Source organism: Enterovibrio norvegicus, assembly GCF_002876705.1.
GTDB classification, from domain to species: domain Bacteria; phylum Pseudomonadota; class Gammaproteobacteria; order Enterobacterales; family Vibrionaceae; genus Enterovibrio; species Enterovibrio norvegicus_B.
The window spans coordinates 57,672-160,537 of the sequence record NZ_MDAG01000018.1; the positions used below are offsets into that span (position 1 = coordinate 57,672).

The 102,866-nt window shown below is 48.3% G+C and carries 102 protein-coding genes (1 of these 102 only partly in view); 47 read left to right on the forward strand and 55 right to left on the reverse strand.

From position 1 onward, the window contains the following. Positions 1-1,128 carry the 5' portion of an O-succinylhomoserine (thiol)-lyase gene (locus BCT27_RS11720; protein ID WP_102395882.1) on the reverse strand. 36 nt of this gene lie to the left of the window's left edge, so 1,128 of the gene's 1,164 nt are visible here — the first part of the coding sequence; the start codon lies at positions 1,126-1,128; the stop codon falls past the left edge of the window. 208 nt (positions 1,129-1,336) lie between these two features. On the opposite strand from BCT27_RS11720, the gene metJ reads away from it, so the two are divergent. Next, complete coding sequence (metJ, locus tag BCT27_RS11725; protein ID WP_017009578.1) at positions 1,337-1,654, forward strand: met regulon transcriptional regulator MetJ; 318 nt, start codon at positions 1,337-1,339, stop codon at positions 1,652-1,654. Between the two features lie 115 nt (positions 1,655-1,769). Here metJ and BCT27_RS11730 read toward each other — a convergent pair whose 3' ends face one another. Both BCT27_RS11730 and rpmE read right to left on the reverse strand, forming a co-directional pair. After that, entirely contained in the window at positions 1,770-3,020 is a 1,251-nt protein-coding gene (locus tag BCT27_RS11730) for a malic enzyme-like NAD(P)-binding protein (protein WP_102317263.1), read from the reverse strand. 283 nt (positions 3,021-3,303) lie between these two features. Then, positions 3,304-3,516, reverse strand: coding sequence for a 50S ribosomal protein L31 (rpmE, locus tag BCT27_RS11735; RefSeq protein ID WP_017009576.1), 213 nt, complete (start codon positions 3,514-3,516; stop codon positions 3,304-3,306). Between the two features lie 264 nt (positions 3,517-3,780). Here rpmE and priA point away from each other — a divergent pair, with 264 nt between their 5' ends. From priA to rraA, 7 genes are all read left to right on the forward strand, one after another. Further along, positions 3,781-5,976: a primosomal protein N' gene (priA, locus tag BCT27_RS11740; RefSeq protein ID WP_102395883.1), complete on the forward strand. Its 2,196-nt coding sequence runs from the start codon at positions 3,781-3,783 to the stop codon at positions 5,974-5,976. 156 nt (positions 5,977-6,132) lie between these two features. Then, positions 6,133-7,161, forward strand: a complete 1,029-nt coding sequence (cytR, locus tag BCT27_RS11745; RefSeq protein ID WP_258186739.1) for a DNA-binding transcriptional regulator CytR — start codon at positions 6,133-6,135, stop codon at positions 7,159-7,161. Between the two features lie 80 nt (positions 7,162-7,241). Continuing rightward, positions 7,242-7,826: an SPOR domain-containing protein gene (locus BCT27_RS11750; protein WP_102317265.1), complete on the forward strand. Its 585-nt coding sequence runs from the start codon at positions 7,242-7,244 to the stop codon at positions 7,824-7,826. A 145-nt stretch (positions 7,827-7,971) separates the two neighbouring features. After that, positions 7,972-8,496 carry an ATP-dependent protease subunit HslV gene (gene hslV, locus BCT27_RS11755; protein WP_017009572.1) on the forward strand — a complete coding sequence of 175 codons (525 nt, stop codon included), beginning with the start codon at positions 7,972-7,974 and terminating at the stop codon, positions 8,494-8,496. A 13-nt stretch (positions 8,497-8,509) separates the two neighbouring features. Next, positions 8,510-9,844, forward strand: coding sequence for an HslU--HslV peptidase ATPase subunit (hslU, locus tag BCT27_RS11760; protein WP_102395884.1), 1,335 nt, complete (start codon positions 8,510-8,512; stop codon positions 9,842-9,844). A gap of 171 nt (positions 9,845-10,015) precedes the next feature. After that, positions 10,016-10,921: a 1,4-dihydroxy-2-naphthoate polyprenyltransferase gene (locus tag BCT27_RS11765; RefSeq protein ID WP_198597552.1), complete on the forward strand. Its 906-nt coding sequence runs from the start codon at positions 10,016-10,018 to the stop codon at positions 10,919-10,921. Between the two features lie 164 nt (positions 10,922-11,085). Next, complete coding sequence (gene rraA / locus BCT27_RS11770) at positions 11,086-11,571, forward strand: ribonuclease E activity regulator RraA (RefSeq protein WP_017009569.1); 486 nt, start codon at positions 11,086-11,088, stop codon at positions 11,569-11,571. Positions 11,572-11,660: 89 nt separating this feature from the next. Here rraA and zapB read toward each other — a convergent pair whose 3' ends face one another. After that, positions 11,661-11,903, reverse strand: coding sequence for a cell division protein ZapB (gene zapB / locus BCT27_RS11775; protein WP_017009568.1), 243 nt, complete (start codon positions 11,901-11,903; stop codon positions 11,661-11,663). Positions 11,904-12,537: 634 nt separating this feature from the next. On the opposite strand from zapB, the gene glpK reads away from it, so the two are divergent. Both glpK and glpX read left to right on the forward strand, forming a co-directional pair. Continuing rightward, positions 12,538-14,043 (forward strand): glycerol kinase GlpK, encoded by a 1,506-nt coding sequence (gene glpK / locus BCT27_RS11780; RefSeq protein WP_102395886.1) that lies wholly within the window; start codon positions 12,538-12,540, stop codon positions 14,041-14,043. A gap of 215 nt (positions 14,044-14,258) precedes the next feature. After that, positions 14,259-15,266 carry a class II fructose-bisphosphatase gene (gene glpX, locus BCT27_RS11785; protein WP_102395887.1) on the forward strand — a complete coding sequence of 336 codons (1,008 nt, stop codon included), beginning with the start codon at positions 14,259-14,261 and terminating at the stop codon, positions 15,264-15,266. Positions 15,267-15,345: 79 nt separating this feature from the next. Here the strand turns inward: glpX and BCT27_RS11790 are convergent, their stop codons facing one another. Together BCT27_RS11790 and BCT27_RS11795 are read right to left on the reverse strand one after the other, a co-directional pair. Beyond that, positions 15,346-16,833, reverse strand: a complete 1,488-nt coding sequence (locus tag BCT27_RS11790) for a DHA2 family efflux MFS transporter permease subunit (RefSeq protein ID WP_102395920.1) — start codon at positions 16,831-16,833, stop codon at positions 15,346-15,348. A gap of 65 nt (positions 16,834-16,898) precedes the next feature. Further along, positions 16,899-17,930, reverse strand: coding sequence for an HlyD family secretion protein (locus BCT27_RS11795; protein ID WP_102395888.1), 1,032 nt, complete (start codon positions 17,928-17,930; stop codon positions 16,899-16,901). 329 nt (positions 17,931-18,259) lie between these two features. Here BCT27_RS11795 and BCT27_RS11800 point away from each other — a divergent pair, with 329 nt between their 5' ends. From BCT27_RS11800 to BCT27_RS11810, 3 genes are all read left to right on the forward strand, one after another. Beyond that, entirely contained in the window at positions 18,260-18,880 is a 621-nt protein-coding gene (locus tag BCT27_RS11800; protein ID WP_017009563.1) for a helix-turn-helix transcriptional regulator, read from the forward strand. Positions 18,881-18,942: 62 nt separating this feature from the next. Further along, the gene (locus BCT27_RS11805) at positions 18,943-19,686 is read left to right on the forward strand and encodes a ferredoxin--NADP reductase (RefSeq protein WP_102395889.1); all 744 of its coding nucleotides are present in this window, start codon (positions 18,943-18,945) and stop codon (positions 19,684-19,686) included. Between the two features lie 320 nt (positions 19,687-20,006). Next, positions 20,007-20,345 carry a DUF3135 domain-containing protein gene (locus BCT27_RS11810; RefSeq protein ID WP_017016237.1) on the forward strand — a complete coding sequence of 113 codons (339 nt, stop codon included), beginning with the start codon at positions 20,007-20,009 and terminating at the stop codon, positions 20,343-20,345. Positions 20,346-20,418: 73 nt separating this feature from the next. On the opposite strand, the gene BCT27_RS11815 is transcribed toward BCT27_RS11810, so the two are convergent. Beyond that, complete coding sequence (locus tag BCT27_RS11815; RefSeq protein ID WP_017009560.1) at positions 20,419-20,772, reverse strand: 5-carboxymethyl-2-hydroxymuconate Delta-isomerase; 354 nt, start codon at positions 20,770-20,772, stop codon at positions 20,419-20,421. A 280-nt stretch (positions 20,773-21,052) separates the two neighbouring features. Between BCT27_RS11815 and tpiA the strand changes: the two genes are divergently transcribed. Both tpiA and trmL read left to right on the forward strand, forming a co-directional pair. After that, positions 21,053-21,823, forward strand: a complete 771-nt coding sequence (gene tpiA / locus BCT27_RS11820; RefSeq protein ID WP_102390358.1) for a triose-phosphate isomerase — start codon at positions 21,053-21,055, stop codon at positions 21,821-21,823. Between the two features lie 181 nt (positions 21,824-22,004). Further along, the gene (gene trmL, locus BCT27_RS11825; RefSeq protein WP_102395890.1) at positions 22,005-22,469 is read left to right on the forward strand and encodes a tRNA (uridine(34)/cytosine(34)/5-carboxymethylaminomethyluridine(34)-2'-O)-methyltransferase TrmL; all 465 of its coding nucleotides are present in this window, start codon (positions 22,005-22,007) and stop codon (positions 22,467-22,469) included. Positions 22,470-22,558: 89 nt separating this feature from the next. Here trmL and BCT27_RS11830 read toward each other — a convergent pair whose 3' ends face one another. The 3 genes from BCT27_RS11830 to BCT27_RS11840 all read right to left on the reverse strand — a co-directional run bounded on the left by BCT27_RS11830 (position 22,559) and on the right by BCT27_RS11840 (position 26,464). Continuing rightward, a complete protein-coding gene (locus BCT27_RS11830; protein ID WP_277872009.1) occupies positions 22,559-24,229 on the reverse strand; it encodes a methyl-accepting chemotaxis protein in 1,671 nt (556 codons plus the stop codon). 142 nt (positions 24,230-24,371) lie between these two features. Then, the gene (gene cpxA / locus BCT27_RS11835; protein WP_102395892.1) at positions 24,372-25,769 is read right to left on the reverse strand and encodes an envelope stress sensor histidine kinase CpxA; all 1,398 of its coding nucleotides are present in this window, start codon (positions 25,767-25,769) and stop codon (positions 24,372-24,374) included. Then, on the reverse strand, positions 25,769-26,464 hold the full coding sequence (locus BCT27_RS11840; protein ID WP_102395893.1) for a response regulator: 696 nt from the start codon (positions 26,462-26,464) through the stop codon (positions 25,769-25,771). The genes cpxA and BCT27_RS11840 overlap by 1 nt, the downstream gene beginning before the upstream one ends. 248 nt (positions 26,465-26,712) lie before the next feature. On the opposite strand from BCT27_RS11840, the gene BCT27_RS11845 reads away from it, so the two are divergent. The 3 genes from BCT27_RS11845 to pfkA all read left to right on the forward strand — a co-directional run bounded on the left by BCT27_RS11845 (position 26,713) and on the right by pfkA (position 29,515). Next, positions 26,713-27,183, forward strand: a complete 471-nt coding sequence (locus BCT27_RS11845; RefSeq protein ID WP_198597553.1) for a Spy/CpxP family protein refolding chaperone — start codon at positions 26,713-26,715, stop codon at positions 27,181-27,183. A gap of 212 nt (positions 27,184-27,395) precedes the next feature. Further along, positions 27,396-28,286, forward strand: a complete 891-nt coding sequence (fieF, locus tag BCT27_RS11850) for a CDF family cation-efflux transporter FieF (protein ID WP_102390363.1) — start codon at positions 27,396-27,398, stop codon at positions 28,284-28,286. Between the two features lie 266 nt (positions 28,287-28,552). Then, the gene (pfkA, locus tag BCT27_RS11855) at positions 28,553-29,515 is read left to right on the forward strand and encodes a 6-phosphofructokinase (RefSeq protein WP_017009551.1); all 963 of its coding nucleotides are present in this window, start codon (positions 28,553-28,555) and stop codon (positions 29,513-29,515) included. A 124-nt stretch (positions 29,516-29,639) separates the two neighbouring features. Here the strand turns inward: pfkA and cysE are convergent, their stop codons facing one another. The 4 genes from cysE to BCT27_RS11875 all read right to left on the reverse strand — a co-directional run bounded on the left by cysE (position 29,640) and on the right by BCT27_RS11875 (position 32,875). Beyond that, positions 29,640-30,482 (reverse strand): serine O-acetyltransferase, encoded by an 843-nt coding sequence (gene cysE, locus BCT27_RS11860; protein ID WP_017009550.1) that lies wholly within the window; start codon positions 30,480-30,482, stop codon positions 29,640-29,642. A gap of 317 nt (positions 30,483-30,799) precedes the next feature. Beyond that, positions 30,800-31,831 (reverse strand): NAD(P)H-dependent glycerol-3-phosphate dehydrogenase, encoded by a 1,032-nt coding sequence (gene gpsA, locus BCT27_RS11865; protein ID WP_102395894.1) that lies wholly within the window; start codon positions 31,829-31,831, stop codon positions 30,800-30,802. A 27-nt stretch (positions 31,832-31,858) separates the two neighbouring features. After that, positions 31,859-32,329 carry a protein-export chaperone SecB gene (gene secB, locus BCT27_RS11870; protein WP_017009548.1) on the reverse strand — a complete coding sequence of 157 codons (471 nt, stop codon included), beginning with the start codon at positions 32,327-32,329 and terminating at the stop codon, positions 31,859-31,861. Positions 32,330-32,434: 105 nt separating this feature from the next. Beyond that, complete coding sequence (locus tag BCT27_RS11875) at positions 32,435-32,875, reverse strand: rhodanese-like domain-containing protein (RefSeq protein WP_102395895.1); 441 nt, start codon at positions 32,873-32,875, stop codon at positions 32,435-32,437. 443 nt (positions 32,876-33,318) lie between these two features. Here BCT27_RS11875 and gpmM point away from each other — a divergent pair, with 443 nt between their 5' ends. From gpmM to BCT27_RS11890, 3 genes are read left to right on the forward strand one after another with little or no spacing between them, the layout of a single operon-like run. Beyond that, the gene (gene gpmM, locus BCT27_RS11880; RefSeq protein ID WP_102395896.1) at positions 33,319-34,857 is read left to right on the forward strand and encodes a 2,3-bisphosphoglycerate-independent phosphoglycerate mutase; all 1,539 of its coding nucleotides are present in this window, start codon (positions 33,319-33,321) and stop codon (positions 34,855-34,857) included. A gap of 17 nt (positions 34,858-34,874) precedes the next feature. Further along, on the forward strand, positions 34,875-36,029 hold the full coding sequence (locus BCT27_RS11885) for a peptidoglycan DD-metalloendopeptidase family protein (RefSeq protein ID WP_102395897.1): 1,155 nt from the start codon (positions 34,875-34,877) through the stop codon (positions 36,027-36,029). 16 nt (positions 36,030-36,045) lie between these two features. Beyond that, on the forward strand, positions 36,046-36,762 hold the full coding sequence (locus BCT27_RS11890) for a divergent polysaccharide deacetylase family protein (protein WP_102395898.1): 717 nt from the start codon (positions 36,046-36,048) through the stop codon (positions 36,760-36,762). A gap of 52 nt (positions 36,763-36,814) precedes the next feature. On the opposite strand, the gene tdh is transcribed toward BCT27_RS11890, so the two are convergent. The 3 genes from tdh to BCT27_RS11905 all read right to left on the reverse strand — a co-directional run bounded on the left by tdh (position 36,815) and on the right by BCT27_RS11905 (position 39,960). Continuing rightward, positions 36,815-37,855 (reverse strand): L-threonine 3-dehydrogenase, encoded by a 1,041-nt coding sequence (tdh, locus tag BCT27_RS11895; RefSeq protein WP_028025850.1) that lies wholly within the window; start codon positions 37,853-37,855, stop codon positions 36,815-36,817. A 7-nt stretch (positions 37,856-37,862) separates the two neighbouring features. Continuing rightward, a complete protein-coding gene (locus BCT27_RS11900) occupies positions 37,863-39,059 on the reverse strand; it encodes a glycine C-acetyltransferase (RefSeq protein WP_102395899.1) in 1,197 nt (398 codons plus the stop codon). Positions 39,060-39,312: 253 nt separating this feature from the next. Beyond that, positions 39,313-39,960, reverse strand: coding sequence for a TetR/AcrR family transcriptional regulator (locus BCT27_RS11905; RefSeq protein ID WP_017009541.1), 648 nt, complete (start codon positions 39,958-39,960; stop codon positions 39,313-39,315). Between the two features lie 104 nt (positions 39,961-40,064). On the opposite strand from BCT27_RS11905, the gene rfaD reads away from it, so the two are divergent. From rfaD to BCT27_RS11930, 5 genes are all read left to right on the forward strand, one after another. Then, positions 40,065-41,009, forward strand: coding sequence for an ADP-glyceromanno-heptose 6-epimerase (rfaD, locus tag BCT27_RS11910; protein ID WP_102317288.1), 945 nt, complete (start codon positions 40,065-40,067; stop codon positions 41,007-41,009). 64 nt (positions 41,010-41,073) lie between these two features. Then, positions 41,074-42,240, forward strand: coding sequence for a nucleotide sugar dehydrogenase (locus tag BCT27_RS11915; protein WP_102317289.1), 1,167 nt, complete (start codon positions 41,074-41,076; stop codon positions 42,238-42,240). Between the two features lie 10 nt (positions 42,241-42,250). Then, positions 42,251-43,186 carry a lipid A biosynthesis (KDO)2-(lauroyl)-lipid IVA acyltransferase gene (locus BCT27_RS11920; RefSeq protein WP_102317290.1) on the forward strand — a complete coding sequence of 312 codons (936 nt, stop codon included), beginning with the start codon at positions 42,251-42,253 and terminating at the stop codon, positions 43,184-43,186. A 269-nt stretch (positions 43,187-43,455) separates the two neighbouring features. Continuing rightward, positions 43,456-44,580, forward strand: a complete 1,125-nt coding sequence (locus BCT27_RS11925) for a glycosyltransferase family 4 protein (protein WP_102317291.1) — start codon at positions 43,456-43,458, stop codon at positions 44,578-44,580. Next, positions 44,573-45,148 (forward strand): YrbL family protein, encoded by a 576-nt coding sequence (locus tag BCT27_RS11930; RefSeq protein ID WP_102317292.1) that lies wholly within the window; start codon positions 44,573-44,575, stop codon positions 45,146-45,148. Before BCT27_RS11925 ends, BCT27_RS11930 begins: the two co-directional genes overlap by 8 nt. Positions 45,149-45,229: 81 nt before the next feature. Here the strand turns inward: BCT27_RS11930 and BCT27_RS11935 are convergent, their stop codons facing one another. Next, positions 45,230-46,150 carry a glycosyl transferase family 90 gene (locus tag BCT27_RS11935; protein ID WP_102395900.1) on the reverse strand — a complete coding sequence of 307 codons (921 nt, stop codon included), beginning with the start codon at positions 46,148-46,150 and terminating at the stop codon, positions 45,230-45,232. A gap of 572 nt (positions 46,151-46,722) precedes the next feature. Between BCT27_RS11935 and BCT27_RS11940 the strand changes: the two genes are divergently transcribed. Next, entirely contained in the window at positions 46,723-47,571 is an 849-nt protein-coding gene (locus BCT27_RS11940) for a glycosyltransferase (RefSeq protein ID WP_241908566.1), read from the forward strand. A 30-nt stretch (positions 47,572-47,601) separates the two neighbouring features. Here the strand turns inward: BCT27_RS11940 and BCT27_RS11945 are convergent, their stop codons facing one another. Together BCT27_RS11945 and BCT27_RS11950 are read right to left on the reverse strand one after the other, a co-directional pair. Further along, positions 47,602-48,498, reverse strand: a complete 897-nt coding sequence (locus tag BCT27_RS11945; protein WP_102317295.1) for a glycosyl transferase — start codon at positions 48,496-48,498, stop codon at positions 47,602-47,604. A 63-nt stretch (positions 48,499-48,561) separates the two neighbouring features. Next, positions 48,562-49,845, reverse strand: coding sequence for an O-antigen ligase family protein (locus tag BCT27_RS11950; RefSeq protein WP_102395902.1), 1,284 nt, complete (start codon positions 49,843-49,845; stop codon positions 48,562-48,564). Between the two features lie 320 nt (positions 49,846-50,165). On the opposite strand from BCT27_RS11950, the gene waaF reads away from it, so the two are divergent. Together waaF and waaA are read left to right on the forward strand one after the other, a co-directional pair. Continuing rightward, positions 50,166-51,215 (forward strand): lipopolysaccharide heptosyltransferase II, encoded by a 1,050-nt coding sequence (gene waaF, locus BCT27_RS11955; protein WP_102317297.1) that lies wholly within the window; start codon positions 50,166-50,168, stop codon positions 51,213-51,215. Further along, positions 51,209-52,480 carry a lipid IV(A) 3-deoxy-D-manno-octulosonic acid transferase gene (gene waaA / locus BCT27_RS11960; protein WP_102317298.1) on the forward strand — a complete coding sequence of 424 codons (1,272 nt, stop codon included), beginning with the start codon at positions 51,209-51,211 and terminating at the stop codon, positions 52,478-52,480. The genes waaF and waaA overlap by 7 nt, the downstream gene beginning before the upstream one ends. Positions 52,481-52,526: 46 nt before the next feature. On the opposite strand, the gene BCT27_RS11965 is transcribed toward waaA, so the two are convergent. Further along, positions 52,527-53,252 (reverse strand): 3-deoxy-D-manno-octulosonic acid kinase, encoded by a 726-nt coding sequence (locus BCT27_RS11965; protein WP_102390371.1) that lies wholly within the window; start codon positions 53,250-53,252, stop codon positions 52,527-52,529. A gap of 261 nt (positions 53,253-53,513) precedes the next feature. Between BCT27_RS11965 and BCT27_RS11970 the strand changes: the two genes are divergently transcribed. Continuing rightward, positions 53,514-54,569 carry a glycosyltransferase family 9 protein gene (locus BCT27_RS11970; protein WP_102317333.1) on the forward strand — a complete coding sequence of 352 codons (1,056 nt, stop codon included), beginning with the start codon at positions 53,514-53,516 and terminating at the stop codon, positions 54,567-54,569. A 110-nt stretch (positions 54,570-54,679) separates the two neighbouring features. Next, on the forward strand, positions 54,680-55,168 hold the full coding sequence (gene coaD / locus BCT27_RS11975) for a pantetheine-phosphate adenylyltransferase (RefSeq protein ID WP_102317300.1): 489 nt from the start codon (positions 54,680-54,682) through the stop codon (positions 55,166-55,168). Positions 55,169-55,236: 68 nt separating this feature from the next. On the opposite strand, the gene mutM is transcribed toward coaD, so the two are convergent. The 5 genes from mutM to radC all read right to left on the reverse strand — a co-directional run bounded on the left by mutM (position 55,237) and on the right by radC (position 57,960). Further along, positions 55,237-56,049 (reverse strand): bifunctional DNA-formamidopyrimidine glycosylase/DNA-(apurinic or apyrimidinic site) lyase, encoded by an 813-nt coding sequence (gene mutM, locus BCT27_RS11980; protein ID WP_102317301.1) that lies wholly within the window; start codon positions 56,047-56,049, stop codon positions 55,237-55,239. Between the two features lie 11 nt (positions 56,050-56,060). Beyond that, positions 56,061-56,561 carry a hypothetical protein gene (locus BCT27_RS11985; protein ID WP_102317302.1) on the reverse strand — a complete coding sequence of 167 codons (501 nt, stop codon included), beginning with the start codon at positions 56,559-56,561 and terminating at the stop codon, positions 56,061-56,063. 118 nt (positions 56,562-56,679) lie between these two features. Next, positions 56,680-56,847, reverse strand: coding sequence for a 50S ribosomal protein L33 (rpmG, locus tag BCT27_RS11990; protein WP_002535344.1), 168 nt, complete (start codon positions 56,845-56,847; stop codon positions 56,680-56,682). Between the two features lie 13 nt (positions 56,848-56,860). Further along, the gene (gene rpmB / locus BCT27_RS11995) at positions 56,861-57,097 is read right to left on the reverse strand and encodes a 50S ribosomal protein L28 (RefSeq protein ID WP_016961892.1); all 237 of its coding nucleotides are present in this window, start codon (positions 57,095-57,097) and stop codon (positions 56,861-56,863) included. Positions 57,098-57,285: 188 nt separating this feature from the next. Next, complete coding sequence (gene radC / locus BCT27_RS12000; protein WP_026024539.1) at positions 57,286-57,960, reverse strand: RadC family protein; 675 nt, start codon at positions 57,958-57,960, stop codon at positions 57,286-57,288. A 226-nt stretch (positions 57,961-58,186) separates the two neighbouring features. Between radC and coaBC the strand changes: the two genes are divergently transcribed. The 3 genes from coaBC to slmA all read left to right on the forward strand — a co-directional run bounded on the left by coaBC (position 58,187) and on the right by slmA (position 60,686). After that, a complete protein-coding gene (gene coaBC / locus BCT27_RS12005; RefSeq protein ID WP_102317334.1) occupies positions 58,187-59,413 on the forward strand; it encodes a bifunctional phosphopantothenoylcysteine decarboxylase/phosphopantothenate--cysteine ligase CoaBC in 1,227 nt (408 codons plus the stop codon). A gap of 20 nt (positions 59,414-59,433) precedes the next feature. Further along, positions 59,434-59,889 carry a dUTP diphosphatase gene (dut, locus tag BCT27_RS12010; protein WP_017009521.1) on the forward strand — a complete coding sequence of 152 codons (456 nt, stop codon included), beginning with the start codon at positions 59,434-59,436 and terminating at the stop codon, positions 59,887-59,889. A gap of 206 nt (positions 59,890-60,095) precedes the next feature. Then, the gene (gene slmA, locus BCT27_RS12015; RefSeq protein WP_017009520.1) at positions 60,096-60,686 is read left to right on the forward strand and encodes a nucleoid occlusion factor SlmA; all 591 of its coding nucleotides are present in this window, start codon (positions 60,096-60,098) and stop codon (positions 60,684-60,686) included. A gap of 96 nt (positions 60,687-60,782) precedes the next feature. Here the strand turns inward: slmA and pyrE are convergent, their stop codons facing one another. Together pyrE and rph are read right to left on the reverse strand one after the other, a co-directional pair. Continuing rightward, entirely contained in the window at positions 60,783-61,424 is a 642-nt protein-coding gene (gene pyrE / locus BCT27_RS12020) for an orotate phosphoribosyltransferase (protein WP_017013117.1), read from the reverse strand. Between the two features lie 112 nt (positions 61,425-61,536). Then, positions 61,537-62,253, reverse strand: coding sequence for a ribonuclease PH (gene rph, locus BCT27_RS12025; RefSeq protein WP_102317305.1), 717 nt, complete (start codon positions 62,251-62,253; stop codon positions 61,537-61,539). A gap of 181 nt (positions 62,254-62,434) precedes the next feature. Between rph and BCT27_RS12030 the strand changes: the two genes are divergently transcribed. The 6 genes from BCT27_RS12030 to recG all read left to right on the forward strand — a co-directional run bounded on the left by BCT27_RS12030 (position 62,435) and on the right by recG (position 69,589). Further along, a complete protein-coding gene (locus BCT27_RS12030; protein ID WP_102317306.1) occupies positions 62,435-63,298 on the forward strand; it encodes a YicC/YloC family endoribonuclease in 864 nt (287 codons plus the stop codon). 270 nt (positions 63,299-63,568) lie between these two features. Further along, positions 63,569-64,192, forward strand: coding sequence for a guanylate kinase (gene gmk, locus BCT27_RS12035; RefSeq protein ID WP_017009516.1), 624 nt, complete (start codon positions 63,569-63,571; stop codon positions 64,190-64,192). A 93-nt stretch (positions 64,193-64,285) separates the two neighbouring features. Beyond that, positions 64,286-64,561 carry a DNA-directed RNA polymerase subunit omega gene (gene rpoZ / locus BCT27_RS12040; protein ID WP_017009515.1) on the forward strand — a complete coding sequence of 92 codons (276 nt, stop codon included), beginning with the start codon at positions 64,286-64,288 and terminating at the stop codon, positions 64,559-64,561. Between the two features lie 24 nt (positions 64,562-64,585). Further along, on the forward strand, positions 64,586-66,691 hold the full coding sequence (gene spoT, locus BCT27_RS12045) for a bifunctional GTP diphosphokinase/guanosine-3',5'-bis pyrophosphate 3'-pyrophosphohydrolase (RefSeq protein ID WP_102317307.1): 2,106 nt from the start codon (positions 64,586-64,588) through the stop codon (positions 66,689-66,691). A 97-nt stretch (positions 66,692-66,788) separates the two neighbouring features. Then, positions 66,789-67,481 (forward strand): tRNA (guanosine(18)-2'-O)-methyltransferase TrmH, encoded by a 693-nt coding sequence (gene trmH / locus BCT27_RS12050; protein WP_102395903.1) that lies wholly within the window; start codon positions 66,789-66,791, stop codon positions 67,479-67,481. A 26-nt stretch (positions 67,482-67,507) separates the two neighbouring features. Then, a complete protein-coding gene (gene recG, locus BCT27_RS12055) occupies positions 67,508-69,589 on the forward strand; it encodes an ATP-dependent DNA helicase RecG (protein ID WP_102395904.1) in 2,082 nt (693 codons plus the stop codon). Between the two features lie 109 nt (positions 69,590-69,698). Here recG and BCT27_RS12060 read toward each other — a convergent pair whose 3' ends face one another. From BCT27_RS12060 to ompR, 3 genes are all read right to left on the reverse strand, one after another. Further along, a complete protein-coding gene (locus BCT27_RS12060; protein ID WP_102317309.1) occupies positions 69,699-70,073 on the reverse strand; it encodes a GntR family transcriptional regulator in 375 nt (124 codons plus the stop codon). Between the two features lie 164 nt (positions 70,074-70,237). Further along, positions 70,238-71,611 (reverse strand): two-component system sensor histidine kinase EnvZ, encoded by a 1,374-nt coding sequence (gene envZ, locus BCT27_RS12065; RefSeq protein ID WP_102317310.1) that lies wholly within the window; start codon positions 71,609-71,611, stop codon positions 70,238-70,240. Between the two features lie 3 nt (positions 71,612-71,614). Further along, positions 71,615-72,331 carry an osmolarity response regulator transcription factor OmpR gene (gene ompR, locus BCT27_RS12070; RefSeq protein WP_017009509.1) on the reverse strand — a complete coding sequence of 239 codons (717 nt, stop codon included), beginning with the start codon at positions 72,329-72,331 and terminating at the stop codon, positions 71,615-71,617. A 372-nt stretch (positions 72,332-72,703) separates the two neighbouring features. Here ompR and greB point away from each other — a divergent pair, with 372 nt between their 5' ends. Beyond that, the gene (greB, locus tag BCT27_RS12080; protein ID WP_017009507.1) at positions 72,704-73,189 is read left to right on the forward strand and encodes a transcription elongation factor GreB; all 486 of its coding nucleotides are present in this window, start codon (positions 72,704-72,706) and stop codon (positions 73,187-73,189) included. A gap of 37 nt (positions 73,190-73,226) precedes the next feature. Then, on the forward strand, positions 73,227-75,575 hold the full coding sequence (locus BCT27_RS12085; RefSeq protein WP_102395905.1) for a Tex family protein: 2,349 nt from the start codon (positions 73,227-73,229) through the stop codon (positions 75,573-75,575). A gap of 112 nt (positions 75,576-75,687) precedes the next feature. On the opposite strand, the gene BCT27_RS12090 is transcribed toward BCT27_RS12085, so the two are convergent. The 3 genes from BCT27_RS12090 to bioH all read right to left on the reverse strand — a co-directional run bounded on the left by BCT27_RS12090 (position 75,688) and on the right by bioH (position 77,476). Next, positions 75,688-76,182, reverse strand: a complete 495-nt coding sequence (locus BCT27_RS12090; RefSeq protein ID WP_102395906.1) for an ATP-dependent Lon protease — start codon at positions 76,180-76,182, stop codon at positions 75,688-75,690. Positions 76,183-76,258: 76 nt separating this feature from the next. After that, entirely contained in the window at positions 76,259-76,594 is a 336-nt protein-coding gene (locus BCT27_RS12095; RefSeq protein ID WP_017009505.1) for a hypothetical protein, read from the reverse strand. Between the two features lie 99 nt (positions 76,595-76,693). Further along, positions 76,694-77,476 (reverse strand): pimeloyl-ACP methyl ester esterase BioH, encoded by a 783-nt coding sequence (bioH, locus tag BCT27_RS12100; RefSeq protein WP_026024823.1) that lies wholly within the window; start codon positions 77,474-77,476, stop codon positions 76,694-76,696. A gap of 194 nt (positions 77,477-77,670) precedes the next feature. On the opposite strand from bioH, the gene BCT27_RS12105 reads away from it, so the two are divergent. Next, a complete protein-coding gene (locus tag BCT27_RS12105) occupies positions 77,671-78,207 on the forward strand; it encodes a ComF family protein (protein ID WP_102395907.1) in 537 nt (178 codons plus the stop codon). An 84-nt stretch (positions 78,208-78,291) separates the two neighbouring features. Then, on the forward strand, positions 78,292-78,876 hold the full coding sequence (gene nfuA / locus BCT27_RS12110; protein WP_017009502.1) for a Fe-S biogenesis protein NfuA: 585 nt from the start codon (positions 78,292-78,294) through the stop codon (positions 78,874-78,876). A gap of 107 nt (positions 78,877-78,983) precedes the next feature. Here the strand turns inward: nfuA and dinF are convergent, their stop codons facing one another. The 6 genes from dinF to BCT27_RS12140 are packed head-to-tail and all read right to left on the reverse strand — an operon-like array spanning position 78,984 to position 84,389. Next, positions 78,984-80,324 carry an MATE family efflux transporter DinF gene (gene dinF, locus BCT27_RS12115; protein ID WP_198597557.1) on the reverse strand — a complete coding sequence of 447 codons (1,341 nt, stop codon included), beginning with the start codon at positions 80,322-80,324 and terminating at the stop codon, positions 78,984-78,986. A gap of 46 nt (positions 80,325-80,370) precedes the next feature. Continuing rightward, positions 80,371-80,961 (reverse strand): GNAT family N-acetyltransferase, encoded by a 591-nt coding sequence (locus tag BCT27_RS12120; protein ID WP_102395909.1) that lies wholly within the window; start codon positions 80,959-80,961, stop codon positions 80,371-80,373. Between the two features lie 30 nt (positions 80,962-80,991). Further along, entirely contained in the window at positions 80,992-81,912 is a 921-nt protein-coding gene (gene cyoE, locus BCT27_RS12125; protein WP_017013104.1) for a heme o synthase, read from the reverse strand. After that, complete coding sequence (locus BCT27_RS12130) at positions 81,905-83,050, reverse strand: COX15/CtaA family protein (protein ID WP_102395910.1); 1,146 nt, start codon at positions 83,048-83,050, stop codon at positions 81,905-81,907. The genes cyoE and BCT27_RS12130 overlap by 8 nt, the downstream gene beginning before the upstream one ends. Before the next feature lie 2 nt (positions 83,051-83,052). After that, a complete protein-coding gene (locus BCT27_RS12135; protein WP_102395911.1) occupies positions 83,053-83,580 on the reverse strand; it encodes a hypothetical protein in 528 nt (175 codons plus the stop codon). Further along, positions 83,577-84,389, reverse strand: a complete 813-nt coding sequence (locus BCT27_RS12140) for an SURF1 family protein (protein WP_277872010.1) — start codon at positions 84,387-84,389, stop codon at positions 83,577-83,579. Before BCT27_RS12140 ends, BCT27_RS12135 begins: the two co-directional genes overlap by 4 nt. Between BCT27_RS12140 and BCT27_RS12145 the strand changes: the two genes are divergently transcribed. Further along, positions 84,379-84,585, forward strand: coding sequence for a DUF2909 domain-containing protein (locus tag BCT27_RS12145; protein ID WP_017009495.1), 207 nt, complete (start codon positions 84,379-84,381; stop codon positions 84,583-84,585). The two genes, BCT27_RS12140 and BCT27_RS12145, sit on opposite strands and share 11 nt — an antisense overlap. A 35-nt stretch (positions 84,586-84,620) precedes the next feature. Here BCT27_RS12145 and BCT27_RS12150 read toward each other — a convergent pair whose 3' ends face one another. The 5 genes from BCT27_RS12150 to lexA form a co-directional block, all read right to left on the reverse strand. Further along, positions 84,621-85,517 carry a cytochrome c oxidase subunit 3 gene (locus BCT27_RS12150; RefSeq protein ID WP_102395912.1) on the reverse strand — a complete coding sequence of 299 codons (897 nt, stop codon included), beginning with the start codon at positions 85,515-85,517 and terminating at the stop codon, positions 84,621-84,623. Positions 85,518-85,533: 16 nt separating this feature from the next. Continuing rightward, a complete protein-coding gene (locus BCT27_RS12155; RefSeq protein ID WP_017013101.1) occupies positions 85,534-86,085 on the reverse strand; it encodes a cytochrome c oxidase assembly protein in 552 nt (183 codons plus the stop codon). A 9-nt stretch (positions 86,086-86,094) separates the two neighbouring features. Then, entirely contained in the window at positions 86,095-87,687 is a 1,593-nt protein-coding gene (gene ctaD / locus BCT27_RS12160) for a cytochrome c oxidase subunit I (protein ID WP_017009492.1), read from the reverse strand. Positions 87,688-87,699: 12 nt separating this feature from the next. Next, positions 87,700-88,848, reverse strand: coding sequence for a cytochrome c oxidase subunit II (coxB, locus tag BCT27_RS12165; RefSeq protein WP_102395913.1), 1,149 nt, complete (start codon positions 88,846-88,848; stop codon positions 87,700-87,702). A gap of 441 nt (positions 88,849-89,289) precedes the next feature. Beyond that, positions 89,290-89,913: a transcriptional repressor LexA gene (gene lexA, locus BCT27_RS12170; RefSeq protein WP_026024533.1), complete on the reverse strand. Its 624-nt coding sequence runs from the start codon at positions 89,911-89,913 to the stop codon at positions 89,290-89,292. A 244-nt stretch (positions 89,914-90,157) separates the two neighbouring features. Between lexA and plsB the strand changes: the two genes are divergently transcribed. Further along, complete coding sequence (gene plsB, locus BCT27_RS12175; protein WP_102317320.1) at positions 90,158-92,596, forward strand: glycerol-3-phosphate 1-O-acyltransferase PlsB; 2,439 nt, start codon at positions 90,158-90,160, stop codon at positions 92,594-92,596. A gap of 211 nt (positions 92,597-92,807) precedes the next feature. Here plsB and ubiA read toward each other — a convergent pair whose 3' ends face one another. Next, positions 92,808-93,668: a 4-hydroxybenzoate octaprenyltransferase gene (gene ubiA, locus BCT27_RS12180; RefSeq protein WP_102395914.1), complete on the reverse strand. Its 861-nt coding sequence runs from the start codon at positions 93,666-93,668 to the stop codon at positions 92,808-92,810. Next, positions 93,669-94,205: a chorismate--pyruvate lyase family protein gene (locus tag BCT27_RS12185; RefSeq protein WP_102395915.1), complete on the reverse strand. Its 537-nt coding sequence runs from the start codon at positions 94,203-94,205 to the stop codon at positions 93,669-93,671. It lies immediately after the preceding gene. Between the two features lie 157 nt (positions 94,206-94,362). Here BCT27_RS12185 and BCT27_RS12190 point away from each other — a divergent pair, with 157 nt between their 5' ends. Beyond that, the gene (locus BCT27_RS12190; protein WP_017009487.1) at positions 94,363-94,773 is read left to right on the forward strand and encodes a flagellar basal body-associated protein FliL; all 411 of its coding nucleotides are present in this window, start codon (positions 94,363-94,365) and stop codon (positions 94,771-94,773) included. A gap of 104 nt (positions 94,774-94,877) precedes the next feature. On the opposite strand, the gene glpD is transcribed toward BCT27_RS12190, so the two are convergent. The 8 genes from glpD to ftsY all read right to left on the reverse strand — a co-directional run. After that, entirely contained in the window at positions 94,878-96,395 is a 1,518-nt protein-coding gene (gene glpD, locus BCT27_RS12195; protein WP_102395916.1) for a glycerol-3-phosphate dehydrogenase, read from the reverse strand. Positions 96,396-96,625: 230 nt separating this feature from the next. After that, on the reverse strand, positions 96,626-97,387 hold the full coding sequence (locus BCT27_RS12200; protein WP_026024532.1) for a DeoR/GlpR family transcriptional regulator: 762 nt from the start codon (positions 97,385-97,387) through the stop codon (positions 96,626-96,628). Between the two features lie 123 nt (positions 97,388-97,510). After that, the gene (gene glpG / locus BCT27_RS12205; RefSeq protein WP_102317324.1) at positions 97,511-98,359 is read right to left on the reverse strand and encodes a rhomboid family intramembrane serine protease GlpG; all 849 of its coding nucleotides are present in this window, start codon (positions 98,357-98,359) and stop codon (positions 97,511-97,513) included. Between the two features lie 55 nt (positions 98,360-98,414). Continuing rightward, positions 98,415-98,759: a thiosulfate sulfurtransferase GlpE gene (gene glpE, locus BCT27_RS12210; RefSeq protein ID WP_102317325.1), complete on the reverse strand. Its 345-nt coding sequence runs from the start codon at positions 98,757-98,759 to the stop codon at positions 98,415-98,417. A 363-nt stretch (positions 98,760-99,122) separates the two neighbouring features. Then, the gene (rpoH, locus tag BCT27_RS12215; protein ID WP_102317326.1) at positions 99,123-99,980 is read right to left on the reverse strand and encodes an RNA polymerase sigma factor RpoH; all 858 of its coding nucleotides are present in this window, start codon (positions 99,978-99,980) and stop codon (positions 99,123-99,125) included. A gap of 141 nt (positions 99,981-100,121) precedes the next feature. Beyond that, entirely contained in the window at positions 100,122-101,030 is a 909-nt protein-coding gene (ftsX, locus tag BCT27_RS12220; protein WP_102390386.1) for a permease-like cell division protein FtsX, read from the reverse strand. Further along, positions 101,023-101,691 (reverse strand): cell division ATP-binding protein FtsE, encoded by a 669-nt coding sequence (gene ftsE, locus BCT27_RS12225; RefSeq protein ID WP_017009480.1) that lies wholly within the window; start codon positions 101,689-101,691, stop codon positions 101,023-101,025. The genes ftsX and ftsE overlap by 8 nt, the downstream gene beginning before the upstream one ends. A 5-nt stretch (positions 101,692-101,696) precedes the next feature. Then, positions 101,697-102,866 (reverse strand): signal recognition particle-docking protein FtsY (gene ftsY / locus BCT27_RS12230; RefSeq protein ID WP_102395917.1); only part of this gene is annotated, 1,170 nt, incomplete at its 5' end.

Below are 102,866 nucleotides of genomic sequence, written 5' to 3' on the forward strand. Positions count from 1 at the left end.
CAGGTCAGCGACCAAGTCGTTATGATCCTCTAGACCGATGGATAAACGCAATAGCGTTGCGGCAATACCCGCTTCCGCCTGCGCTTCATCAGACATGGCTCTGTGCGTCATCGAACCTGGGTGAGTCACGAGACTCTCCACACCGCCGAGTGATTCTGCCAACGTGAATAGCTTAAGGGAGCGAAGGAAAAGTTTCAGCTCACTTTCGTTTCCTTCGAGCTCAAAGCTCAACATTCCACCAAAACCTGATTGTTGTTTCTTCGCAATCTCATGGCCTGGGTGCTCTGGCAGCGATGGATGGTAGATAATGCGTACCAAAGGCTCGCCTTGTAAGAAGGCCAGCACCTCTGCACTGTTTTCTTCATGCTGGCGCATTCTCGCGCTCAAGGTACGTAACCCACGCAACGTCATGTAGCTATCGAATGCATTACCCGTTGCGCCGATACAGTTACCCCACCATTTCAGTTCGTCCACCAAATTCTGATCTTTGGCAACCACAACACCACCAACGGTATCAGAGTGGCCGTTGATGAATTTCGTGGTGGAGTGAACAACAAGGTCTGCACCTAGATTAAGCGGCTTTTGCAGCACCGGAGACAGAAAGGTGTTATCCACGCCGACCCACGCACCCACTGCATGCGCTTGCTGGCAAATCGCTTGCACATCGACCACGCGTAACAGTGGGTTCGATGGCGTTTCAATCCACACCAATTTTGGGTTCTTCGCAAGCGCTGACGCCAAAGCTGCATCATCAGACTGATCAACAAACTCAATCTTGAATGCCCCTTTTCTCGCACGAGAATCAAACAGACGGTAAGTGCCGCCATAGCAGTCGTGCGGTGCAACAATCAAATCGTCAGGCCCTAATAAAGAAAGCACCAAGTTAATGGCAGACATGCCGCAGTTCGTTACCACCGCTCCCGCGCCATTTTCTAAATCACAAAGTGCAGTCTCTAGCAGGTTTCGTGTTGGGTTACCGCCACGTGCATAGTCGTAGGTTGGCACTTCGCCAAACTCTGGGAATTCGTAATTGGTTGAGAGATAAATAGGAGGAACCACTGACTGGTATTGTGAATCTGTGGTGATACCAGTGCGGACGGCGATGGTGGCTGACTTCTTGTCGCTCATAGGTGCTTCCCTGTAAAAAATGCGTGCGGAATATGTTTGAATTATGATCAACCTTAAACATTCAAGAGCAAGACGTCAATACTTCTAGACGTCTATATGTCTTTACATGTAGCGGTTAATATCGCTAAAATTTATGTTCATCCAACCTGGGCGATTGCTTCCGGCGTTGACTGCGATTTGAGAATTGAACTGCTTATGAAGGTGAACGATGGCAGACTGGAATGGCGAATATATTAACCCTTACGCCGAGCACGGTAAAAAGAAAGAACAAGTAAAGAAGATCACCGTCTCTATCCCGCTGAAAGTGTTAAAAATTCTGACTGATGAGCGTACTCGTCGTCAGGTGAACAATTTGCGCCACGCCACCAACAGTGAACTGCTGTGTGAAGCATTTTTACATGCTTATACCGGTCAGCCACTGCCCACGGATGATGATATTCGCAAGGACAAAGGCGATAGCGTGCCTGCGGAAGCAAAGCGCATTATGAAAGAACTGGGTATCGAGTTTAACGAAGAAGAATATTAATTTCGTTAGCAGAATGACAAAAAAACCAGCCGATTGGCTGGTTTTTTTTATTTAAAAGAAAACAGTACTATTTTCCTTTCAGAGTACTACGGAAGAATTATTCGTTGGTAACCGCTTATTTATCTTCCATGTAGTTTTCTGGCATCTCAATGCGTGACACACCAGATTCCACCGCAGCTACCGCAACAGCTTTCGCGACGCGAGGCAACAAACGTGGGTCCATCGGCTTAGGAATGATGTAATCAATACCAAAACTCAACGCATCAACACCCGCAGCCTTCAACACTTCTGCTGGCACAGGCTCTTTCGCTAGAGAACGAATGGCTTCAACTGCCGCTAACTTCATTTCGTCATTGATGCGGCTTGCACGTACATCCAGTGCGCCGCGGAAAATGAACGGGAAACAAAGTACGTTGTTCACTTGGTTCGGGTAATCCGAACGGCCAGTGCCCATGATCAAATCATCACGCACTTGGTGTGCAAGCTCAGGTTTGATTTCTGGATCCGGGTTTGAACACGCAAACACGATTGGCTTCTCAGCCATCAGCTTCAACGCTTCCGGTGGCAGCAAGTCAGGGCCAGACACACCCAAGAAAATGTCCGCACCTTCAATCACATCTTCAAGCGTGCGCTTGTCAGTGTTGTTCGCAAACAGTTGCTTGTATTCGTTGATGTCATCACGACGCGTGTGAATAACGCCTTTACGGTCCAGCATGTAAATCTTTTCACGCTGAGCACCACATTTGATCAACAGCTCCATACACGCAACAGCCGCTGCGCCTGCACCTAAACAAACGACGACCGCGTCTTCGATGTTTTTACCTTGCAGTTCTAGTGCGTTCAGCATGCCCGCCGCGGTGACAATCGCCGTACCGTGTTGGTCATCATGGAAAACAGGGACGTGGCAACGTTCGATCAACTGCTTTTCGATTTCAAAACAATCAGGTGCTTTGATGTCTTCAAGGTTGATGCCACCAAAGGTGTCAGAGATGTTGGCGACCGTGTCGACAAACTCTTCGATGGTGCGGTGCTTCACTTCAATATCAATGGAATCCAAACCCGCGAAGCGTTTAAACAGTAACGCTTTACCTTCCATCACAGGTTTTGATGCAAGTGGACCCAAGTTACCGAGGCCAAGGATAGCGGTACCGTTTGAAATCACGGCAACCATGTTCCCTTTCGCTGTGTATTTATAAACATTATCAGCGTCTTGTGCGATTTCACGTACGGGTTCAGCCACACCTGGGCTGTACGCCAACGCCAGATCTTCCACGGTATCAGCTGGCTTGGTAAGTTCTACCGAAATTTTACCTGGCACTGGATAGGCGTGATAGTCCAGAGCCTGTTGGCGTTTGTCTTCAGACATGTTGTTATTTCCTGATTGTATTTATCGTCATTGGTTAAAAGACTTGCCACGTTAACGATCTCGCAAGCAAAGAGATCAATCCGTAACAAGTTCAGGGCGAGAACATCCCTACCCTAAATGTAATCGTAAAATGTTAACGCAGTGAGAATTTCAGAACCACCCTATTCCGCGGTTATTATTAATTAGTATCTATAGTGATTTATGTAACGGGTATTACATGCTGAAATGGCATAAAAAAAGGGAGGTGCTTTCGCACCTCCCTTTTTTCGTTGTCTTTGCAATATTACTTGCTAGACAGTGCGCCAAAACGCTTGTTGAAGCGATCAACACGGCCGCCAGTGTCAACAACACGTTGCTTACCAGTGTAGAATGGGTGGCACTTGTCACATACGTCCAGGTTGATATCTTTACCTAGAGTAGTGTTGAATTCAAAAGTGTTGCCGCATGAACATTTTGCAGTTACTGCAGCGTATTCTGGATGGATACCAGCTTTCATAGGGATAACCTCTAATATAAGGCCGTGTCGCTCTCCCGAGCCTATCGGGCACCACACGTCGTTAACAAACAAATTGTAAGGCGCGAAATTCTAATCAAGGAGACCTAGGATCGCAACTTTTTTGTTCAATTCATTTCAAGTCCAAGGATTACACTGCTTCAGCGCCTTGATTCAAAAAGATTATACTTTCGTCCTTTGCGCACCTGTTCCCCATAGGTACACTGTTCCGATGACAAGTTTCTTAATACGCAGCCTTTACACCTCATGATCCCAATCATTGCCCAAGTGGCCTTGCCTGTGCCGTTGCACAAAACGTTTGATTACCGAATTGGCAGTGACATGCCTGTTATCGGTGGGCGAGTACGCGTGCCATTTGGTAAGCAATTCAAAGTGGGCATAGTGGTTGCGCTGTCCGATACGTCAGATTTTCCGCTAGAACAAATCAAACCGATCAATAGCGTCATAGATACAGCGCCTTTATGGCCCTCTCCTTTATATAAGCTATTAAATTGGGCAAGTCGCTACTATCAGTACCCACTCGGTGATGCACTTGGCACGGTAATGCCCGGCCATTTGAGAAAAGGAAAGCCCGCTCATCGAGAACGTGAACGCGTGTGGCAATTAACAGACGCTGGAAAAATTCAGCCTTTGAATGCACTGAGCCGAGCACCGAAGCAAGCAAAGATACTGACACAGCTCCGCAACGGCGCGATGACGCACAGCGATCTGCTTGAGGCTGAATTAACCGCTGCCGTCATCAAAACCGTCGAAGACAAAGGCTGGATTGCGCCCGTAGAGAATGTGCGTGCGAAACCGTGGACACCGGGTTATGCAGTCGTCGAAGACAAGCCGACCCTCAACCATGAGCAAGCCATGGCGGTGGCAACCATCAATGCTAACCCAGAGTTTGGCTGCTATTTGATTGAAGGGGTGACAGGTTCAGGTAAAACCGAGGTGTACTTGAACCTGCTTGAGCCTGTTCTGTCAAAAGGCCAACAAGCCCTGATCCTTGTGCCTGAGATTGGTTTAACGCCACAAACCATCAACCGGTTTAGACGCCGCTTCAATGTGCCCGTTGAAGTACTGCACTCAGGCTTAAACGATACCGAGCGCCTAAATGCTTGGCTCGCAGCCCGAGATAACGAAGCCGCCATTATTATCGGCACTCGCTCTGCGCTTTTCTCGCCGTGCAAATCTCTCGGCATCATCATTGTCGATGAAGAGCACGATGCCTCTTATAAGCAGCAAGACAGTTTTCGCTATCACGCCCGCGATCTGGCTGTGATGCGTGGCCATGAAGAAAACATTCCCGTGGTTCTTGGCTCTGCCACTCCCTCACTGGAAAGCCTTCACAACGCCACCACGGGCAAATACCATCATCTAATCTTATCGATTCGTGCCGGTAACGCCGTAAAAGCCAAACACGGCGTGTTAGATATCCGTGGTTTGTATCTCGAGTCAGGGCTCTCTGCACCCATGATTGCGGAAATGCGTAAGCATTTGTCCGTGGGTAATCAGGTGATGTTGTTTTTGAACCGCCGAGGTTATGCCCCTGCGTTAATGTGTCATGAGTGTGGCTGGCTGGCTGAATGTAAGCGCTGCGATGCTTACTACACACTGCACCAGCAAAGCGGTGAACTCCGCTGCCACCATTGCGGCACACAACGTCCCATTCCACACCAATGTGGCAGTTGTGGTTCAACGCAATTAATCAGCGTCGGTGTCGGCACGGAACAGCTTGAGTCCCAATTGGCTAGCCTGTTTCCTGAATACAAAACCATCCGTATCGACCGCGATAACACGCGACGCAAAGGCGCGTTAGAGGAATACCTCAACGCCATCCACAATAAAGAATATCAAATCCTTATTGGCACGCAGATGTTGGCAAAAGGGCATCACTTCCCTGACGTCACGCTCGTCGGATTGGTGGATGTAGACAGTGCCCTGTTTAGCAACGATTTTCGTGCCCCAGAAAGATTGGCGCAGCTTTTTGTGCAAGTGGCAGGTCGAGCAGGTCGTGCCAGCAAGCCCGGTTTAGTCTTGTTGCAAACGCACCACCCAGAACACGCACTGCTGCAATCCTTGATTCACAAAGGCTATGACAGCTTCGCACGGGCGGCTTTGCAAGAACGCCATCAAGCACAATTGCCGCCATTCAGTTTCTTTGGGTTGATCCGCGCCGAATCCCACCAAAGCGACATGGTTGAACAGTTCCTGCAACAAGCACGTACCGTGCTGGATGCCAGCCCATTGGAAGATGACGGTTGCGCCGTGATGGGGCCAGCCCCAGCGCCGCTTCATCGCCGAGCAGGGCGCTACCGTTGGCAACTGATATTCCAAGCACCGAGCAGAAAGATGTTGCAGCAACGTCTCTCCATTGCGCTTCAAGCTATTCGGCAGCTTCCTCTGTCTAAAAAAGTCCGTTGGTCGCTCGATATCGAACCGCAAGATATGAGCTGAATGGTTTTCATTCGACTAAACCGACCGACATCACGTTATTCTTGTAATATCTGTTAACATGACCATGTTTAATACAGCCCCATCAGATTAAGATAGAGGCACCAAGACAAGTTTTGTCTCATTGCTGTAGGTCCCAACTGGGAAGCATTGCCAAATATATTAAGCAAGAGGAATAGCACTATGGCGACAATGAAGGATGTTGCCCATCTGGCCGGCGTTTCAACGGCAACGGTATCACGCGCCTTGATGAATCCTGAAAAGGTGTCGGCATCGACACGGAAGAAAGTCGAACAAGCTGTGATGGAAGCTGGCTACAGCCCAAATTCATTGGCGCGCAACCTACGACGCAATGAGTCGAAAACCATCGTGGTTATCGTCCCGGACATTTGTGATCCTTATTTTACTGAAATCATTCGCGGTATCGAAGAGGCAGCCATGGAACACGGCTACCTCGTGTTGCTGGGTGACAGTGGTCAACAAGACAGTCGCGAAAGTTCTTTCGTGAACCTGGTATTTACGAAGCAAGCTGACGGTATGCTCCTTTTAGGCACAGACCTTCCTTTTGACGTCAGTAAACCAGAGCAGAAAAACTTGCCACCTCTCGTAATGGCCTGTGAATACGCGCCAGAACTTGAATTGCCAACGGTACACATCGACAACCTGACTGCGGCTTTTGAAGCGGTGAACTACTTAACGCAAGTGGGTCACAAGCAAATCGCGCAAATTACAGGCTCGAAGGATGCGGCATTGACGCAATTCCGTGTGCAAGGTTATCAGCAAGCACTCCGTCGCGGTGGCATCACGATTAACCCTGCCTATACCGTATCGGGTGATTTCAGCTTTGCTGCTGGCGCACGCGCGATGACATCTTTACTGTCTTTGCCAGTGCCACCTACGGCCGTGTTCTGTCACTCCGACGTCATGGCTATCGGTGCAATGCAACAAGCCAAGCGCCTCGGTTTTCGCGTCCCGCATGACATCTCCATTGTCGGCTTTGATGACATTCAATTTGCGGAATACTGCGACCCTGCCCTGACGACGGTATCACAACCGCGTTACGACATTGGTCGTCAAGCCATGTTGATGTTGTTGAAGATTCTCAAAGGCAACGATGTGCAAGCAGGTTCACGTTTGTTGGATGCACAACTGGTTGTTCGTGAGAGTGTCGCACCACCATCACGCTAAACTCAGTCTATCGGTACTGGCGCGCTTTCGAGCAAGCCAGTACCATATAGCATCCATTCGAAGAAAAGATACGCAAATCAGTGGCAACCAGAGATTATGTCAAACGTGGCAAAGCGCCGCGTAAACCGACCAGAAATACCAAGAAAGCCCCCCCAAAAGCGGCCTTCCCATTAAAGTGGGCGATTATCGCTGTTTTACTCGTGGGCGCATTCGGTTATGGCCTTTTCCACCTCGCCACCAGCACGCCAACGGAAAACACCACACCTGCAGAGCAGAAGGTTGAAAAACCTAAGCCTGCGCCAAAAAGCACCTCTTCAAGCCAAAAGGCAAAAGAAACGTTGCCACCACAGCCCAAAGAAAAATGGTCATACATTGAAGAGTTAGAAAACAAAGAAGTGGAAGTCGAGGCCAACGAGCAAGAAATCTCAAGCCGTCCGTATCTCATGCAGTGCGGTGCTTACCGAAGCTCAAGCCAAGCCGATGAGCGCAAAGCCATGATTGCTTTCCAAGGTCTAGAAAGCCATGTCAAAACCAGCCAAGGCGAGAAAGGAATCTGGTATCGCGTGGTGTTAGGGCCTTACCCGCTCAAGCGCGAAGCAGAACGCGACCGCAACATGTTGCGCCGCGCAGGTATCGAACCTTGCGCAATCTGGTACTGGAACTGATTTAATCTCGTTTTTCGGCGAAAAAAACCTATAAAGCAGGGTTTCATCCCTGCTTTTCCCCTTGAATTTAGTTTTCTCCATCCCCACCTCTGTTGTTAACAACCCATACTGGCTATAAGCCAGAGCAAAACGAAGAGGTTCTTCCGTGACAACGATTGTTTCAGTCCGCCGCAACGGCAAAGTTGTGATCGCCGGTGACGGCCAAGTGTCACTGGGTAATACCGTAATGAAAGGCAATGCCCGCAAGGTTCGCCGCCTATACAACAATAAAGTACTGGCGGGTTTCGCTGGCGGTACCGCTGATGCCTTCACCCTATTCGAACGTTTCGAGCGTAAGCTGGAAATGCACCAAGGTCATTTGACCAAAGCCGCGGTTGAGCTCGCTAAAGATTGGCGTTCTGACCGTGCACTGCGCAAGCTAGAAGCACTGCTTTGTGTTGCTGATGAAACCGCATCTCTGATCATTACCGGTAACGGTGATGTCGTTCAGCCGGAACACGATATGATCGCCATCGGCTCAGGCGGTAACTTTGCACAGGCTGCGGCCATTGCATTGCTTGAAAATACTGAGCTCGATGCACGCGAAATCGCAGTGAAATCTCTGACCATCGCTGGCGACATCTGTGTCTTCACCAACCAGCACCACACCATCGAAGAACTTGATTACTAAGCAGGATCCCAGCATGTCTGAAATGACCCCACGCGAAATCGTGTCTGAACTAGACCGTCACATTATCGGTCAAACCAAAGCTAAACGTGCCGTTGCGATTGCGCTTCGTAACCGCTGGCGTCGCATGCAGTTGGATGAAGATCTACGTGCAGAAGTGACACCAAAGAACATCCTGATGATCGGCCCAACGGGTGTCGGTAAAACCGAGATCGCACGTCGCCTAGCAAAACTGGCGAACGCGCCGTTCATCAAAGTCGAAGCGACCAAGTTCACCGAAGTGGGCTATGTCGGTAAAGAAGTGGAAACCATTATCCGCGACCTGACTGACGTTGCGGTAAAAATGACCCACCAGCAAGCGATGGAAAAAGTGAAATTCCGCGCTGAAGAACTGGCTGAAGAACGTATTCTGGATGTCCTACTGCCGCCACCGCGCGATGCATGGGGACAATCAGAGGAACCAAAAGCCGATTCGAACACTCGTCAAAGCTTCCGTAAGAAAATCCGTGAAGGCAAACTAGACGACAAAGAAATCGAAATCGATGTTGCTGCGCCGCAAATGAGCATGGAAATCATGGCCCCTCCAGGCATGGAAGAAATGACTAACCAATTGCAGGGCATGTTCCAAAACCTCGGTGGTGGTAACACGTCTAAAAAGCGCAAGATGAAGCTAAAAGACGCACTAAAAGCCGTGACGGAAGAAGAAGCTGCGAAGCTGGTTAATCAAGAAGAATTGAAAGACCAATCCATCCACATGGTTGAGAACAACGGCATCGTCTTCATCGATGAAATCGACAAAATCTGTAAGCGCGGCGAAAGCTCAGGCCCAGATGTATCGCGTGAAGGTGTTCAGCGTGACCTGCTTCCATTGGTTGAAGGCAGCACAGTTTCTACCAAACACGGCATGGTACGTACCGACCACATCCTGTTCATCGCATCAGGTGCTTTCCAAGTGGCAAGCCCATCGGATTTGATTCCAGAACTGCAAGGTCGTCTGCCGATTCGCGTTGAACTGGAAGCACTATCCGCGTCGGACTTCCAACGCATTTTGACTGAGCCAAATGCATCTTTGACAGAGCAATACTCTGCACTGATGGGCACAGAACAGTTGAACCTGACCTTCACGTCAGACGGCATTGAAGAAATCGCGAACGCAGCATGGCGCGTGAACGAACGCACTGAAAACATTGGTGCGCGTCGTCTACACACTGTGATGGAACGTTTGGTTGATGAAGTGTCCTTCGACGCGAGCGAACGTGGCGGCGACTCTGTTGAGATCAACGCAGAATACGTGCGTAACTGTCTAGAAGAGCTGGTTGACGACGAAGATTTGAGCCGCTTCATTCTGTAATCCTATGGATTATCAGACAGTAAGATAAAAACAGGCAGCTTCCGCTGCCTGTTTTTGTTTCTGCCTATCCAGCCTTCAGCAATGACTATCACGGCTAATTTGGGCTTCAACATTGCCGATACTGTAAAAAATGCCAATAATGTCGCCTGATTCTTTAGGTACTGCATGGCTATGTCTTCAATCACTCTTTCTACTTGGCTCGACGCTGCGCGTCCTAAAACACTGCCGCTCGCCATCGCGTGCATCTTGTGTGGCAGTGCAGTCGCAGCTCAAACCGACCGTTTTTCTATCACTGTCACTTTGCTCGCATTGGTGACAGCGTTGTTGTTGCAGATCCTCTCCAATCTTGCCAATGACTATGGCGATGCCATTAAAGGCACAGACAATGACGACCGCTTAGGCCCGAAACGCGCTATTCAGCAAGGCTTGGTCACCACCACCACGATGAAAAAAGCCATGGCGTTGAACATCGTACTCACCATCTTATCGGGTGCCGCGTTGGTGCTAACCGCGTTTGACCAGACCGCAGATATTCTGAGTTTTATCGGCTTAGGTGCACTCGCGATTGTCGCTGCGATTTGCTACACCGTTGGCAACAAGCCTTACGGTTACCGCGGGCTTGGTGACTTATCCGTGCTAATTTTCTTTGGCTGGCTCGGTGTGGCAGGTACGTACTACTTGCAAACCGGCTCGCTTAGCAGTGCGGTACTTTTGCCGGCGACGGCTTGTGGCTTACTGGCTGTCGGCGTGCTGAACATCAATAACCTTCGCGATATCGACAATGACAAAGCCTGCGGTAAACACACCTTAGTGGTGCGCATGGGCCCAAGATGGGGGCGAATTTACCATCAAGTGCTACTCACCGGCGCCTTTGGCTGTTTCGCTCTCTATGCCATGCTTGAGCATGCCCCTCTCACAGGTTGGTTATTTGTATTGGCACTCCCGCTCGCCATTAAACACGGTAAAGCCGTGTGGTCGTCACCCGACGGAGAAACCTTGCGTCCGATGATGGCAGACATTGTGAAAGTGGCCTTGCTGACCAATTGTTTGTTCGCCATCGGTGTCTTGGTTCGCTAATACGACCACGTACATAAAGGCGTTGGGCATCCGATTTATGTTTTGAGTCATTGCAATGCCCCCCCTTGTCGTTATACTTTTTTGACATAGGGTGACGGTGAGCTTAGTTCGAACCGTTACTATTTTGCCTTCCGGCCACTTGCGCCCCAAGAAGAAGTCTGATTATGGAATACAATACCTCTGAACTGTGCGACATGTACCTCGATCAGGTTGATGTGCTTGAACCTATGATGAGCACGTATGGCGGCCGAAGCTCTTTTGGCGGTCAGATTGTCACCGTGAAATGCTTTGAAGACAGCGGACTTATCCGCCAAGTGGCAGAGCGTAATGGCGAAGGTTGCGTCATGCTTATCGACGGTGGTGGCTCATTGCGCCGCGCTATCGTAGATGCAGACATTGCTGCACTGGCTGCGGAGAACAACTGGGAAGGCTTGGTGGTGTACGGTTGTGTGCGCGACGTTGATGCGCTAGATGAAATCGATATTGGCGTTCAAGCGCTAGCATCTATTCCGGTTGGAGCGGATAACCAAAGCGTCGGCGATACTGACATTCCGGTGAATTTTGGTGGTGTCACCTTCATTCCTGAAGATCACCTCTATGCAGACACGACAGGTATTATTCTTTCTCAAGAGCCTATCGATATTGAATAATCACACATTGGCGTAAACGTTGATGTGTCTGATGCCTCATTGAAAACAGTGAGGCACAAAGAAAAACAGAGCCCATCGGCTCTGTTTTTTTATTCTACTTCTTCAATTTTACCAAGCAGGCTACGAATGCGTTGTTGCCATGCCTCTTGGTCAGAACGAAGACGCGCATTTTCTTGCTCTAATACATCTCGGCTTTCACGAACAGTGTCCGTTTCTTGACCCAAGGTTTCGTTCTTTTCTTTAAGCTCTTCAATTTCCATTTGAAGCAGAGAAATGGTATCCACTGCCATCTGAACTTTGGCTTCAAGCTGCTCTAAAATTTCCAATGACATCAAGGCCACCTTTCTAATCCAACTAAATCTCGCCAAGGCTTGCCCGATAAGGGTTCTTCACCTTGTGCGTCCCAGAAAACCTATTCTAACGGGGCATGGCTCAGGCCGCACCTTTCTAATACGTTTTTAGATCACAAGCGAACAAAAAAGCGGCAGTTTTAACATTTTCTCATACCGCCGTTATTTTTAAATCCGGTTTCCCCATTGCACTTTTGACTAACAATGCGATCTCACTCAATTTATATTCACTTTTCACATGGTACCGTATACACGATCGTATCTCTCTTGGAATATTCCAAGACTTGCCGGTATCGGCTGGGCTGACACTCTTGGTGTCAGCCTTTTCTTTTTGTGCCCTCTGAAGCCCATCGAAAGTTATTCACTTTCTGTCACGTTGCCTTTCTTCACACCCAAATTCACCGCACAAATGCTCAATCGCGCATTCATATCGCATAAATAATGAGCGAACGCACATTTAGACGCGCAAACACTTCACGAAATCCGTTTCGCCACTAAAGTAGCAGGTACTATTATCGTGGCAGCCAAGACCACGAGCATGAAATGGGTCTCGTACCTACCCCAATAACCGAATTCTTAGCGCTATGCTGTTTAGAGGAAACAAAGAGGACACCCTATGAGCACGGAACAGAAATACGTCGTCGCATTGGATCAAGGCACTACCAGCTCTCGTGCGGTTATCCTCGATCATGACGCGAACATAGTGACCGCCGCCCAACGCGAATTTACGCAAATCTACCCACAATCTGGTTGGGTGGAGCACGACCCTCTTGAGATTTGGGCCACGCAAAGTGCCACATTAGTGGAAGCACTGGCAAAATCCGGGATCCGCTCTGATGAAGTCGCTGCCATTGGTATCACCAACCAACGCGAAACCACCATTGTGTGGAACCGTCATACCGGCAAGCCGATTTATAACGCGATTGTATGGCAGTGCCGTCGTACCGCCCCCATTTGTGAGCAGCTCAAATCAGATGGCTACGAAGATTACATTCGCGAAACCACAGGCCTTGTGGTTGACCCCTATTTTTCAGGCACCAAAGTAAAGTGGATCCTCGACCATGTTGAAGGCGCGCATGAACTTGCTGCCAAAGGCGATCTGCTGTTTGGTACCGTCGATACTTGGCTTATCTGGAAGATGACCCAAGGGCGTGTCCATGTGACCGATTATACCAATGCGAGTCGCACCATGCTGTTCAACATCAACACGTTGGAATGGGATGACACCATGCTCAAGGCATTGGGGATCCCATCCTCAATGATGCCGGAAGTAAAATCTTCCTCCACCGTCTATGGCGAAACCAACATTGGTGGTAAAGGCGGCACACGTATTCCTATCGCAGGCATTGCAGGCGACCAGCAAGCAGCACTGTTTGGTCAAATGTGTGTGGAAGCCGGCCAAGCAAAGAACACCTACGGTACAGGCTGCTTCTTGCTCATGAACACAGGCAAAGAGAAAGTCACGTCGAACAATGGGCTTCTCACCACCCTTGCTTGTGGACCAAAAGGCGAGGTCGCGTATGCACTTGAAGGGGCCGTCTTCATGGGCGGAGCGTCTATCCAATGGTTACGCGATGAAATGAAACTCATCAGCGATGCGAGCGATTCGGAATACTTTGCAACGAAAGTAGATACCAGCAATGGCGTATATGTTGTTCCTGCATTTACCGGGTTAGGTGCGCCACATTGGGACCCGTATGCACGTGGCACCATCGTGGGCATTACGCGCGGTGTGAACGCAAACCACATCATTCGCGCCACACTTGAAGGGATCGCGTATCAATCGCTTGATGTGTTAACCGCGATGGAAGCCGATTCGGGCATCAAACTCGATTCACTGAAAGTGGATGGCGGTGCCGTGGCCAACAACTTCTTGATGCAGTTCCAATCCGACGTATTAAACACGGAAGTAAAGCGCCCGAAAGTCACCGAAGTGACCGCGCTGGGTTCCGCGTATCTTGCGGGACTTGCCGTCGGCTTTTGGAGCAGCATTGATGAGCTCATGAATAAGTCAGAATTGGACCGCAGCTTCACCCCTTGTGAAGACGACGGCAAACGCGAACGTCGCCATCGTGGTTGGCAGCGTGCAGTGGAGTGTTCGAAAGGTTGGGAAGACCACTAAACCGTAGTGTTCACACCTCCTTTTCAATACCTAAAACGTAACCCTCGCTGATAAACGGCGAGCGTTACGTTTCTTGTCTCAAAAACGCAAACGTTTCCTTTTTGCTTATGGTAAAATCCGCGCCGAGTTTTTCAGCTACTCGCGCGGCCTTATTTCACACTATGGCAAGGCGGCGATTAGCTTCTATTTCACTTCATGAAAACACTGGAGATCGGATGAAACGCGATTTAGCGATGGCTTTTTCACGCGTCACAGAGGGCGCAGCACTGGCAGGTTACAAATGGCTTGGCCGCGGCGACAAAAACGCTGCTGATGGTGCTGCAGTTGAGGTTATGCGCATTCTTCTGAATAAAACCGAAATCGAAGGTGAAATTGTCATTGGTGAAGGCGAGATCGACGAAGCACCGATGCTATTTATCGGTGAGAAAGTGGGTCTAGGCGGCGATGCGGTTGATATTGCAGTCGACCCTATCGAAGGCACCCGCATGACAGCCATGGGGCAATCAAATGCATTGGCAGTATTGGCGGCAGCCGAAAAAGGCAGCTTCTTAAAAGCCCCTGACATGTACATGGAAAAACTGTGCGTAGGCCCTGAAGCGAAAGGCATTATCAACATCGACCTGCCACTTCGCGACAACCTGATCAACATTGCCAACGCACTGGGTAAAACCTTGGACGAATTGGTGGTAACGACATTGGCGAAACCACGCCACGACGACACCATCTGTGAAATGCAAGAAATGGGCGTGAAAGTGTTTGCGATTCCTGATGGCGACGTTGCTGCCTCTATCCTAACGTGTATGCCAGACAGCGAAGTCGATGTGATGTACGGCATTGGTGGCGCACCAGAAGGTGTGGTTTCAGCTGCCGTTATCCGCGCACTGGGCGGCGACATGAATGGCCGTTTGATTCCTCGTCACGAAGTGAAAGAAGACAACGCAGAAAACCGTCGCATGGGCGAAGTGGAAATTGAGCGCTGCACAGAAATGGGCATCACCACCAATATCCGTTTGACCATGGAAGACATGGCCAGCAGCGACAACGTGATTTTCTCAGCAACGGGCATCACCAAAGGTGACTTGCTAGAAGGCATCACACGCAAAGGCGATATCGCGACCACAGAAACACTGCTTATTCGCGGAAAATGCCGCACCATTCGTCGTATCAAATCTATTCACTACCTTGAGCGCAAAGATGACGCAGTAAAAGCCATCATTCTTTAATCTCTCGACGAACTGTTTGCACACAGGCTGACGGTTAGTGATAAAAAAGCACGCTATTTAGCGTGCTTTTTTGTTGGTATCAGGACGGTGTTGTCTGTCGCGGTGGTTTCTTCTCTGGCTTTTTAAACAAAGCCAAAAGAGGAATTAAGACCACATACGACACCATGATGAATCCAAAGGTATACACAAACGCCAACAGCGTCGATTGCTCGTGAAGCATGTTGGTCACGCTAGCAATGAAGCTAGGGTCTGTTACCGTTTTACCCTGAGAGGCAGCAAGATGCTGGACAACAGGGTTATCAGGGGTAATGCCCGACCCAAGGGCATGCCATTCTTTTTGCTGAATTTGGCTGAAATAGGTATTCACAATCGAGATACCGAACGAACTGCCTAGCGTTCTGCAAAGGTTGAATACCACCGCACCGCCCACTGCCTGATTGGGCGCTAACGTCGCGTAAGCCAACTGACTCAATGGCGCAAACACTAACCCCATACCGGCCCCTTGAATGATGCTAGGAATAAGCACCCAATACACATCTATCTCGAGCGAATAGCGCATCATCATAAAGCTGCCGATACCATTAAGCACAAGGCCAATGGTAATCAACATACGAGGGTCGAGGCGGTCGATAAACCGCGAAATCGCCAGAAGCACAATGGCGGAAGCAATGCCTCTTGGTGCCATAACAAACCCAGTGGTGTCGACGGGAAAGTTGAGCAGCTGTTCCAGCATCATGGGTTGCAGTTGGGTGATACCAAACATGCCCATCGAAAAGCCAGTCATGATCAGGCAAGACACCAACAAATTTCGATCTATCAGTAGCCACATTGGTGCAATGTCGCCTTTGGTTTTGAACGATCGCACCAAGAAAAATGCCCACGCAAGCATGCTAATCACAAACGCAAACAAGATGGTATTAGAGCTAAACCACCCGTCTTCGTTGCCACGTTCCAGCACCATTTGTAGCAAGCCTATACCGATAGCCATGCCAAACACCAAGGGCCAATCGACCGTGGTTTTATCTCGTCCATCAATGCGCACAAAGATAGCCAGCAGGGTCAGACACAATGCGCCTATCGGCAAGTTCACATAGAAAATCCAGCGCCAGTCCATGTGTTCCGTTATTACCCCACCCACCGTCGGCCCAAGAATTGGCCCCAGTAGAACACCCACAGAAAACAGCGCCATGGCTTTGCCACGCTCTTCTGCTGGGTAAATCTGTACCATGATGGATTGAGAAAGTGGAATGACCGACGCGCCAAACGCTCCCTGCATAATGCGGAAGATGATCATTTCGGTCAGGGAGTCCGCTTGTCCGCAAAGCGCCGACATGATCACAAACCCAGTGACCGACACCAGCAGCAGCTTTCGAACGCCAAAACGCAAACTGAAATAGCTCGCCAATGGAATACAAATGGCTTCCGCCATGGAATAAGACGTCAGCACCCATGTGACTTGTTCTGAGGTCACCCCGAGCGCCCCCATCATATGCGGTAAAGACACATTGGCGATGGTCATGTCGAGCAGCACCATGATGGCCGACAACATCACTGCCAAGGTCACCATGAGGCGAGTGGTTCCTTCTAGCGGCTTTATCGCTTCCGAGCTTGCCGCGGTATTGGCCTCCATGCCTATTTCGCCACAGTGGTTTCACGCGACAGCGTATCAATGGTCACCGTGGCACTCGCCCCTACCCGCATGGGGGTCGATGATGAGGCATTCGCGTTGTCATCAAGTTTGATTCGCACAGGAAAACGCTGTGGTACTTTTACCCAGTTTCCCGTGGCATTTTCTGGCGGCAGCAGAGAAAAGGATGAACCGCTGGCTGGCGAAATAGCGTCAACAACGCCGCTAAACATGACATCAGGATACATATCTAACACGATAGAAACGGCCATCGTGGTGTGAATATGCCCGATATCATCCTCTTTAAAGTTGGCTTGAACCCAAAACGAATCCGCCTCAATCAGTGGCATCATGGCTTGCCCGGGAGCAACAACACTGCCAGGGCGCACATTTACATCACCTAACCGCCCAGAAGAAGGGGCAGCAATTTCGGTATACGAGAGGTTTAGCGAGGCTTCCGATAATGCTGCGGCGGCTTGTCTGACTTGGGGCGCAGCGTCACCGACAGCACCTTGTTCACTAACAAGCTGCGACATTCTTGAGCGCGCCACGTCCAAATTGTTCTTTGCGGCAGCAAGCTCTGCTTTCAAATCATCGCCCTCTTGTTTCGGCAACAATCCCTTCGCCACCAGCGCCATGTTACGACGGTATTTTTCTTCGGTATCGACAAGCTGCGCACTGGCAGCACGGATTTGAGCGCTCGCACCGACAATGGCATCACTGCTCGCTTTGTTCGCTGCGGTTGCACTCTCATATGCAGCCTGCGCCTGTTCTAAACGGGCTTTATAAGGCGCTGGATTGATCCGAGCGAGCAGCATGCCTTTGTCCACATGCTGAAAATCAGTGACATCAACATCCGTCAGTTGCCCACTGATTTGCGGCGCTATGTAGAGGATATTACCGTGAACGTAGGAATCATCCGTGCTGGGGTACTGTGCTTGATGACGCACATAAAAGTACGCAGCGACCACCAATACGCCAGCCACCAGTAACAAAATAATCAGGTTTTTTACGGGAAAGGCTTTTTTATCTGCCATTTGACCTCCTCGGACACGCTAGCCGCCAACAGCAGCGTACTCATATCGACTCACTGAACATCGATGCAGTGTAGTTACGCGGCTTTATTTTGTGAGAGAACAGCGGACTATCGGCCCGTTTTTCTTGTCGATTTTTACCCTTGCGACATACGGTCTCAGTTGCATGACAAACTTCACATATTGAGTGTCAAACCTTACACAGCGCATGCGAAAACGTCGTGCTTCAGCGCTCACTGAAAACCACACTGCTACAATAAATAAGTAAAGACATTGCTTTATTTAGCCTGCGCACTTCATAATGGGTCAACAACGGGGAGTAGCGAAACGCGATGAAAACAGTCGACAAAATCCTGAACAAAATTAAACGCGAAGGTGCGATCAGTGCGCGTGTATTGGCAGATGAAATGGACATGACCACCATGGGCATTCGTCAGCATCTGCAAGCCATGGAAGACGATGGTCTTTTGGATTTTAGCGATATCCGCGTCAAAGTTGGTCGTCCTACGCGCCATTGGTCGCTGACCGCGGAAGGCCATCGCCGTTTTGCAGACAGCCATGGCGATCTCGCCATTTCAGTGATTGATTCCGTCGAGAGTTTGTTTGGTGAAGCAGGCCTTGCCAAAGTCATTCAGCAACGGGAAGAAAAGACGTTGCAGCAATACCGCGATGCGCTCAAAGATTGCCACAATTTAAAGGCTAAACTTGAAACCTTGGCGTATCTTAGAGAGAAAGAAGGTTACATGGCCGAGGTGCAACAAGATGGCGACGCTTTCTTGTTGATCGAAAATCATTGCCCGATTTGCCAAGCCGCAACCCGTTGTCCAGCGTTGTGTAAGTCAGAGAAGAACATATTTAAAACCCTGCTCGGTGAGCACTATCACGTTTCTCGTGAGGAGCACATTATCGAAGGACAACGCAGGTGTACCTACAGAATTTTGTCGAGAGAGTAACGAACGAAAATAATAAGCAGCCTGTGAATCAGGGTCGCATCACTGAAAGGTAAGGAGCGCATATGGCAAATTGGATCAAAGCGGAAGTCATCGAGAATCGTCGCTGGAATAAGGATCTGTTTAGCCTTGTGCTCGACGCTGACGTCTCTCCATTTGTCGCTGGCCAGTTCACCAAACTCGGTTTAGAAATCGACGGTAAACTCATCCAACGCGCCTACTCTTACGTCAACTCACCCGACAGTAAGTACCTCGAAATTTACGCGACTCGTGTCGCCGATGGCCTTCTATCACCACAACTCCATGCGCTTGAACCTGGCGATTCAGTGATGATCACCAAAGATGCCACTGGCTTCTTTACACTGGATGAGATCCCCCAAGGCGAACACCTTTGGATGCTCTCAACCGGCACCGCGCTTGGTCCTTATTTGTCTATTTTGCAGCAAAAAGACGTCTGGCAGCGTTTTAGAAAGGTCGTTCTGGTTCATGCTGTGCGGTTTTCAGCAGATCTCAGCTACCAAGCGGAAATTAACGCACTCAAGGACACCCATAGCGACCAAATCATTGTGCAGCCGTTTGTCAGTCGAGAGCCCACCGCAGGTGCACTGTCTGGCCGTATCACGCATGCATTGGAAGATGGCATGTTAGAACGAGTGGTCGGCCTGCCTCTGTCTGCAGAGCAAAGCCAAATCATGTTGTGTGGCAACCCACAGATGGTCAAAGACGTTCGTGCGCTGCTGGAACAAAAAGGACTCGAGAAGAATTTACGCCGCAAGCCGGGAAACATCACCACAGAGCAATACTGGTAAGCCTTTTCTGACGTCGGTACCTCAGGGTATCGACCATCCTCGAACACACGACACCTCACCAATACGCCTTTGCCAGATAAGGCACTTTGTCCCCATCAAAGCAAAATCGATCGCTTTTACACTCAAGTATCATTATTGAGACTTGGTTTTAGCGCATGCCATGTTTCAGTCTGGTATCAAACAATTACCTGTATCACAGCTCAGACACACCAAATTGATCGATCAAATATGTCTCACTTATGAGTCATCAGTGTGATTGATCGCTCATTTTTTAAACGTATAGTCTAGGGCAAGTCATGAGCAGACGGAGGAGTAATGCCATGAAAACGTTGCCTTCATTCGACGAATTAAAAGCGTTAGCGGAAACGGACCCGCAAGCTTTGGAACAACTCAGATTGGACATGAGCCAAGACATCATCGATAACGCCAGCGAGCACATGAAGCCAAAACTTCAAGCGCAGCTGTGCCACATCAACAACGTCATTGCGGTGGGTAAAAACCCCAACCACGTGAATGCATTGCTGATGAAAGAATTGATGCGCCAGTTCGATCGCTTTGCCACTGCGGTGAATGATCCAGAATCACTCACTGCAACAACGGCAACCGTCACGCCATTTCGCCCTCGTCGCGATGCAGAAACGGTTGCGGTAGAAGGGTAAACACATTTTTAGTGCGGTGGTTTGCCACCGCGACTTTTTTACACCCTTCCCTCTTCATAAAAACACGTCACACTTACGCGTCGCGTTTTTCTTTCGCGTACCAGCGTCTATCCATATCGCGAGCATCTACCGTCAAACTCACCACGTCAGCCGCATGCTGTTTGAGCACATCGAGCAATGCATGTGTCAAATTGTGCTTCTTACTTTCATCTCGGCCATCTAACAGCCACAAGGTGACATGAATGAAGTTCTCTTGGTTATCCGCTTCACCAATGAGCCACTCATGACACGCATAGGCGCGAGACTTAGTATCACTGGCATCAAATTCACCACTACCAATCACAGTGTGGTGTAAGTCTTCTAGCAATTGTCCGATATTCACACGCTCTGAAACCGGGTCGCTGTACTCCATGACAATATGAGGCATAACTTGCTCCTTGTTACGATATTGAGCCACTGTACCCCAGCATTTCGAGCAATTGTTACTAGAGAGAAGGAAATTAACCTCAGATCACACCATGAGGAAGCGCGGTTAAGGAATGCCATTCCGAAAATTTATAACGAAAATTTGTTACTCAAAGGTTCACTTTTACGCATAAAACGCGTACAAACGATGGCATTTATGATTTTGAGCAGGAAATGCTAGCGGGTCTGCTGCTATCGTTCCCAGCAATTGATTTTGATAATTGGATTACGGAGAAATTCCTATGCGCCGTCCATTAGTAATGGGTAACTGGAAACTTAACGGCAACAAAGCCATGGTAGCTGAGCTTATCAAAGGCCTTGAAGCTGAACTTAACGGTGTGGAAGGTGTTGATGTTGCTATCGCGCCACCTGTCATGTATTTGGATCTTGCTGAGCAACTGCTAGGCAAAGCTGAAAGCAAAATCATCTTGGGTGCACAGAACGTTGACGTGAACCTAAGCGGCGCATTCACTGGTGACATTTCTCCAGAGATGCTGAAAGATTTTGGCGCGACTCACATCATCATCGGTCACTCTGAGCGTCGTGAATACCACGAAGAATCAGACGAGTTCGTTGCGAAGAAATTTGCATTCCTAAAAGAAAACGGCCTAACGCCAGTGCTTTGCATCGGTGAATCTGACGCGCAAAACGAAGCGGGCGAGACCCTAGCTGTATGTGCACGTCAAATCGACGCAGTGATCAACACTCAAGGCGTTGAAGCGCTAAACGGTGCAGTGATCGCATACGAACCAATCTGGGCTATCGGTACGGGTAAAGCAGCAACTGCAGAAGATGCACAACGCATCCACGCAGCAATTCGTGCACACATCGCAGCGAAAAGCGAAGACGTGGCGAAGAACGTTGTTATCCAATACGGCGGTTCTGTTAAGCCAGAAAACGCAGCCTCTTACTTCGCGCAACCTGACATCGACGGTGCGCTAGTCGGTGGTGCAGCGTTGAATGCTGAAGGTTTCGCGGCTATCGCGAAAGCAGCTGCAGAAGCAAAAAACTAATCATGGCTTAACGCCACGTTAGTTTGCCTCGCGCAATCGAAAAGGAAGTGCCTAGCACTTCCTTTTTTGTTCGCTCCTCCTTTTTGTTTTTCGTGCCCGCGTTATTCTCGCCGAAACCTGCAACTTCATCTGACATGAGGTTATACTGCCCTCCACCTTTCTAGTGCGGTTATTTAACGTCATGTTTCACATTGCTCTCTACGAACCTCAGATCGCTCCAAATACTGGCAATATCATTCGACTGGCTGCCAATACGGGCTGCAAACTTCATTTGATTGAGCCTCTGGGTTTTGATTTCGAAGAGAAGAAACTGCGTCGTGCAGGCTTGGACTATCATGATTTGACCAACGTCACTCGCTACCCAAACTATGCCGCGTTTCTCGAAGCGATGGGTGACAGACGCATTTTTGCCTGCACAACGAAGGGGAGCCGCCCTCACTCGGATGCAAGCTATCAAGAAGAAGATGTACTGCTGTTTGGCTCAGAAACCAGCGGTCTCCCAGATGCTATACGCGATAATTTCGCACCAGAGCAACGCATTCGTGTCCCTATGATGCCGAGCAGCCGCAGCTTGAATTTGTCCAACTCAGTCTCAATCATCTGCTACGAAGCATGGCGTCAGCTTGGTTTTAAAGGCGGTATTTAGCGCCTTACCCGTGAATTCCGACAATAAAAAAAGCAGGCCGAAGCCTGCTTTTTTGCATTTATTACACCATCCAGTGACGACGTCAGTGGTTACGCATGTTTGCCAACAGAAGCCTGAAGATTGGTGGCAATTTGATTGAGTTTTGTCGTTGCATCCACCAAATTTAGAATCTGCTGGGCACTAAGCTCCGCCATGTCATTAATCTTATTCACGTTAACGTTCACTTCTTCAATCACCCCGCTTTGCTGTTCTGCCGCGCTCGCTACTTGAAGGTTCATGTCCGTCACACCGGCACTGGCTTCGCTAGCTTGAGAGAGATATTCACCCGATTGGCGAGAAAGCGAAATGGTCTTATCACCCATTTCACAGCTCTTCTCCATGGTCTCAACCGCTTCTTTGGTTACCGAGCTTAATTGCGCAATCATGGTTTCAATTTCAGAAGTGGAGTCATGGGTACGTTGCGCCAAGCTACGCACTTCATCAGCCACCACAGCAAAACCTCGACCTTGTTCACCCGCTCGCGCAGCCTCTATTGCCGCATTCAATGCAAGCAGGTTCGTTTGCTCTGCGATACCTTTAATAACATCCAGCACTGAAGCAATGTTACTGCTGTTTTTCTCCAGCTCACTCAACGCCGCACTGCTTTGCGAGAGGCTCTCAATCAATTGTTGAGTCTGGGTCATCGCTTCTTCATTCACACGCATGCTCTCTGACGACTTGGTTGATGCACTCTCAGTGGCATTTTGCGTGGATGCGGCGTTGTTGGAAATCTCCTGCGCAGTGGCAGACATTTCATTGAAAGCAGCAGCGACTTGAAGAATTTCACTCGATTGCTCGCTTACATTGCTTTTAACTGCATGTGTCGTTGAGTTTAACGCTGTCACTGCTTCCGACACTTCATCGGCGACTTTCGCAATCATGGCATTGGTGCTTTTACGCGTCCCTTCCATGTTCTGTTGAAGCACACCGATGATGCCAGGTTCATCCACCACACCTGCTCGGCTAAAGTCTCCCGCCGCTTGCAAGGCAAGTGCTTCAGACACTTTGTTTAGGCCACCATAGATGCGGGCGAGAATAATTTTTGACATGATGATGGCAATAATTAACGCCACAAGAACGGAGCCTATAACGGTATACTCCAAGATGATGGCACGCTTCTCGATGTCAATAACCGCGGTTTCGGTAAATTGACCAACGTCAGTCAACAAGCTGTCCACCATCTTGGTTGTCGTTTCAGCCTCTTCACCGACCACTTGATCCAACACTTCGGCCTCGTGAAAATGCCCGCCTTCCAGTTCTTTGAAGACGTCTTCAACATGCACCATCCATTTGGTGTGTAACTCCGATGCCTCATTGAGCTTATTGTCGGCGGTGGTAAACGCGAGTTTTTCTTCTTCAGTGCCTGTCAAAATGCCATCAGCCAACAGCGCTTTGATCTCTTTTTTGTCTTTACTAACCTTGTCACCGAGTTCGTAAAAATACGCTTTTTCTTTGCCGTAATTTGCTTCTGCGTTCGGTTCTTTCCCTACTTCAAGGGCATAGCGGAAGGCTTTGTTGTAGTGAACTCGCTGCTCGACCTGATGTTCAGTCGCTCTACTGATAGCGGCTAACACTGGAATATCTCTGTGAGCTACCCCTTGCACATGACTCTCTATGTAAGCCAACTTGTAGAACACAAACGCGCCTACCACGATTTGGATACCACACACTAAAACGACGAACATTGTCAGTCGTTGTTTTATCGTCATTGAAGAGGACATAAGCTAACCATTCCTTAGAAGCATAAACTGCAGGGGGTACAAGTGGTAACGTCGAAAAGACGTCACCATGCTCTAAGGTTAGCCATTAGTTTCTAAAATGAGACATTTGACTGTAAAGATAATGCGGCTAAATCTCTCAGGACTATGAATGTGTGACGAGGCTAAAAATTAACCGAATGGTTAATCCCCCCTTATCATTCAGCAGCGCCTCTGCGCGACCGTTGTGCTGTCGCATAGCGCTATCAGTGATAGCAAGCCCAAGCCCGGTGCCGCCACTGATGCGATCTCTTGCAGTCGAAACACGGTAAAAAGGCCTGAATATGTCTTCAAGCATTTCGGGTGGCACACCATCGCCATCATCGCTTACTTCCACAAGCAGATTCCGTCCTTCAACAGCAAACGTCACGTTAATCTGTGTGTTCGCGTATTTGATGGCATTGCGCACCACATTTTCTAATGCGCTGCATAGGAGCGGACCATTGCCTTCAATGCTTGCGTTTGGCAAAGACTGGTAGCTGAAGCGTTTGTCACACTGGCTCGCTTCAAATTCTGCATCTTCCATGAGCGTCTGCCAAAGATCGTCGAGCGAAAACACATCACGCTCAGCATGGCTGTTTAACTGCATGCGCGACAGCGAAAGCAAGTCGGCAATCATTTGCTCCATACGCTCGGCTTCGGTATCAATACGGGCTAAATCCGCACTTTCTCCCTGCTTACGTATTGCCAACGCATTCGCCATACGAAGGCGGGTTAGCGGAGAGCGTAGCTCGTGAGATATATCGGAAAGCAGGCGCTGTTGACCACTGACCATTTGATTCAGCGCTGTCACCATCTGGTTGAAGCTCGCGCCCGCCTGACGAAACTCTTGCGGGCCTTGCTCAAGGCCAGGGTCGAGTTCAAAACGCCCTTCAGCAACGCGTTCCGCCGCTTGCTGGAGACGACGAGCAGGTCGGCTTACCGCCCATGCCAGCCATAGCAAAAACGGGGTACTCACCACCATGGTGACAAGCAGCAACTGAAACGGTCTATCAAGAATCTGCACGTAGAACGGCGGGGCTTCTCGCCACAGTTTCCCCACGTACATCAATGCTTGTTCATCACCGTCTGAAACGACGAATGGTCCAGCCAGCATCCATCGACCATAAAGTCGCTGCATGGGTGCTTCGGGGTTATCTGCCACACTGGTGAAGTTTTTCAGTACACGGCTACTACCATGATGACCATTAAACAACATCTCGCCTTCTAACCCTGTGAAGTAAAGTTTTCGCGGCGCACGCTCTGGCTGCTTCTTCTGTATTTTTTTAAGCTTTGACTGCAAGCTCCCGTGCTTGCGGGTTAAATCCTGCGAAATGTCCTCGGCCAACTCGGTATATTTCACTTTGACGGCGTCAGGCAAGCTACGCTGCTGGCGTGGGTCACTGTGTTGGGCTGCTAATACAGCAATTAGCACCAGCAATAGCGTTAACCAAAAGGTTGCAAAAATGCGCCCATAGAGGCTTTTAATTCGGGGGAATTTTATTTTCGATAGAAAGGACGGCATTACACCTCCACCAGCAAGTAGCCGCGTCCACGCAATGTCTTAATGCGAGGCTTAGCATCGGCACGTTCAGGTAACTTCTTGCGGATGTTGGAGATGTGCATATCAATCGCGCGATCAAACGGCGCGAGACGTTTTCCCAGCACATTCAAACTAATGTCGGCTTTCGCGACGATGGTACCCGGCTGCCTCACCAAATAGGTCAGCAACGCAGTCTCAGTGCCTGTCAGGTCGATCAACTGCTGCTGGCAATACACTTCCATCTTGCCGGGGAAAATTTCGATGTCTTGGTACTCAAGTTTTTCTTGCGCATCATCGGTGCGCTTTTCGTCATGGCTTTTGCCAGTGCGCCTTAAAATGGCACGCATGCGTGCAAGCAGTTCTCTGTCGCTAAATGGTTTCGGCAAGTAGTCATCAGCGCCAAGCTCTAAGCCCATCACGCGATCGATTTCTTCCCCTTTCGCGGTAAGCATCAATACGGGGGTTTCCCATTGGTCACGCAGACGACGCAAGGTTTCCATGCCGTTCAGCACAGGCATCATGACATCCAGCAATACCAAGTCGGTATCAGCAGCAATCTTATCCAATCCTTGCTGACCGTTGTCTGCAATGTTGACGGAATAGCCTTCAAGCTCAAGAAGATCTTTTAATAAGCTCGTCAATTCAGTGTCGTCATCAATAAGGAGAATGTTTGCCATGGTCGGTGATTGCCTTCATCAGTAATGTCAGGGGGATACCCAAGCAACCTAAGCGGCTTTTGTTCAGCCAGTCTCTATTAGGTTGTGTGAATACAGTATCTGCCAATCTTGAACGTGATTCCATGCGTAAAGCAGAGGTTTACGGCGCTTTACATAAGTTTACCTTGCCCGCACACCGGTTTACGTCCCAAGCGATAAAGTTACTCCCATCAAACGACACAACAAAAAAACAAACCGGAGAAAACACCATGAAACTTTCTAAACGTATTGCTGCAACCGTTATCGCCCTGCCTCTGATGATGGGTTCTATGTCTGCCATGGCGTTTGGTGGTAAACACCACGGTGGCGAAGGCATGATGGGTGGCAAACACTTGCTACGCGGCATCGACCTTACTGATGCTCAAGAAGAAAAAATTGATGCACTTCGCGAACAAAACCGTGATGCGAAGAAAGCAAGCAAAGCGCAAAACAAAGACGCAATGATGGCTAACCGCCAAGCAATGCAAACACTGCTTCTTGCTGATAACTTTGATGAAGCCGCTATCCGCGACCTTGCGACAAAAATGTCAGACCAACAAGTAGAGCGCCGCATTTCTCGCATGAAAGCACAACACGACATGCTCAACGTTCTGACACCAGAGCAGAAAGTTCAAGTCGAAGAGAACATGGCTAAAATGGCTGAACGCATGCAAGAGCGCATGAACAAGCACCACGGCTAATCGCCACTTCACCGCCAAGTGAGTATCCCTTCATGCCAGCCCCTGCTGGCATGTTGCGTTTTTACCGCAAGAAAAAGTCAACGTAATACCTAAGCGGACAACGTAAACGACTTGTCACGTTTTACGTTGCTTGATTGAATACGCGCGCAATTGCTTAAAACCACAGCAAAAAACGTTATACTCTGCGCACTTGTTCAGAATACGTTCTCAATATGACTAAAAATTACGCCCGGCTCGTTCAAATGGCCGCATGGGCAGCCACAATCACAGCCACGTTTCTTCTCATCATGAAGCTTTTCACTTGGTGGTACACCGGCTCTGTGAGCTTGTTAGCATCACTTGTTGATTCTCTGATCGACCTTCTCGCCTCTGTGACTAACCTCGTTGTCGTGCGCTACGCTCTGCAACCCGCCGATGAAGAACATCGCTTCGGGCACGGCAAAGCGGAATCACTCGCCGCGCTCGCGCAATCGGCATTCATTGTGGGCTCGGCCTGCTTCTTATTGCTTAATGGTGTTGAGCGCTTCTTTAAGCCCGCAGAACTTCATCACCCTGAAGCGGGTGTCGCCATCAGTGTCATCGCAACACTCATTACGGGTTGTTTAGTGTTGTTCCAAAAATGGGTGGTGCGCAAAACCGGCAGCCAAGCGATTTCGGCAGATTCCCTTCACTACCAATCTGACTTGCTCATGAACATCGCGATCATCATTGCGCTGGGTTTATCTTGGTATGGCTTCTCTCAAGCTGACGCCATTTTTGCCATTCTTATAGGTCTGTTTATTTTGGTGAGCGCCTTCAAAATGGCGAATGATGCGGTGCAATCTCTGCTGGATCATCAACTTCCCGTGGAAGAACAAGACAAGATAATGACATTGGCGTCGACCGTCGCAGGCGTGCAAGGTGTTCACGATCTTCGCACGCGTCAGGCCGGTGCAACACGCTTTATTCAGCTTCACCTTGAGTTGGACGATGACATGAAATTGGTGGATGCGCACCGTATTGCGGACGAAGTGGAAGATCGGCTCGAGATAGCTTTTCCGAATGCGGACATCTTGATTCACCAAGATCCTGTCTCGGTGGTAGGAAAATCTCCACGAGAATAAAACTAACACACAAATTGTCACAAAAATTTGTAACCGTTACTGATATTTATCAACGAAAAACGGTAGCTAAATTGTAATAGTCTTACATAAGTAGGAAAGTTACAGTTTTAAACAAGCAGCCAGCAAGCTAAACTGGCACGTCAAGCATGCCTGAGGCAAACCCGCGATACCTACTAAGACTTTTCTTAGCGAAGCAGGGTGCGAGGCCTACGTTTCTGCATGCAAACCGGATTTGAAAGTTCAATTCCCAAAGTCAGAGGGTAACCATGGTTAGTAAAATTGGTGTTTTGACCAGTGGCGGTGACGCCCCAGGTATGAATGCAGCCATCCGCGGTGTTGTGCGCGCCGCATTGAGTGAAGGCATTGAAGTCTGCGGTATTTATGATGGCTACCAAGGCCTTCACCAGAACCGCATCGAGAAACTGAACCGCACCAGCGTTTCAGACATGATCAACCGAGGCGGAACCTTCCTCGGTTCTGCGCGCTTCCCTGAATTTAAAGAAGAGAAAGTGCGTGAGCAAGCCATCCAGAACATGAAGATGCACGGCATCGAAGCGCTGGTTGTGATTGGCGGTGACGGTTCATACATGGGTGCGAAAAAACTGACTGAAATGGGTTTCCCATGTATCGGTCTACCAGGCACGATTGATAACGACATCCCAGGTACTGACTACACCATCGGTTACTTGACGGCACTCAACACCGTTGTTGAAGCCATTGACCGTCTGCGTGATACCTCTTCTTCTCACCAGCGTATTTCTATCGTTGAAGTGATGGGTCGCCACTGTGGTGATTTGACCCTGATGGCATCAATCGCTGGCGGTTGTGAGTACTTCATCACGCCAGAAATCGGCCTGGATAAAGAGAACCTGATCTCTAAGATCAAAGAAGGTATCTACAAAGGCAAGAAGCACGCAATCATCGCGATCACCGAGCTAATGACTGACACCAACGAATTGGCGAAGTACATCGAAGCGGAAACGGGTCGTGAAACGCGCGCAACCATTTTGGGTCACATTCAGCGTGGCGGTCAGCCTCGTGCATTCGACCGTATCCTTGCGTCTCGCATGGGTGCATTCGCGGTTGATCTGTTGATTCAAGGTGAAGGTGGTCGTTGTGTCGGTATCCAGCACGAACAACTGGTTCACCACGACATCATCGATGCGATTGAAAACATGCGTCGCCCATTCCGCCAAGATCTATACGACGTCGCCAACAAACTGTTCTAAGCATTGATTGCTTACAACACGCGTCCAAGAATGCGGAAATGAAAAACGGAGCCTATCGGCTCCGTTTTTGTATTCTGCGTAGACATTTCTGTTGTCTGCGAATGCTAAACACCCGCAAATCAGATCAAATACCGTCGCCTTCAATAAATTCGGAAGTACTGATATTTTGGTCCATGTCGAACGACGGCGTGTCGCTACTTGGGGTACCAATGATCTTCGCAGGCACACCCGCCGCAGTGGTATGCGCAGGCACTGGGATCAACACCACTGAACATGCCGCAATCTTCGCGCCTTCGCCCACTTCAATGTTACCCAGCACTTTAGCGCCAGCGCCAATCATAACGCCGGTACGGATTTTAGGGTGACGATCGCCACTTTCTTTACCTGTACCGCCGAGGGTGACGTCTTGCAAAATGGAGACGTCATCTTCGACCACGGCAGTTTCACCGATCACAATGCCAGTTGCATGGTCGAACATGATGCCTCGACCAATCGTAGCGGCAGGGTGAACATCCACCTGACACGCAACAGAAATCTGGTTTTGCAGATACACCGCCAATTCACGTCGGCCTTGCGACCAAAGCCAATTCGCCACACGGAAGCCTTGCAACGCATGGAAGCCTTTTAGGTACAAAAGCGGCGTGGAATAAAGCTCGATCGCAGGGTCTCGCTCGACAGTCGCGCAAATATCACAAGCAGCAGATGCCACAATGCGCTTGTCGCCCGCATACGCTTCTTCAACCACTTCGCGCACCGCCATGGCTGGCATGCTTGGCGTGGCCAGTTTATTCGCCAGAATATAACTGAGTGCCGCAGCGAGTGTATCGTGCTTAATGATGGTGGCATGGAAGAAACTCGCCAGCATAGGCTCACGTTCGGTTTGCTCTTTTGCTTCTCGCTTTATGGCCTTCCAAACACTGTCTTGCTGACATTTTTTGTCGCGGCCTTCACCACATGTCCTTTGCATTCCTGACCCTTACTTCTTTCACTTACATTGCTGACAGTCAGCTCAACATCCCCCATTCTTCGTCGTGTGTGAATGGCAGTGTTAAACCTTCGCTCATTTGCTTTGGCAGGTGATAGCTACATCCTTGGGGAATCACTCGCCAAAAATTGAAGAGTCTTTCCCTAAGTGTGACATAGATAGCTAAACAACCAAAATAGCCGCTTAGACGACCAAACATCAAAACACCCGATTACCCCAGTCATTCTGCCGTTTGTCGCAAAAAAGAAAAACGCGGGAGAATATCCCGCGTTTTCAGATTTCACATCTTCGCTCGAGGGCTATTCGGATGTTCTTTGACGTGCAAGCAAGTCTTGCGCCGCCAAATTGGCATCTTTACCTTTATAAAGTACCTGATAAATTTGCTCAACGATTGGCATTTCTACGCCAATGCGTTTCGCAAGAACTCGGACTTCTTTGGTATTGCGATAGCCTTCAACAACCTGACCAATGTCAGTTTGTGCTTCATCAACGCCTTGGCCTTTGCCCAACGCTAAACCAAAACGGCGATTACGAGATTGGTTATCGGTACATGTCAGTACTAAATCACCCAAACCCGCCATGCCCATAAAGGTATCGCGTTCAGCGCCTAACGCCACACCCAAGCGGGTGAGTTCTGCAAGACCACGGGTGATCAACGCTGTGCGAGCATTGGCACCAAAGCCGATGCCATCAGACATGCCAGCACCAATCGCGATCACGTTCTTTACCGCACCACCAAGCTGCATCCCGACAAAATCGCTGTTGCCATACACTCGGAAGGTACGGCTACAGTGAATTTTCTCTTGCAGGTCAGCAAGAAACTCAGCATTAGGAGACGCGACTGAAATTGCAGTCGGCATACCTGCTGCCAGTTCTTTGGCAAACGTTGGGCCTGATAACACCGCCAATGGCACGTTATCGCCCAACTGTTCATGCGCGACATCTTGAAGTAAACGACCTGTCTCTGGCTCTAAACCTTTCGTAGCCCAACAAATTCGTTGGTCATTACGAAGAAATGGCTTCACCTGCGCCAGTACCATGCCAAACACATGGCTTGGAACCACCACAAGAATATCGCGCGTTGCTTGAACGGCTTCTTGAAGATCGGCGCTGAGGATCAGTGAATCTGGAAAGGCGACACCCGGCAGAAATGCTTCATTAGAACGATCTATTTCCAATTGCGCCATGTGCTCGGGTTCGTGCCCCCACAACACCACATTCGCACCATTACGCGCGAGTGAGATTGCAAGAGAAGTGCCGTATGAGCCTGCGCCCAGTACGGTCATAGCCACGTTTGCATCTAGAACATTGGCTTTCGCGGTATCTGTCATTCGTGTCGACCTTTAAATTTGCGTAGATTACGCTTCTGCGCCGTCTGTCGCTTGTGTTTGGTTTTGCAGGTAGTTCATGAACAATGCGTCAAAGTTAACTGGCGCTAGGTTCAGTTGTGGGAACGTACCTTTAACCACTAGGCTAGAGATAGTCTCGCGCGCGTATGGGAATAGGATGTTCGGGCAGAATGCACCTAGGCAATGCGCAAGTTGTGGCGCTTCCATACCGTCAATAGTGAAGATACCACCTTGTTGTACTTCACATAGGAACGCACTTTCTTCTGCATTTTTAACAGTCACGGTCAGACGAAGAACCACTTCGTAAACGCCTTCACCCAGCTCACGGCTTTGCGTGTCTAGGTCTAGGTTTACATCTGGATTCCATTCTTGCTGAAACACGTCAGGAGAGTTTGGCGCTTCAAAAGACACGTCTTTCAGGAAGATACGTTGAATCGCAAAGTTCTGTTGTGCTTGTTGGTTGTTCGCTGCTTCAGCCATAGTGTTAAATCCTTGTTATATAAAACAAATGCTTTCACGCATTACAAAATAATTCAGGCAGCCTAAGAGGGCTGCCTGTCGAATAGGTCACCCGATAATAAACGGTTACTTTTTCTTTTTGTGTTTGATCAGTGGCAGATTCGCTTCATTCCACGACATCAAGCCATCTTTAAGAATGCTGACACTCTCGAACCCTGCTTTTACCAGCGCATTGGCGCTTTCTGCAGCGGTTTGACCAGACTTACATACCACGATGATTGGGTCAGACTTGTGTTTTTCAATCTCACCAAAGCTTTCTGCTTTAATGTCTTTCGCCAAAACGTGAAGTGCGCCAGCAATATGACCTGCGCGATAATCATCACGGCTACGAATATCCACAAACACACCGTTCTGGCGGTTAACAAGGACTGTCGCATCATTTGGCGTCACGACGGCATAAGCGGCGGTTTTCTGTTTAACAACTGACACAATCAGCATGACAACCAGAGCCACCCACACAAGTGACAAAATCATTTCACTTTGAACAAATTCAATAAACTGCTGCATAGCTCGCTTCTACATTTATGTCGGCAAAAAAATCGACCCCGAGTATAACCTCCCCCGTCCTCAAGTACAGCATGGGCTTGGATTTCCATGCCCTTGCTCACTTCTTATTAAAGCGAAAAACTTGAATTCCATCACATCCACCCTTACGTACAGATAAAGACATCAATGTTGCTCACCGACCACCTGAAATTGGACAACGAGCAATTGAAAGGCTGTTGACTTACTACAGTTTTTATTCGAATGGCGAACAATAAGAGAAGGCATTAAAAAGTAAGCTTTTTCTTCAAAGACGCAAAGAGGCTGCGTTAAGCACTTGCCGTTACAAGATTTGTTGAAACGTTAGCAGAAAGATTTGCCTACTGATCGACCAGTAAAATGTAGTAAAGTTACGCTAATCGCTTTTTCTATTTTACACATTGAAATTGACATAAAGAGGACACCGTATGTCTGCTAAGAAGCCTTTGGCACTCGTTATTCTGGATGGATGGGGTTATCGCGAAGATAACAACGACAACGCCATTGCTAATGCAAAAACACCTGTACTTGATGGTTTGATGGCGGGCACCAGCACCCTGATCTCTGCATCAGGCATGGATGTTGGCCTGCCAGACGGTCAAATGGGTAACTCAGAAGTCGGCCACACCAACATTGGTGCCGGTCGTATCGTTTACCAAGACCTAACAAAAATCACTAAGTCGATTGCTGACGGTGAGTTTTTTGACAACGCAGTGCTCACTAACGCTGTCGACAAAGCAGCGAAAGCTGGCAAAGCAGTGCATATCATGGGTCTGATGTCACCAGGCGGTGTTCACAGCCATGAAGACCATATTGCTGCAGCAGTAGAAATGGCTGTTCAGCGCGGCGCAGAAAACGTGTACTTACACTGCTTCCTAGATGGCCGTGATACGCCACCGCGTAGCGCACAAAACTCTTTGGTTCGTTTCGATGAGCTATTCGCGAAACTGGGCAAAGGCCGTACCGCGTCTATCGTTGGTCGTTACTATGCAATGGACCGCGATAACAACTGGGATCGCGTTGAAAAAGCGTACGACCTTCTTACTGAAGCAAAAGGCGACTTCACGTATGCCTCCTCTGTAGACGCGCTTGAAGCCGCTTACGCACGTGAAGAAAACGATGAGTTCGTTAAAGCGTCTGAAATCCGTGCTGAAGGTCAACCTGTAGCGTCTATCAACGACGGTGACAGCCTGATTTTCATGAACTTCCGTGCTGACCGCGCGCGTCAAATCGCACGTACGTTCTTGCCGAGCTTTGACGGTTTCGCCCGTTCAAAAGTGGCTGAGCTTGCAGACTTCGTGATGCTGACTGAATACGCAGCAGACATCGACGCGTCTTGCGCATATCCGTCAGACAACCTTGTGAATACGCTAGGTGAGTGGCTATCAAAAGAAGGCAAAACGCAGCTTCGTATTTCTGAAACAGAAAAATACGCGCACGTGACCTTCTTCTTCAATGGCGGTGCAGAAGACGCATTTGACGGCGAAGAGCGCTCACTGGTTGCCTCTCCTAAAGTGGCAACCTACGATCTTCAGCCAGAAATGAGCTCTGAAGAACTGACCGACAAATTGGTTGAAGCCATCAAGAGCGGTAAGTTTGACCAAATCATCTGTAACTACCCGAACGGCGACATGGTTGGCCATACCGGTGTATACGATGCTGCGGTTAAAGCATGTGAAGCCGTTGATAGCTGCATCGGTCGCGTTGTTGAAGCCATCAAAGACGTTGACGGTCAATTGCTAATAACAGCTGACCACGGTAACGCAGAAATGATGATCGACCCAGAAACGGGTGGTATCCATACTGCACACACCAACCTTCCGGTACCTTTGATCTACGTAGGTAGCAAAGACCTGGAATTGACAGAAGGCGGTAAGCTGTCTGACTTAGCACCAACCATGCTTGCATTGACAGACACCTCAATCCCTTCAGACATGACTGGTAAGCCGCTGTTCAATCTGAAATAATCGTCTCCATGCGGGAAATGATTAAGCGCTTCACCAACAAAACTCGCGCCAGTGCTCTTTGCACTGGCGTTTTTCTATGCCTGTTATTCAGCACAGCTTCACGGGCTGATGAAGGGCAACTGTCTGGTGTGAATAATGAAATTTCCCGCCAGCAGCAACAACTTAGTGCCAGCAGCAAAAAGCTCAACACCCTTCAAGCCGACCTAAAAAAACAAGAACAAGCCATCAGCTCGGTTGCCACACAAATCCGTGCAGCGTCCTTAAAGCTTGAAACCATCGACGATGAAATTGCCACCCTCAATCAAGAAAGCCAACGATTGGAACAGCGTAAGCTAGGTCAGATGGAGCTGTTGAAAGAACTTTTAAACAGCCAATACCGTCAGGGTGAGCACAGCCAACTCAATACCTTTTTAAGTGGCGAAGACAGCAACGACCTTGATCGTATGACCGTTTACGCTGAACGACTATCCAAAGCGCGTACCGATGCCATCAATGAACTGGCCGCCACGGATACCGAACTTCAACTGAAGCGCCGCATGCTTGCCGAGCAAACGCAAAAGCAAACTGCGCTACTCGATGCATTGAAAGCCGATAAAGCGACACTGGAAAAACAACAGCACGCTCAGAAGAAAACCGCCGGCGCGGTACAACGACAGATTCGTAGCGATAAAAGCTATTTGTCTGAACTTCGTAACAACCAAAACCGCTTAAAAGCGGAAGTGGCGAAAGCCGCAGAACAAGCCCGAATTGCCGCCGAGCAAGCCAAAGTAAAAATGGATGGTTTAGGCCGCTACAAAGGCAAATTGCACCGTCCTGTCAAAGGAAAAACTCTGCACAGCTTTGGTAGTACGCAAACGGGCGAGCTTCGTTGGAATGGCATGGTCATCTCATCCAAAGAAGGCGCTGAAGTCAAAGCAGCACACGATGGCACTGTTGTTCTGTCTAACTGGCTTCGCGGCTATGGTTTGATGGTTGTCATCGACCACGGCAAAGGCGACATGAGTTTTTACGGGTATAACCAAGCCCTATTGAAAAACGTCGGAGATACTGTAAAAGCAGGCGACCCTATCGCCCTCGTCGGGAACAGCGGCGGGCAGACACAATCCGGCCTTTACTTTGAAATTCGGCGAAAAGGCAATGCCACCAACCCTAGCCCCTGGTTAGGCCGGTAAGCCAAGAAGGTCGCAGATGCAAAGGATTGTCACTGTCACCGCCCTACTCATACTGCTTCTGGCGCCGCCTGTCGTCGCCAAGCCTAAGCTCGCACTGATCATTGATGATCTCGGCTATGATTTGATGCCACGAGACATTGCAAAGCTGCCACCTGAAATCAGCGTATCTGTCATTCCTTTCACTGAATTCGATACCGCCGTTGCCCTGACAGCGCTCAATCAACACCGTGAAGTGTTGCTTCACCTTCCTATGCAAAGCCCACCTGGCTCACCCGCCGAGCCCAATGCGCTGACGCTTGAAATGGACAAAGAACAAATACAAACCTCGGTTCGAGAAGCGCTCTATCGCGTGCCCCACGCCGTGGCAGTGAATAACCATATGGGCAGCTTACTCACGCAACATCACGAGCCTATGCACTGGATCATGGAAGCGCTTCACGCCAAGGATCTCGGCTTTATTGATAGCCGCACCACGCCGAGCACGGTGGCGCAGAAAATTGCAAAGCAGCACGGATTAGCCAATAACCGCCGTCATGTTTTTCTCGATCATCTACAAACGGAAGATTTTATCCACCAACAACTCGAGCTCGCGATTCAACAAGCCAACCGACGCGGCATCGCTGTCGTCATTGCTCACCCGTTTCCAATCACGCTTGATACGTTGCAAAAAGCACTGCCATCACTGCAAGAGCGTGTCGATCTCGTGCCCATCTCACAGGCTCTGTCTCAGTAAATGGCATAAAAAAACCCGCCGAAGCGGGTTTAATCAAGCGTTCAAATTGGTGCTATTTTTGCCAATCAAGGATGACCTTGCCTGACATGCCAGAACACATCTTATCGAAGCCTTCTTGGAAATCATCAACACTGTAGTGGTGCGTGATGATTGGGCTTAAATCCAAACCAGATTGGATCAAGCTCGCCATTTTGTACCACGTTTCAAACATTTCACGGCCATAGATACCTTTGATCACCAAGCCTTTGAAAATCACTTGGTTCCAATCGATACCCATGTCTGATGGCGGAATACCCAGAAGAGCAATACGACCACCGTGGTTCATGGTTTTCAGCATGGAGTTAAACGCAGATGGGTTACCTGACATTTCTAGGCCCACATCGAAGCCTTCTTTCATGCCTAGCTCAGCCATGACATCTTCCAGCTTCTCTTCTGCCACGTTAACCGCACGGGTCACACCCATCTTACGCGCAAGGTCGAGGCGGTATTCGTTTACATCGGTGATCACGACATAACGCGCACCCACGTGTTTCGCGACAGCTGCAGCCATAATGCCAATCGGACCAGCACCGGTGATCAGCACATCTTCGCCAACAAGGTCGAATGACAGTGCGGTGTGAACCGCATTGCCGAATGGGTCAAAGATGGAGGCAAGATCGTCAGAAATATCCGCAGGGATTTTGAATGCGTTGAACGCTGGGATCACGAGGTATTCAGCAAACGCGCCTTCACGGTTCACACCCACACCTGTGGTGTTGCGGCAAAGGTGCGTGCGGCCAGCGCGGCAGTTGCGGCAGTGACCACACGTGATGTGGCCTTCGCCAGAAACACGGTCGCCCACGGTGAAACCGCGCACTTCCTGACCCATGGCAACCACTTCACCCACGTATTCGTGACCAACAACCATTGGCACAGGAATGGTCTTTTGTGACCACTCGTCCCAGTTGTAGATGTGTACATCAGTACCACAAATCGCGGTTTTACGGATTTTGATCAGAAGATCGTTATGGCCCACTTCTGGAAGCTCAACCTCGGTCATCCAAATGCCAGGTTCCGCTTTCAGTTTTGCCAGCGCTTTCATTTTGTTCGTCATTGACTGCTTATCCAATCAAGCCCATGTCTTTACCCACTTTGATAAAGGCATCGATGGCTTTGTCTAATTGCTCGCGGCTATGTGCAGCCGACATTTGTGTACGAATACGTGCTTGGCCTTTTGGTACCACTGGGAACGAGAACCCAACCACGTAGATACCTTCTTTCATCATGCGTTCTGCAAACTCAGCACCGACTTTTGCATCGCCAAGCATGACAGGGATGATCGCGTGATCAGCACCCGAAAGTGTAAAGCCCGCTTCGCTCATGCGCGCGCGGAAATGGCTCGCATTGTCCCAAAGCTGGGTACGCAGATGACCACTTTCTTCCAGCAAGTCAATCACGCGGATAGACGCAGACACGATAGCCGGTGCCAACGAGTTCGAGAACAGGTACGGGCGTGAACGCTGACGCAGCCAATCAATCACTTCTTTCTTGCCCGAGGTGTAACCGCCTGATGCGCCGCCCATGGCTTTGCCTAGCGTGCCAGTGATGATGTCGATACGATCAATCACGTCATGGTGCTCGTGCGTACCGCGGCCATTCGCGCCCATAAAACCCACTGCGTGAGAGTCATCAACCATCACCAATGCGTCGTATTTGTCTGCCAAATCGCAAATCGCAGGCAGGTTCGCAACAACGCCATCCATTGAGAACACACCGTCGGTCACGATAAGCGTGTTACGTGCGCCCGCTTCTTTTGCCGCAATCAATTGCTGCTCAAGTTCTGCCATGTTGTTGTTCGAATAACGGAAACGCATCGCTTTACACAGACGCACACCATCAATGATTGATGCGTGGTTTAGTGCATCAGAAATGATGGCGTCTTCCGCACCCAAAATGGTTTCGAACAAACCTGTGTTCGCATCAAAGCAAGAGGTGTAAAGAATGGTGTCTTCCATACCTAGGAATGTAGAGAGTTTATCCTCAAGCTCTTTGTGCGCATCTTGCGTGCCGCAGATGAAACGCACTGATGCCATGCCAAAGCCATGTTCGTCCATGCCCTTTTGCGCAGCATCAATCAGCACAGGGTGATTGGCCAGACCCAAGTAGTTGTTGGCACAGAAGTTCAGTACTTCATCACCGGATGCCACGGCAATTTTGGCTTGCTGCGCAGTGGTGATAACACGTTCATCTTTATAAAGGCCTTCAGCTTTCACTTCTTCAAGCTGCTGACGAATTTGCTGGTAAAAAGCGGCAGTCATCGCACACTCCATCATGGAAACAGGAACAAGGGGTTCACGCCCACCATCACCCCCTTAAAGGACAGTGATACGCAGACATGCGTAAGTTTACGCCACCCATCACATGTGCGCGGCGTCGTGATTGTCGTACCTTCGAGAAGTAAAAGCATCTAGTGAATGCTATTTAATCAGTATGACCTATCAGTAAGGAGGCTGATGATAGTTTTCTAAGGAAGGGTAAGTCTATCGAATTAGCACATCTTGTTGCAGTAGATCACGCAAGTGTATTGGCCATTTGCTGATGATAATGCTCAATGATTTCTGCCACCACTGCCTGCCCTTTGTCGGTCGACATCGGCAGCACCATGCTCAGTATCTGAAGAACACCTTGGTAAATGACAGTCGGCGTGATTTTAGCCTGTGGCGCTTGTGCGCTTTGATAGAAAATCCAGCTTGAGGCAACCAATTTGAGGTTATCGCACAAGGATTCAATGCCGTCATCGTCCATATCGAGCCAACCCGTGGCACGAAATTGCGTCAATGTGACGACAAGATTAGCTTTTAGTGCCTGCTGCGCGGTAAGGTATTTGTCTTGTAATACCGCATCTCGGCGCAAGATATCAGGCAAATTGGCGTAGAAGAATCGATAGCGCCACATCAATTGGAACGTTGCATCTAAATAGGCAAGTAGACGCTGTTGATCGGTATCTACCGAAGTTTCTGGCTGAAATGACGTGGTGAGATCGAGGGCGTATTGATCGAAAATACTGTGTATAATCTCTTCCTTATTACGGAAGTGGTAATACAAGTTCCCCGGGCTTATACCGAGATCCGCTGCAATGTGATTGGTGGTGACATTGGGTTCACCCTGTTCGTTGAACAGCGCCAGTGCAGAATGAATAATGCGATCACGGGTTTTCATGGTTAAACTGCTATCCTCAAGCCCAGAGCGGAAACACAAATATTACCATAGCCATTACAGTCGTGATGGCGAAGTCTTCTCATTGTCAGAATTTAGGTAAAAGTATGATTATAGTGACTGGCGGCGCTGGCATGATCGGCAGCAACATTGTTAAAGCCCTGAACGAACAAGGCATCAACGACATCCTTGTTGTTGATAACCTAAAAGACGGTACAAAGTTCGTTAATCTGGTCGATCTAGACATCACTGATTACATGGACAAAGAAGACTTTATCACCCAAATCATGGCGGGTGACGACTTCGGTCCAATCGAAGCCATCTTCCACGAAGGTGCATGCTCTGCGACCACTGAGTGGGACGGCAAGTACATGATGCTCAACAACTACGAGTACTCGAAAGAGCTGCTCCACTTCTGTCTTGAGCGTGAAATTCCCTTCCTGTATGCCTCTTCCGCTGCAACCTACGGTGGTCGCGATCATGACTTCATCGAAGAGAAACCGTACGAAGGTGCACTGAACGTTTACGGTTACTCGAAGCAACAGTTCGACAACTATGTTCGCCGTATTTGGGCAGACGCAGAAGCACACGGCGAAACGCTGTCTCAAATCACGGGTTTCCGCTACTTCAACGTTTACGGCCCACGTGAAAACCACAAAGGCAGCATGGCATCAGTGGCGTTCCACCTAAACAACCAAATTAAAGAAGGCCAAAACCCGAAACTGTTCGAAGGCAGCAACACCTTCAAACGTGATTTCGTGTACGTTGGTGACGTGTGCAAGATGAACCTTTGGTTCCTTGAAAACGGCGTATCTGGCATCTTTAACTGTGGCACTGGCCGCGCAGAACCTTTCCGCGCCGTGGCTGAAGCAGTTATCGCTTACCACAACCAAGGAGAAGTGGAAGAGATTCCATTCCCAGACCACCTAAAAGGCCGCTACCAAGCCTTCACCCAAGCCGACCTCACTAAGGTACGCGCCGCGGGCTACAGCGAGGAGTTTAAAACTGTCGCTGAAGGTGTTGCTGAGTATATGAATATTCTCAATGCCTAGGAGACTTCACATTCGTACTCATGGTCTCATTGATATTTGCCCCCTTGCATAACGAGGTGAAGTTTTGAAAATTGCGATTGTTGGAACAGGCTATGTAGGCCTTTCAATGGCGATGCTATTAGCGCAAAACAATGAAGTGATTGCACTTGATATTGATGTGGAAAAAATTGCGCTACTCAATAAACGTAGATCGCCGATTGCAGACAAAGAGATTGAAAACTTTCTCTTAGATGAAGCGCTCAACTTCATCGCCACAACGGATAAAGCCTTAGCCTATGACAATGCTGACTTCGTTGTTATCGCGACTCCTACAGATTATGACCCGCAGACAAATTATTTTAATACATCATCCGTTGAATCAGTGATTAAGGATGTTATTGCGCACAACAACAGCGCTTTAATGGTTATAAAATCGACAGTTCCAGTTGGCTATACCGCTCAAATAAGGCAAGAGTTTGGTTGTGACAATATCGTTTTCTCGCCAGAGTTCTTACGTGAGGGAAAAGCTCTCTTTGACAACTTACATCCATCACGCATCATCGTGGGAGAGCAAAGTGAACGAGCAAAACAGTTTGCTCAGCTACTTGTTGAAGGTGCGATTAAGGAAAATATCGATGTATTGTTCACGAGTTCGACTGAAGCAGAGGCTGTAAAGCTATTCTCTAACACCTACTTAGCTATGCGTGTGGCCTATTTCAATGAATTGGATTCTTATGCAGAAGCATTAGGGTTAGACACCAAACAAATCATTGAAGGCGTTTGTTTAGACCCCCGCATTGGCAACCACTATAACAACCCTTCTTTTGGCTATGGTGGTTACTGCTTGCCAAAAGATACTAAGCAATTGTTGGCTAACTACAAAGAAGTACCCAACAATATGATTAGTGCGATTGTGGACGCAAACCGTACAAGAAAAGACTTTATTTCTGAGTCTATCGTCAAGCGTAACCCGAAAGTTGTTGGGATATACCGATTGATAATGAAGTCTGGATCTGACAATTTCCGAGCTTCTTCAGTTCAAGGAATAATGAAACGCTTAAAAGCAAAAGGCATAGAGGTCATTGTTTATGAGCCAGTGCTAGACGATGCATTATTCTTCAACTCCCGCGTTATTCGCGATCTCAACGCATTCAAGCAAGAAGCAGACGTCATTGTGTCAAACCGCATGATTGATGCACTCCAAGATGTTGCCGAGAAAGTGTATACACGCGATCTTTTTGGCACGGATTAAAGTTCTTCTTATGAGCCCAGAACCAATAGATAAAAACACCTACAACCCAACGTTTAGTTGGAGTTATTTGCTACCTCGGTATTGGACTACTTGGCTTGCTGTCATTTTTGGTGCCGTATTTACTTTGCTTCCCCACTTTGTTCACAAAGCAATTGCTAAGGGTTTGTCTAGAATCGTCTGCCTAAGTAAATCTGGCAGCGTACATCGCACCAGAGTAAATCTCTCCCTGTGCTTCCCTGAAGCGTCCGAGGCAGAGAGAGAGCAAATGTTGAAAAAACAGTTTGCCGTCGCCATTTGCTACCTGCTCAAATTTCCATCGATTACGCTTAAAAGTCGTAAGTGGTTGCAAAAGAATGTCGTCGTAAGCGGCGAAGAACAGCTGATTGATACAAAGCAAAACACAATTCTATTGGTTCCCCACACATGGTCGATTGATGTACCAGCTATCTATTTAGCCTCTCGCGGTTTACCCGTTGCTGCCTTTGCAAAAAAACAGAAGAACGGATTATCAGACTGGCTAATGCACCGACAACGTGTTCAGTATGGCGGTGCGGTATGCGAGCGGAAACAGGGTATTAAACCGTTTATCAAAGCCGTACGCGGAGGCTATCTTGGGTATTACCTGCCTGATGAAGACTTGGGTGAGAAGCACAGTGTGTTTGTAGATTTTTTCGCAACAACTAAGGCGACGTTGTCGGGATTAAACAAACTTGCAAAAGTCAGCCAAGCTCGTATTGTCCCGCTCTATGCAAAATTTAATCTCGATAGCGGACGATACGAAATCAAACTGTACGAACCAATTACGTTATCAGGTGATGAATGGGTCGACGCAAGACTCATGAATCAATTTATAGAAAACCAAGTTGTACCAGAACCAGAACAATATATGTGGATACTTCGCTTATTGAAAACACGCCAGAATGGTGAGAAAAACCCATATAAGTAAACACAATGTTCATTGGCTCCTAGAAGTACTCAAGGCGCCAAAATTTTCAAGACCGTTTAAGATGTATCCACTAGGAATGCTAGTCACTATCTACCTGTGAGTATAAAAAGACCTCATTCAGTAAAATAGAGCTTCCTACTTATTCATTTATCTTCAACTAGGTCTCTTACAAACGCTTTAAATTCTACTCTGAGAGTATCTAGCGTTACACAGTAAACCATATAAAACTTGAATGCGCTTTAAGCGCATTTGATTGGCTGGAATGACAAATGAAAATAGCACTAGTTCATCTTCGACATGCATACTCAGGTGGTGTAGAGCTGTATCTAAACCGCATGGCAAACTATCTTGCAGAAAAAGGTGAAGAAGTCACCATCATATGTCGCTCCCATGCAGAGCACCCTCCTCACCCAAACGTCAAATTTGTCAAACTAGCGGGTATAAGCATTGGTAAAACGCACCGCCTTTGGCGATTTGCTAAAGCAGTTGAAAAACACGTAAACGAATCCAACTACGATTTAGTTTATGGTTTAGCGCATGCATGGACACATGATGTACTTCGAATAGGCGCAGGCACTAGCTTACATTTATCACGCTCGCTCAATCGTCCAATGCGTTTTAAAGACCGTATAAACCATATAATCGAGAGTAAAGCCATGGCTCCTGGTGCTTATCAGCATGTCATTAGCAATTCACATAAAAGCGCTTCTGAGATACAAGAAGCCCATAATGTACCTCCCGAAAAAATCACAGTCATACATAACTTTGTAGATACACAACGGTTTGATGCGGAGAGAGTTCAGCAAGAAGCTGACTTGTTAAAAAAAGAACTTGGTATTGATGATGGGAAACCAATATTTCTATTCCTAGGTACAGGTTATGAACGAAAAGGGTTGAAGCAGGCACTAATTGCGTATTCTAAATTATCATTCGAGGCGCATCTTCTTGTTGTAGGGAGAGAAACACACGAGGCTGATTATATTAAGTTTGCGAAGGAGTTAGGGGTATCCAAACGCTGCCAATTCTTAGGTGTTAATAATCAACCAGAACTATTTTTCACTCTATCCGATTGCTATTTACTTCCCACGCTTTATGAGCCATTTGGTTTTACGGTCATCGAGGCTCTAGCTTGTGGCACACCTGCTATCACGACAGAAAACTGTGGAGCAAAGGAAGTGTTGAATCAACAGGTATCGACAGTTATCGGAGCAGAGGTAAACCCAGATGAATTACTTGCTGCGATGACTCAATGGGCCGATAAAAAGCAAACAACACAAGTAAGCGAGGTATGTCGCGAGTTAGCGAAAACGATGGATGTTGATGTCGTTTTGGACAAAAACTACAAACAACTGTTAAAAGTATACGAAATGAAAAAGGCGACTAACAATGCTTGAATTTCTAACATGGCCAATAATAGGTTCAGGACAGGAAAGAGTATGCTACCGTGATCCTAATGATCCATTGCGATGCGTGAAAGTCAGCAAGAAAGAGCAATCCAAACAAACTCGACGTGAGCTTAGCTATTACCAATATCTAGCCTCTAGAGATATCTCCTACTCTCATATTCCTAAATTTTATAAGAAAGTGGATGAAGGTGAGTATATTGGTCTAGAAATGGAGTTCATTTGTAATCCTGATGGATCTAATGCACCTGATTTGTATAACTACATCAAACTTTCTTTATCGGAAAAGGAAGTTGAAAATCTCTATCATTCCTTAGAAAAATTGAGAATCTACTTAATAGAGAATAACATTGTTCCTTGCGATCTAGTCTTGAGCAATTTCTTAGTTCAAACATTACCCGATGGTGTGAAAATCGTTATGGTTGATGGTTTAGGAGGTGCCGAGTTTATTCCTCTGAGCAACTACATAGCATACTTTGGGAAGAGAAAAATAAACAGAAAGTGGGGTAAGTTTTTGGACGAACGTGTAATCCCGAAAATAAAAAAGCATAAAAAATAATATCGATATGGATCGTGTATGGTAAATTCTATATTTCAAGTGCAAGAGAGTATCTATAAATAACCTTGCACTTTAGCCTGATTACTCCTGTTTACATAAATTAAAATATTTCTCTAGTGTTTTTATACTAATATAATCTTCACGCCTAGAATCTTTAAACTGTGAAACATGCAAGTGGGCATTTTCTAGAATATCATCAGCTTTATTAGGGTTTTCTAGATAGAACCTTATTTTCTCTTCAAAGTCAGACCAGTCATCTTTCACCTCAATAAAATGCACCCCAGGAACTAACGCCCCTTCCATAAACCAAGTCTCAAAACGCATTTTTGGCGATACAACAATTGAGTTAGAAGACATAGCCCATTTCAAGTTAGATGCAACATCATTTCCCTCAAGACATATGATGAACTTATATTTCAATTGATCATCTACCGACATGAATGGCTGTTTCCACTCAGGATGATCTTCACTCATGTTAGACTGTCCAGCATCAACTAATTCATGCCCAAACATTTTTTCCATAAAACGTATACGATGTTTCTGGGTCACTCGCCCACGAAAAACAGCCATACTCTTCTTGTCTGCGAACTTTAAATTGTCAGACATAAAACGAAAATGACGGTATTTATCTAATTTAAAGAGTACGGAGTTCTTGTTGTCGCCTTGCGTAGGACGTGCTTTATAGATTGTTGGATATGACTCAATGGCAACTTTATCACCAAAGTAATAACAGAATTTGAAATGCCGTGGGAAGTAATAAAGATACTGTTTCAAATCAAAATAATAGGCACTTTTATCTCTTAGCTTGTATCCAACCTCCCTACTTTCTGCTTTGTCGCTCAACGCCATAGGCCTATCTAGCTTGCAATAGTAGTCAACTCTATGTTGTAACTCTTCCAAATCATCGTGAAACTCATCCTCTAACTTTTTCTTATAACGCATGAAAATAAAGGATGGAAAGATATTGAGAAGTAAATTATTTAAATAGTAGAAAAACTTCATAGATTTCTATCTCTTACAAATCATTAGTACACATCGACTTAACAAGATTAAATAGCTTACTTGATTATAAATGTCAAGAGTCTGTGGAGTAGTCACGACTATAGCACAATCATCATTGATATCACAGAGTGATCATTATTTACAACGAGTTGGTATATTGAAGAGCATAGAAATTGAGTTTAATATATTTATGCACTTTTCAACTTTTAACATTAGTGTAAAGACAGAAAGGCTTTAGTTAGACTAATGTTAACACTAACATTAGGGTTATTAAAAGTTGGGAACACCTTCAAATAAATAAATTCTTTACCTACCTCTTATTTAATTTTTCAGCTACCCTTTGACGGTGGTAAGTTGAAATATCTCACCCAATTTCATCATCCTATTCAGCATTAAGTAATACTAACCGACATAATAGTACTGATATGAATATACTAATGATTTACAATTGCGATCTACCTCCAGTAAATTATGGTGGAACTGAACGTGTAATCTGGAGCCTAACAAAAGGTCTATCACAACTAAATCATAACGTCTATTTGTTCAGTCAAGTATATGTAGAGTGTCCGTGGGTGAAAACCATAATATTTGACTCATCAAAACCTATCGATGATCAGATCCCTGATTATATCGACATAGTCCATTTTCATACAAATGGGTCTACAGAGAAAAAACCTTATGTTATTACCAAGCATGGAAACAATAACATAGATAAAAATATTGACCCTAATACTATATTTGTATCCAGAAAGCATGCAGCTAATCACGGGGGCGAAGCCTTTGTGTACAATGGATTAGATTGGAGTGAGTATTTACAGCCGAACTTGAATAAATCTAATAGAGATGAGCGTTGCCACTTTCTTGGTAAAGCCGCTTGGCGTCTTAAAAATGTTCAAGGCGCGATCAATATTGCAAAGAAAGCAAAAATTGAGTTGGATGTTCTTGGCGGGTATAGGCTTAATTTAAAAATGGGGTTTCGCTTTACTTTTGATAGGCACGTGAAGTTTCATGGCATGGTTAACAACGCGACTAAATGTAAAGTGATGGATCAATCTAAAGGTTTAATATTTCCCGTTACTTGGGAAGAACCATTTGGACTCGCTGTAACTGAAAGTCTTTTTATGGGAACCCCTGTTTTCGCTACTCCTTATGGTTCATTACCTGAATTAATAAGAGACCAAGATCTAGGATTTATTTCTAACGTTGAAGATGAGCTTGTTAGCGCAGTAAGAAGCAAATCCTATAATCCAAAATATTGTAATGAATATGCACGTGATACATTTGACCATTTATCTATGGCAAAATGCTATATAGAGAAATATGAAAGCGTAATTAATGGTACGTTTTTAAATAATTTCACTCCCAAACCAATGAGTCAATTAAGAAACCTTTCGTATTTCAAGAAATTACCATATAGATGATAATTTAAATCCACTTTAGCTAGAGGTTTTTCAAATCTCAATGTCATATTTCTCTAAGATCTTACTAAGTTGTAAGTCGTTGCCATTACTATGTACATTTTCATTATTTAATGCAATGTCTTGATGATCCTTGATCTGTAAAAACCTTAATGAAAAGTCTCTATCATCACGAATCTTTGACCTTTTTATGTCATGTTTAATGCACATCATATTTATCCAAATGTCATCCGCAGAAGGGCAGAGTTCCATGAAAGATTTCTCATTGCAGAATTCTTCATTTAACATACCCGCAGGGAATAACGTACCTGCACCAGACGTTAAAAATGTGTTCCTGCCATTTTCTTCGAAAGAGGATTCATATTTCCATTTTCGATATGGCTTAACACCATCTTTATCAATAGCGATCGTATGAGCGCGAACACCTACTATAGAATCAGGCTCAAGATGCCGACCTCTCAATAATAACTCTATAAGATCATGAGGGTATAAAATATCATCATCAACCGTGATAATATCAGCTTGTGGGAAGAGTTTTAGAGAAGGAACAAGTTTCTTGTATGATCGAATGTTTGGATAGAACCGTACATCCAACCCTCTATCCATTTGATTTTTTAACAGCAAAGGAATTGTTTCTAGGCTATATTCATTCTCATCCAGCCACAACACAATTCTATTTGCTTTTACGGTCTGCTGCCCTAATGACTCAATGACTAAGTAAACGTCATGTATTCGCTTTGAATATGTAGTAAGACTAACTACCGTTTCAGGTTTTCCATGTGATTCGCTACTAATTAATCTCTCAGTTTCACTCATCGCTTTACAATGAAAACCTTGCTTCTTAATGAGATAATCAATAGTGGTATCTATTTGTCGAATTGTTCGCCTTTCTAGCTTTTTACTCTTTAGGTATCTCTTTATAAATTTCATAGTGTTCTCTAAGTATTCATTTGAAAAATGATAAAATAGTCTTCAATCATTAAAAATAAAAATCTATGTTACTCTCACTGAAGGTTTAGGCATAAAGAACAACCCACCAAGAATTATATTGTGAATATATAAGCCATAAAACTTTGTATTATATGACTCAAAAGCATTGATAAATAACCAGAAAATAATGAAAATAATGAAGAAAGCTGATGTCATATTATCTGAATTCCTGATGATATTACTGGCTATCATATAATAAAATAAAAAAATAAAAGAAATCCCAACAACACCAAATGCAACTAGGACTTCCATGTAGTAATTGTGAAGATGTCCAAACCCTCTGATTTTCTTATTTGATTGAAAAAGATCAGAAGTTTTCAATACTTGCCTAACCGCGACTTTACTCGCCCCAAATAATGGGTTGTCTGAAATCCAATCACCGGCCTCTAACCATGAGTTAAACCTAATACCGAAACTGGACATTGGTATGTCATCCCACTCTCCACCAATAATAAGCTCGACTACTTTTTGGTCACCTCTTTCTTTACTATATTCAATCCTTTCTTGGAACAAGTCACTACTAACAACAATCGATAAAACCGTTATCAACATAAGATAAAAGCTAAAAATGACTCTGTAACCAAGTACTCTCTTAATTAAAGCTGGCGCTAAGAGCAAAACAAGAAAAAAACCAATCCAAATCTGTCTACTTTGGCTAACAAACAACACAAAAAATCCAAACACCATTGATAGAAGTAGAAGGACAGAAGTTAATCGAAAGTATCTACCCTTGTTATTTAAAAGTAAAAAAACAGATATCATAATTCCGACTGCAGCCAGCATTGTCGTATATTGGGCATTGTGGAAGCCGAAATTCACCCTCTGACCCGAAATTGCATAAGATATACTGTTAAACTGATAATCATGGTAAAAAACACTTAATACAAAGCTTAATATCAACGATGAGAAAAGTATTAATCTACGTTTTCTATCATTACCAATCCAAAAAGCGATAAAGACAAACAAAAATAGACTGGATAATGTTTTAATATCTGGATAACTTTTTGCGATATCAGGTATGACAATTAAAGAGTTTAGCCAACTTATTATCTGAATTAAAATGGAAGCTACAAAGAGATAGACCATACCTTTATCATAATCTTTATCCTTACAACAAAGATATAACACAGGTGCACTACCGATAAGAATTAGAGTTTTAAATACATTGCTCAAATCCAAACCTGGCATCGCAGTAACACTATACAGCAAGCAAATTATATACATACCAACATCATATTGCTCAGATAATATTATTTTTTTAAAATGCTCGGAGCGAAGGGTTTTCATAATACTTCCAATATTTCCCTAAAATCTTCCATTGAGGAGACATATATACATAATACGTTAAGCTTCTTTTCGATGAAAGGTACAAAAAATCGCACTTAAGAAGCTGCAAAATGAATAAAAGAAGCAACGGTCAGAATTTCCACCTCAAGCATGCGTATGCTTCTCCTTCCTAAAAATTGCTCTTCATTCGCCCAGTCAACCTTAGGCGCAGAAAAACAACCGTATTTTCTGATTCCAGTGTGAAAAATGTTAATCACTTCAGGTAGAATAACATTTACTCTTACACAACTATAATTCGTAATTCTAGGGCGTACTTCTCTATGAAGAAAATCTTGATCATTGGGCCAGCTTGGGTTGGTGATATGGTAATGTCTCAGACACTCTATATCGAGCTAAAAAAACACAACCCAGATAGCGAGATCGATGTTATGGCTCCTGATTGGTGTCGCCCTATTCTTGAGCGCATGCCAGAAGTCGATAAGGTGATAGCTATGCCACTGGGCCATGGTGAATTTTCCCTTTCAGCTAGAAGAAGGCTCGGTATAGCTTTACGTTCAAATGACTATGAACACGCATACATACTGCCGAATTCAGCAAAATCTGCACTGATCCCTTGGTTCGCCAATATACCTAATAGGACAGGCTGGCGCGGAGAGATGCGCTATGGCCTTCTCAATGATTTACGCCCCAACAAGAAAGACTTTTCTTTGATGATTGAGCGCTACGTAGCCCTAGCTCACTCCCGCAAGGAAATGCTCAACAGCAAAAGCTTGAAATCCTTACCTCGTCCAAAATTGGCCATCGATAAAAACAAACAACAGCAAGCACTAGATAGATTTCAACTTCAACTGAATCGCCCTGTGATAGGGCTATGCACAGGGGCCGAATTTGGACCTGCAAAACGCTGGCCTGAATATCACTTCAGTGAAACTGCTCGTCAGCTTATTGATAAAGGCTATCAAATATGGCTGTTTGGCTCAGCAAAAGATAGAGAAGTAACGAGTCAAATAAAGAGCAGTCTTGACGCAGAGCAACAGGTGCATTGCGTAAACTTAGCTGGCGAGACTAGTCTGATTGAAGCTATAGATCTCTTAGCTGCTTGCGGTACTGTGGTAAGTAATGATTCAGGCCTCATGCATATCGCCGCTTCAGTAGGCTGTCGCCTGGTTGCTTTATATGGTTCCACATCACCTAGTTACACTCCGCCTCTAGCCGAACACGTAGCGATTTTACATACAGATATTGAATGCCGCCCATGCTTTGAGCGCGAATGTCCAAAACAACATCTAAAATGCTTAACTGAATTAAAACCAGATCAGGTACTTAGTGAAGTTATTAAACTTAACGCAATTCAGGTAGAAACATGCTAGCTCGCCTGATTTACACACTACTCCTCTTCTTAGTTAGCCCTGTTTTACTTTGGGTCCTTTATAGGAAACACCCCAATAAACCTGCTATTTCCCATCGTTGGAAAGAATATTGGGGATTCACCCCTGCTCTCTGCGGTAACCACCCGCTATGGATACACGCAGTGTCAGTGGGTGAGGTGATTGCCATATCACCGCTTATTCGAGAGTTAAAACGTCAAGAGCCTTCAATTTCGATTTTACTGACAACGACTACGACGACTGGCGCAGAGCAAGCAAAACGGCTTGGGGATTTGGTCGAGCACCGTTATATGCCAATTGATTTCAGTCACTGTGTTAAACGCTTCGTGTTGAAAATGCAACCAAAAGCGATGGTTATCGTTGAAACTGAGCTTTGGCCTAATACGCTCCATACAGTTTCTAAAGCCCGTATCCCGATAACAGTCATAAATGCACGCCTTTCTGAGAACTCAGCAAAAGGTTACCGAAAAATAAAACCTCTTTTTGACATTATTTCGCATTCAGTCAACCAGATCCTTTGCCTACATACTGACGATGCTAAACGTTTTATTGGGCTAGGTGTTGATGAAAGAAAAGTTTCTATCAGTGGCTCAATAAAATACGATCTCATCATATCGCCAGATGTCATTGTTGCTGGAAGCACATTGCGCTCCTCACTTGGTCTCAACAGACCTGTTTGGATTGCTGCCAGTACCCACAAGGGTGAGGATGAACAGATGTTATCCATTCATCGTAACATTGCAGACGAGCACCCGGATGCCTTGCTTATTCTAGTGCCACGACATCCTGAGCGTTTTAATGACGTAGAAGCAAATTGCAAACAGCAGGGGTTTATCACAGCACGTAGAAGCAACAATCAAGCCGTCGATAAACATACTCAAGTCTACCTCGGCGATACGATGGGAGAACTGTTGATAATGCTTCAATGCGCAGATATCACGGTAATAGGTGGCAGTTTAATTGGAGATAAAGTCGGTGGGCACAATCTTTTAGAGCCTGCAGCTTTAGGCAAGCCTAGTTTGATTGGCCCTAGTTACTTTAACTTTACTGATATCACAAGACAGTTGGCAACAGCAGGGGCGACCAAAATCTGTGACGATAAATCTGATATTTCAGCCACTTTGCTGCAATTATTTAGCGATAAACAGAAATGCAATGAGATGAGCAAAGCTGCTCTTAGTGTTGTAAATGCCAATCGAGGCGCCATTAATTACACTATCAAGCACATACTTAAGAGCATGAACTAAATAAAGAAACACGCTGGCTACGTTTGATTGAAAACAGATAAAAGTATCATTGTGTCAATTGTATGGTGCTATAACCTTCAGTTAGCCAGCGCCAATGACTCTCCTCGTTGAATGTAATCCCTGCTTTGTTTTTCTCTTTCTGGAATGACCGCAAAAGGCGGTCTAGGTTACCTTGTTGCCAATTCTTACCCTCACGCTTCTCACATTTATCAAAATCAATAAGCCAAACTTGGTTGTCACCATCAAGCAAAATGTTATGCGCATTTAGATCTGTATGACATACACCGGCCCGGTGCATTTTGGCAATTTCTTCGCCAATCGCATACCAAACGTTGTGCTCTACCTTTGAGTTTTTAAGTAATGCAACTAGGTCACGAGCGCCACTAACCAACTCTATTAAAATGTCGGCCCGATAAAAAAGCGTTCCGACCTTGTTCGCTTTAGCTCCCAAAGGACGAGGAACATTTACCCCGCATTGACGTAAATGTTTGAGAAGCATAAATTCTTCATAGCACCGTGTTCTTTCCCAGCCAATAAACAAGTATTGATCTTTAACTAGCTTACCGAACAATCCTCCTCGTCGGTAGTGTCGCAATGCCATGGGCACTTGCTCGCCTTGCACAAACCAAGTTGTCCCTCTTCCTTTGGCAGAACCAATGACTTTGTTCAGTTTGGACCAATATTCAGGTTCAAAAACGCTGCCAATATCAGCCTCCGACAACAAGGTGTTATCAAACCACACCAGTCCATCTGCCAAATTTATCTGTTGCATTGCTTTTTCTCTTATCATTAAGTGGCTTAAATTATAATTTTCAAAAAGAAGAACTTCATGTGGCTCTGTACACTAACAGAGCTAATCATTGTAAACTTCCAGCAATCTCAACAACTGGTCTAGCGTGCTGCGATAGCCTTACCTAACTTAACTATGTAAAGAATGACCCATCAAATAAGTGCTTTTTGTTTTTGAAGCAAGACTAAGTCCTGTTACAAGCACTGTTTTGATGCTTGGCCACCGAAGGATACTATGAAACCGCTGCTCTCATCCGCTCCAAAATCAATTTGCGTTCTGCGTCTATCCGCGATCGGTGATGTTTGCAATACCATCGCTGCCATTCAAGCCATTCAGAAACATTGGCCGAATGTTCAAGTTACATGGATTACTGGCAAGCTAGAGGCAAAGCTTCTCGAATCAATCGATGGTATTGAAGTCATAGTATTCGATAAGAATACCGGGATTAGTGGCTATAGAGCGCTTTGGAAGCATCTTGATGGACGCATTTTTGATGTTCTGCTCCATATGCAGTATGCCATTAGAGCAAGTATCGCAACATTAGGAATCAAAGCAGAGTATAAACTGGGGTTTGCGCCAGATCGTAGTCAAGACCTTCAAACCCTCTTCACAAACGTAAAAGTTACTTCCCCTCAATCTTTGCATGTTGCTGATGGATTCATGGCTTTCGCATTAAGTCTGGGGGTTCCCGCATCAGCATTGAATTGGGCATTATCCTATTCAGAGCAAGACCAACACTGGGCACAATCAAACATTGTTCCCAACAAACCAAGTTTGTTACTAGTCGCAGGGGCCTCAAAAGCCTACAAGAACTGGAATGTGGCAGGCTATGTCGAAGTAATTAAACATGCGCAAACTAAAGGCTGGCAAATATTACTGGCCGGCAGTCCATCAACATTGGAAATCGACCTCGCAGAATCAATCCAAACTCAACTAGCCGAACCTTGTGTCAATCTAGTAGGAAAAAGTAGCATTTTGCAAATGCTTGCGTTGATTGATCATGCAGATATGGTGATTACACCTGATACTGGCCCGGCTCATATGGCGAGCGCAATGAACACACCTATAATTGGCCTCTATGCACACCATAATCCGTCACGTGTAGGTCCATATAATTATTTAAAATACGCAGTATCTGTCTACGAAGAAGCAGTATTCGCTGAAACAGGGAAATCCATTGAAGAGTTAAACTGGCGAACTCGAGTGAAAGACAAGACCGCCATGAGCCGCATCCAGAGCCAAGATGTGATTGAGATGTTTGATCGTGTGATAGATGATTTTAATATGATGGGGCAGTAATGAGCTCAGTTGAGGTAAAAAGGTATGACTTTCCGCATTGTCATCATTTTATTACCAAGTAAACTGTGAGTCCTCTATTCTCATTTTAACCGAGTAGTTAGCAGCCACTTATGACAACCAAAGTAATTTACCCCGGCACTTTTGATCCTGTTACTAATGGTCATATCGACTTAATAGAGCGAGCTGCTGCGATGTTCGATGAAGTCGTCGTGGGCATTGCTGCAAGCCCTAGCAAAAAGCCTCTATTTGGATTAAAAGAGCGTGTTGCTCTTGCGAAAGAAGTCACCCAGCACCTCGACAACGTTTCTGTTGTGGGTTTCTCTGGCCTGCTTGTCGACTTCGCAAAACAGTATCAAGCAAACATTTTGGTGCGTGGTCTGCGCGCAGTGTCAGATTTTGAATACGAATTCCAACTCGCCAACATGAACAGACGTTTAATGCCTGAGTTAGAAAGCGTTTTCCTCACGCCTTCGGAAGAGAATTCATTTATATCTTCCACGCTAGTGAAAGAAGTCGCCCTGCATGGTGGAGACACCAGCGGCTTTGTCCATCCATCGGTGCTAGAGGCCATGAAAACGGCACTCAAGAAGCCAGAGTAAGCGATGAACACAAAAAAGCCCGCTCTCGCAGCGGGCTTTTTTATGCGTATTACTCGGCATTGTCTGATTTAAATCTGACAATCAGGGCAAAATACCGTGTTTCGCTGCCCTATCTTCACGCTTTCAAGTTCAGTACCGCATGCTGGGCAAGGCTTTCCCTGATTGCCGTAAACCTGAAGCTCTTGCGCAAAGTAGCCAGGCTTTCCATCCGCCTGCTTAAAATCTTTTAGCGTTGTGCCGCCTTGCTCAATCGCCGTTGCCAGCACTGATTTAATGTCTGCGACAAAGCGATGAGCGTCTTCTTGGCTTAGCTGGCCGGCTTGGCGCTTAGGATGAATGCGGGACATAAACAATGATTCATTGGCATAAATGTTACCCACACCAACTACCACCGCGTTATCCATAATGAATTGCTTGATAGGTGTACGCTTATTTCGGCTTCGCTCAAACAAATATTCAGCCGTGAAATCACCCGTCAAAGGCTCTGGCCCTAACTTGCCCAACACAGGGTGGTCTAAGCCGTCATTCGGCTGCCACAACCACGCACCAAAGCGACGTGGATCGTTATACCGGATCATCTCGCCTGAGCTCAAATGCAGATCAACATGATCATGTTTAGAGGGGGGCGCACCCTCGGGAATGACACGTAAACTGCCAGACATCCCGAGATGAACCAAAGCATATCCTACGTCTGTTTCAAGGATCAGATATTTTGCGCGACGCTTCACCCCTCGAATCACCTGACCTTCCATGTCATGCAACTCTTCAGGTACCAGCCAACGTAACTTAGGCTGTCTCACCTCAATTTTGGTGACGGTTTGACCTTTCGCATGGGGTTTAATGCCCATACGACTCACTTCGACTTCAGGTAATTCTGGCATGATCCATTGAACTAGTTGGAAAGTGGGAACAAGTAGTTTGGCTCAACCGACACCGCAAGCCAACGCTTTTCCCAGTTTTGGATGAGCCAAAACTGAGGCAATTCATAATATGTCAGGCGGTAAGGTTCAAGTTCATTGCCTAAATCTACCACCAAGGTAGACGGAGAATGAAGACCAGGTTTGAGCTGTTCAAACATATCACCGCTAATTTCAGTGCCGGAGAGGTTAAGCCAGCGATTCGCTAACTCTGTGGCTGACACATCCAAAGGACGATCTGTTTGCCACGGCAAACCTTGAGTAAGTGTGAATTGAGGGAATTGGAGCGCTTTAATTGCCGCACTTTCTGGCACTAACGCAATCACACCATCAGGCAGCACTTGAGCCACCTCTTGTGATGCGCTGTTTTCTGCGAGTTTTGCACGGATGTAGTCCGGCAGATGCATCATGGCGATAAACACCAAGGTGCCAATAATGAGGATGTTATTAAAGGTACGGCGGGAGATTCTTCCCATTTGATTCGTCCACGCTAATGCCATTACTAGATATTAGCAGTGTATATCTGGAACTTGCTGATTTACAGATATAAAAAAACCCAGCCTAAGCCGGGTTTTTATCGAAGTCGAAAACCAATTACTTGATTTTAGCTTCTTTGTACATAACGTGTTGGCGAACAACTGGATCAAATTTCTTGATCTCAAATTTGCCTGGCATGTTACGTTTGTTTTTGTCAGTAGTGTAGAAGTGGCCTGTACCAGCAGATGATACTAGACGGATCTTCTCACGAATGCCTTTAGCCATTCTTTAAATCCTCTTAAACGTTCTCACCACGGGCGCGGATGTCTGTAAGAACAGCATCAATGCCTTTCTTGTCGATGATGCGCATACCTTTAGGGGTAAGACGCAGTTTAACGAAGCGGTTTTCGCTTTCTACCCAGAAACGATGAGTTTGCAGGTTCGGCAGAAAACGACGCTTGGTGGCGTTACGTGCGTGAGAACGGTTGTTACCCGTTACAGGACGCTTGCCAGTTACTTGGCATACTCGTGACATGAATGTCTCTCCAAATCGTTTCAGCTCGATATCAACCTTGTCCACCAGTCCTGCAAAAACAAGGTCTAGCTCTAGGTCAAGGCTATCAAAGGTGGCGCATTATACTAACTGTATTTGCATTGCTCAAGTCCCGAGCAGATCCTTTTGTCATTTTTTGATCGTTTTTTAGCAGCTTTTCCCTGAAAAGCTTATATCCAGCCGCGTTCAGCGAAGGAGACAACTTCTCCATCGCCTATCACCATGTGATCGAGCAGCCGAATATCAACTAACGACAACGCATCCGCAATCCGCGATGTGATATGACGGTCAGCAGGGCTTGGTTCAGCAATACCAGATGGGTGATTATGAGCCAAAATCACTGCGTTTGCATGCACTTCCAACGCCCGTCTTACAACTTCTCTTGGATAAACCCCTGCAGCATTGATGGTTCCTTCAAAAAGAATCTCATCTTTTATAGGACGGTTTTGATTATCTAAGTACAAGACAAGAAAGGCTTCTCGCGGTCTATCCCGTAATTTTGCACAGAGATATCTCGCGGTATGAGAGGGGCTAGCCAATGCATCTTCACGCGTCATAATTTCATGTAAATGCCGCTTACTCAGCTCTAAAACGGCCTGCAATTGTGCATATTTTGCCGATCCCAGTCCTTTTCTTTGACTAAATTGCGCTAAATTTGCCTGCATCAAGCCGCGCAATGAACCAAAATCATCGAGAAGATACCCCGCGAGCTCGATGGCATTCATGCCAGACACCCCAGTACGCAGAAATATAGCGAGCAGCTCTGCATCGGATAATGATTCGGGGCCTTTTGCCAATAGTTTCTCTCGAGGTCGACTTTCTTCAGGTAAACATTTTAGCGACAAAAGAACATTCCTTGCAGGCAAAACCGCCAGAATCGATACTCTTTTATTGTTCATCAAGCCCAGTACAACAAGAATGCGAACCACCTAGTCAAGCCTGTCACTGAGCGGCTTCGTGATTACATTTCCATTAGGAATACCTCCCCTTTCACAATCATCAGTGCCCAACAGGTGATTAATGCCCATTTATGATATCTTTCAAACCATTCACCCATTGGCTTACTTGGTTATGGCTCAAAAAATTACGCAATCTTTATCTGGAAAGCGCATTGTCTTGGGAATTGGCGGCGGGATTGCTGCTTATAAATGTGCAGATCTCACTCGTCGACTGATTGAACGCGGTGCGGATGTGCGCGTTGTCATGACAAATGCAGCAAAAGAATTCATCACCCCGTTAACGATGCAAGCCGTCTCAGGGCACCCTGTTTCAGACAGTTTGCTCGACCCTGCTGCAGAAGCATCAATGGGTCACATCGAAATCGCCAAATGGGCAGACTTGATATTGCTCGCCCCTGCAACCGCAGATTTAATTGCACGTGTAGCGGCTGGCATGGGGAATGACCTGCTTACCACCGTGTGCTTAGCCACCGATGCCCCGGTTGCCATCGCGCCAGCGATGAACCAGCAAATGTACCGCGCCGTTGCTACGCAAGAAAATCTCACCACACTTACACGACGCAACCACCCTATTTGGGGACCGGCGAGCGGCGAGCAAGCGTGCGGTGATATCGGCATGGGAAGAATGCTTGAGCCGCTTCAATTGGTCGCATTGATTGAAAACCACTTTGCAGAAGGCGACCTTCTGGGTTCATCATTTTTGATCACAGCAGGCCCAACGCGTGAAGCCATTGACCCGGTTCGCTACCTGTCCAACCACAGTTCAGGAAAAATGGGATACGCCATTGCAGCAGCAGCGGCGAAGCGCGGTGCAAACGTCACGCTCGTGAGCGGGCCTGTGAACCTCCCAACGCCTACCAACGTAACTCGTGTGGATGTGCAGAGTGCCGAAGAAATGCATGCAGCCGTCCAACATCACGCTGGCGAGCACCAAATATTCATCGCGTGCGCTGCAGTGGCAGATTTCAAGCCTGCGAGTGCTGCAAACCAAAAAATGAAGAAGAAAGACGGTCACGACGAGATGACCCTCACGCTTGTAAAGAATCCCGATATTGTTGCTGCGGTCGCTGCCATGAAAGAAAACCGACCATTCACTGTCGGGTTCGCAGCAGAAACCCAAGATGTTGAGCAATATGCTCGCGGTAAGCTGGCGAAGAAAAACCTCGACCTTATTTGTGCGAACGATGTGTCGCAGCAAGGACAAGGCTTCAACAGCGACCAAAATGCGCTGCATTTATATTGGCCAAATGGCGACAAAGCGCTGCCATTGGCAAACAAATCCGATATCGGCCATCAGTTAGTCAGTGAAATAGTGTCGCTGTTTAACAGTGACAAATAAGCAACCAGTGGAACCTTGTTATGAAAAAAATTGATCTAAAAATTCTCGACCCACGTGTAGGCAAAGAATTCCCACTTCCAGCGTATGCGACAGAAGGTTCAGCAGGTTTGGATTTACGCGCTTGTCTTGACGAGCCACTGACACTGGAACCAGGCCAAACACAACTGATCCCTACGGGCCTTGCGATTCATATTGCAGACCCATCGATTGCAGCAACCATCTTGCCGCGTTCAGGCCTAGGTCATAAGCACGGTGTAGTATTAGGTAACCTTGTTGGCTTGATCGATTCAGATTACCAAGGGCAATTAATGGTCTCTTGCTGGAACCGTGGGCAAGACACTTTTATTATTGAACCAGGTGAGCGTATTGCACAGATGGTATTCGTGCCGGTTATCCAAGCTGAATTCAACCTTGTTGAAGATTTTGATGCTACTGAACGTGGTGCCGGAGGTTTTGGGCACTCAGGTACGAAATAGTAGTGTTAACTTGGTGAAAAACCACAAAAACGCCACCGATCTGTGGCGTTTTTTATGCGTCATTCACGCTTTTGTTATTTGTGATAGGCAAGGGCTCGGCGAAGGTGCATTATTCTTTTAATACAGTGTGTACGTCGTTAAGATACCCGCTCCACAGCCGAGATTCGGGTCAAAGACCCTCATAACAACAAAGGAACCATCTATTCATGGCTGGCCAAAAAAAGCAGAACCGCCGCGAAGAAATTCTTCAGGCTCTGGCTCAAATGCTGGAGTCCACCCAAGGCAGTCAACGCATAACTACCGCCAAGCTTGCAGCACAGGTTGGTGTGTCAGAAGCGGCACTTTATCGCCACTTTCCAAGTAAAGCGCGCATGTTTGAGGGATTGATTGAGTTTATTGAAGAATCACTCATCACCCGTATTAACCGCATTTTGAACGAAGAAAAAGACACGCTCACACGCCTGCGTCTTATTCTTCAACTGCTTTTGGTATTTGGTGAACGCAACCCTGGCCTGACACGCATCATGACAGGTCATGCCTTGATGTTTGAACAAGACAGATTGCAAGGTCGTATCAACCAGTTGTTCGAAAAGATTGAAAGCCAACTTCGCCAAGTATTACGAGAGCGCCGCTTACGTGAAGGGAAAGGCTTCCCTGTTGACGAGTCCATTCTGGCAGCACAGCTGCTAGGCCAAGTGGAAGGTAGCTTGAACCGTTTCGTGCGTTCAAGTTTCAAATATCCGCCGACGGCGGATTTTGACCAATACTGGCAACTCCTCAGCGCTCAGCTTGACTGATTTGTCGCTAAAAACTTTAAAAAAGGCTGCATCATGCAGCCTTTTTCGTTTATTCAGGTTCAGAAAACAATCATAGCTGACTGTCCGGAATAGACGTTAGATACCATATTCTGCACGGTATGCTTTCACCGCGTCTAAGTGTTCAGGGTTGCCACCTTGTTCTTCAAGGTAAGTCACCAAATCACCCAAGCTCACAATCGACACCACTTTGCAGCCAAAGTCGCGCTCAACTTCTTGGATCGCAGACAATTCGCCTTTACCGCGCTCTTGACGGTCAATCGCCACCAAAACACCCGCCAAATCTGCACCATTTGCCTGAATGATTTCCATGGATTCACGGATCGCCGTGCCCGCAGTGATCACATCATCAACCAACATGACACGCCCTTCCAGCACGCTGCCTACTAAGCTGCCGCCTTCACCGTGGGTTTTCGCTTCTTTACGGTTGAAGCAATATGGCGTGTCGATGTCATGGTGCTCTGCCAACGCCACCGCGGTGGTGGTGGCAATTGGAATGCCTTTGTACGCTGGGCCAAACAACAGATCGTAGTCAATCTTCGCATCCACTAACGCTTCTGCGTAGAAACGGCCAAGACGCGCCAAATCCCGACCTGTATTAAATAGGCCAGCATTAAAGAAGTAAGGGCTCTTACGACCAGACTTCAAAGTGAACTCACCGAACTTCAAAACGTGTTTTTCCAATGCGAACTCGATGAATTGACGCTGATAGGCTTTCATTTTTTCTCCTGTCGATCTGAATGGGTGTTTAACCCGTCTTTCCATGAGGCGATCTGTCGCCTCCTCAAATTTTGCTTAAAAAAAAGCGGCTCCAATAGAAGCCGCTCTTTCATCAATCAATTAGCGATGCTTTCTGAATCACGATGATGTCTTCAATGCCCTTATTGGCCAGAGACAACATGGCGTTCAATTCGTCAGCGGTGAACGGTTCACCTTCCGCGGTGCCCTGCACTTCAATCATGCGGCCATCTTCCAGCATAACAACATTCATGTCAGTTTCAGCGGCCGAGTCTTCAAGATACTCAAGGTCGCAAATTGGCGTGCCTTCGAAGATACCGACAGAAACAGCAGCAACGTGACCCTTCATTGGGTTTGCTTTCAGTTTGCCTTCAGCAACCAGTTTGTTCAGCGCATCCGCCATTGCAACGCTTGCACCCGAAATAGAGGCAGTGCGTGTGCCACCGTCCGCTTGAATAACATCACAGTCAACGGTAATAGTGAAATCACCCAGTTGATCAAGGTTTACCGCTGCACGAAGGCTACGTGCGATCAGACGTTGGATTTCCATGGTACGACCGCCTTGCTTGCCGTTCGCCGCTTCACGACGGTTACGGGTGTGGGTCGCACGTGGCAGCATGCCGTATTCAGCAGTGATCCAGCCTTGGCCTTTCCCTTTTAGAAAACGCGGCACGCCTTCTTCAACGGTTGCGGTACAGATGACTTTCGTGTCGCCAAACTCCACCAACACAGAGCCTTCCGCATGTGCGGTAAAATGACGTGTCATGGTTACTGGACGAATTTGACCAACTTCTCTTCCGCTAGGACGCATAGGGTTCCACCTGTTATAAACTGCTGAATTTCGTTAACCCGCGATTATAGCGATTTCGGCCTAGTCACGCTAACACTAACCACAAGTGAACGGTTTTTTCTCATCTCATGCGCCATGTGGCTGACACCTTGCCAAGCAACTGCGTATAATCACATCAACATTGATAAAAGAGTGAACTTCGATGATCCACAGTATGACTGCCTACGCCCGTCGGGAAATTAAGGGCACATGGGGCTCCGCCGTTTGGGAAATCCGCTCGGTGAACCAACGCTACCTCGAAACCTATATCCGCATGCCAGAGCAGTTCCGTGGCCTAGAACCTATCGTTCGTGAACGCTTTCGTCAGCGCCTGGCGCGCGGCAAAGTGGAATGTAACCTGCGCTTTGAAGCCAACGCTTCATCGAACACTGAGCTAAAAATTAACGAAGCGCTCGCAAAGCAGGTTATTCATGCGGCGAAGTGGATCAAAGAGATGTCTGGCGAAGGCAACATTGGTCCATTCCAAGTTCTGCAGTGGCCGGGCGTGATGGAAGCACCAGAACAAGACATGGATCTGGTGAACAAAGCCTTACTTGAAGGCTTCGATGAAGCGGTTAACGATTTCATCGCCGCACGAGCAAGCGAAGGCGACAACATGAAAGCGCTTATCGAGCAGCGTCTTGATGCCATCGATACAGAAGTGGTGAAAGTGCGCGCCAAGATGCCAGAAATTCTAAGCTGGCAGCGCGAGCGTCTGATCACCAAGCTGGAAGATGCGAAAATCGAGCTTGATGCAAACCGTGTCGAGCAAGAAATCATCCTGTTGGCACAAAAATCAGATGTGGCAGAAGAACTCGATCGCCTGGACTCCCACGTATCAGAAACCAAGAAAATCCTGAAAAAAGGTGGCGCATGTGGTCGCCGCTTGGATTTCATGATGCAAGAATTCAACCGCGAATCGAACACCCTCGCGTCGAAATCCATCAGCACTGAGATCACTGCATCAGGCGTTGAATTGAAAGTGCTTATCGAGCAAATGCGCGAACAAATTCAGAATATCGAATAATTCTTACCGTTATTCTCAGAGCCCAGCCACCCCGCTGGGCTTTTTTCTTTTAAGATCAGTCTTATCAATTTGCGTTATCCTAAGATCTATCACGGTTGAATTTTGCGCATTACCCTTGTTGAAAAAGTCGCTTGTTGGCAATTTGCCAAATGATAACGTCAGCAATGAAAAGCGCCGCCATTCATACCGCGATGGACATAAAAGGAAAATTCAAATTTTGCGCAGTCCGTGGTAATCTGCGCGCCCTTTAACCTCACAGTGATTTAAACCATGAGCCAAGGTACGCTTTATATCGTTTCAGCGCCTAGCGGAGCCGGCAAATCAAGCCTGATTTCGGCCCTGTTAAAAGACAACCCTCGTTACGACGTGAAAGTGTCTGTTTCTCACACCACCCGTGCAACACGCCCGGGCGAAGAGAACGGCATTCACTACCATTTCGTCGCCGTTGATGAATTTAAAGCGTTGATCGAGCAAGATGCGTTTTTGGAACATGCAGAAGTCTTCGGCAATTTCTATGGCACGTCACGCCTGTGGATTGAAGAAATGCTGGCAAAAGGTGTCGACATTTTCTTGGATATTGACTGGCAAGGTGCACAGCAAATTCGTCAGAAAATGCCGAAAGCGAAAAGTATCTTTATTCTGCCACCGAGCAAAGAAGAGCTTGAGCGCCGCCTGAATGCACGTGGACAAGACGCTGATGAGGTCATCGCGAAGCGCATGGAAGAAGCGCGTTCTGAAATCTCACACTATAACGAGTACGATTACGTGATTGTGAATGATGATTTCGACGTTGCTTTAATGGACATGAAAGCCATTCTCCGCGCTGAGCGAATGAAGCAAGACAAGCAAGCTAGCAAATATCACGACATGCTCGACAGATTGCTGGCACAATAAATACCAAAGCCACCGAAGATGCTTGTTGTTTAGCGCCAAGCGCTTTTGTATAATTTTCGGTCATCTTGATTTTTTTACTTATTGGAGTTCTTCATGGCACGCGTAACCGTTCAAGACGCTGTTGAAAAAATTGGCAACCGTTTCGACCTAGTATTGGTAGCCGCTCGCCGTGCACGCCAAATGCAAACTGGTGGTAAAGACGCACTGGTTCAGGAAGAGAACGATAAGCAAACTGTTATCGCTCTGCGCGAGATCGAGGAAGGCTTGATCACGAAAGACGTTCTAGATGCACGTGAGCGTCAAGAACAGCAAGAGCAAGAAGCGGCTGAAATGGCTGCAGTAAGCACAATTTCAGGCTCACTTCGCTAATCTAACTTCAGGGAAACAGGCCGTTTGTATCTCTTTGATAGCCTGAAAGAAGTCGCCGCACAATACTTGCCGGAGTCGCACTTAGAGGCACTCCGGCAAGCGTATTTGGTGGCGCGTGATGCCCACGAAGGGCAAAGTCGCTCCAGTGGCGAACCTTACATTATTCACCCGATTGCCGTAGCGCGTATTCTTGCGGAGATGCGTCTCGACCACGAAACCTTGATGGCAGCCTTGCTCCATGACGTGATCGAAGACACTGACGTCACCAAAGAAGACCTACAGCAACGATTCGGTGATAACGTCGCCGACCTCGTCGATGGCGTGTCTAAACTCGATAAACTCAAGTTTCGCGATCGTAAAGAAGCGCAAGCGGAAAACTTCCGCAAAATGATCATGGCCATGGCCCGTGATATTCGCGTGATTCTGATCAAATTGGCTGACCGTACGCACAACATGCGCACGCTTGGGGCACTTCGTCCTGATAAACGTCGCCGTATTGCCAGCGAAACCCTCGAGATTTTCTCTCCTTTGGCGCACCGCCTTGGTATCCACAACATCAAAGTTGAGCTGGAAGAGCTTGGCTTCGAAGCCCTGTACCCAACCCGCTATCGCGTGTTGAAGGAAGTGGTGATTCAAGCGCGCGGTAACCGCAAAGAGATGATCCAAAAAATCCATGCAGAAATCGAAGGCCGTCTTGAAGATGCAGGCATTCGCGCCTCTGTACTTGGCCGTGAGAAGAACCTTTACTCCATCTACAACAAGATGAAGAACAAAGAGCAACGCTTCCACACCATCATGGATTTGTACGCGTTTCGCGTGATTGTTGATGATTTAGATACCTGCTACCGCGTGCTGGGACAGATGCACAATCTGTACAAGCCACGTCCAGGTCGCATGAAAGATTACATCGCCGTGCCTAAAGCCAACGGCTACCAATCGCTGCATACGTCAATGATTGGTCCGCACGGTGTTCCTGTCGAAGTACAAATTCGTACCGAAGACATGGATCAAATGGCAGACAAAGGTGTTGCTGCACACTGGGCTTATAAAGATGGTGCTGAACGCGTTCAAGGCGGCACAACAGCACAAGTGCGTGCACAACGTTGGATGCAAAGCCTGCTTGAGCTTCAGCAAAGTGCGGGCAGCTCATTCGAATTCATCGAAAACGTCAAATCTGACTTGTTCCCAGATGAATTGTTTGTCTTTACGCCAAAAGGTCGCATCGTTGAATTGCCTGTCGGCGCAACCGCCGTTGACTTCGCGTATGCCGTGCATACGGATGTCGGAAACTCGTGCGTCGGCGCGCGCGTTAACCGCAATTCCTACCCGCTCAGCCAACCACTGAAAAACGGTCAAGCGATCGAGATCATTACCGCACCGGGCGCACGTCCAAACGCGGCATGGTTAAACTACGTCGTGACATCACGCGCACGCACCAAAATTCGTCAGGTGCTAAAAACCAAGCGCCGCGAAGAATCTGTCATTCTTGGCCGTCGATTGCTGAACCATGCATTGGGCGACACCAACATTCAGGATGTAGATACTACAAACATCGACAAAGTGCTCAAAGACCTCAAGCTGGACGATTCAGAAGACTTGTTGGCAGCGATTGGTTTGGGCGAACTGATGAGTGTGGTGATCGCGAAACGCCTACTTGGTGATGCTGACAGCCTTGAACAGCAAGGCGGTTGCCTGCCAATTCGTGGTGCTGATGGCATTTTGCTGACGTACGCGAATTGCTGTCGTCCCATTCCGGGTGACCCCGTGATTGCGCACGTCAGCCCGGGTAAAGGTCTGGTTATTCACCGTGAAGAATGTGCCAATATCCGTGGCTACCGTCAGGAGCCGGATAAGTACATGGCGGTAGAATGGGGCGATGACATTGACCAAGAGTTCGCGACGGGCCTGCGTGTTGACATGCTCAACCACCAAGGTGCATTGGCCGATTTGACCAACACCATTGCCGCGACCGGCTCAAACATTCAAGGTTTGACCACGGAAGAGCGCGATGGCCGTTTGTATACCATCTACGTCAAACTCACTACCAAAGACCGCATTCACCTTGCGAACATCATGCGTCGTATCCGTGTCATGCCAAATGTAGTGAAAGTCAGCCGTCAGAAAAACTGATTGCCGTCTTCGACCGTAAACATTCAAACGCCCGCTTATTGCGGGCGTTTTTTATCCTTATACCGTGTGTCCATCAAGAGCGAGAAAGAGAACAACCATGACTCCAGAACGTTTTGCACGCATTCATGAAGTACTGGCAACGCGTCAACCTGATTTGACCGTGTGCATGGAAGAAGTCCATAAGCCGAATAACATTTCCGCCATCATCCGCACTGCCGACGCCGTTGGCGTGCACCAAGTCCATGCGGTTTGGCCACGCAACAGCAAAATGCGTACCTTGGGTGGCACCTCAGCAGGGGCGCGTAACTGGGTAGATGTGGTCACCCATGACAACACGCCTGATGCCTTCGCACAGTTAAAAGCACAAGGCATGCAGATACTGGTGACCAATCTGTCTGAACGTGCCGTGGATTTTCGCGAGATTGATTACACCAAACCCACGGCCATCGTATTGGGCCAAGAGAAGACAGGCATCAGCCAGCAAGCGCTTGAAATGGCAGATCAAGACATCATCATTCCCATGGTAGGTATGGTACAGTCACTCAATGTATCCGTTGCCAGCGGCCTGATTTTGTACGAAGCGCAGCGTCAGCGCCAAAACGCAGGCATGTACCAACGCACACGTACGTTGATCCCACAAGCCGAGGTTGACCGCATCTTGTTTGAGCGTGGTCATCCAGTGTTAGCGAAAGTCGCCAAGCGAAAAGGCTTACCTTATCCCGTGTTGGATGAAGAAGGACAAATCGCGGCAGACGATGTGTGGTGGGCACAAATGCAGGCAGCTCGATAACCCTTATTCTGGAGAGATAAGCAAACATGCGCGCGTCAATGTTGGATGCCATTCCCCTCACCTCACTGACAGGTGTCGGTGGAAAAATGGCAGAAAAGCTGGAGAAAATCGGTTTATTCACCGTGCAGGATTTGCTGTTCCATCTCCCCTATCGCTATGAAGATCGCACCCGCATTTGGCCAATCATGAGCTTGATGCCGGGGCAGCACGGCACGGTTGAAGGTGAAATTGTCTGCAATAACACCACCTTTGGTCGTCGTCGCATGTTGACGGTGAAACTCACTGACGGCAACGGCTCATTGACGCTTCGCTTCTTCAACTTCAACGCCGCAATGAAAAACAGCCTTGAGGTTGGAAAACGCGTTAAAGCCTATGGCGAGATCAAACGTGGTCAAGGTGGGTTGGAAATCATCCACCCTGAATACAGCGTGTTTTCAGAGCCTACAGAGCTGAGCTTAGAAGAAACCCTCACGCCGGTTTACCCAACCACGGAAGGTCTTCGTCAACTCACACTGAGAAATTTAACCGACCAAGCCCTTGAGTTGCTCGAAAGCACCGCCGTGCAAGAGTTGCTGCCTGAAGGCCTTTATGACCGTCAAATTACGCTTAAAGATGCACTCAAAGCGCTACATCGCCCAACCCCCGATGTCTCTCTTTCGGATTTAGATGACGGTAAACACCCCGCACAGAAACGTCTTATCCTTGAAGAGCTGCTGGCGCAAAACCTCTCGATGTTGGCCGTTCGCAGCAAGTTGCAGCAAGACCCCACCTTTTCACTGCCGCCTTCAACGGATTTAGTGCCAAAGCTGCTTGCCTCATTGCCCTTCACGCCCACCGGTGCGCAATCCCGAGTGGTTGCTGATATTGAACGCGACATGGGGCTCAGCAAGCCCATGATGCGTTTAGTGCAAGGGGATGTCGGTTCAGGGAAAACCTTAGTCGCCGCTCTCGCAGCACTTCAAGTGATCGAACAAGGTTACCAAGTGGCACTCATGGCACCGACGGAGCTGCTTGCTGAACAACACGCCATCAACTTTGCGCAATGGCTAGAGCCATTGGGTATTTCCGTTGGCTGGCTTGCGGGCAAGCTGACGGGAAAAGCCAAAGAAGCAGAGCTTGAAAAGATCGCCAGCGGTGACGCCAAAATGGTGGTGGGCACGCACGCCCTGTTCCAAAAGCATGTCGAATTTGAAAACCTCGCGCTGGTCATCATTGATGAACAGCATCGCTTTGGCGTCCACCAGCGCTTAGAGCTGCGCGAGAAAGGGATGAAGAAAGGCATTCACCCGCATCAGCTCATCATGACCGCAACGCCAATCCCACGTACGCTCGCTATGACGGCTTATGCCGATCTCGATACCTCAGTGATTGATGAGTTGCCGCCGGGGCGAACACCCATTCAAACCGTTGCCGTGCCAGACACGCGCCGCATTGATATCGTCAATCGCGTGCATGCCGCCTGCATCGAAGAAGGTCGACAAGCCTACTGGGTATGTACCTTGATTGATGAGTCCGAAGTCCTTGAAGCCCAAGCCGCAGCAGAAACCGCTGATGACCTTTCCCGTGCGCTACCTGATTTAAAGATCGGCTTGGTACACGGGCGAATGAAAGCGGCAGAAAAACAAGCCGTAATGAAAGCCTTCAAAGACGGTGAGCTTCATCTCCTTGTTGCCACCACCGTGATTGAAGTGGGCGTTGATGTGCCCAATTCCAGCTTAATGATCATCGAAAACCCTGAGCGCTTAGGCTTGGCACAATTGCACCAGCTTCGTGGTCGTGTTGGTCGAGGTTCCGTAGCAAGTCACTGTGTGCTGCTCTATCACGCCCCCCTTTCCAAAACGGCCACCCAACGTTTAGGCGTGCTTCGCGAAAGCAGCGATGGCTTTGTGATTGCACAGCGTGATTTAGAAATTCGAGGCCCAGGTGAATTGCTCGGCACCAAGCAAACAGGCATGGCGGAGTTTAAGATTGCGGATTTGGTCAGAGACCAAGGACTGATCCCAGAAGTGCAAAAGTTAGCACTGTATTTGCACCAGAATTACCCAGAGAACAGCAAGGCAATCATCACGCGTTGGTTAGGGAACAAAGATAAGTACAGTAATGCTTAAGAACGGGTACTGCACGAGAATGCGTGCGGTATTCTTTAAGGTAAACAACAGAGGTTTGTTGTTTACCTAGACCCTAGGACCTTCTTTTCCTTCTTTTCCCGCATTGAAATTATTCCTCATCCCAATGCTGCATCACCAGCGCCATCACCTCTGATTTGCTGTACCCCACTTCGCGCGCATCGGTTATCAATGCGCGCAGTGCGGGTTCGATAAAACCAAAGCGATCTTCCATTCTTGCGTGCAAGCCATCGCGCTTCACGAGCATGCCCACACCACGCTTTCTCTCTAGCCAGCCTTGCTTTTCCATCAGCTGATAGCAGCGAGAAATGGTCATAGGATTAATGTTCAGTTCTGCCGCTAATTTCCTGACAGATAAGAGTTTATCGCCCGGCTTCAGCACGCCACCCACGATCTGCCGCTGAATCTGAGTCATCAACTGGCGGAACTTTGGAGAGGGGTCTTGAGGGTCGATAATTATCTTCATTTTTCATCCCTGCTGTATCGTCGGTTTATTACAGTAATAGCAGGTGACTCATAAATAAGACAGAAAACAAAGAAGAAATGTGTGTTGAAGCAATAAAGAAAAATGGCGCAAGAAATCTCGTTTCTCTGCGCCATTTTCAGTGCAAATATGTAGACCTCAGACAATCAACGTCTTCGATGATTCTTCCCGAGATGTTGCCCTTGGCTTCGCGCGTGTTTACCCGCAACCGGCAAGACGATTTGCGCGCGTAACCCGCCACCAGAACGCGGGGTCAAATGCAGCAAACCTTTGTGTTGTTCCACAATACGTTTCACGATGGCAAGACCAAGCCCTGTCCCCTCGCTACCACGCGCAGTGTCACCCCGCGTAAAAGGTTGAAGCACGGTTTCAATCTGATCAGGTGCAATGCCGGGACCGTTATCTTCCACCGCAATCCACTGATGACGACGATCTGCCGTACTGCCCGTGCTAATTTTCACCCAGCCGCCGCCGTAGCGAACCGCATTCACCACCAAGTTGGTCACTGCGCGACGTATCGCCACTTCGTTCGCATCAAGGCGACCAATCAGCTCACCTTTGTCGACGTCGAGCTCATGCCCTGTCGCGCCATCGGCCACTGACACATCATCGGTCAACGCATTCAGATCAATCGCAGCCATGTCTTGCAGCTGCACCGAACGCAGATAATCCATGAACTGATTAATGATTTCATTACACTCTTCCGTGTCTTTAATCATGCTATCAGCAAGGTAACTGTCTTCGGGAGACATCATTTCCGTCGCCAAACGGATACGCGTTAACGGGGTGCGCAAATCATGACTCACGCCTGCCATCAACAAAGCACGGTCTTCCTCAAGCTTTCGAATGCCTTCACTCATTTGGTTGAACGCACGCGTTACTGCTCGAATGTCTGACGCGCCGCGTTCAGGCAGCGGCGTAGGGAATTGTCCCTGACCGACATCCTTTGCAGCTTTTTCCAACATGGCGAGTGGACGGTTTTGGACTTTGATGAACACCCAACCTCCGCCAATCATCAATAACGCGATGACCATGGAATAGAAAAACAGCGGCTGGAAATCATCTTGATGCAGCTCTGAGAGCGGGATCCGCATGACATAGCCAGGAAACGCTTTGCTAGATAGCCAGAGCACATAGCTCTTGTTGTCTAAGCTGATGCGCGCTTCTGTGGGCGCATTGAGTTTTTCCGACATGTCTTCGCTGATGAGGTCGACCGTTGCCGCTTGTTGGAATTCCAACAACATCTCAGGTTCTGACTCATCATGTAGAGTTACCCCAAGCTTCGCCAACAACTGACGACGCAGCAGTTCATCCATGTGGTAGATTTCGCCGTCCGCAAGGGTCACGTCGTCTTCTAACATCACGGAAATTTCGTGCGCAAGGATCTTGTTGAACTGCTTAATGCTGGGCAGCAAAGCATAATTAAGGATGGTGAGGTAAGAGAAGATCTGGCTGGCAATCAGAAGGCCAGCCAGTACCACGAGCGTACGGGCAAAGTTGCTACGTGGAGAGAAACGCATGGATTACGCTTCCCCGTCAGGCACAAACACATAACCCAGACCCCAAACGGTCTGAATATAACGTGGTTTGCTTGGATCTTCTTCAATCATGCGGCGAAGACGCGAGATCTGAACATCAATTGAACGTTCCATCGCTGAGTATTCACGGCCACGCGCCATGTTCATCAATTTGTCGCGCGACATTGGTTCACGAGAATTGGTGACCAAGGCTTTTAGCACCGCAAACTCACCGGACGTCAGGGTCAGCGGCTCATCGTTGCGGAACATTTCGCGCGTGCCCAAGTTCAGCTTAAATTGGCCAAACTCAACAATCTTTTCTTCACTCGAAGGCGCTCCTGGCGCTTCAATGGTTTGACGACGCAGCACTGCACGAATACGCGCAAGCAACTCACGAGGGTTAAACGGCTTCGGCAGATAATCATCCGCGCCCACTTCCAAACCCACGATACGATCGATTTCATCGCCTTTGGCCGTCAACATCAAAATAGGCAGTTGGTTGTTCGCTTGACGCAGACGACGACAAATCGACAAGCCATCTTCGCCTGGCAGCATCAAGTCCAACACCATCAGATGGAAATTTTCACGGGATAACAGGCGATCCATTTGCTCGGCATTGGCCACACTGCGAACCTGAAAACCTTGCTCGGACAAGTAACGCTCAAGCAAAGCACGCAGACGCATATCATCATCAACAACTAGGATTTTGTAATTCTCTTGCATGACGTACCTTTCTTATCTGACGGTAGTGTTATAACCAAATCATGGTGAGGGCTCAGTGCCACTCACATTGGATATATCATCGATTGTAACTTCTGACACCTCTATGAAACATCAGTGCGACGCAGTGAGAGGATAAAAACTGTTACTAGGTGTAACTATTGAAGGCTTTTATACTCCGCACCTGTCGCTTTACCAACACTTTTAACCTTTAAGTCTTCTCGCATTGAAACGTTGAGATATTCATGAAAATCAAAACCGAATGTCATTAGGGGGAGCGCGAACCCAGTAAATGCCTCCAAGCCTTCAACTTCGCGGGGTTTGGGTATATAAAAGGCTCTCATCGGAAGGTAAACAACGCGTTCGGACAACTTAATGAAAAAAACCGACCTGGTCACCCGAGAAGGTTATAACAAACTCAAACAAGAGCTGGATTATCTTTGGAAGGAACGTCGTCCTGAGATCACCAAAATCGTCTCGTGGGCAGCAAGCCTAGGGGACCGTTCAGAGAACGCAGATTACACCTACAATAAACGCATTCTGCGTGAAATTGACCGTCGCGTTCGCTACTTACGCAAACGCTTGGAAATCCTCCGCGTCGTCGATTACAACCCGCAGCAAGACGGTAAAGTCTTCTTTGGCGCGTGGGTCGACATTGAAAATGACGACGGTGGCACCCTCTCATTCCGCATTGTTGGCCCGGATGAAATCTATGGCCGCAAAGACTACATCTCCATTGATAGCCCGATGGCACGCGCATTACTCAAAAAAGAAGTCGATGACGAAGCCATTGTGACGACCCCTGAAGGACCGAAGGTCTGGTACGTCAACACCATTCGCTATCAACAAGACGAACTTTAATACTGCCGCTCGCGGCGGTGACTCTCAAAGGAACACAATGACCACTTCAATTTATCAACAGATTGCCAGTGAGCTAAACGTACGTGATGCGCAAGTTATCGCAGCCGTCACCCTGCTTGATGATGGCAACACCGTGCCCTTCATCGCGCGTTACCGTAAAGAAGTCACCAATGGCCTTGATGACACTCAATTGCGTAATCTGGAATCTCGCCTCGGTTATTTGCGCGAGTTGGAAGATCGTCGCCAAGTCATTTTGAAATCGATTGATGAACAAGGAAAGCTGACCGATGGCTTGAAGAAAGACATCCTCGACGCTGACACCAAAAACCGCCTTGAAGACCTGTATTTGCCCTACAAGCAAAAGCGTCGTACCAAAGGGCAAATTGCGATTGAAGCGGGCATTGAACCGTTAGCACATTCGCTTTGGCAACATCCTGAGCTCGACCCGGAATCAGAAGCCACCCGTTACTTGAATACAGAAGCGGGATTTGCGGATACCAAAGCCGTGCTGGACGGCGCGCGCGCCATTTTGATGGAGCAATTCGCTGAAGATGCCGCCCTGTTGGATAAGATTCGCCGCCATCTAAACCACAACGCCGAACTTCAGGCGCGTGTTATCGCAGGCAAAGAAAACGAAGGCGCAAAATTTAAAGATTACTTTGAACACGATGAGTTACTGACAAAAGTGCCGTCTCACCGAGCTCTGGCCATGTTCCGAGGCCGTAACGAAGGCATTCTCCAACTGTCACTGAATGCTGACCCACAACAAGATGAGAAATCGACAGGCTCTTACTGTGAAAACATCATCAGTGACCACTATGACGTGACCCTGGGTATTGCACCGGCAGACCGCTGGCGCAAACAAGTCGTGAGCTTTGCCTGGCGCATAAAGATTTTGATGCACATGGAAACCGAACTGATGGGCAATCTGCGCGAGCTGGCAGAAAATGATGCCATCAGGGTGTTTGCCGACAACCTGAAAGACTTGCTCATGGCCGCGCCTGCGGGCCCTCGCTGTACCTTGGGTATCGACCCCGGCTTGCGCACCGGCTGTAAAGTGGCCGTGGTTGATAACACAGGTAAGCTGCTCGACACTGCCACCATTTACCCCACCGCGCCGCACAACAAGACGGTTGAATCGGCACGTGTGGTCATGGCGCTGGTGAAAAAACACCATGTAGATTTGATTGCGATCGGCAACGGCACAGCTTCCCGTGAAACCGATACGTTTGTGGCTGACATGTTGAAAGATGCGGGCGAGAAAATTCAGACCGTGATGGTGAGCGAAGCTGGCGCATCGGTGTACTCCGCGTCAGAACTGGCAGCGGCTGAATTCCCGGGGCTAGACGTTTCACTGCGCGGCGCGGTGTCGATTGCGCGTCGCTTGCAAGATCCGCTGGCAGAGCTGGTAAAAATTGACCCTAAATCTATCGGTGTGGGCCAATACCAACACGACGTCAGCCAAAGCCAACTGGCAAAACGTTTGGACGCCGTGGTCGAAGACTGTGTGAACGCTGTCGGTGTCGACGTGAACAGCGCCTCTGCCGCATTGCTGACCCGCGTTGCCGGCCTTTCCACCACCATGGCTGCCAACATCGTGGCATTCCGTGATGAAAATGGCCGCTTTGGTGAGCGTAAAACTTTGCTGAAAGTGCCGCGTTTGGGGCCAAAAGCCTACGAACAGTGCGCGGGTTTCTTGCGCGTCATGAAAGGGAAAAACCCGCTAGATAGCTCATCTGTTCACCCAGAAGCTTACCCAGTGGTGAAGCGCATTGCTGACAACACAGGAAAAGCCGTTGACGCCATGATCGGTAACCACGACTTCTTGCGTAGCGTGAAAGCCTCAGAGTACGCCGATGATACGTTTGGTATTCCAACGGTGACAGACATCCTCGCCGAACTGGCGAAACCAGGCCGCGACCCTCGCCCTGAATTTAAAACCGCCACGTTTGCCGACGGCGTCAACGAAGTGAAAGATCTGATCCCAGGCATGGTGCTGGAAGGCTCAATCACCAACGTGACCGCCTTTGGCGCGTTTGTTGATATCGGTGTTCACCAAGACGGCCTCGTTCACATTTCAGCATTGTCAGACAAATTCATTTCTGACCCTCGTGAAGTGGTGAAAGCAGGCGACGTGGTCAAAGTAAAAGTGATGGACGTGGATCTTGCGCGTAAACGTATTGCGCTTTCCATGCGTCTAAACGACGAACCAGGCGCAGACAACAAACCTGCAAGCCGCGGCAATGCGAACCGTGACACTCGCTCAGCGCGTCCTCAAGAACGCAGCCAACCGAATCGTGCGCCATCAAACAACAACCAAGGTGGCAATTCATCAGCCTTTGGTGGTGCGTTTGCTGATGCCTTTGCCAAAGCGAAGCGTAAGTAAACGACGGCATCGATTCGCCAGAGACAAAAACAGCGCCTCAAGGCGCTGTTTTTTTATGTTCAGATTGTTGCTCATGCCCAAGTCGACACAATGGAGCATAAACAGCAGACCACTAAATCACGATAAGCACTTCAGACGGGATATTCGCCACAGTGGCTTGTGAGTAGCGCATAGCAACCACGGCACCTGTACGTTGTGATGCCTTAAGTTCATCGATTTTATCGAGAATTTCCTTCGGCAGCTTTATCTGCATGGAATAGCCGTTTTCATTCTTCGGCGTATAAGACTCGCTCGAGAGCAAAGACGACAGATGGCTTAACGAATCATGTGCGCCGAAATGGCCACCGTTGAACTGGCTGGAGTTTTGCCTTAAATCAGCATAGTCAGGATGCTCGGATGGATCCCAAGACGGTTTACGGAGTTGTTTTTCTTCTTGATTGACGGGTTTTTCATGTTCAGCCGCGTTGGGCTGCTTGGCGGGAGCGATTTTTTCACGCACACGATTATCCCGCGCAACTTGCTCCGTTGGCGGGTTTACTGACGGTACGACAGCGGGGATGCTGACGTTAGCGGGTGAAATATTCATGCCAATGTTATCTCCCAACATCGACCGAAGGCAGTCACCTTAAGGCATGCCGCGGGAAATGACCCGCGAATGCTCGTGCTATATCTCTACAGCGAAATTACACCAATATCGCCAAGATGCCGCCTATCGTACCGATAGCAGATAAAACCTGCCCAGCGGTATATGCGTCATCGTCGTTACTTTTCACTTCGTCAGGGTGGTCCATACCCAATGCCCCATAAGTGAAAGCCTCAACATCCGTCGATGCTGGTGTTTTGCCTTCGGCTTCCGTTGTTTTGTTGACAGTCTTCACGTCCGATACCTGATTGGCGACTTGCGCATAAGACTGTTTAGCACCCTCAGCTTGATTCTGCTCACCCGCCTTAACCTCTTGGTTAACTGGCGTTGGGCGTGCATACATCTGTTGAGAATAGCCAACGTTACCTACATTCATTATGGTCTCTCCTGATGCCATAGCAAGTGACATGAACAAAGTATCGGCAGATTCAGTTTAAAATTTAGCCGCAATTCACTTTATTTTGATCACTTTTTCTTATCTGGATGGCAAACACTGTCCGCAGAAAGAGAGCAATTCTTCAGAAAAGTGTTCAGGATCAGAGATAAACGGTGCATGTGACGCATTGGCAAAAATTTGCCGCTGCGATTGCGGGGCTAAAACATCCAGTTCTTGTGCCACTCTAACCGGCACCAAACCATCTAACCGACCGTACATCCGCAACCAAGGCACTGAAATATCATGCAATTGTGGCCGTAAATCTGCTTCAGCAAGAATATCGAGCCCAGCTTTTAGTGCCTCAGGTTGAGGCGACGGGTGCGAAAGCACCGCCTTTTTTAGCCACTTGATATCTTGTCGTGCAGTCGGGCTTCCCATTGCCTGCAACGCCATAAATCGTTCAACTGTCGATGAAAAATCATCTTCCAATTGCGCCGAAAACGCTGACAGTACCTGAGGTTTAATCCCTCTCCATCCATGTTCCGCAGCAAATCGAGGTGAGCTAGCAACCGTCACCAAACCTTGCACTCGCTCTGGAGCGAGAAGCGCGGCTTGTGTGGCAACCATGCCCCCTAAAGACCAACCAACCCAAATCGCGTGCTGCGGTGAATTATTAAGCAAGCACTGTGCCATTTCCTCTAATGAGAACGCATCTGTGGGTTGGCTATGCCCATAACCGGGAAGATCGACACAATGAACGCGATAGCGATCAGTCAAGCGAGGAAGGAGTTGCTGCCAAACAGCACTGTTCATTCCCCATCCATGAATGAGAATCAGGTCGGAACCCTGGCCTTCCGTGTGCCAGTAAAGCGAAGTTGTCATTTACACTGCCTAAAACGTGTTGCTGGACCAAAACATCCTTTATGTTGCGCTCTATCTTACGCGCTCTGCCATTGAGGTGTCAGCTTTGTCATCACAGGTTGGAGCAGCGCCAATATCCGTGGTGCGAAACGTGTTCGCAGAGTTTCCCCTCGTCACCACGTTGCATGCAATGCGGCCTTTCAACGCCCTACACCATGGAAACGTGCGGACGCTGCCTCAACACGCCACCCGCATGGGACAACCTTGTGTGCCTCGGTGATTACACCTTTCCTTACGACACACTCCTGCACAAATTTAAGTACCAAGGCCACTATTGGTTGGCAAAGCCCTTAGCCCGCCTGCTGGCAGAAAACATCGATGACCCTGCACCGTGTTTGATACCCGTTCCCATGCATTGGCGACGACGTTGGGTGCGCGGATTTAATCACAGCACCGTGCTCGCCAACGCACTGGCAAGCCAGCTAGAACGTCCGTGTTTAGATAAAGCCTTAGTGCGCACACGTGCCACTCAGCAACAGCAAGGTCTCAGCCGTAAAGCGAGGCTTTCCAACCTGAAAGATGCGTTCAACATCCATGGTGACCTGCCGTCTCACGTGGCATTGGTCGATGATGTGGTGACCACGGGAGCAACGCTGACGGAATTGTGCCGATTGTTGAAAGCACACGGCGTGATAAAAATAGATATCTACGCGCTATGCCGCACGCCAACTGATGGAAAACAGAAGAAATAATTACCCGCGTCCGTAGAGGGGTGATAGTCATGAAAAGAAAGAGTAAACTGTCTAAAACAAACTGGGCTATTCAGGTAAGAAGTCGTGTCTAATATTTTAATTTCAGAAAATGCACAAAGTCATTTCGGTAAGTTGCTAGAACAGCAACCGGAAGGCACCAATATCCGCGTATTCGTGGTTAATCCAGGCACACAAAACGCAGAGTGCGGCGTGTCTTACTGCCCACAAGACGCTATTGAAGCAAGCGATACCGAGTTAACCTTTAACGGTTTTCTTGCGTACGTTGACGAACTGAGCCTGCCTTTCTTGGAAGATGCAGAGATCGATTTCGTTACCGACAAAATGGGCTCTCAGCTAACCCTGAAAGCACCTAACGCGAAAATGCGTAAAGTGTCTGACGATGCGTCGCTTCTTGAGCGTGTTGAATACGTTATTCAAACCCAAGTGAACCCGCAGCTTGCCGGCCACGGTGGTCACATCAACCTTATCGAAATCACAGAAGACGGCGCGGCTGTTATTCAATTCGGTGGTGGTTGTAACGGCTGTTCAATGGTTGATGTTACGCTAAAAGACGGCATCGAGAAGCAGCTTCTAGAAGAATTCAGCGGTGAATTGACGGCCGTTCGCGATGTCACCGAACATGCGGCGGGCGATCACTCTTACTACTGATTCAGTAAGAAACATCACCGTAAAAAAAGCTCCCGAGGGAGCTTTTTTCATGCCTGCCGTTTCTGTTGATGCATCAGGCTATTACGGTTAGGGCGATTGCATTTAAATTAGTGAGCAGGTGAAAGAAACACATCGCGTCGCCATTGATACACAAATACCGCACCTAACGTTATTCCACGAAGCGCCATAAAGCCCAGCATCGCCGCCCACAGCGCGTGATTATCCATGTCGTTTAACAGCCACCATATGGCAAAGAAACCGGCCATGGATATAAACATGGTATTGCGCATTTCTCGGCCTCGCGTCGCGCCAATGAACACGCCATCAAGCAAGAAGCACCACATAGAGACCAGCGGCATCGCAATGAGCCAAGGCAAGTAGATAGCGGCCTGCTCGCGCACGGCAGGGATGTCTGATATCACCCCAACAATGCCCTGACCGCCCATCAAGAAGGCAAGCGTGATAAACAGGGAAATCACAAAGCTCCAGAGTGTTGTGGCTGACAGCGTGGCCAATAACTCCTCCCTGTCTTTCGCGCCAATGGCCTTCCCAACCATGGCTTCCATGGCGTAGGCAAACCCATCCATGGCAAATGATACCAGCATCAAGAAATTCATCAGCACCGCATTGGCGGCCACCACATCGTCACCCAGCGTTGCCCCCTGAAACGTCATGAAGGTGAATGCGAGCTGCAAACACAAGCTGCGCAAGAAGATATCGCGATTGAGTTTGAGCAAACGCCCCATGCCTGCGGACGATTTCTTCCATTGCGCCCAAGGCGATGGCAATGCAGCAGACGCCCAGACTTTTGCAACAAAGAACAACCCCAGCGCCATACCCGTGTAGTCAGCAATTACGCTCGCGGCAGCGGCGCCCTGCACCTTCCAGTCAAGCACCACCACAAACAGCAAATCGAGCAAGATGTTGACCAAATTGACGATGATGACCAGCATCATCGGCTTTTTCGCGTTTTGCGCGCCAAGCAGCCATCCCATGATCACCAAATTGGTCAGTGCAGCTGGCGCACTCCAAATCCGAATCGAGAAATACTCATCCGCATAGCGTTTAACCTGCTCGCTGGCATCACTGAAATGGAACACCGTGTCAGACACCCAAGGGTGAACCGCCACAATGACAGCCGCCAACAACCAAGCAAGGGTCACCCCTTGCAGAAACACATTGGCGAGACCTGCGCTATCTTTGCCGCCCCACGCCTGCGCCGTTAGTCCCGTGGTTGCCATGCGCAAAAAGCCCAGTAGCCAGAAGGTCACTGCAATCATTGTGCTGCCGACAGCAACGCCGCCAAGGTACCAAGCATGATCGAGGTGCCCAATCACGGCCGCATCCACCAGCCCCAATAAAGGCACAGTGATATTGGACAGCACCATCGGCAGTGCTAAAGAGAAAACGCGCACGTGCAGCGCTTTTTGTTGAAGTGCTGAGAACATAATTCGCATGCTGGAAGAATTCGATGGGTCAGTGTAGCAAAGTTGCCTAGAGCATAAGCGTCAAAAACACGGTATTTCCTTGATGAAATTCATCATTTCTCTCACCGACGAAGCCGTTTTTCTCCAGCACCTTAATCGATGGAAGATTATCCGCTTCTGCACCACCGGACAGTGAAGACACAACACCAGATGCCCGACACCAGGTGATCAAGCCTTCAACCATTTCACTCGCCAGACCTTGGCCTTGGAAGGTTTCCGCCACCACATAACCCAGTCGCAGCGAATAATGAGGCGACGCCAAGCGAGGCTGGCCGCCACACTGTGCATTAACTTCTACATACAGTAAGAAAAACCCGACCAATGCGTCGTCATCGGCTAAACGCACCGCAACAAATTGGCAATCCTCCAATGTCTGCTCCAGCCAACATAACGCACTCTCGGCATCAGACACGGCCTGAATATCGGGAGGCAGATGACGCTTAACATTAGACGTGAGGAGGGTTGCAAGCTCTGTAGACAAGGTGCTTTTCGCATGAGGCAATGCTGAAGAAGACAACGCCGCGGCTGTTAACCGCGGCGTTTGAAAAGCAATGTTTGGAAAGGTCACGTTGGAATACGCCATGCTGGAATAAGTCATAGTGGCCTCAGCACACGAGGAAATCTATCCTCATGCTACTGCATACCATGCGTGGTCGGCCAACAGCGCCACGAACAAACCAAAAATGTGCCAAATAGAATATTTGAAGGTTTGCCAAGCGAGGCCTTTTTTGTCAGCGTACTTCAATCGCCACGCATACCATGCAAATCCGAGGTTAAGGGCGAGGCTGCCCACCAGATAAATAACGCCGTTCATGCCAGCGAGATACGGCAGCAAACCCACCACCACCAACAGAAGGGTATAGAGCAAAATCATGGTTTTGGTGAATTCGACGCCGTGCGTCACGGGCAGCATGGGTACGCCCGCTTTTGCATAATCTTTCTGGCGATGGATCGCGAGCGCCCAAAAGTGAGGAGGTGTCCACGTGAAAATCAACATCACAAGCAGCAGAGCATGTGGGTCAAGCTGACCGGTGACAGCAACCCAACCCAAAAGCGGTGGCATTGCGCCCGCTAACCCGCCAATAACGATATTCTGCGGCGTCGCGTGCTTTAACCAGACCGTGTACACCAATGCATAGCCAATCAAACTGGCGAACGTGAGCCACGCCACCAAGGCATTCAATGCCCAAAGCGCGCCGAACCCTAACCCCATTAACATGCAGCCAAAGCCCAATGCTTGTCGGGTAGACACGCGGCCTTTCGCCACAGGACGATGAATAGTGCGCTGCATCTGCTGATCAATACGCTGGTCAATCACATGATTGAACACCGCAGCCGCGGCGGATTGCATCCCGATGCCAAGTAGACCGAGAATCACGGCTTTGGCCGGCGGTAAGCCCGGCACCGCCAAACACATACCCACCATGGCGGTGAGCAATAACATGGCAACGACTTTAGGTTTGGTTAATTCAAGATAATCTCGCCACAGAGCAGGCTCTGCTGCGACCGATACATTTCCCGCTAACGGTGACATCGACACTTTAGCCATGACTCAGCCTCCCCGATTCTCTCAAAGACGTTCGCACCGCCGAGGTTTGACGTGCGAAGACACCCAACGTGGTTTTCACCACCAACAGTAAAAGCAGCAATCCGCACACGTTGTGCGCGACCGCCACGGACAATGGCAACAACGCGACCACATTGGTCACACCCAAGGAAACTTGCAGTAACAGTGCTGCGACCAAACTGAGCGATGCCATCACACCGAGTGGACGGCGTACAGCAAATGCCAGTAGCAACACCAGCACAGAAACCACCATCGCGCCAATGCGATGCGTGGCATGAATGGTGACCCGTTGTTCAAAGTTCAACACGCCATATTGGTAGGTGTCATTAGTGGGGCTGATCGGATGAAACGCGGACGCATCGTAGTGTCCAACCCAATCGGCTTCACAGACAGGTAATTGCGTGCAGACAACGGCGGCGTAGTTGGCGGATGTCCAACCCCCTAACGCGATTTGTAAGCCCACCGCGACCAACGCGGACACCGCCAGCAGTTTCAACTTCCCGCTAATGTGATTTTTGGTAGGTGACGCGTGCTGGTCATCAATATTTATCTCAACATCTTGCTGTTCTAAGCCAGCCTTTGTCTTTGAGGTCGAGCCTATCTCAGCATTCGAATAAAAACGTCGACGCTCAAACAAGCACAATAGAAACAGGAGTGTCACCGTGGTAAAGCCACCAAGCAGATGTCCCATGACCACGATCGGCATGAGGTTCATGGTGACGGTCCACATGCCCAGCGCGGCTTGAAAACAAATCACAGCCAGTAAAATGCTCGGCAGCATTTTGTTTCTCGACGGCTTACGCCACGCTAAAAACGCAATGAGCGCGACAAGCAACCCAAGCGTGCCCGCGACATAGCGGTGAATCATTTCATTCCATGCTTTTTGCACTTCAACCGGCGCGTCAGGGAAAGCTTGCACCGCTTTTGCTAAATGTTCAGCAGATTGAGGCACAGTGAGGAAGCCATAGCACCCCGGCCAATCAGGGCAACCCAGCCCTGCTTCGGTTAATCGTGTAAATGCGCCGAGCGCGACCACAATCAGTGCGAGAAACAGTGAGCCATAAAGTAAGAAGAGGTAGCCTTTATTGTCATGGTTCGGATGCGTTGGTTTTACCATCATGTTCACCCCACTTTTGACATTTTCATCAGCTTGCGAAGATCGGAGAGCAAGCCTTTGCTTTGGGTGATTTGCGCATCTTTTCCTTCAGGAATGGGGTACGCCAGAATGAGGTTATTCAGAGGGTCAACAATGTAAATTGCGTCATTACCGTAAGGCAACGCTGCCATGGTTTTCTGTTGTTGGGCATCCATCGATTGCTGGCGCACCTCGATGTTTCTGTTGTCTGACGGCGTATCAGAGACCAACACAATGCTTGATACACGCTCTTGTTCACGTCCGACTGCGACAGGAATTTGTGTTAATTGAAACAAGGCGGTTTCACATAACGCATCACAATCAGACGGCAAGGTATACACCAAGCGCCATTGTCCGTTCTCTTCTAACCAATCGGTGTTCACCGCTTCTACCAACAATTCACCTTTGTTGGTCACCCCACGGCTATACCAATCAAACTCCAGTACCAGCTTTGCTGCAACGACAGGCAGAATGAAGATGGCTGTTACCAGTATGAGTGCTTTTTTCCCTTTCATACGCGTCCCTTCCTCCACCAAATTAGAAAGCCAACCCACACCACCAGCGCCAGTCCAAACCATTGCATCGCATACGCATAGTGCTTTTCAGGTTTCATGACGACAGGCTCCCAAACGGGGATGACATTCCATGTTGTTTCTAATTGTTCTCCCGCATCACTTGCAACAGACGCGGCGCGAACGACCCATGGATAAAAAGACTCTCCGGTTTCGGCGTTGATGGCGGCCATATCAACCGACTGAATCCGCCAAGGCCAAGACACTGATTCTGAAGCGCCACCTAACACCACGCGATCAGACGGTAAATCAATAATGCCGCGAACGTGAAATGCACCCTTTACGTTGGGTAACGTCGGCAACACATCACGTGTCGCTGGTGCTGGCACCCATCCGAGTTCAACCAACAGCCATTTCTCGTTGCTATCATGGGTTGCCTTGAAGGGCATCATCCAGCGATATCCCACGCGACCCAAATGTGTTTGATTGTCCAACAGCACGCTCTTTGATGCATCAAACTGCCCTAACACATCAATACGGTAGCCTTTTCCTTCTTTCGGTAAATCGGATAAACGAAGAAGGGTGTGTTGTTGGCGGACATCCAATTGGGTGAGCAGTGCTTCTTTTTCCGCAGCACGTGATACTTGCCACATCCCCAACTTGACCAACAAGACCGTCATCGCCAAAGTAAAGAGTAAGAATCCAAACCGCCGAAACGGTCGTAAACCTGCACTCGGCGCTAATTCACGTTCTGGGTCTTGGTCACTCAATGAGTCACCGTCTTGGCCCGCTGGAGGCAATATGCTGCTCAAAGGGATCCTCGTCTGCCTGTTAATCTTTATTGTGTTCAACTTGTTCCGCGCGTTGCCCATTCTGATTAAGGGCAATTCAGATGTGCCTATGTCGCGCTACCTTGGCAGGCGTGTTTTGTTCTCAGTCATTGCCTTCGTGATTTTGTTGATTGCGATGGCGACTGGCCTCATAGAACCGAACAGTCGCCCTTACTAACAGCGCCATTTAACCAACAGCGCGAGTTTGCATCGCTACAATATGTAGACGAAGACAAACAAACACAGCCAAACCACGTCCACAAAGTGCCAATACCAAGCGCCTGCTTGAAACGCAAAATGTTGCTTCGGCGACATGTGCCCTTTCAACACGCGCAGCCAAACAATAAACAGAATCACCGACCCCAAGAACACATGCATGCCGTGGAAGCCCGTCAACAAGAAGAAGGTATTGCCGTAGACACCGGAATCAAGGCGTAAGTTAAGCTCTTCATAGGCATGAATGTATTCCTCGCCTTGCAAGAACAAAAAGATCCACCCCAGCAAAACGGTCACACCCAGAAATTGCACAATGCGTTTACGCTTGCCCTCTTCCATCGCCACATGCGCGAAATGCAGCGTGACAGACGATGCAAGTAGGATGACGGTGTTAATCAGCGGCAAGCCCCACGCGCCCATGGCCGTCGTTTCTGTGCCGTCGGGCGTTTTGATCAAAGGCCAACCAGGAATGAAGTCCGGCCATAACACTTCCGCCGTCATGGCATTGTTACTTGCCCCGCCAAGCCAAGGAACAGCGATAAATCGAGCGTAAAAAAGTGCCCCAAAGAAAGCCGCGAAAAACATCACTTCCGAAAAAATAAACCAGCTCATGCCCTGTCGGAATGAGCGATCCATTTGGCTCGAATACATGCCGCCCATGGACTCGTGTATTACGTCTTTAAACCAGCCGGTCAGCATGAACAAAATCAGGCCAGTCCCCGCTAACAACATCCAAGGTCCGTTACCACCAAACAAATCGGCTACGGTTGAACCTGCCCCCATAGCAATGAGGAACAACGCAACGGCGCCGACAATCGGCCATTTGCTCTGGGCTGGAACGTAGTAGCTTTCATACCCCTCAGGGGCATCGGTGTTGGTATGCGATGTTGCCATAATGACCTCGCTGCAATTATTGGGTAACGGGCTCGGTTTTGGCGCTAAACAAGGTGTACGCCAATGTCAGCGTATTGATGTCGTCAGGAATAGCTGGATCGACATAAAACACCAGCGGCAGTTCCGCGTCTTTGCCCGCCGCCAATGGTTGGCGGTTAAAACAAAAGCATTCAATTTTATTCAGGTATTGCGCAGCCAAACCCGGTGATACCGATGGCACTGCCTGCCCAATAGAATCTGTAAGCGTGTTGTTCGTCGCGCGATACGCGATGGTACGTGTTTCGCCAGGGTGCACCGAAATGCGTTTCATCTCAGGCACGAAATCCCAGCCAAGGCCGGGATTGATGTACGCCACAAACTCAACGGTCACCGTACGCGAAAAATCCACTTGTTGGCTTTCTTGCGCCGCCACATCGTCGGTTTTTCCGTTGATGCCAGTGATATCGCAAAACACGTCATAGAGCGGCACAAGCGCAAAAGCAAACCCGAACATCAGCACGGCCATGCCTGCCAATTTCATGGCAGAACGGCTGGTGTTTTTATTGTCTTGTTCGTTGCTCTCGCGCATTCAGAGCCCTCAATCGATTTTCGGTGGCGTTGAGAAAGTGTGATAAGGCGCTGGTGAAGGAATTTCCCACTCCAACCCTTCCGCCCCTTCCCACGGCTTCGCGGGTGCTGGATCACCACCACGTGCACATTTCACAAGCACGGCGAGGAAAATCAGCTGCGATGCACCGAACAGGAAGGCACCAATACTCACGATGGCATTAATGTCTGCAAACTGCAGTGCGTAATCAGGAATTCGACGCGGCATACCCGCCAAGCCGAGGAAGTGCATTGGGAAGAACAAAATGTTCACCGAAATCAGCGAGCACCAGAAGTGCCATGAGGCCAATTTGGTGTCATACATGTGTCCCGTCCATTTCGGTAGCCAGTAATACGCCGCCGCCATGATGGAGAAAATCGCACCTGTCACCAGTACGTAGTGGAAGTGCGCCACCACGAAGTAAGTATCGTGATACTGGAAGTCAGCCGGTGTTATCGCCAGCATCAGGCCGGAGAAACCACCAATCGTGAACAGGACAATAAATGCGAGCGAGAAGAGCATGGGCGTCTCGAAGGTCATCGACCCTCGCCACATGGTCGCCACCCAGTTAAACACCTTCACCCCCGTGGGCACGGAGATCAACATGGTGCAATACATAAAGAAGAGTTCGGCAAAGACCGGCATCCCCGTGGTGAACATGTGGTGAGCCCAAACAACAAAGCTCAAACCGGCAATCGATGCCGTCGCGTAAACCATCGAGGCATAACCAAAGAGTTGCTTACGCGAAAAGGCAGGAACGATGGCTGAGATGATGCCGAAGCTCGGCAAAATCATGATGTACACCTCTGGGTGACCAAAGAACCAGAAAATATGCTGGAACATCACGGGGTCGCCGCCGCCCGCGGCATCAAAGAAGGATGTACCGAAGTATTTGTCCGTCAGAACCATGGTGACCGCCCCCGCCAACACGGGCATCACCGCAATCAGCAAGAAGGCAGTGATGAACCAGGTCCACACGAACAAGGGCATCTTCATGTATGTCATGCCCGGCGCACGCAAGTTCATGATGGTCACGATCACGTTAATCGCGCCCATGATGGAACTGATACCCATGATGTGGATAGCAAACACAAACAAAGCCGTGCTGTCAGGTGAATAGGTGGTCGAAAGCGGCGCGTAGAAAGTCCAACCAAAGTTAGGGCCGCCGCCTTCCATGAATAACGACATGAGTAGCATGAAGAACGCGAACGGGAGAATCCAAAAGCTCCAGTTATTCATGCGTGGCAACGCCATGTCTGGCGCACCTATCATCAATGGCACCATCCAGTTAGCCAGCCCGGTAAAGGCGGGCATCACCGCGCCAAATACCATGATCAGACCGTGAACGGTTGTCATCTGGTTAAAGAAATTCGGCTCAACGAGCTGTAAGCCCGGCTGGAAAAGCTCGGCGCGGATGATCAACGCCATCACACCACCAACAAGGAACATGGTGAAGCTGAACACCAAATACATGGTGCCGATGTCTTTATGGTTGGTGGTTAACAGCCAACGCATCACCCCTTTGGGCTTATGATCATGATCGTGGTCGTCATGACCCACTTGATCGGGCGTCATATCTGTCATTGGAGTTTCTCCTTAAAGATCATCGCCGTTGAGGACAGCGTTTATCTGAGCAGCCTGGATGACATCACCCGTGTTGTTACCCCACGCATTCCTTTCATATGTGACTACCGCAGCCAGTTCTTTCAAACCAAGCTGAGGGCCGAACGCCTGCATCGCCGTGCCGTCTTCGCCGTGAATCACCACGCTGAGGTGATCGACGATGCGGTCAGGATTGATAGCAATGTCTGATTGCGCCAAAGCAGGGAACACGCCAGGCAGACCAAGACCATTGATTTGATGGCAAGCTGCGCAACGTGAGTTGTACACCTCTTCGCCAAGGGCCATCAGCTCGTCCATGTCCATGTTCATGTCGAGAAGTTTTTTCTCCTCTTCAAGCACCTTGGCTTGTGCAGCGGCGGTCTCTAGCACCCATGCATCAAATTCTTCAACCGGCTTGGCGATAACCACAATCGGCATGAAGCCATGGTCTTTACCGCAAAGCTCCGCACACTGACCTCGGTAGATGCCAGGTTTGTCGATTTTGGTCCACGCCTCATTGATGAAGCCAGGGTTAGCATCTTTCTTCACCGCGAAATCAGGTACCCACCACGAGTGGATAACGTCTTCCGATGTGATCAAAAAGCGCACTTTCTTGCCAATCGGTAGCACCAAAGGACGGTCAACCTCAAGCAAGTAGTTGTCGCGTTTCGTTTGTTCGCCATTGATTTGCGCCGCAGAGGACGCCAGCAAAGAGAAGAATTCAACGTCTTGGTCAAAGTAGCGGTAATGCCACTTCCACTGAGAACCGGTAACTTGCACCGTGATTTCAGGTTCAGATACATCTTCCATTGCAAGCAGGACGCGCGTTGCAGGCACGGCCATACCAATCAAAATCAAGAAGGGAATTAACGTCCAAAGGATTTCCACTTTCGTACTTTCATGGAAATTGGCGGCAACCGCCCCTTTGGATTTCCGGTGATGGACAATAGCCCAGAACATCGCTCCAAACACCACAACGCCAATGGCTATGCAGATGTAGAGGATGGTCATGTGTAGGTCATAGACCTGAGCACTTATCTCCGTAACACCTCTGGTGAGGTTCAATGAAGACGGTTCTTCTGACGCAAAAACGGCAAAAGACGGGAAAAGTGCGAGCGTGGATAGAAGTTGGCGAATCGTCACCTGATTCCTCCTCAAAATCACTACGCATTACAGTGAGTCAATGGAAGCAATGAATGGATAAATAATAATTAACAGTTCATTTACATCTAAAACTAGGAGAGGAATGCAGAAAGAACAAAAAATGCGCAACATTATGGGGCGAAACTTGATGCCAACCACGAAATTACGAGATGAAGACAACTGTTTCATTCGCAATTTTTTTGTAGCGTTTTTCTGATGAATTAACAGAAAGCGGGATCAGGTATGCCCGTCAATTTACGGGGGAATTTTGGCGATGTTACTGTAAAAACGCAGAGAGTGATTGCTATATGAAGCGCGAGAAAAGGCTTTTCAGCGGTGCGCAAAGCGAGTTAACCGGATAAAAAAGAGGCGACTTCATGCTATTTGCATGAAGTCGCCTTTTTAAGACTTTTTAAGACTTTTTAAGACACGGCGCGAGGCTTACATCCAGTCGCTATTACGGATCACACCGACAGCGATGCCTTCAATGGTAAGGTTTTGATGCGCAAGATCGACAACGATAGGCGCAAACTCTTCATTTTCAGCATGCAAAAGCACTTGATTGCCTTTGCGTTCCAAACGTTTAACCGTCACATCGTCTTCAACACGCGCGACAACCACTTGGCCATTACGCACATCTTGGGTTTTATGCACCGCGAGTAAATCGCCATCCATAATGCCGATGTCTTTCATGCTCATTCCGTTTACGCGCAGCAAAAAGTCTGCACTCGGTTTAAACAAGCTTGGGTCAACGTGATAATGACTCTCAACGTGCTCTTGCGCCAAAATAGGCTCACCCGCGGCAACACGGCCAATCAAAGGTAAACCTACGTCGTCATTAGCAGGTTCATTGCCCACCAAAAGGCGAATACCACGTGACGCACCAGGTACGATTTCCAGCACGCCTTTACGCGCCAGCGCTTTCAAATGTTCTTCAGCAGCATTCGCTGAACGGAATCCCAGCTCCTTCGCGATTTCTGCGCGAGTCGGTGGCATGCCAGAATCGTCGATTTTCCCTTTGATAAGATCAAAGACTTGCTGTTGTCTAGCGGTTAACGGCTTCATAATCAGACCTGTCTTTTTATACAGTTAACTGGAAGTATATCCAGTGTTTAGCCACTTGAAAAGGCGCATTTAGCACCAATCTCTATACATAGGCCTTTTCAGATCACATTTTTTCTTTTTACATTCGACATACATAACATTCCCAAGGCTGACAAATTCGTGCGAATTACTGCCATTTCGCTGCAAGTTCGTCGACGTTTTCTGCTATCCTTCGGGCGCACAACGACTAAGAGGCTGCGATCAGATGTCTGCTTGCCAATCCATGTATCAGAAAATACTGAATTTACCGCTGTCGGCGCTGGTGAAAACAATCAGCATTCCGTCAGACCCTATTAACCAACTGGACATCGATCTCAATCGACCAGTGGTTTACGTATTGCCGTTCCATTCACACACCGACTTGCTCACCTTACGCAGCAGCTGTCTGCAACAAGGGTTGCCCGATCCGCTTGAACCCTTAGAGCTCGGTGGCAAAAGCCTGCAACGTTACGTTTTCGTGTCGCAAGGCAAACGCATGTTTGACTCGAGCGATCCGGTGCCTGAAGAATCCATCGCACTGTTTACAGAACTTCTTGAATTGCACAAACGCGATTCTGAGCTAGATATTCAGCTTATTCCTGTCTCAGTCGTGTGGAACCGCAACCCAGGGAACGAGAATCGCCCTGCTGCTGCACCGCTAAAAGCCATGAATGGCATCCAAAAGTGCTACACCATCTTGACCCTAGGTCGCGACAGTATGGTGCGTTTTAGCAACGCGGTTTCTCTGCGCTTTATGGCTGACAAGCACGGCACCGATACCAGCATCGCGAACAAACTCGCACGCGTAGCGAAAATCCACTTCTCACGTCAAAAGATGGCGGCATCAGGCCCAGGCCTGCCAAACCGTCAAGCGCTGTTTAAACGACTTCTTGCCTCAAAAGCCATTGATAAAGTGGTGCAAGAAGAAGCAGAAAGCCGTGATGTTGCAGTAGAGAAGGTCCGTAAAGAAGCCATCGACATGATGGAAGAAATTGCAGCAGACTTCTCCCCAAGCATGATCCGTTATGCCGACAACCTACTGACATGGCTTTGGAACAAGCTGTATCAAGGCATCACGATCAATAACGCAGAGCGCGTACGTAAGCTGGCGCAAGACGGTCATGAAATCGTTTATGTGCCGTGTCACCGTTCTCACATGGACTACGTGCTGTTGTCCTACACCTTGTACAAAGAAGGCTTGGTACCACCGCATATCGCGGCAGGCGTAAACCTTAACTTCTTCCCTGCAGGGCCGATTTTCCGCCGTGGTGGTGCATTCTTCTTGCGCCGTACCTTTAAAGGCGATCGCCTCTACTCCACCGTATTCCGTGAATACCTGGCAGAGCTGTTTTCGAAGGGTTACTCAGTTGAGTACTTCTCGGAAGGTGGCCGTTCGCGTACTGGTCGTTTGCTACCGGCGAAAACAGGCATGTTGGCCATGACCATTCAAGCCATGCTTCGCGGCCTGAAACGCCCAGTCACCCTTGTACCGGTTTACATCGGCTACGAACACGTGATGGAAGTAAGCACCTACGCAAAAGAGCTGCAAGGCAAGCGTAAGCAAAAAGAGAACTTCGGTCAGGTACTGGGCATTGTGCGCAAACTGCGTAACTACGGTAAAGGCTATGTGAACTTTGGTGAACCGATTCAAGTTAACCAGTTCCTGAATGACAAAGTGCCAAGCTGGCATGACGCCATCAACCCGATTGAGCCACAACGCCCACAATGGTTAAACCCAGTGGTGAACGAACTGGCCGATCGCATGATGACCAAAATCAATGATGCCGCTGCCGCCAATGCCCTCACATTGTGTGCAACCGCACTGCTTTCTTCTCGCCAACGCGCATTGAGCCGCGAAGCGTTAGAAGAGCAGTTGACGATTTATCTCGATTTACTTCGCCAAGTGCCGTATTCATCAACCAGTACAGTGCCAGAAGAAAGCGCGGAAGAATTGGTTGAGCACGCCGTGAGCCTGAACAAGTTCGTGGTAGAGAAAGATTCACTGGGTGACGTGATTTCTCTCGACCGTCAGCAAGCCATCTTGATGACCTACTACCGCAACAACATCGTGCATTTGTTGGCGATTCCGTCATTGATTGCACAAATGTTGGTGTTCAAGCCAAGCGTGAGCCGCGACGATCTGCATGCGTCTATTCGCCAGCTTTACCCACTGCTGAAAGCGGAACTGTTCATGAGTTTTGACGACGAATCGCTCACGCAGTACGTCGATACCATGATTGAAGAAATGTCTCGCCAGCAACTGATCACCGTTGAAGGGGACATGTTGCACCGCAAATCTGCCAAGCTGAACCAGTTGCAGTTGTTGGGTCGCACCATTGCAGAAACCCTGCAACGCTACGCGATCACCCTGACACTGTTCAGTCACGAAGCGGACATGTCAAAAGACGACCTAGAAATGCAAAGCCAGATGATGGCGCAGCGTCTGAGTCGCCTGCACGGTATCAACGCCCCAGAGTTCTTCGACAAAGGCGTGTTTGCAACCTTGATGGCAACACTGCGCGAGCAGGGTTACCTTAACGACGATTGCCATGCACTGACTGGCCGTGTCGAATCATTACGAGAAAACGTGTTTGGTCTGATTTCGCCAGAAGTACAGCTGACCATTCAAGCTATATTAGATCGACCTTCGGAAGACGCCTCTTAAGGTGAAAACGTGGTTTATTGCAGACCACGCGCTTACGACGGACACGCATGACAAAACAAAAAGCCCTCGTTTTTCAACGAGGGCTTTTTTTGTCTGTGCCGATGATTACTCACTCGTGCACATTGCATCAAGATAACAACGGCCTTTCACACAGGTGGTTTTTGGTATCACCCGACTTTGCCTCACCGGGTTTTACCATCAGCCTTTTGTATTATTTCATCAATACACTGATAGTAATGCCAACAAAGACCAACATACCGAAGTAATTGTTGTTCAAGAATGCTTTGAAGCACGCATCACGGTCGCGCGCTCTCGCCAACCACTGCTGATAAACAAACAACGCAGATGCACCCAGCAAGAAAGAGTAATAAAGCGTTGAGAGTTCACTCAAGAAACCGACCAGCACCAACAGAAGAACAGTCACTAGCTGCAACACGCCAATGGCGGCTTTGTCATAGCGACCAAATAAAATGGCTGACGATTTGATACCGATTTTCACGTCATCATCGCGATCGACCATGGCATATAAGGTGTCATAAGCAACCGTCCATGCCACATTGGCAAGAAACAGCATCCACGCGACAGGCGGTAATTCGCCAGCTTGTGCAGCATAGGCCATCGGGATGGCCCAGCTAAACGCCATGCCCAATACCAACTGCGGCATATGCGTATAACGTTTCATGAAGGGGTAAACAGAGGCAAGAAGCAGGGCTACTACCGATAGCTGAATGGTTAACGCATCGAGCGTAAGCACCAGCAAGAATGCGCCTAGCACTAGAAAAGCGAACAGCGCCAAGGCTTCTTTGGCGGTTACAAGTCCTGAGGGAAGTGGACGGGCTTTGGTGCGTTTCACATGGCCATCGAGGTTGCGGTCAGCAAAATCGTTAATCACACACCCTGCAGCGCGCATCATGATGACGCCAAGGACGAACACCACCAACACTTTTGGATCTGGCATGCCATCAGCGGCGAGAAATAGCGCCCACATAGTTGGCCATAGCAACAACAAGCTGCCAATCGGTCGGTCCATGCGCGTGAGTTGCCAAAACGCCCGAGCTTTGGCTGCATCCATTTAGCCTTCCTCCTGATAAATCGGCGCGTGAGGGAGAAATAACTCTGAAACCAACATTGGTTTGTTGTTTACCCATAGGCGGGAACGACGCGCCAACAAAGCTTCCCCTTTCACGATCACTGTCGCGACTTCAATGGCATCTCGTCGCGCGTTTGCTTGAGTAAAAACGCGTTGCCCCAAAGGCACCGCACCTAACTGTGCAATATCTTCTTCTTTTTCTGTCAGCGTGGACATGGGCACCAAGGTGCGCGCGCACAGCCACGGCGTATTGTCACCGGAAAGAACAACCTCGCGAACCAAGCAGTGTTCATGGCCTAAAAGTTCACGTTCACTGCTTGTCAGCGTCTCCATATCACATTGGTGCAACCCCAACACTTCAACGTCTAGCGTTGCACAGCACGCCTTTAATCGCTCTGTCATTGAATGCGCTTCAAGTAGCCATTCACCCTTGCGTGTTGTTTCCAATTGCTGCCAATCCGGGGCCTCCCAATTCGCACCCATCAGGGCTGACACGTGTAATTGTTTGAAATCTGACATGTTATCCTGAGCCAAAGAGCAAAAAAACCACAAAAATTTCGCCGAATCGGCCAATAATGTTTAGTATTAATAATGCGCTATTGTACACAGCTGTGCCCTGTCACGCGCAGCTAAACTACCATAAGAGATTCATTAAATCTGGGGTTTGGCAAAAACCATGAAAAAAAATATAACGGCTATTTTCACCTTGTTGGTATCCCTGTTCTTGTCCTCCCCTTCTATGGCTGAAGGCGAAGAGAATGCGGCTAAATTCAGCTACTTCACGCTCGAACCAGAAATCACCACTAACTTTATTACGGATGGACGCAAGCTTGGGTTTATCAATGTTCGCGTCGATCTTATGGTCGATGACCCTGCATTGATTCAAGAACTCGAATACCACCAGCCGCTGATCCGCGACACCATTATCGAGGTGCTAAGCCAAGAGAGTGGCGTGCGCATCAAATCGCTGTCTGGGCGAGAAGCCATTCGAAAAAATTGCTTCGAGAAAGTGAACGCCATTCTCCTTGCGGAAACCAAACAAAAAATACTGGCTGACTTACTGTTTACTAAGTACCTCTACCAGTAAACAAGCAGACACAAAAAAGGCGTACTCAGTACGCCTTTTTCATTGGTTTTGAGAGTGTCATTGCGAAGCCTAGATTAACCGCAACATCCCTCACTCGCGCCTATCTACGCATTCACTACTGCTTGGGAGTCTGATGTTTTCGCTTGTGCGATATAATCGGTCACCTGCGCTTGTTGCTCTGCGTTGAGATACAAGCCCAATTTAGTTCGACGCCACAACAAATCTTCTGCTTCAACGACATATTCCGCCGTCATCAGGTAATCCACTTCACGCTGCGTTAAGCCTTCACCAAACGCTTTGCCCAATGATGTTTGCGTGTCATCGTCAGACAACCACACCCAAACACGGTTGCCATACGTGGTGGCTAAGCGGTGGCAAGTAAAACTGTCCATCCACGAGTAGGTGCTCGCCAACTTTTCTTCAACATCTTTGAACGAGGTGATCTCTTCGCCACCAGGCAGCACTTGCTCTGCCGTCCAATCAGCGCCCATCTCAGGGAAGAAAGGCTTCATCATGTTCATCGCCGCTTGCGCCAGTTTGCGGTACGTCGTCAGCTTGCCACCAAACACAGAAAGAATAGGTGCTACGCCACCATTTTCATCCAACTCTAAGGTGTAATCACGCGTCACCGCCTGTGGTGAGTCTGATTCATCTTCACACAGAGGACGCACGCCACTGTAGGTCCAGACAACGTCTTCAGACGTCAGCTGTTTTTTGAAATGTTGGTTATACACGTCCAACAAATAGGCGACTTCGTTATCTTCGATAGCAACATCTCGTGGGTTACCGAAGTATTCCACGTCTGTGGTGCCGATGATTGAAAAGCGGTCGAGATACGGAAGCACAAACACAATGCGACCATCTTCGTTTTGAAGAATATAAGACTGTGGCTCATTGTGAACTCTCGGCACCACAACGTGGCTGCCTTTCACCAAACGAATACCGCGCGGGGATGTCAACGAGGTGCTGTCATCAAAGAACTGCTTCACCCAAGGGCCCGCCGCGTTGACCAACACTTTACATGACCGCGTGAAACGTTCTTGTGTCGTGCTATCAAACACTTCTACATGCCAAAGGCCGTCTTTACGCTCAACGCGCTCAACCACACAACGGTTACGCACTTCTGCACCGCGCTCTTGTGCGTCCATGGCATTCAAGATCACCAAACGCGCATCATCTACCCAACAATCTGAGTATTCGAAGCCTTTCGTGATTTCTGGCTTCAACACTGATTCTTCACGGAATGAAATGCCTTTACTGGCAGGAAGGCTCGTACGTTTACCCAAGTTGTCGTATAGGAAAAGACCTGCTCGGATCATCCATGCAGGGCGAAGGTGAGGACGGTGAGGTAAACGGAAACGCATAGGCCAAGCAAGGTAAGGGGCTTTTTTCAACAGCACTTCACGCTCAGCGAGTGCTTCACTCACTAAACGAAACTCGTAATGCTCGAGATAGCGCAATCCACCGTGGATCAGCTTAGAACTTGCAGAAGAGGTCGCAGAAGCAAAATCTGCGGCTTCATAAAGCCCAACACTTAATCCACGACCTGTTGCATCAGCAGCGATGCCTGCGCCATTGATACCACCGCCCACAACGATAATATCCAATACTTTGTCTGTCATTTCCCTTCACCTTTCTTTTACACGCGCGATTACTGCTCTTCAATCACGCACGCTCATGCGCTTCATTCCAATAAACACGTCGAACCAAATGTTCATTCGAATATTCAATGTTCGTTTACGAGCATTTTAGCGCAGAGAAACCATCTGTCCAGTTAACATTTGATCAAAATGCACACAAAATTCGGACATAAAAAAGCCGCCAAACGGCGGCGGCATTTTACAAAGGTGGACTATCGAACAATTTCGACTTGTGTATCAGTGTGTTGGAGATGTGAACGAATCGAGTCAGGCAGGTCTGCGTTGGTAAACAGCATGTCAATTTGACCTAGAGTACCCACATTCACCATCGCGCTGCGGCCAAACTTAGTGTGGTCAACGGCGAGCATGACTGAACGGCTGTTTTCCATGATGGCTTGCTTCACACGCACTTCGTGATAATCGAAGTCCAACAAACCACCATCTAAGTCGATACCACTGATCCCCACGATACCGAAATCAAGGCGGAACTGAGAAATGAAATCCAGCGTCGCTTCCCCCATGATGCCGCCATCACGATTGCGCACCTCACCACCGGCCATGATGATACGAAAATCTTCTTTCGCCATCAGAATGCTCGCGGCATTGAGGTTGTTGGTCACAATGCGGAGATCTTGGTGATTGAGCAACGCACGCGCCACTGCTTCAGGCGTCGTACCAATGTCGATAAACAACGTCGCGCCGTCAGGGATATGCGCCACCAATGCTTGAGCCAACTTGTCTTTGGCTTCTTGCTGCATCACTTTACGTGCATTGTACGCCGTGTTCACGGAACTGGAGGGAATGGTCGCACCGCCGTGCTGACGACGGATTTTATTTTCGTCAGCCAATTCGTTTAAATCACGACGAATGGTTTGTGGACTCACATCGAAATGGGCGACCAGATCATCGGTACTCACATAGCCTTGGCTACGCACGAGATCGAGAATTTCCTGATGTCGTTGGGTCTGTTTCACAGCATCCTCTGCGCTCAAAAGAAAAATGTCCCGTTAATCGGGACATTCAAGTTTACGTGCCTACCGCATGAAAGCCAATCTGGCGGGCTTCAACGGTGATCTTACATCACACTACGACAGCATTTATGACAGCTTCTTCGCAGATCGGGAGAGCTTGGCATCCAAAACCCCAATCAAACAGCCAGAAAGCAACCCAAACAAATGTGCCATGTTCGCAATCGCCATGCCGAACGGTTCAAAGAAACCAACCACCAGCCACAGCAGCATAAAGCCGACATAGGCCGGCTCAATAGAGAGGCCACGTGAAGGCGCAAAGTGCCCGACCATCCACACGTACCCAAGCATGGCATACACCACACCCGACATACCGCCAAAATTCGGGCCATCAAAGGCGTACTGCCCGAGCCCAGAGAACAACGCGGTGAGTAAGAAAAGCTGCAACAGCTTGGCACTGCCACTGTGTTTTTCTATACGACCGCCCAGTACCCACCACCAAAGCAGGTTAAAAACGATATGGGTCGCGGAGAAATGCAGAAACGCGTGGGTAAACAAACGCCAAAGTTGCCACTGCTCATCGCCCGATGCCGGAAAATGCATCACCGAGAAAACATCATCACCAAAGCCTAAGAACAGCGCAGCATAAGTGACGATGCATACAACCATGACAGACATGGTGACCGGGCCCGAACTATCTTTAAGGGTTTTGATGAAGCCTTGTCGCGGATAATAAAAACGAGCGGTGCGGGTTTCCGCCATATCCCATGACGCAGATTGGTATTTTTGCGCGGTGGGGTGTTGAAGAAAAGCCTGTAGCTCTGCTTCTACTTCAATTTGGTGCTCTGCTTCTTTGAGCCACAAACCAAATGTTCCCTCACCTTCAGGCATCATTTGGACTTCAATGCCTCTTGAAGACATGTAATCGATAAACGCCTGCCCGGCTCGAGGGTTAGATATCGCAATCAGACGGATCATAGCGCCTCTTTTTCTGTGTGATCACGGCTGCATGGCAATCCCGCCACACATGTCGCTATTGATTGAAGCTACTGACACCAGACTCCACAGGGAGATCTTGTCGATGCCACGCTTCGAAGCCACCATCCACGCTGTAAACTTCTTCAAAGCCTTGATTGATCAAGTACTGGGCAGCGCCTTGGCTACTCACCCCGTGATAGCACATGACCAATACGGGTTGTTCATAATCGATCGCTTGTGTGAATTGCACAATAGAATCGTTAGTAAGGTGGAATGCGCCCTGTGGATGAGATAGCTGAAATGACTGAGGATCCCTGATATCAACAATCACCGCAGTTTGATCATCCTGCTGAATCTTCTTCCATGCGTCCGTAACAGAGATATGCGCAAATTGTTCCATGAGTTATTCCACTCCTTTCATCGTAATCACTCTTTGCAACAACGGAAACACATCCGAATATTGCAGGTATTCCAGTATTCTACCTGACTTTATATGAAATCATGCCATAGAGAAGTCAGGGTCTTTGTACGCTTTTTAGCCACCTGTGGAAAAATCTGTGGATTGCGTTGATAAAGTAGGATCTCGCGTTTGGATCCACAAGATGTAGTGTTGATCGTAACAAAGCTGTGGACAACTTATCTCACGCCTGTGATACCAAGGGTTTATCAGGCACAAAAAAACCGGCATCAGCCGGTTTTTAATGATCTTCACATTGCCCGAAAGCACTGCGTTATACATCTAACGCCTTGAAGACAGGGACGATCAGAAGACGTCGCCTACTGCTTCTTTCAATTTACGCATCGCATTCTTTTCTAATTGGCGAATGCGCTCGGCAGACACTTCATAGTGATCAGCCAATTCTTGTAAGGTCGTTTTATTGTCATCCAACCAGCGAGAACGAATAATGTGCTGGCTTCGCTCGTCTAACCCTGACATCGCGTTCGCGAGTCTGTGGTTAGCGTGGTTTTCCCAGTTTTCTGATTCAAGATTGACGGCAACGTCTGAGCTTTTATCTTCCAAATAGAAAACAGGGGCTGATGGCCCTTCACGCTCATCGTCGTCATTCCCTGCGTCAAAGCCAGGATCTTGCGCAGCAAGACGGGATTCCATCTCGCGCACTTCCGCGGCATCAACACCAAGCTGCTCGGCAACCATGTTAACTTCATCTGCGTTAAACCAACCCAGGCGTTTTTTCGCCTTACGCAAGTTGAAGAACAGTTTACGCTGCGCTTTTGTGGTTGCGACTTTCACGATACGCCAGTTACGCAGAACGTATTCATGAATTTCAGCTTTGATCCAATGCACGGCGAACGACACCAGACGAACACCCACTTCTGGGTTGAAGCGTTTTACCGCCTTCATCAATCCGATGTTACCTTCTTGCACGAGATCAGACACAGGTAGTCCGTAACCGGAATAACCACGGGCGATATGAACAACAAATCGCAGGTGAGACAGGATCAGGCTTTTCGCCGCGTCCAGATCTTCCTCGTAGTGAAGACGTTCTGCAAGCTCGCGTTCTTGATCAGCAGACAGCATTGGATGGCTGTTTACCTGCTGCAGATAGCTGTCTAGGCTATCCCTTGAGATCGGGGCTATTGCATACGACTCTGTTGTCATTTTCACCTCTTTTCGAATCTATCGAACATATGTGAACCAATTTAGGCTCCAGCCATACTCTACTTAAGATCAAAAAAACTGCAACCCTAAGCATGGTTACCTAGATAATGTGACCATGATTGTTTACGGGGGTTCAGTTAATTATACAGGTTCGATCTCGCGTAAATGTTTACCTGCTGCAAGACGTGCAGCAAGCAGTCCTATTAAGCCTGTTACCATCAGGAGTATCAGACCTTCGTCAATCCGAAGTCCGGAAAGACGGAAACCACTACTGTACAATGTAGCGAGTTTCGCCACTGCCGTGTCTAAAAGTAGTCCGTTAATTAACGTAACGACCCACGCCACGATAGCGCCTGCTAAACCAAGCCATACGCCTGTATAAAGGTATGGGCGTTGAATATAACTGTCGGTGGCACCCACCAACTTCAATACTTGTATTTCTGCCTTTTGGTTTAAGACCTGCAAACGCAAGGTATTACCAATGATCAAAAACACGGCCATCAACATCAAGCCAGAAAACACCACTGTCAGCGTCAACACCAGAGATTCAATGGCAGACAAACGTTGCAACCAATCACTGTCTAAGCGCACTTCTTCAACCGCCGATTCAGCACGCAGTTTTGCGGCCAATGCAGTCGCAGAAGCGGCGTCATCGTTTGCAGGTGTAACAACAATCACCGCAGGAAGTGGATTGTCATCCAGCAAGCTGATCGCTTCATCAAACCCTTGAATTTGTCTCAGTTGAGTAAGACCTTGCTCGGGAGAAATAAATTCCGTGTTCCCGATATCTTGCCACTGCGACAATTCATCAAAGAGTGTTTCAGCCGCGGCGTCCGAAGCGCCTTGGTTGACGTAAACCGTCAACTGATTGGGCACTTGCCACTCTTCTGTCACAGCAACCACGTTCTTTGCCAGCATAAACAAGGTTGCAGGCAAGGCTAACGAGAAAGCTAGCGCCAGTACGGTTAATGCATTACCTAATGGCTTTGCTAATAAGTCACGTAACGCCTGACCACCTTGTTGTTTGTGCAAGGTAATGAAATTAGCCATGGCGCGGCACCTCCGACAGGTGACCACGGTTCAAATCAAAACGGCGCATGTCATAACTGTTCAATAGCGACGTGTCATGCGTTGCCATCAACACAGTGACACCCACCTGATTAAATTGACGGAATAGATCCATGATCTGCGCAGAGAGCGCAGCATCAAGGTTACCCGTAGGTTCATCTGCAATCAGCACTTGCGGGCGATTGACCACCGCACGCGCAATCCCTACGCGCTGTTGCTCACCACCCGAGAGTTGAATGGGCAAACACGCGGATTTATCGAGAAGACCGACTTTATCCAAAGCCGCGGACACCCGTTTCTTGATGTCCGATTCATTGGCTTGCTCAATGCGCAGCGGCAATGCCACGTTGTCGAACACACTGCGGTCCATCAAGAGTTTGTGGTCTTGAAAAATCACCCCAATGTGACGACGCAAAAAAGGAATCTCTTTGCGATCAATTCTGGAGATATCGTGACCATTGAACAGGACTTGCCCGTCACTTGGTCGCTCAATCGCACAGAGCAACTTCAGCAAGGTGCTTTTACCGGCACCAGAGTGACCAGTCAAAAACGCCATGTCGCCTTTCGGCAAGTGAAAGCTCACTTTCTGTAACGCTTGCTGCCCACCACGGTAGGCCTTGCTTACCTGCTGAAACCGGATCACGCTGATCAATCCTCCTGACTGAATAGAGCTTCGATAAAGTCTTCCGCAACGAACGGTCGTAAATCATCAATCCCTTCACCCACACCGATATATCGAAGTGGGATGTTGAACTGATCGGCAACCGCGAAGATCACACCACCTTTTGCCGTGCCATCAAGCTTGGTCAAAGTGATGCCAGAAAGCGGCGCGATATCGTTGAACAAACGCGCTTGGCTGATGGCGTTCTGCCCTGTACCCGCATCAATGGTCAGCATGATTTCATGCGGCGCATTCGGGTCGAGCTTTTTCATCACACGAACAATTTTGCGCAGTTCTTCCATCAAGTGCGACTTGTTCTGCAAACGGCCTGCGGTATCTGCGATCACCACATCCACGTTGCGTGCTTTTGCCGCCTCAATAGCATCATAGATAACAGATGCACTGTCTGCGCCAGTATGTTGAGCAATAACAGGAACTTTGTTGCGTTCGCCCCAAACTTGAAGCTGTTCAACCGCGGCGGCACGGAATGTGTCACCCGCAGCCAACATCACGGATTTACCCTGCTGTTGGAATTGCTTGGCAAGTTTACCAATGGTGGTGGTTTTACCCACGCCATTCACGCCAACCATCAGAATAACGAACGGGCCATTCTCGCACTTGGCTTCAAGTGGCTTTTCAACTTTGCTTAAAATCTCTGCCATTTCCTGCTTGAGCAGGCCATAGAGCGCTTCGCCATCTTTCAATTCACGGCGGCTTGCTTTATCTGTCAGGCTATCGATGATTTTGGTGGTGGTATCCATGCCAACGTCTGCGATCAGAAGTTGTTCTTCTAATTCTTCAAACAGTTCATCATCAATTTTCTTGCCGCTAAATAAACCAAAGAACCCTGCACCGATATTCAGCTTGGTCTTCTGAAGACCACGCTTCAAACGTGCAAAAAAGCCTTCTTTCTTTGGTTTTTCTTGTTCTGCGTTCGCTTTCGCTTCTTCTTCAGCCAATGCTTGCGCGTCAGCTTCTGCTTGAAGACGGGCTTCTTCTTCAGCTTGCGCTTGTGCCTCGGCTTCCGCTTTCAGGCGCGCGTCTTCCGCGGCTTGGGCTTGTGCCTCGGCGTCTGCTTTTAAGCGTGCTTCTTCTGCGGCCTGCGCTTGGGCATCAGCTTCCGCTTTCAGGCGCGCTTCTTCTGCGGCTTGGGCTTG

Coding starts and splice junctions, on each gene's coding strand:
- metJ (WP_017009578.1), top strand. CDS start 1,337: ATGGCAGACTGGAATGGCGAATATATTAACCCTTACGCCGAGCACGGT.
- BCT27_RS11730 (WP_102317263.1), bottom strand. CDS start 3,020: ATGTCTGAAGACAAACGCCAACAGGCTCTGGACTATCACGCCTATCCA.
- rpmE (WP_017009576.1), bottom strand. CDS start 3,516: ATGAAAGCTGGTATCCATCCAGAATACGCTGCAGTAACTGCAAAATGT.
- priA (WP_102395883.1), top strand. CDS start 3,781: ATGATCCCAATCATTGCCCAAGTGGCCTTGCCTGTGCCGTTGCACAAA.
- hslU (WP_102395884.1), top strand. CDS start 8,510: ATGTCTGAAATGACCCCACGCGAAATCGTGTCTGAACTAGACCGTCAC.
- BCT27_RS11765 (WP_198597552.1), top strand. CDS start 10,016: ATGTCTTCAATCACTCTTTCTACTTGGCTCGACGCTGCGCGTCCTAAA.
- rraA (WP_017009569.1), top strand. CDS start 11,086: ATGGAATACAATACCTCTGAACTGTGCGACATGTACCTCGATCAGGTT.
- zapB (WP_017009568.1), bottom strand. CDS start 11,903: ATGTCATTGGAAATTTTAGAGCAGCTTGAAGCCAAAGTTCAGATGGCA.
- glpK (WP_102395886.1), top strand. CDS start 12,538: ATGAGCACGGAACAGAAATACGTCGTCGCATTGGATCAAGGCACTACC.
- glpX (WP_102395887.1), top strand. CDS start 14,259: ATGAAACGCGATTTAGCGATGGCTTTTTCACGCGTCACAGAGGGCGCA.
- BCT27_RS11790 (WP_102395920.1), bottom strand. CDS start 16,833: ATGGTGACCTTGGCAGTGATGTTGTCGGCCATCATGGTGCTGCTCGAC.
- BCT27_RS11795 (WP_102395888.1), bottom strand. CDS start 17,930: ATGGCAGATAAAAAAGCCTTTCCCGTAAAAAACCTGATTATTTTGTTA.
- BCT27_RS11800 (WP_017009563.1), top strand. CDS start 18,260: ATGAAAACAGTCGACAAAATCCTGAACAAAATTAAACGCGAAGGTGCG.
- BCT27_RS11805 (WP_102395889.1), top strand. CDS start 18,943: ATGGCAAATTGGATCAAAGCGGAAGTCATCGAGAATCGTCGCTGGAAT.
- BCT27_RS11810 (WP_017016237.1), top strand. CDS start 20,007: ATGAAAACGTTGCCTTCATTCGACGAATTAAAAGCGTTAGCGGAAACG.
- BCT27_RS11815 (WP_017009560.1), bottom strand. CDS start 20,772: ATGCCTCATATTGTCATGGAGTACAGCGACCCGGTTTCAGAGCGTGTG.
- tpiA (WP_102390358.1), top strand. CDS start 21,053: ATGCGCCGTCCATTAGTAATGGGTAACTGGAAACTTAACGGCAACAAA.
- trmL (WP_102395890.1), top strand. CDS start 22,005: ATGTTTCACATTGCTCTCTACGAACCTCAGATCGCTCCAAATACTGGC.
- BCT27_RS11830 (WP_277872009.1), bottom strand. CDS start 24,229: ATGTCCTCTTCAATGACGATAAAACAACGACTGACAATGTTCGTCGTT.
- cpxA (WP_102395892.1), bottom strand. CDS start 25,769: ATGCCGTCCTTTCTATCGAAAATAAAATTCCCCCGAATTAAAAGCCTC.
- BCT27_RS11840 (WP_102395893.1), bottom strand. CDS start 26,464: ATGGCAAACATTCTCCTTATTGATGACGACACTGAATTGACGAGCTTA.
- BCT27_RS11845 (WP_198597553.1), top strand. CDS start 26,713: ATGAAACTTTCTAAACGTATTGCTGCAACCGTTATCGCCCTGCCTCTG.
- fieF (WP_102390363.1), top strand. CDS start 27,396: ATGACTAAAAATTACGCCCGGCTCGTTCAAATGGCCGCATGGGCAGCC.
- pfkA (WP_017009551.1), top strand. CDS start 28,553: ATGGTTAGTAAAATTGGTGTTTTGACCAGTGGCGGTGACGCCCCAGGT.
- cysE (WP_017009550.1), bottom strand. CDS start 30,482: ATGCAAAGGACATGTGGTGAAGGCCGCGACAAAAAATGTCAGCAAGAC.
- gpsA (WP_102395894.1), bottom strand. CDS start 31,831: ATGACAGATACCGCGAAAGCCAATGTTCTAGATGCAAACGTGGCTATG.
- secB (WP_017009548.1), bottom strand. CDS start 32,329: ATGGCTGAAGCAGCGAACAACCAACAAGCACAACAGAACTTTGCGATT.
- BCT27_RS11875 (WP_102395895.1), bottom strand. CDS start 32,875: ATGCAGCAGTTTATTGAATTTGTTCAAAGTGAAATGATTTTGTCACTT.
- gpmM (WP_102395896.1), top strand. CDS start 33,319: ATGTCTGCTAAGAAGCCTTTGGCACTCGTTATTCTGGATGGATGGGGT.
- BCT27_RS11885 (WP_102395897.1), top strand. CDS start 34,875: ATGATTAAGCGCTTCACCAACAAAACTCGCGCCAGTGCTCTTTGCACT.
- BCT27_RS11890 (WP_102395898.1), top strand. CDS start 36,046: ATGCAAAGGATTGTCACTGTCACCGCCCTACTCATACTGCTTCTGGCG.
- tdh (WP_028025850.1), bottom strand. CDS start 37,855: ATGACGAACAAAATGAAAGCGCTGGCAAAACTGAAAGCGGAACCTGGC.
- BCT27_RS11900 (WP_102395899.1), bottom strand. CDS start 39,059: ATGACTGCCGCTTTTTACCAGCAAATTCGTCAGCAGCTTGAAGAAGTG.
- BCT27_RS11905 (WP_017009541.1), bottom strand. CDS start 39,960: ATGAAAACCCGTGATCGCATTATTCATTCTGCACTGGCGCTGTTCAAC.
- rfaD (WP_102317288.1), top strand. CDS start 40,065: ATGATTATAGTGACTGGCGGCGCTGGCATGATCGGCAGCAACATTGTT.
- BCT27_RS11920 (WP_102317290.1), top strand. CDS start 42,251: ATGAGCCCAGAACCAATAGATAAAAACACCTACAACCCAACGTTTAGT.
- BCT27_RS11925 (WP_102317291.1), top strand. CDS start 43,456: ATGAAAATAGCACTAGTTCATCTTCGACATGCATACTCAGGTGGTGTA.
- BCT27_RS11930 (WP_102317292.1), top strand. CDS start 44,573: ATGCTTGAATTTCTAACATGGCCAATAATAGGTTCAGGACAGGAAAGA.
- BCT27_RS11935 (WP_102395900.1), bottom strand. CDS start 46,150: ATGAAGTTTTTCTACTATTTAAATAATTTACTTCTCAATATCTTTCCA.
- BCT27_RS11945 (WP_102317295.1), bottom strand. CDS start 48,498: ATGAAATTTATAAAGAGATACCTAAAGAGTAAAAAGCTAGAAAGGCGA.
- BCT27_RS11950 (WP_102395902.1), bottom strand. CDS start 49,845: ATGAAAACCCTTCGCTCCGAGCATTTTAAAAAAATAATATTATCTGAG.
- waaF (WP_102317297.1), top strand. CDS start 50,166: ATGAAGAAAATCTTGATCATTGGGCCAGCTTGGGTTGGTGATATGGTA.
- waaA (WP_102317298.1), top strand. CDS start 51,209: ATGCTAGCTCGCCTGATTTACACACTACTCCTCTTCTTAGTTAGCCCT.
- BCT27_RS11965 (WP_102390371.1), bottom strand. CDS start 53,252: ATGCAACAGATAAATTTGGCAGATGGACTGGTGTGGTTTGATAACACC.
- coaD (WP_102317300.1), top strand. CDS start 54,680: ATGACAACCAAAGTAATTTACCCCGGCACTTTTGATCCTGTTACTAAT.
- mutM (WP_102317301.1), bottom strand. CDS start 56,049: ATGCCAGAATTACCTGAAGTCGAAGTGAGTCGTATGGGCATTAAACCC.
- BCT27_RS11985 (WP_102317302.1), bottom strand. CDS start 56,561: ATGGGAAGAATCTCCCGCCGTACCTTTAATAACATCCTCATTATTGGC.
- rpmG (WP_002535344.1), bottom strand. CDS start 56,847: ATGGCTAAAGGCATTCGTGAGAAGATCCGTCTAGTATCATCTGCTGGT.
- rpmB (WP_016961892.1), bottom strand. CDS start 57,097: ATGTCACGAGTATGCCAAGTAACTGGCAAGCGTCCTGTAACGGGTAAC.
- coaBC (WP_102317334.1), top strand. CDS start 58,187: ATGGCTCAAAAAATTACGCAATCTTTATCTGGAAAGCGCATTGTCTTG.
- dut (WP_017009521.1), top strand. CDS start 59,434: ATGAAAAAAATTGATCTAAAAATTCTCGACCCACGTGTAGGCAAAGAA.
- slmA (WP_017009520.1), top strand. CDS start 60,096: ATGGCTGGCCAAAAAAAGCAGAACCGCCGCGAAGAAATTCTTCAGGCT.
- pyrE (WP_017013117.1), bottom strand. CDS start 61,424: ATGAAAGCCTATCAGCGTCAATTCATCGAGTTCGCATTGGAAAAACAC.
- rph (WP_102317305.1), bottom strand. CDS start 62,253: ATGCGTCCTAGCGGAAGAGAAGTTGGTCAAATTCGTCCAGTAACCATG.
- BCT27_RS12030 (WP_102317306.1), top strand. CDS start 62,435: ATGATCCACAGTATGACTGCCTACGCCCGTCGGGAAATTAAGGGCACA.
- gmk (WP_017009516.1), top strand. CDS start 63,569: ATGAGCCAAGGTACGCTTTATATCGTTTCAGCGCCTAGCGGAGCCGGC.
- rpoZ (WP_017009515.1), top strand. CDS start 64,286: ATGGCACGCGTAACCGTTCAAGACGCTGTTGAAAAAATTGGCAACCGT.
- trmH (WP_102395903.1), top strand. CDS start 66,789: ATGACTCCAGAACGTTTTGCACGCATTCATGAAGTACTGGCAACGCGT.
- recG (WP_102395904.1), top strand. CDS start 67,508: ATGCGCGCGTCAATGTTGGATGCCATTCCCCTCACCTCACTGACAGGT.
- BCT27_RS12060 (WP_102317309.1), bottom strand. CDS start 70,073: ATGAAGATAATTATCGACCCTCAAGACCCCTCTCCAAAGTTCCGCCAG.
- envZ (WP_102317310.1), bottom strand. CDS start 71,611: ATGCGTTTCTCTCCACGTAGCAACTTTGCCCGTACGCTCGTGGTACTG.
- ompR (WP_017009509.1), bottom strand. CDS start 72,331: ATGCAAGAGAATTACAAAATCCTAGTTGTTGATGATGATATGCGTCTG.
- greB (WP_017009507.1), top strand. CDS start 72,704: ATGAAAAAAACCGACCTGGTCACCCGAGAAGGTTATAACAAACTCAAA.
- BCT27_RS12085 (WP_102395905.1), top strand. CDS start 73,227: ATGACCACTTCAATTTATCAACAGATTGCCAGTGAGCTAAACGTACGT.
- BCT27_RS12090 (WP_102395906.1), bottom strand. CDS start 76,182: ATGTTGGGAGATAACATTGGCATGAATATTTCACCCGCTAACGTCAGC.
- BCT27_RS12095 (WP_017009505.1), bottom strand. CDS start 76,594: ATGAATGTAGGTAACGTTGGCTATTCTCAACAGATGTATGCACGCCCA.
- bioH (WP_026024823.1), bottom strand. CDS start 77,476: ATGACAACTTCGCTTTACTGGCACACGGAAGGCCAGGGTTCCGACCTG.
- BCT27_RS12105 (WP_102395907.1), top strand. CDS start 77,671: ATGGAAACGTGCGGACGCTGCCTCAACACGCCACCCGCATGGGACAAC.
- dinF (WP_198597557.1), bottom strand. CDS start 80,324: ATGTTCTCAGCACTTCAACAAAAAGCGCTGCACGTGCGCGTTTTCTCT.
- BCT27_RS12120 (WP_102395909.1), bottom strand. CDS start 80,961: ATGACTTATTCCAGCATGGCGTATTCCAACGTGACCTTTCCAAACATT.
- cyoE (WP_017013104.1), bottom strand. CDS start 81,912: ATGGCTAAAGTGTCGATGTCACCGTTAGCGGGAAATGTATCGGTCGCA.
- BCT27_RS12130 (WP_102395910.1), bottom strand. CDS start 83,050: ATGATGGTAAAACCAACGCATCCGAACCATGACAATAAAGGCTACCTC.
- BCT27_RS12135 (WP_102395911.1), bottom strand. CDS start 83,580: ATGAAAGGGAAAAAAGCACTCATACTGGTAACAGCCATCTTCATTCTG.
- BCT27_RS12145 (WP_017009495.1), top strand. CDS start 84,379: ATGCTGCTCAAAGGGATCCTCGTCTGCCTGTTAATCTTTATTGTGTTC.
- BCT27_RS12150 (WP_102395912.1), bottom strand. CDS start 85,517: ATGGCAACATCGCATACCAACACCGATGCCCCTGAGGGGTATGAAAGC.
- BCT27_RS12155 (WP_017013101.1), bottom strand. CDS start 86,085: ATGCGCGAGAGCAACGAACAAGACAATAAAAACACCAGCCGTTCTGCC.
- ctaD (WP_017009492.1), bottom strand. CDS start 87,687: ATGACAGATATGACGCCCGATCAAGTGGGTCATGACGACCACGATCAT.
- lexA (WP_026024533.1), bottom strand. CDS start 89,913: ATGAAGCCGTTAACCGCTAGACAACAGCAAGTCTTTGATCTTATCAAA.
- plsB (WP_102317320.1), top strand. CDS start 90,158: ATGTCTGCTTGCCAATCCATGTATCAGAAAATACTGAATTTACCGCTG.
- ubiA (WP_102395914.1), bottom strand. CDS start 93,668: ATGGATGCAGCCAAAGCTCGGGCGTTTTGGCAACTCACGCGCATGGAC.
- BCT27_RS12185 (WP_102395915.1), bottom strand. CDS start 94,205: ATGTCAGATTTCAAACAATTACACGTGTCAGCCCTGATGGGTGCGAAT.
- BCT27_RS12190 (WP_017009487.1), top strand. CDS start 94,363: ATGAAAAAAAATATAACGGCTATTTTCACCTTGTTGGTATCCCTGTTC.
- glpD (WP_102395916.1), bottom strand. CDS start 96,395: ATGACAGACAAAGTATTGGATATTATCGTTGTGGGCGGTGGTATCAAT.
- glpG (WP_102317324.1), bottom strand. CDS start 98,359: ATGATCCGTCTGATTGCGATATCTAACCCTCGAGCCGGGCAGGCGTTT.
- glpE (WP_102317325.1), bottom strand. CDS start 98,759: ATGGAACAATTTGCGCATATCTCTGTTACGGACGCATGGAAGAAGATT.
- rpoH (WP_102317326.1), bottom strand. CDS start 99,980: ATGACAACAGAGTCGTATGCAATAGCCCCGATCTCAAGGGATAGCCTA.
- ftsX (WP_102390386.1), bottom strand. CDS start 101,030: ATGGCTAATTTCATTACCTTGCACAAACAACAAGGTGGTCAGGCGTTA.